78 protein-coding genes (2 of these 78 only partly in view) are annotated in these 115,343 nt (G+C 69.3%); 36 read left to right on the forward strand and 42 right to left on the reverse strand.

Annotated elements, in window-relative coordinates; translation table 11 throughout:
* Together OV427_RS43655 and OV427_RS43660 are read right to left on the reverse strand one after the other, a co-directional pair.
* A protein-coding gene (locus OV427_RS43655; protein WP_267862156.1) for an AAA family ATPase crosses the window boundary here: on the reverse strand, window positions 1-972 show its 5' end (the start). Its footprint begins 1,116 nt before the window's first position; 972 of the gene's 2,088 nt are visible here — the first part of the coding sequence; its start codon is at window positions 970-972; its stop codon lies off the left edge, out of view.
* Between the two features lie 349 nt (window positions 973-1,321).
* Window positions 1,322-1,753, reverse strand: a complete 432-nt coding sequence (locus OV427_RS43660) for a VOC family protein (protein WP_267862157.1) — start codon at window positions 1,751-1,753, stop codon at window positions 1,322-1,324.
* A gap of 513 nt (window positions 1,754-2,266) precedes the next feature.
* On the opposite strand from OV427_RS43660, the gene OV427_RS43665 reads away from it, so the two are divergent.
* Window positions 2,267-3,892 (forward strand): DUF4214 domain-containing protein, encoded by a 1,626-nt coding sequence (locus OV427_RS43665; protein WP_267862158.1) that lies wholly within the window; start codon window positions 2,267-2,269, stop codon window positions 3,890-3,892.
* A 136-nt stretch (window positions 3,893-4,028) separates the two neighbouring features.
* On the opposite strand, the gene OV427_RS43670 is transcribed toward OV427_RS43665, so the two are convergent.
* On the reverse strand, window positions 4,029-6,722 hold the full coding sequence (locus tag OV427_RS43670; protein WP_267862159.1) for an alkaline phosphatase D family protein: 2,694 nt from the start codon (window positions 6,720-6,722) through the stop codon (window positions 4,029-4,031).
* A gap of 349 nt (window positions 6,723-7,071) precedes the next feature.
* Here OV427_RS43670 and OV427_RS43675 point away from each other — a divergent pair, with 349 nt between their 5' ends.
* Window positions 7,072-7,623, forward strand: a complete 552-nt coding sequence (locus OV427_RS43675; RefSeq protein WP_267862160.1) for an RNA polymerase sigma factor — start codon at window positions 7,072-7,074, stop codon at window positions 7,621-7,623.
* Between the two features lie 70 nt (window positions 7,624-7,693).
* Window positions 7,694-8,836, forward strand: coding sequence for a hypothetical protein (locus OV427_RS43680; protein WP_267862161.1), 1,143 nt, complete (start codon window positions 7,694-7,696; stop codon window positions 8,834-8,836).
* Between the two features lie 45 nt (window positions 8,837-8,881).
* Here OV427_RS43680 and OV427_RS43685 read toward each other — a convergent pair whose 3' ends face one another.
* Window positions 8,882-9,544 carry a VOC family protein gene (locus tag OV427_RS43685; protein ID WP_267862162.1) on the reverse strand — a complete coding sequence of 221 codons (663 nt, stop codon included), beginning with the start codon at window positions 9,542-9,544 and terminating at the stop codon, window positions 8,882-8,884.
* Between the two features lie 580 nt (window positions 9,545-10,124).
* On the opposite strand from OV427_RS43685, the gene OV427_RS43690 reads away from it, so the two are divergent.
* From OV427_RS43690 to OV427_RS43710, 5 genes are all read left to right on the forward strand, one after another.
* Window positions 10,125-10,940 (forward strand): HmuY family protein, encoded by an 816-nt coding sequence (locus OV427_RS43690; protein WP_267862163.1) that lies wholly within the window; start codon window positions 10,125-10,127, stop codon window positions 10,938-10,940.
* Entirely contained in the window at window positions 10,937-12,418 is a 1,482-nt protein-coding gene (locus OV427_RS43695; protein WP_267862164.1) for an MXAN_6640 family putative metalloprotease, read from the forward strand. Before OV427_RS43690 ends, OV427_RS43695 begins: the two co-directional genes overlap by 4 nt.
* 92 nt (window positions 12,419-12,510) lie before the next feature.
* Window positions 12,511-14,784, forward strand: coding sequence for a discoidin domain-containing protein (locus OV427_RS43700; protein ID WP_267862165.1), 2,274 nt, complete (start codon window positions 12,511-12,513; stop codon window positions 14,782-14,784).
* Between the two features lie 228 nt (window positions 14,785-15,012).
* Window positions 15,013-18,081 carry an ATP-binding protein gene (locus OV427_RS43705; protein ID WP_267862166.1) on the forward strand — a complete coding sequence of 1,023 codons (3,069 nt, stop codon included), beginning with the start codon at window positions 15,013-15,015 and terminating at the stop codon, window positions 18,079-18,081.
* Window positions 18,081-18,485 carry a sigma-54-dependent transcriptional regulator gene (locus OV427_RS43710; protein WP_267862167.1) on the forward strand — a complete coding sequence of 135 codons (405 nt, stop codon included), beginning with the start codon at window positions 18,081-18,083 and terminating at the stop codon, window positions 18,483-18,485. The genes OV427_RS43705 and OV427_RS43710 overlap by 1 nt, the downstream gene beginning before the upstream one ends.
* Before the next feature lie 57 nt (window positions 18,486-18,542).
* Here OV427_RS43710 and OV427_RS43715 read toward each other — a convergent pair whose 3' ends face one another.
* A complete protein-coding gene (locus tag OV427_RS43715) occupies window positions 18,543-20,159 on the reverse strand; it encodes a hypothetical protein (RefSeq protein WP_267862168.1) in 1,617 nt (538 codons plus the stop codon).
* 220 nt (window positions 20,160-20,379) lie between these two features.
* Window positions 20,380-23,640, reverse strand: coding sequence for a di-heme oxidoredictase family protein (locus tag OV427_RS50655; protein ID WP_324290032.1), 3,261 nt, complete (start codon window positions 23,638-23,640; stop codon window positions 20,380-20,382).
* Window positions 23,641-24,376: 736 nt separating this feature from the next.
* Between OV427_RS50655 and OV427_RS43730 the strand changes: the two genes are divergently transcribed.
* Window positions 24,377-25,414, forward strand: a complete 1,038-nt coding sequence (locus OV427_RS43730; RefSeq protein WP_267862169.1) for a hypothetical protein — start codon at window positions 24,377-24,379, stop codon at window positions 25,412-25,414.
* A 187-nt stretch (window positions 25,415-25,601) separates the two neighbouring features.
* Here OV427_RS43730 and OV427_RS43735 read toward each other — a convergent pair whose 3' ends face one another.
* The 5 genes from OV427_RS43735 to OV427_RS43755 all read right to left on the reverse strand — a co-directional run bounded on the left by OV427_RS43735 (window position 25,602) and on the right by OV427_RS43755 (window position 38,940).
* Window positions 25,602-26,402, reverse strand: a complete 801-nt coding sequence (locus OV427_RS43735) for a type II secretion system F family protein (protein WP_267862170.1) — start codon at window positions 26,400-26,402, stop codon at window positions 25,602-25,604.
* Between the two features lie 75 nt (window positions 26,403-26,477).
* Window positions 26,478-27,959, reverse strand: a complete 1,482-nt coding sequence (lnt, locus tag OV427_RS43740; protein WP_267862171.1) for an apolipoprotein N-acyltransferase — start codon at window positions 27,957-27,959, stop codon at window positions 26,478-26,480.
* On the reverse strand, window positions 27,956-29,146 hold the full coding sequence (locus OV427_RS43745) for an endonuclease (RefSeq protein WP_267862172.1): 1,191 nt from the start codon (window positions 29,144-29,146) through the stop codon (window positions 27,956-27,958). The genes lnt and OV427_RS43745 overlap by 4 nt, the downstream gene beginning before the upstream one ends.
* A gap of 27 nt (window positions 29,147-29,173) precedes the next feature.
* Window positions 29,174-30,262 (reverse strand): lipase secretion chaperone, encoded by a 1,089-nt coding sequence (locus tag OV427_RS43750; RefSeq protein WP_267862173.1) that lies wholly within the window; start codon window positions 30,260-30,262, stop codon window positions 29,174-29,176.
* Window positions 30,263-30,834: 572 nt separating this feature from the next.
* A complete protein-coding gene (locus OV427_RS43755) occupies window positions 30,835-38,940 on the reverse strand; it encodes a LamG domain-containing protein (RefSeq protein WP_267862174.1) in 8,106 nt (2,701 codons plus the stop codon).
* A gap of 324 nt (window positions 38,941-39,264) precedes the next feature.
* Here OV427_RS43755 and OV427_RS43760 point away from each other — a divergent pair, with 324 nt between their 5' ends.
* Window positions 39,265-40,362, forward strand: coding sequence for a hypothetical protein (locus OV427_RS43760; RefSeq protein ID WP_267862175.1), 1,098 nt, complete (start codon window positions 39,265-39,267; stop codon window positions 40,360-40,362).
* 22 nt (window positions 40,363-40,384) lie between these two features.
* On the opposite strand, the gene OV427_RS43765 is transcribed toward OV427_RS43760, so the two are convergent.
* On the reverse strand, window positions 40,385-40,936 hold the full coding sequence (locus tag OV427_RS43765) for a TetR/AcrR family transcriptional regulator (RefSeq protein ID WP_267862176.1): 552 nt from the start codon (window positions 40,934-40,936) through the stop codon (window positions 40,385-40,387).
* 105 nt (window positions 40,937-41,041) lie between these two features.
* Here OV427_RS43765 and OV427_RS43770 point away from each other — a divergent pair, with 105 nt between their 5' ends.
* The 4 genes from OV427_RS43770 (at window position 41,042) to OV427_RS43785 (ending at window position 47,441) form a co-directional block, all read left to right on the forward strand.
* Entirely contained in the window at window positions 41,042-41,956 is a 915-nt protein-coding gene (locus tag OV427_RS43770; RefSeq protein ID WP_267862177.1) for an NmrA family NAD(P)-binding protein, read from the forward strand.
* A 148-nt stretch (window positions 41,957-42,104) separates the two neighbouring features.
* Window positions 42,105-42,848 (forward strand): glutathione S-transferase family protein, encoded by a 744-nt coding sequence (locus OV427_RS43775; RefSeq protein ID WP_267862178.1) that lies wholly within the window; start codon window positions 42,105-42,107, stop codon window positions 42,846-42,848.
* 137 nt (window positions 42,849-42,985) lie between these two features.
* Entirely contained in the window at window positions 42,986-46,360 is a 3,375-nt protein-coding gene (locus OV427_RS43780; protein ID WP_267862179.1) for a beta strand repeat-containing protein, read from the forward strand.
* Between the two features lie 214 nt (window positions 46,361-46,574).
* Window positions 46,575-47,441, forward strand: coding sequence for a Cof-type HAD-IIB family hydrolase (locus tag OV427_RS43785; RefSeq protein ID WP_267862180.1), 867 nt, complete (start codon window positions 46,575-46,577; stop codon window positions 47,439-47,441).
* Window positions 47,442-47,456: 15 nt separating this feature from the next.
* On the opposite strand, the gene OV427_RS43790 is transcribed toward OV427_RS43785, so the two are convergent.
* Genes OV427_RS43790 through OV427_RS43800 form a run of 3 tightly spaced genes read right to left on the reverse strand, consistent with a single transcriptional unit; the run spans window position 47,457 to window position 49,385 of the window.
* Complete coding sequence (locus OV427_RS43790; RefSeq protein ID WP_267862181.1) at window positions 47,457-48,257, reverse strand: phosphotransferase; 801 nt, start codon at window positions 48,255-48,257, stop codon at window positions 47,457-47,459.
* A complete protein-coding gene (locus tag OV427_RS43795) occupies window positions 48,254-48,832 on the reverse strand; it encodes a hypothetical protein (RefSeq protein WP_267862182.1) in 579 nt (192 codons plus the stop codon). The genes OV427_RS43790 and OV427_RS43795 overlap by 4 nt, the downstream gene beginning before the upstream one ends.
* Window positions 48,822-49,385, reverse strand: coding sequence for a hypothetical protein (locus tag OV427_RS43800; protein ID WP_267862183.1), 564 nt, complete (start codon window positions 49,383-49,385; stop codon window positions 48,822-48,824). The genes OV427_RS43795 and OV427_RS43800 overlap by 11 nt, the downstream gene beginning before the upstream one ends.
* A 200-nt stretch (window positions 49,386-49,585) precedes the next feature.
* On the opposite strand from OV427_RS43800, the gene OV427_RS43805 reads away from it, so the two are divergent.
* Genes OV427_RS43805 through OV427_RS43815 form a run of 3 tightly spaced genes read left to right on the forward strand, consistent with a single transcriptional unit; the run spans window position 49,586 to window position 54,072 of the window.
* A complete protein-coding gene (locus tag OV427_RS43805; protein ID WP_267862184.1) occupies window positions 49,586-51,040 on the forward strand; it encodes a hypothetical protein in 1,455 nt (484 codons plus the stop codon).
* A gap of 54 nt (window positions 51,041-51,094) precedes the next feature.
* Window positions 51,095-51,460, forward strand: coding sequence for a PadR family transcriptional regulator (locus OV427_RS43810; protein WP_267862185.1), 366 nt, complete (start codon window positions 51,095-51,097; stop codon window positions 51,458-51,460).
* The gene (locus tag OV427_RS43815) at window positions 51,460-54,072 is read left to right on the forward strand and encodes an ABC transporter permease (protein ID WP_267862186.1); all 2,613 of its coding nucleotides are present in this window, start codon (window positions 51,460-51,462) and stop codon (window positions 54,070-54,072) included. Before OV427_RS43810 ends, OV427_RS43815 begins: the two co-directional genes overlap by 1 nt.
* Window positions 54,073-54,159: 87 nt before the next feature.
* Here the strand turns inward: OV427_RS43815 and OV427_RS43820 are convergent, their stop codons facing one another.
* The 4 genes from OV427_RS43820 to OV427_RS43835 all read right to left on the reverse strand — a co-directional run bounded on the left by OV427_RS43820 (window position 54,160) and on the right by OV427_RS43835 (window position 59,870).
* A complete protein-coding gene (locus OV427_RS43820; RefSeq protein ID WP_267862187.1) occupies window positions 54,160-55,560 on the reverse strand; it encodes a di-heme oxidoredictase family protein in 1,401 nt (466 codons plus the stop codon).
* Between the two features lie 94 nt (window positions 55,561-55,654).
* Window positions 55,655-56,479, reverse strand: coding sequence for a hypothetical protein (locus OV427_RS43825; RefSeq protein WP_267862188.1), 825 nt, complete (start codon window positions 56,477-56,479; stop codon window positions 55,655-55,657).
* 491 nt (window positions 56,480-56,970) lie between these two features.
* Window positions 56,971-59,205 (reverse strand): zinc-dependent metalloprotease, encoded by a 2,235-nt coding sequence (locus OV427_RS43830; RefSeq protein WP_267862189.1) that lies wholly within the window; start codon window positions 59,203-59,205, stop codon window positions 56,971-56,973.
* A gap of 182 nt (window positions 59,206-59,387) precedes the next feature.
* Window positions 59,388-59,870: a hypothetical protein gene (locus tag OV427_RS43835; protein WP_267862190.1), complete on the reverse strand. Its 483-nt coding sequence runs from the start codon at window positions 59,868-59,870 to the stop codon at window positions 59,388-59,390.
* Window positions 59,871-60,076: 206 nt separating this feature from the next.
* Between OV427_RS43835 and OV427_RS43840 the strand changes: the two genes are divergently transcribed.
* Both OV427_RS43840 and OV427_RS43845 read left to right on the forward strand, forming a co-directional pair.
* Entirely contained in the window at window positions 60,077-61,498 is a 1,422-nt protein-coding gene (locus OV427_RS43840; protein WP_267862191.1) for a DUF3943 domain-containing protein, read from the forward strand.
* A 196-nt stretch (window positions 61,499-61,694) separates the two neighbouring features.
* The gene (locus OV427_RS43845; protein ID WP_267862192.1) at window positions 61,695-64,046 is read left to right on the forward strand and encodes a hypothetical protein; all 2,352 of its coding nucleotides are present in this window, start codon (window positions 61,695-61,697) and stop codon (window positions 64,044-64,046) included.
* Between the two features lie 107 nt (window positions 64,047-64,153).
* Here the strand turns inward: OV427_RS43845 and OV427_RS43850 are convergent, their stop codons facing one another.
* From OV427_RS43850 to OV427_RS43875, 6 genes are all read right to left on the reverse strand, one after another.
* On the reverse strand, window positions 64,154-64,849 hold the full coding sequence (locus tag OV427_RS43850; protein WP_267862193.1) for a fimbrial protein: 696 nt from the start codon (window positions 64,847-64,849) through the stop codon (window positions 64,154-64,156).
* A 209-nt stretch (window positions 64,850-65,058) separates the two neighbouring features.
* Entirely contained in the window at window positions 65,059-66,693 is a 1,635-nt protein-coding gene (locus tag OV427_RS43855) for an Ig-like domain-containing protein (protein ID WP_267862194.1), read from the reverse strand.
* 104 nt (window positions 66,694-66,797) lie between these two features.
* A complete protein-coding gene (locus OV427_RS43860) occupies window positions 66,798-68,345 on the reverse strand; it encodes a caspase family protein (protein WP_267862195.1) in 1,548 nt (515 codons plus the stop codon).
* Window positions 68,342-69,106, reverse strand: coding sequence for a hypothetical protein (locus OV427_RS43865; RefSeq protein ID WP_267862196.1), 765 nt, complete (start codon window positions 69,104-69,106; stop codon window positions 68,342-68,344). Before OV427_RS43865 ends, OV427_RS43860 begins: the two co-directional genes overlap by 4 nt.
* On the reverse strand, window positions 69,103-69,591 hold the full coding sequence (locus OV427_RS43870; RefSeq protein WP_267862197.1) for an RNA polymerase sigma factor: 489 nt from the start codon (window positions 69,589-69,591) through the stop codon (window positions 69,103-69,105). The genes OV427_RS43865 and OV427_RS43870 overlap by 4 nt, the downstream gene beginning before the upstream one ends.
* Before the next feature lie 173 nt (window positions 69,592-69,764).
* On the reverse strand, window positions 69,765-71,153 hold the full coding sequence (locus tag OV427_RS43875; RefSeq protein WP_267862198.1) for a hypothetical protein: 1,389 nt from the start codon (window positions 71,151-71,153) through the stop codon (window positions 69,765-69,767).
* 189 nt (window positions 71,154-71,342) lie between these two features.
* On the opposite strand from OV427_RS43875, the gene OV427_RS43880 reads away from it, so the two are divergent.
* From OV427_RS43880 to OV427_RS43895, 4 genes are all read left to right on the forward strand, one after another.
* Window positions 71,343-73,460: a hypothetical protein gene (locus tag OV427_RS43880; protein WP_267862199.1), complete on the forward strand. Its 2,118-nt coding sequence runs from the start codon at window positions 71,343-71,345 to the stop codon at window positions 73,458-73,460.
* 222 nt (window positions 73,461-73,682) lie between these two features.
* The gene (locus tag OV427_RS43885; RefSeq protein WP_267862200.1) at window positions 73,683-75,896 is read left to right on the forward strand and encodes a M4 family metallopeptidase; all 2,214 of its coding nucleotides are present in this window, start codon (window positions 73,683-73,685) and stop codon (window positions 75,894-75,896) included.
* 296 nt (window positions 75,897-76,192) lie between these two features.
* A complete protein-coding gene (locus OV427_RS43890) occupies window positions 76,193-80,554 on the forward strand; it encodes a hypothetical protein (protein ID WP_267862201.1) in 4,362 nt (1,453 codons plus the stop codon).
* 214 nt (window positions 80,555-80,768) lie between these two features.
* The gene (locus OV427_RS43895; protein WP_267862202.1) at window positions 80,769-81,104 is read left to right on the forward strand and encodes a hypothetical protein; all 336 of its coding nucleotides are present in this window, start codon (window positions 80,769-80,771) and stop codon (window positions 81,102-81,104) included.
* 45 nt (window positions 81,105-81,149) lie between these two features.
* Here the strand turns inward: OV427_RS43895 and OV427_RS43900 are convergent, their stop codons facing one another.
* Together OV427_RS43900 and OV427_RS43905 are read right to left on the reverse strand one after the other, a co-directional pair.
* Window positions 81,150-82,358 (reverse strand): sensor histidine kinase, encoded by a 1,209-nt coding sequence (locus OV427_RS43900; RefSeq protein WP_267862203.1) that lies wholly within the window; start codon window positions 82,356-82,358, stop codon window positions 81,150-81,152.
* Window positions 82,348-83,016 carry a response regulator transcription factor gene (locus OV427_RS43905; protein ID WP_267862204.1) on the reverse strand — a complete coding sequence of 223 codons (669 nt, stop codon included), beginning with the start codon at window positions 83,014-83,016 and terminating at the stop codon, window positions 82,348-82,350. The genes OV427_RS43900 and OV427_RS43905 overlap by 11 nt, the downstream gene beginning before the upstream one ends.
* A gap of 117 nt (window positions 83,017-83,133) precedes the next feature.
* Between OV427_RS43905 and OV427_RS43910 the strand changes: the two genes are divergently transcribed.
* Entirely contained in the window at window positions 83,134-83,919 is a 786-nt protein-coding gene (locus OV427_RS43910) for an alpha/beta hydrolase (protein ID WP_267862205.1), read from the forward strand.
* Window positions 83,920-84,048: 129 nt separating this feature from the next.
* Here OV427_RS43910 and OV427_RS43915 read toward each other — a convergent pair whose 3' ends face one another.
* Genes OV427_RS43915 through OV427_RS43925 form a run of 3 tightly spaced genes read right to left on the reverse strand, consistent with a single transcriptional unit; the run spans window position 84,049 to window position 86,731 of the window.
* On the reverse strand, window positions 84,049-84,948 hold the full coding sequence (locus OV427_RS43915; RefSeq protein WP_267862206.1) for a hypothetical protein: 900 nt from the start codon (window positions 84,946-84,948) through the stop codon (window positions 84,049-84,051).
* A gap of 35 nt (window positions 84,949-84,983) precedes the next feature.
* Window positions 84,984-86,162: an NnrS family protein gene (locus OV427_RS43920; protein ID WP_267862207.1), complete on the reverse strand. Its 1,179-nt coding sequence runs from the start codon at window positions 86,160-86,162 to the stop codon at window positions 84,984-84,986.
* A complete protein-coding gene (locus tag OV427_RS43925) occupies window positions 86,162-86,731 on the reverse strand; it encodes a hemerythrin domain-containing protein (protein WP_267862208.1) in 570 nt (189 codons plus the stop codon). Before OV427_RS43925 ends, OV427_RS43920 begins: the two co-directional genes overlap by 1 nt.
* Before the next feature lie 213 nt (window positions 86,732-86,944).
* Between OV427_RS43925 and OV427_RS43930 the strand changes: the two genes are divergently transcribed.
* Entirely contained in the window at window positions 86,945-88,036 is a 1,092-nt protein-coding gene (locus OV427_RS43930) for a saccharopine dehydrogenase (RefSeq protein WP_267862209.1), read from the forward strand.
* 26 nt (window positions 88,037-88,062) lie between these two features.
* Window positions 88,063-88,695, forward strand: a complete 633-nt coding sequence (locus tag OV427_RS43935; protein ID WP_267862210.1) for a TetR/AcrR family transcriptional regulator — start codon at window positions 88,063-88,065, stop codon at window positions 88,693-88,695.
* A 13-nt stretch (window positions 88,696-88,708) separates the two neighbouring features.
* On the opposite strand, the gene dsrP is transcribed toward OV427_RS43935, so the two are convergent.
* The 3 genes from dsrP to OV427_RS43950 are packed head-to-tail and all read right to left on the reverse strand — an operon-like array spanning window position 88,709 to window position 91,523.
* Complete coding sequence (gene dsrP / locus OV427_RS43940; RefSeq protein WP_267862211.1) at window positions 88,709-89,995, reverse strand: sulfate reduction electron transfer complex DsrMKJOP subunit DsrP; 1,287 nt, start codon at window positions 89,993-89,995, stop codon at window positions 88,709-88,711.
* 3 nt (window positions 89,996-89,998) lie between these two features.
* Window positions 89,999-90,901: a 4Fe-4S dicluster domain-containing protein gene (locus OV427_RS43945; RefSeq protein WP_267862212.1), complete on the reverse strand. Its 903-nt coding sequence runs from the start codon at window positions 90,899-90,901 to the stop codon at window positions 89,999-90,001.
* Window positions 90,894-91,523, reverse strand: a complete 630-nt coding sequence (locus tag OV427_RS43950) for a hypothetical protein (RefSeq protein ID WP_267862213.1) — start codon at window positions 91,521-91,523, stop codon at window positions 90,894-90,896. Before OV427_RS43950 ends, OV427_RS43945 begins: the two co-directional genes overlap by 8 nt.
* A gap of 164 nt (window positions 91,524-91,687) precedes the next feature.
* On the opposite strand from OV427_RS43950, the gene OV427_RS43955 reads away from it, so the two are divergent.
* Genes OV427_RS43955 through OV427_RS43980 form a run of 6 tightly spaced genes read left to right on the forward strand, consistent with a single transcriptional unit; the run spans window position 91,688 to window position 95,919 of the window.
* Window positions 91,688-91,933 (forward strand): hypothetical protein, encoded by a 246-nt coding sequence (locus tag OV427_RS43955; RefSeq protein ID WP_267862214.1) that lies wholly within the window; start codon window positions 91,688-91,690, stop codon window positions 91,931-91,933.
* Between the two features lie 3 nt (window positions 91,934-91,936).
* Window positions 91,937-93,310, forward strand: coding sequence for a molybdopterin-dependent oxidoreductase (locus OV427_RS43960; RefSeq protein ID WP_267862215.1), 1,374 nt, complete (start codon window positions 91,937-91,939; stop codon window positions 93,308-93,310).
* Window positions 93,244-94,347, forward strand: a complete 1,104-nt coding sequence (locus OV427_RS43965; protein ID WP_324290079.1) for a molybdopterin dinucleotide binding domain-containing protein — start codon at window positions 93,244-93,246, stop codon at window positions 94,345-94,347. Before OV427_RS43960 ends, OV427_RS43965 begins: the two co-directional genes overlap by 67 nt.
* Window positions 94,344-95,162, forward strand: a complete 819-nt coding sequence (locus OV427_RS43970; protein WP_267862216.1) for a nitrate reductase cytochrome c-type subunit — start codon at window positions 94,344-94,346, stop codon at window positions 95,160-95,162. The genes OV427_RS43965 and OV427_RS43970 overlap by 4 nt, the downstream gene beginning before the upstream one ends.
* On the forward strand, window positions 95,159-95,599 hold the full coding sequence (locus tag OV427_RS43975) for a 4Fe-4S dicluster domain-containing protein (protein ID WP_267862217.1): 441 nt from the start codon (window positions 95,159-95,161) through the stop codon (window positions 95,597-95,599). The genes OV427_RS43970 and OV427_RS43975 overlap by 4 nt, the downstream gene beginning before the upstream one ends.
* Entirely contained in the window at window positions 95,596-95,919 is a 324-nt protein-coding gene (locus OV427_RS43980; RefSeq protein WP_267862218.1) for a hypothetical protein, read from the forward strand. The genes OV427_RS43975 and OV427_RS43980 overlap by 4 nt, the downstream gene beginning before the upstream one ends.
* A 230-nt stretch (window positions 95,920-96,149) precedes the next feature.
* Here the strand turns inward: OV427_RS43980 and OV427_RS43985 are convergent, their stop codons facing one another.
* The 4 genes from OV427_RS43985 to OV427_RS44000 all read right to left on the reverse strand — a co-directional run bounded on the left by OV427_RS43985 (window position 96,150) and on the right by OV427_RS44000 (window position 103,732).
* On the reverse strand, window positions 96,150-96,410 hold the full coding sequence (locus OV427_RS43985) for a hypothetical protein (RefSeq protein WP_267862219.1): 261 nt from the start codon (window positions 96,408-96,410) through the stop codon (window positions 96,150-96,152).
* Between the two features lie 32 nt (window positions 96,411-96,442).
* A complete protein-coding gene (locus OV427_RS43990; RefSeq protein ID WP_267862220.1) occupies window positions 96,443-96,913 on the reverse strand; it encodes a DUF2752 domain-containing protein in 471 nt (156 codons plus the stop codon).
* A gap of 155 nt (window positions 96,914-97,068) precedes the next feature.
* Complete coding sequence (locus OV427_RS43995; protein WP_267862221.1) at window positions 97,069-99,324, reverse strand: M4 family metallopeptidase; 2,256 nt, start codon at window positions 99,322-99,324, stop codon at window positions 97,069-97,071.
* Window positions 99,325-99,553: 229 nt separating this feature from the next.
* The gene (locus OV427_RS44000) at window positions 99,554-103,732 is read right to left on the reverse strand and encodes a hypothetical protein (protein WP_267862222.1); all 4,179 of its coding nucleotides are present in this window, start codon (window positions 103,730-103,732) and stop codon (window positions 99,554-99,556) included.
* Between the two features lie 316 nt (window positions 103,733-104,048).
* Between OV427_RS44000 and OV427_RS44005 the strand changes: the two genes are divergently transcribed.
* Complete coding sequence (locus OV427_RS44005) at window positions 104,049-104,966, forward strand: oxygenase MpaB family protein (protein ID WP_267862223.1); 918 nt, start codon at window positions 104,049-104,051, stop codon at window positions 104,964-104,966.
* A gap of 34 nt (window positions 104,967-105,000) precedes the next feature.
* Here OV427_RS44005 and OV427_RS44010 read toward each other — a convergent pair whose 3' ends face one another.
* The 3 genes from OV427_RS44010 to OV427_RS44020 all read right to left on the reverse strand — a co-directional run bounded on the left by OV427_RS44010 (window position 105,001) and on the right by OV427_RS44020 (window position 108,276).
* Entirely contained in the window at window positions 105,001-106,131 is a 1,131-nt protein-coding gene (locus OV427_RS44010; RefSeq protein WP_267862224.1) for a hypothetical protein, read from the reverse strand.
* A complete protein-coding gene (locus tag OV427_RS44015) occupies window positions 106,128-107,171 on the reverse strand; it encodes a hypothetical protein (protein WP_267862225.1) in 1,044 nt (347 codons plus the stop codon). The genes OV427_RS44010 and OV427_RS44015 overlap by 4 nt, the downstream gene beginning before the upstream one ends.
* Before the next feature lie 100 nt (window positions 107,172-107,271).
* Window positions 107,272-108,276, reverse strand: coding sequence for a quinone oxidoreductase family protein (locus tag OV427_RS44020; RefSeq protein ID WP_267862226.1), 1,005 nt, complete (start codon window positions 108,274-108,276; stop codon window positions 107,272-107,274).
* A 125-nt stretch (window positions 108,277-108,401) separates the two neighbouring features.
* Here OV427_RS44020 and OV427_RS44025 point away from each other — a divergent pair, with 125 nt between their 5' ends.
* Together OV427_RS44025 and OV427_RS44030 are read left to right on the forward strand one after the other, a co-directional pair.
* Window positions 108,402-109,397, forward strand: coding sequence for an AraC family transcriptional regulator (locus tag OV427_RS44025; RefSeq protein WP_267862227.1), 996 nt, complete (start codon window positions 108,402-108,404; stop codon window positions 109,395-109,397).
* Between the two features lie 22 nt (window positions 109,398-109,419).
* Window positions 109,420-109,953, forward strand: a complete 534-nt coding sequence (locus OV427_RS44030; RefSeq protein ID WP_267862228.1) for a DUF2378 family protein — start codon at window positions 109,420-109,422, stop codon at window positions 109,951-109,953.
* 39 nt (window positions 109,954-109,992) lie between these two features.
* Here the strand turns inward: OV427_RS44030 and OV427_RS44035 are convergent, their stop codons facing one another.
* Together OV427_RS44035 and OV427_RS44040 are read right to left on the reverse strand one after the other, a co-directional pair.
* Window positions 109,993-113,595 carry an ABC transporter permease/M1 family aminopeptidase gene (locus OV427_RS44035; protein ID WP_267862229.1) on the reverse strand — a complete coding sequence of 1,201 codons (3,603 nt, stop codon included), beginning with the start codon at window positions 113,593-113,595 and terminating at the stop codon, window positions 109,993-109,995.
* An 11-nt stretch (window positions 113,596-113,606) separates the two neighbouring features.
* Window positions 113,607-114,488 (reverse strand): ABC transporter ATP-binding protein, encoded by an 882-nt coding sequence (locus OV427_RS44040; RefSeq protein WP_267862230.1) that lies wholly within the window; start codon window positions 114,486-114,488, stop codon window positions 113,607-113,609.
* A 64-nt stretch (window positions 114,489-114,552) separates the two neighbouring features.
* Here OV427_RS44040 and OV427_RS44045 point away from each other — a divergent pair, with 64 nt between their 5' ends.
* Window positions 114,553-115,343, forward strand: the 5' portion of a protein-coding gene (locus OV427_RS44045) for a glycoside hydrolase 5 family protein (RefSeq protein ID WP_267862231.1). Its footprint extends 448 nt past the window's final position; only the first 791 of its 1,239 coding nucleotides appear in the window; it begins with the start codon at window positions 114,553-114,555; its stop codon lies off the right edge, out of view.

Raw genomic sequence — 115,343 nt, forward strand, 5'->3', positions numbered from 1 at the left:
CCGCCGGGCCAGCTGGGCCCGGAACGCCCGCGCCTGCGAGGAGTAGGGGACGTCCGGGTCTCCAGGCCGGGACTCGCTGCGCGTCCACCGGCCGTGGGCCGCCGCGAACTCCTCGGCGAGCCGCGACTTGCCCGAGCCCGGCTCGCCCGAGATGAGGATGACCTGACCCGCCTCGAAGCCCGCCAGCAGCTGCTGCCAGGCCGACTCTCGTCCCGCCAGTACCGGAGGACGCAGCACCGTCAGGGGCAGCGAGGGGCGGGCGACGAGAGCGGGCTGCGCTACCTGGGTGCCCTTCTCGATGTGCCGGACCAGCGCCAGGGTGTCTGGCATTGGAGCGACACCCAGGTCATGGGAGAGCGTGGCCCGCAGCCGCTCGAAGGCCGCGAGCGCCGCGACACGGTCTCCCTGGAGGTAGTGCAGGCGGATGAGGTGACGGCCGGCCTGCTCGGACTCGGGCTCCTGCTGGACCCACTCCTGCGCCAGGGCGAGCGCGGGCGACCAGTCGCTGTCGGCCAGGTGGCGCTGGATTTGTGCTTCGCGCGCCTTGCGAACCCAGCCCTCCACGGCGGCGCGGGCGCCATCCAGCCAGCGCGCCAGCTCCTCACAGTCATCGAAGTCGAATCCGGCCAGCAGCGGCCCTCCACCCCCGGGCCACGGGGCTTCAATCGCGCGCGCGGGACTGCTCGCCGTGGCGGCGGACTTCAGGCTCGCGAGGTCCAGACCCAGCAGGGGCGACAGCGCGAGGCGCTCGGAGTCGGCCTCCACCAGCTCCACGCCCCCCGAGGCAAGTCGCAGGCGGCGCAGGAGCTGGCGCATGTTGTTGCGGACGGTGGCGGGAGGCGAGTCGGGCCACAGCAGACACGCGACGGGGAACTTGGGCGAGGGGCCCTCCAACTCCAGATAGGCCAGCAGCACCGCGGCCCGTCGCTCCAACCTCACCCGTTGTCCCTGGGGCCCCAGCAACTGAGACATGCCCAGGACCCTCGCACTCCACTCTGGCCGGCTCACTTCACGCTCCTTGGTTGTCGGTTCTTCCCGCGCCGGCCACGCGGGTATCCGCTGAACGAACAAATGAACGAACAAAGTCAGGCTCCATACTGATCCTGGCCTTTCCCGATTGCGAGCACGGGCCTCGCCGACCCTGCTGACCGGCTTGCGGCGTCAGGTGCTCCTCCATGGCGCGCACCCTGTCGGGCCGAATCCCACCCCGCGTCGCCGGTTCAGGGCCGACGACCGCATCCCATGGACGCGGTCCTGCCCCTTCCGAGCGTCACCCTCGACCAGGAACTCGGCATCTGAAACAGGCGTCTGTCGTCGAGCTTCACGCCTCAGCGGCCTCTCCGTCCGGACTGGCGAGGACGACGACATAGCCATCCGGGTCCTGGAGCCAGATCTCCCGGTGCTGTGGAGCCGGGTTGACGTGCGGCTCTTCGATGACCCGAGCGCCCAGACGTCTGGCGCGGTCCACGGCAGCATCGAAGTCATCGACTTCGAACCAGAGAAGCACGCCATGGCCATGGGGTGCCCGGTCGGGCTCAACCAGGTTGGGGTGCTCCTCGGCATCCCAGCGGTGCAGCTGGAGGACCAGGGTGTCCCCACTCAGGAGTCGGTCATAGACGAGACGATGGGGATGGTCTGGATCGCCCCCCGAGCGTACTCCCAGCAGGGTCTGGTACCAGGCGCTGCTGGCCTTCACGTCCCGCACCGCAATCAACGTCTGGGGCCTGACCGTCAGTCGCGTCGGTTGTTCCATGGAACCCTCGGGTGAGAAGTTCGCGCGAAGGTACTGCACCCGTGTTGCCGTGTCTTGGACGGAGCCCGGGGCCCGCGAGCAAGCGCCGAACCGGAGGAATGGTGGCAGGGGCGTTCGACTTCGCGGGGGCTCCGTGTGCGCGAGCCCCAGACACCATTCGTGCTCCAGCCACCGCCAGAAGGGCTCATGAAAACACGGTACCTGCTCATCCTCGTCGCCTGTCTCACCGCTTGCTATCGACCAGGGCTGGAGGCACCCGGGCGATTGCGATGTGTTCGGGGGGCTGGTGTATGTCCCGCTGGAGCCGGATGAGGGCTTTGCGGAATACAACGCGATTGGCCGCTTCAATACCTCCGACCTGGCTTCGCACCCGGTGATGCCCATTCCGGTAGCCCGGACCGGCGTCAACCGGGCCGGGTCGCTGGCGCTTCATCCGCCGTCGGAGTGATACCTTGCGCGCGCAACCTCACACGCAAGGGGTATTGAGTGATTCAAGCTCGGCAGACCCGGTACATGCGGCTATCCACCCTCGCTGTCCTCATCCTCGGCGCACTTCCCACGCAGGCCATCGCAGGCCCGGAGAACGTTCCGGCCCAGTACATCGCCAAGATATACACGGAGGCCCTGGGCCGAGCCCCGGATCAAGAATCATGGAACGCGGTGACGAATCCGTTCCTGAGCGGCTGCACGGCGGCGCAGCTGAAGAGCCTGGGCAAGTCCATCTACACCTCCAGCGAATACGCGGGGCTCAACTACAGCCACGCCGCGAAGCTCATCACCCTCTATCGCGGCGCCTTGAATCGCGAGCCGGACAGCGCGGGCTTCAACGTCTACCACCAGCAGCTCACCGCCGGGACGCCCTGGACCACCGTGGTCGACACGATCTTCGAGAGCTCCGAGTTCGCGGGGAAGGTCAGCAGCTACTGCGCGACACGCTCCGGGTGGAACTCCAACCCCGTGCTCACCGTGCCGACCGAGGGGGTGGCGGACTTCGCGGGAGGCACCGGCGCCCAACTCCAGCTCCTCCTGAACAGCAAGGCGCAGAGCGGTGGAGGGATCGTCACCTTGAGCCGCCGCGCGGTCGTCCGGGTCTCGGAAACGCTGAGTGTTCCGAGCAACGTGGTCTTGATGACGGTGGAAGCCCCCCCAGCTCGCCGCTATGCGGAGATGGGACGCATCGTGCGGGCCGCTGGCTTCAACGCGCCTCTCGTGTCCGTCGCGGCCCGAGCCGTGCTCAAGAACGTATGGGTGGACGGCCGGCGGCCGGAATTCGGCTACATCCTCCCTCCGAGCGGCATCCGGGACGCCAACGCACCGAACATCCTGGCCTTCTGTGATTCGACCATCAGTTCCAACCGTTTCGGAGATTCATCGGGCGGACTGAACCTGTATGTCGCGGGGGCCTCGCAAGTCGGCACCTACTCCTCCTGCGCGGAGGATTTCACCGCCGACATCACGCAGAACCTCGTCACGGCGTATGCCAGCCCGGACAACAGCTACACGCAGGATGGCATCAGCGTCGCCTACCACAACGCGCAGATCACCCAGAACACCCTGGTGGACCTGACGGACGTGGCCATCGTGCTCTATCGACCCGAGGGAAACCTGGCCCAACACTCGCGGATCGCCAACAACACTGTCTTCAGTGCGGGCAACGCCGCTGGAGGCGGGATCGTCCTGGATCCGCTCCCGGCCCCCACCCCCGGCCAGCGGGTCTTCTACTCGTTCGCGGGCACGCGGGTCGAATACAACACGATCTGGACCAGTGCGCGGGGCTACATCAAGGTCGCGCTCTCGGTCGGCACGCGCCCGTGGTTTGGGGATTACGCGAACTACGGCAGCGGCGCGGTCGTCCAGTACAACGGCACGGGCAGCTCATCGCTGGTCACCAACTCCAACATCCTCATCGCCGCGAGCGGCATGAGCGACCCGACCACCATCGAAGGCAATGCCTTCTATGGCACTCCCTTCGCGCGGCCACCGGGCGTCGATCCCCGATCCTGCCCCGTGGCGGGCGCGGCGAAGGACCTCAACCCCGCGTACTCACCCAGCACCCTGCAAGGGGGCGCGTATACGGTGGCCACCTTTCCTCCTGACGGTTGCGTGCCGCCGTTCCCGTGGCCGCCGCCCTGGCTCTGAGAGAGCCGCGAGCTGTTGAGCACACCGGGAGTGCTTCCATGAGACGTCGGAAGCCTCCCGGGTGGCCCATTGAGCCCTCGGATGAGAAGAGCGCGCGACCGAGGACCGCGGGCGGTACCGGAATGCTACCGCCCCCTCATGGGGAGATGCTGTTCTCCGTGAGCGTCACCGGGCCGTAGCGCACCACGTCGTTGGAGTCGTAGTACCGCACGGTCAGCGTGGCCGGGCTCACGGACGTATTCACGTCGAAGACGCCGTACACGGGCGTTGTGTCGTACAGGAAGAGCACCTGCGCGTCCGACGTGGTGGGTGCCACGCGGCGGTGCGTGGCCACCGGGGTGGGCATGAACTCGTAGAGGTTGTACGGCGCGATGTCATTCAGCTTGAACGCGCCCGACCAGTGCTGGTCTCCCGACAGCAGCACCACCCCACGGATGTCGTTGTTCTTGATGTAGTTGAAGATCTCGGCACGCTCGGCCTTGAAGCCTCCCCACGCGTCGCTGCCCGTCGTGCCGAAGTCGTTCCACGGCACGGAGGACACCAGGAACTTGAACTTCGCCGTCGAGGCGGAGAGCCACGCCTTCAGGTCCGCCTTCTGCGTCGCCCCGAGCATCGTCTCGCCCACGTCGTTGGTGGGCGTGTTCTGGGTCCGGAAGCTGCGCGTGTCGAGCACGTAGAAGTCCGCCTGTCCTACCCGGAACGCGTAGTACAGCTCGCCGGCCGTCCGCGGCGTCGGCGCCTGGCTGGCGACGTAGGCCTCATACGCGGCGCGCGCCGGGACGTACTTGCCCGTCTTGCCGTTGTCCCAGTCGTTCTGGATTTCGTGGTCATCCCACATCATGAACATGGGGCTCTGCCGCATCAGGGAGCGGAGCGAGGACTGCGCCCAGTTCTGCCGGTACTTCGCCAGGTACTGCGGGTACGTCGAGGCCACCGTGCCCGCGTCCGCGTACACCAGGTCGCCGATGAACAGCGTGAAGTCGGAGTTCTTCGCGGCGAGCTTGTCGAAGATCTCCACCTGGGCGTGCTTCGCCGGGTCCGGCTCGTAGATCCAGCCGGCGGAGATGTCCGCGCCGAAGGCGAAGCGGAAGGTGCCCGCCGTGCCCGGCGTCCTCAGCGTCCCCACCGTGGCCTGGGACTGCGAGTCCACCTCGCAGTCCACCACCGGCCGGTAGTCATAGGCCGTGTTCGCCGCGAGCCCGGTGAGCGTCACCACGGCGGTGAAGTCCTTGTTCACGTCGAAGACGGCCTCGGCGCTGGTGAGCCAGATGTTGCTCGACGCCGGCTTGTACTGCACCCGGAGGGTGCGCGCGGAATGGCCGCGTGCCCAGACCTTCACCGAGCTGTCCGTCACCGATGCCAGCACCGGCCCCAGGGCCAGCCCCGGCACGAGCCCCCGGTACACGCCGACCATGCCCGACGCGGGGTCCGAGTAGGGCGCCTCGCCGGGCACGCCCACCGCCACGTCGCCCCGGCCATCCGCATTGGAGTCACCGATGGCGAGCGCGGCGCCGAACGCGTCCCCGGGCTCGTTGGCCGACCCCAGCTCCTGCTGCGTCAGGCGGCGGCCCGTCTGCAGATTTCCCGGCGTCCCCGCGTAGAGGAAGACAGCCCCGGAGTTGACGCTGCCCGTGGGCGACTCGTTGGGGGCACCCACGACGAGGTCGTCATAGCCATCGGCGTCCACGTCTCCGGCCGCCAGCGCCCTGCCGAAGCCATCCGACAGCTCGACCGGGTCGCCACCGCTGTTCTCCTGCGAGCGCCAGTAGCCCGTGAGGCTGCCCGCCGTGCCGGGGAAGACGAAGATGCTACCGCCGCGAGGAAATCCTCCGGGGGCCTCATCGGGTGCGCCCACGACGAGGTCGGCCTTCTGGTCCTTGTTGAAGTCGCCCATCGTCAGCGCGGCGCCGAAGTGGTCCCCCGATTCATCAGTTCCGCCGCCCTGCGTCTGCGAGAACCAGCTCCCCGTGGTGAGTCCGGTGCCGCTCCCCTTGAAGAGGAACACCGCGCCGCTGTCGGTGGCATCTCCCAGGTCTTCGTACGGCGTGCCGATGAAGAGGTCGTCGTACCCGTCGCCGTTGAAGTCCCCCGCCGCCAGCGCGTGGCCGAAGCGGTCCCCGTCCGTGTTGCTTCCACCGCCCTGCGGCTGGCCCTTGATGGACCACGCTTGGAGTCCGGAGGTGGAGCCTCGGAGGAGGAAGACCATGCCCGCGCCGTCCTCGTTGGGAGCGGATGCGGCCAGGTCAGCACAGTTGTCGTGGTTGAAGTCTCCCACCGCCAGCGCGTAGCCGAGCTGGTCGTTCGCCTGCATCACGCCGCCGAGGGCCTCCTGGTCCTTGTAGGTGCCCCAGTGCAGCCCGGCCGCCGAGCCGAGGAAGACGTAGACGACGCCGTCGTTGGTGTCGCCCCGGTCCTCCAGGGGGGCGCCCACCGCCAGGTCGGCATAGCCGTCGCAGTTGAAGTCTCCGGTGGCCAGCGAGAAGCCGAACCGGTCTCCCGCCTCGTTGCTCCCGCCGCCCAGGGACTGCGTGAGCACGGTGCCCGTCCCCAGGCCCGTGGACGAGCCCGGGAACACGAACACCGCCCCGGAGCGCGCCGTGCCCACCTCGTCGTCGGGGGCGCCGACCGCGAGGTCCTGGTATCCGTCGTGGTTGAAGTCCCCCCACGCGACGGCGCCTCCGAACCGGTCCCCCGCCACGTTGGTGCCTCCTCCGGTGGTTGGCGTGAGCAGGGTGGACTGGTAGCGGGCCTGCGGCGGACAGACGATGCCCGCGGGCGCCACGCCAGGAATGAGGATTCCTCCGGCGTACAGGGACAGCAGGGCCGCCACGCGCAGGCGGCCTCTTCGGACCGCGCGGATGGGAACAGGGGGGTGGGAGCTCGTCGACGTGTGCATGGGTCGGCCCTTGAATGAGGTGTGGGTCCACTCACAACGAAGGCCGGCGAAGATCTTCCTCTCCGGGGGGAGGCTCCGGCCACGGCCTCCAGCCCCCTGATCGAGTCCGGGCGACCCCTCCCTTCAGGGCAGGTAGGGAATCATCGTCCCATCCGGTCCCTGTCCGATGTGCCGGGTTCGTGTCCATTTTCATAAGAAAACCAACCGGTGGCGTTCTCTGGCCAGGACTGACTCGGAGTGCGAACCGGAGACGGGAGAAGCGCGGGTAGCTGAGCGCGCGACCATGCGTGACGAAAACGACAAGCAGTTCAACGAGCTCGTTGCCGACCACCTGCGGCTCCTTCGCAGGCGCGCGGCGAACATCCTGGGCAACGAAGCCGATGCCAAGGACGTGGTGCAGCACGCGCTGAAGGAGGCGTGGGTCCGGCTCATCCACTGTCAGGGCGCGGAGGCGTGGCGGGCCTTCATGGTGACCGCCGTCGTGAATGGCTCCATCAGCCAGCTCCGACACCGGGATGCCGAAGCGAGAAAGTGCGGGAACGTCGCCTGGGTGCTCCTGTCCGAGCTGGACTCCGAGGCGCCGCGGGACCAGGACGAGCTCTGGCGGTACATCGAGCCCGAGGACGTCCTGGAGGCCCTCGCGTTCATCAAGCCGAAGCTTCGCGCCGTCTACGAGCTGCGCGCACAGGGGCTCTCCTATGCGGAGATCAGCTCGCGGCTGAAGCTGCCCTCGGGGACCGTGGCGAACCACCTGAGCCGGGCCCGCGACGAGTTATTCGAGCGGCTGCTTCCCCTCGCCACCCTGCGGCGAGATGGGCCGAAGCCGTCCTCCTGACCTTGGGTTTGTCCGCGATGGGGCGGCGCGCGCTTGTCGAGTGGCGCGGGCCTGAGGCAGGGTAGGGGACATGTCGAGCTCCATCCCGCTGCAAGTCGCTGGCTTCCCTCGTCGTGCCAACCTCTGGGCGGGTCTGGCCCTGGTGCTGGGTGGCGCACTTGCCGGCTGTGCTCCACCAGAGCCAGAGGCGTTGCCCGTGGAGCCCGCGGTGGCCCTGGACTCACAGCCCCAGGCGCTGTCCTATCCCAACGGGAGCAGCCGGACGGTGGTGTCGCGGCGCGTCGTCTACAAGGACGCCTCCGGCAACTACCAGGCGGCGCCGGGCTTCGAGCAGTTCCGTGCGGCGGGCGCCTCCGACGGCACGCTCCACCCCATCCGCATCGCCCAGGTGGAGGCTCCGAGCGTTCGCGAGGCCATCGTCCTCATGTCCGCCGGGCAGAAGATCTCGAGCAGCGGCCACTCCAGTGGTGTGACGGGCCAGTCCTCCGACTGGGACGCATCCTGCGGCGACGTCTCCTGCCCCAATGTGCTCCTGGATGGGCGCTCCCTGGCCATGAAGCTGAATGCCCTGGGCTGGTTTCCCCCGGGGAAGACGCAGCTGTCCGTGGTCAACGACAACAACTTCGACCACCTGTTCGACAGCGACACGAAGCAGCGAATCGTCAATGGGTTCGTCCGCTGGCTCGAAGCCCAGGTCCAGCCCGAGACGCGGGCCATCTACCTCGCGGGCAGCTCCCGCGGCGGGTGTCTGGTGATGCGCATCGCCCAGGCGCTCCGCGCCAACACGGGGCTGGATGGCATCGACATCTATGTGTCGTCGCTCGATGGCGTGTGCAGGAACAGCCAGGGCGAGCTGGGCACGTTCGACACCAAGATCAACAACCCCGTGCGCCCCTGGGGCACGTTCTACGGAGCCTGGGCCACGGACCTGTCCGCCCAGTTCCCCCGTCGCCAGCGGCTGCACCTGTACCAGGTGGTGGGGGGCCAGGAGGTGGCGCCGGCCACCGGCATTCGCGCCTTCTCGGGGTACGCGGGCACCACGCCTCCCTCGACGGGCACCCACCTGGACTGGGGCTGGTACAAGCAGACCTGGGTGAGCTGGAAGCACAAGGAGATTGGCAACCCGTACACCGAGCCGAGCGCATCGGACCAGCCGCGCGTCATCGCGGAGACGCTCGACGCGCAGCTGACCTGGCTCGACGGCTTGCTGTAGCGGGCATGGGGCGGGGACCCGCGCCGATACCTCCGTCGCAACCGCTTACGACGGCAGTCCCTCTCCGGACTCCTCCGCCGTCATGTACCGCGCGTACCAGTCGGGCCAGTTCTCGTCGGCCTTGCCGATGCGCTTCTCGTGCTCGCCGTGGGCGGCCGCTGCACGCCGGAGCGCGCTCGCCAGGTCCCTTGCGGAGCTGAACGACATCTGGGAGCGGTCCACCCGCCCGGGGAGCCGGGCCGTGACCTCCTGCAAGAGCCAGGTGTTTCCGTCCGGGTCACTGAACGACGCGAACGAGGAATAGCTCTGGTGTTCAGGCGCGGGGCCACGGACCCTGTCGCCGAAGGGCCCCGGGCCTTTGGAGAAGTGGAACACCTCACTCACCTGGACGCCGCGCCCCACCAGCTCGTTGCGCGCGGCCTCGATGTCGGAGACGACCAGGTACAGGTTCTGGGCCGAGCCGGGCGCGGCCGACGTGAGGTTCGTGCCGAACTGGAACGAGCACGGGGAACCCGGAGGGGTGATCTGGAGCACGCGGGCATTGCCCTTGCTGAAGTCCGCGTCGAGCCGCCACCCGAGCCCCGTATAGAACTGCTTCGCGCGCTCGAAGTCCGAGACCGGAATGACGACCGCCTCGAGCTTCAGGTCGACGCTTCCGACGCTCGCGATACGGGGGGTGCTGGAACTACCGACGGCGGTGGCACTCATGGCTGTCTCCTGGGGGTGACTGCGGGGGGAGGGGTGACGACGTGATGGAGGCGCGCGCAGGCCCACTGGGGAGGCGGGTCCTCACTGCCGAGAAGGGCTCGGCCCCTCGCATGGATTCAGAGGCCATGAGAGCGCTCCTGCTCGCGATGCGTCGCCGCTCGGCGCGGGGTGTGTCGCACCCAGGTCCAACGTTGGGTCTGCACGGAGGAAACGGCTAGTGCGCAACGCTTGAAAGCATGCGCGGTGCAGGTCCGTCGGAATCCCGTGGGCACTCCGTGAGAGGGCGCTCGCTGCGTCGGTGGCAAGCGCGGCTTCGGGCACGGCCAGACAGCCGTAGGCGTCGTGCGGCAGCCGCCACGCTCCTCCGGAGCGGGAGGGCGTGGCCAGCGCCTGCTCCAGTCCGGCTCCACCGGTGATGGCCGCTGCGCCCAGGAGTCGCTCTCGCCGTGATATTTCGCCATCCTCGATATTGAATATGCGAATCGTTCTCAAGTAGCGTGCCGCCGCGAAACCGATGGCCGGGCCTGCGCCGACAGCGGGCTCGGGGGTTCGCAGTGCAACCGGGAGGAAGGGCCAGCGAATGAGAACGCATGAAGAGACGATGACGAGGCACTCCGGACAGCAGGGCCTCTGGGTGCTTGCCGCCGTGGTGGTGGCGCTGATGTTGATGGTGAACTGCGACTCGTCTGACGATGACCCGGTGCCGGATGCCGGCGTGGCGGACGCGGGGACCGATGCAGGCACGCAGTGTCTGAACGAGGTGTCGTGCAAGGACCAGAGCATCGACAAGCTCACCCTGCTCACCACCGTGTCCACGGGCGAGGTGCGTGAGGAGCAGGCGGCGCAGGGCGAGTTCCGCACGTACATCGACGCGCGCGCGGGCGGCCTCACGCCGACCATGTCCTATACCTATGCCCGCTTCACGCCGCAGGGCCTGGCCCAGGTCTCGGTGGATGACCAGGCGGCGCTGGCGCGGACGGACTGGGACATCGCCTTCCGTCGCTACTACATCCGCGTGAACAGCGGCACGTCCGGTCCGTCCTGTGTCTCGGTGGCGACCACACCGGAAGGCACCACGTTCGAGTCGGTGACGGCCGTGGCCTCCACCTGGGAGTTCAAGACGGAGGCCTGGTACGACCCGGCCTGCACGTTCAGCCCTGACGACTCGGGGCTCAACGGGCCCCTCATGAGGTTGAGCACCTTCTGGACGTACACCTCCTGCGTGCAGATGACCGGGGACGTCTTCGTCATCCGCCTGGCGGATGGCCGGCACGTGAAGCTGGAGGTCACGGGCTACTACGACCCGACACCGCAGCAGGTCTGCAACGAGACGGGCAGCGTGCCCCAGCCGAGTGGCTCCGGGCAGCTTCGCGTCAGGTGGGCCTTCCTGCCATGAGGCTCCGGGCGCTGCTCCTGCTGCTGCTTTCCGGATGTGGCCCGGTCCAGGCTCCGCGCGGACCCCATGAGCGGCATGAGCCGTTCGTGGAGTGGCGGACGGGGCTGCTGGCGGGGGCACGCCCTACCTCTCCCTCGGCGACACCGCCGCGCTTCGCCGCTGGCGAGCCGGTGGAGTCGGTCGTGTCGCCGGAGGGGAGCTTCCGGATTCACTTCTCCCGCTCGGGGCCCAACGCCGTGCCGGCCGCGGACGTGGATGGCAATGGCGTCCCGGACGCGGTGGACACCGTCGCCCGCGCCTATGACCGGGTCGCGGACTTCTACGCCGGGCTGGGCTTCCTGCGGCCGCCGGATGACGCCTGGGTGGGCGAGGACGCCGGCGGCGATGGCCGCTTCGACGTCTACCTGGTGGACTTCGCGGGGCGAGCGGACGGGGCCTTCCGGCTGGACGGCTGCGTGGGCGAGTCCACGCAGTGCACCGGGCACATGCTCGAGGAGAACGACTTCGCGGGCTACGGCTACGACTCGTACGAGGAGGCGGTGGCCGTGCTGGCGAGCCACGAGTTCTTCCATGCCGTGCAGGCCGCCTATCACCCGGATCTGGGCAGTGTGGCGTCGGAGGGCACCGCGGTCTGGGCGAGCGAGCGCTTCGAGCCCGCCCTGGATGACCTGGAGCACTTCACCGTTTCGTACCTGGCGCGCCCGGACCGCAGCCTCGTGCTGGACCCGGAGGGGCCCGCGGTGTCCTTCAGCTACGGAGCCGGCCTCTACTTCCAGTTCCTCGGCGAGCGCTTCGGGGACGGAGTCCTCCGCTCGCTGTGGGAGGAGAGCGTCCGGACGCCGGACGTCCGCTGGCCGGTGCTGGTGGACACGTCCCTGCGCCGCGACTGGGGGGCGGACTTCGACACCGCCTTCGCCGAGTTCGCCCTGTGGAACCTCTCCACCGGCGCGAGGGCGGGGCAGGTCCCTGGTTATGCGCGCGGTGGGGGCTATGCGGCGTTGAGCGTCTCCGACAGGACGCTGCCCATGGACGAGCCGTCCGTGCGGGTGGCGGCCGCGTCGACGCGCTATTTCGAGGTGGCGGGAGGCGCGCGGACGGTGTCCGCGGTCTTCGAGCCCGAGGCGGGCGAGCCTCCCGGCGGAGCCCACCTGCTGGTGGCGGCGGTGACGGCCGACGCCGTGCTCCGGGTCTCCCGGGCGGACGGGCTCGGAGTCCTGTCCGCGAAGGTCGACGCCGAGGACGCGGCGCAGGTGGTGGTCGCGGTGGTGGACGGCCGGGTGGAGGGACTGGGGCGCTATGGCCGCTTGTGCATCACCGGCGAAGCCTCCGGTGCACCCTGTGTCGCGGTGCAGCCGGGTCCCGATGGGGGCCCGTCGTCCGAAGAGGGCGGCGGCTGTGGGGCCGCGCCCGGCGGGCCGACCTGGGCCTGGCTGGTGCTCCTCGGCGCATGGCTGGCCCGTGGAAAACGAAGACCGTGAACAACCAGCATTCGCGCATCTGTCCGTAGTTCCTCCATGGAACGCCCCGCCTGTGTGTCCCCTCCAGGCCGGGCCTTGTTGGAGGAACCCCCATGTCCAGACGTGAAAGTCGCAGTTGCTGGGTGATGTTGGCGGCCGCACTGGCGTCGAGCCCGGCCTTCGCGGATGACGACATCACGAACGTCGTTGCCGCTGACCGTCATCCGGTCCCCGCCGTCCGCGAGACCCAGTACCGCAATCGAATTGCACAGGAGCTGGGAGGAGGCGGATGGCAGGTCTTCCTCGGAGACCTGCACACCCACCCCCGAGGCCATTCGAAGAACGAGAACGCGACGCTGGACTTCACCCCGCAGATTCGCCGCAGCGAGGTGCTCCTGAACGCCTTCCGCCACGGCTATGACTTCTTCGGGACCAGCAACCACACCACGTCGTGGGAGGACTATGACGAGAACGACCCCATCTCCGAGCTGAGCCCGGAGTTGGACGCCAATGGCCAGCCCCAGCTCCTCATCACCACCGGCCTGGAGAGCTACGTCGGCCCCGACACCGACGGGAAGGGCTCCTCCCACGACTACCACTTCAACAGCTTCAACCGGCACGTCCACCTGAACTCGGACTCCGCCTGGCAGTGGCACCACGAAATCCTCAACAACTACTCGGACGACCCACTGCTCAGCACCCACGTGTCGTTGAACCACCCGAGCCCTGAAGTCTGGTTCACCCTGCCCACCGAGCCGGACCGCCGCCAGAACGTGCGCAACGCCATCGAGCTCGTCGAGTTCAACGGGCTCCCCACGTACTTCGAAATCCTGCGTCGGGGCTTCCGCGTCTCCCCCATCTCCGACTCGGACGCGCACGCCACCACCCGCGAACAGCTGGCCTACGAGTTCCTCGACCACAACCCGGACGGCTCCTTCGTGAGGCCGTTCATCAACGAGCCCGGCGTCCCTCGCGAGAAGACCACCGGCAACGACGTGGCCCAGGGCCGGGCCGGCGTCGTGCTCCCACCCGGCACGCCGTGGAATTTCGCCAACTTCCTGACGGCGCTGCGCAACCGCTGGACGTTCAGTACGGCCCTGCCCGCCGCCTCCGGGTTCTTCACCGTCAACGGCCGCGCCATGGGCGCCGAGTTCACCCGCGGCTCCGCCGAGCGGCGGCTCGACTTCACCGTGTGGGGCACCACGAAGGACGGCTCCGGCGGCGGCGGCAACGAGTGGACGAAGCTCCAGGTCTGGAACCCCTACGAGCCCGACGAACCCGTCAAGGAAATCCCCTACAGCAATCCAGCCCTCGTCGACCTGCGCGAGGCCTTCTCGCTCACGCCCTACGCGCCCATCTACGTCGTCACGCTCACCCAGAACTGGCTCGGCGCCGAGGTCGTCATGGCGCCCATCTGGGTCACCAACCCCATCGCCAAACCCACCATCTCCTTCGAGCAGCCCGTCATCCCCAACCGGCAGACCGTGCCCATGCTGTTCATCAGCGGAGGCGGCGACTCGCTCCTGCTCCAGCGCTCGGTCCGTGGCCCGACCTTCAATGACTGGCAGACCGTCGCGACCCTCCCCAACAACTATTACTACCCCCTGGACCCCGCCATCCTGCCGACGAGCAGTTACTGGCGGGTGGTGGACCCCTATCAGCCGAAGGTCATCTCCAACGTGGCGCAGCTGACCGTCGCGAATGGCATCACCGTCGACCAGCCCTACCTGCCGACCCCGCCGCACGACGGCGTCAACGTCAGCATCTCCTGGTCCCACCCGACACCGCTGACGGTGGACTACTACGCCTCGCGCAACAACGGAGCGACCTGGACCAAGGTGGGCGAGGAAATCGTCCCGACGACGTCCCGCTACTGGAACTTCTACACGGGCGGCTTCGGCAACTCGAACGTCATCATCAAGGTCGTGGACCGCAACGACACGGGCCGCGTCGGCGTCACCGCGCCCTTCTTCGTCGACCCGCAGGTCGAGACACGGATTCCCGCGACGTCCAACAACGCCACCATCAACGCCATCGCCGCCCACACCGTGACGGACAGCAACACCGGCTCCTGCTGGTCGACGAGCAACGGCAACGAGCAGTCGGTGTACATCGACCTGGGACAGCAGCACCTCGTCAAGCGGATGGAGGTCCTCTTCGGCACCAATCCGCCGGGCTGGTACATGGGCACGAGCCTCAATGGAACCAGTTGGAACATGCAGGACAGCGGCTCGCTGACGTACACGTCCAATCCGCAGCTGGTCAGGGACTACAGCCAGCGCTCCGGTGGCGGGCTGACGGCGCGCTACATCCGGTTCTACGCGTCGGGGACGTTCCCGGGCCTCACCAGTTCCTCCAGCATCTGTGACGCCCGCTTCTACCGGTAGCGGCTCGCGACTGGAACGGCACCCGTCCGTCGTCAAGACGCCCAAGCCCGGACGAGGCGGGCAGGCCGAGGCAGGGCTGGCTCGGCTACCGCCGGAGGGGCCATCCAGTCCCGAGCACGCCTGGGTGCTCTGCCCGCGTCCCACGCATGGGGTGGCGGGCCGAGCACTGCGTGGCTCCCACCCGGCCACATGCGTACCTTGTGGCTACGTCCCTCGAGGCACCGTGCAATGGAGCCGCACCCCCTTGATGAGTCCCCGTCGGATCCTCCTGCCCGGGAACGCGGTCTGGAGGGCCTGTCCGCACTGGAGCTGGCGGAGACACTGGAGGAGGGCTTCATCGCGGTGGATGCCACCGGCCACATCCAGGCGGTGAATCCGGCCGCCGAGCGGCTCCTCCATGCTCCCCGGGCCCAGTTGCTCGGCCGTGCGCTGGCCTCGCTCTCCGACGAGGCGGCCCACGCCTGGTCCAGGGGAACACCGGCGACGCTCACCCTCTGCGTGGGCGCCCCCGGGCAGAAGCTCGAACTGCGGCTTCATCCGCGGCGCGGCCAGGGTTGGCTCTTCCTGCGTGCCACCCACCAGGGGCACGAGCCCCAGGCGGAGGTGTCGTGCGAGGAGTCGCGCAAGTGGCTCCAACTGGTGCTGAGCCACGCCCCCGTGCTCCTGTTCTCGTTCGACAGGCGGGGCGTCCTCACCCATGCCGAGGGAAAGGGGCACGAGGGCCTCGGGGTGCCGTCCGGGCAATTCGTCGGCACCTCCCTGTTCGAGCTCTACCGGGACGTCGACTGGGTCATCGACAGCGCCCGGCGGGCGTTGGGGGGCGAGGAGGTGTCGGTGGCGGGGCAGGTGCGCGAGACGTGGTTCGACGTGCACTACACGCCCGTCCGTGATGCCAGCGGGCAGGTGGACCGCGTCATTGGCGTGGCCACCGACGTCACCGAGCGGGAGCGGGCCATCCACGTCCTCCGCCACCAGCAGTCGGTGCTCCGGTACGTCATCGCCAACGTGCCCCACGCCGTCTTCTGGAAGGACCGTCAGGGGCGCTTCCTGGGCGGCAACCAGAACTTCATCCATGACACCGGCGTTGGCAGCCTGGAGAACCTCGTCGGCAAGACGGACTTCGACGTGTGGAGCAAGCCGGAAGAGGCGGAGTTCTTCGTCAAGATCGACCGGGAGGTGATGGAACAGGGCCGGTCGTTCCATGACATCGAGGAGCCGGTGCTCCGCGCGGACGGCTCGCAGCGCACGCTGCTGACCAGCAAGGTCCCCATCCGGGACGAGTCCGGGAACGTCACGGGCCTGCTGGGCATCTACGTGGACATCACCGCGCGCAAGCGGCTGGAGCTGGAGCTGGAGAAGGCGAAAGAGGCCGCCGAGAACGCCGCGCGCGCCAAGAGCGAATTCCTCACCGTGATGAGCCATGAGCTGCGCACGCCGCTGACCCTCATCCTGGGTCCCCTGGGCTCGCTGCTCACCTCCCGCGCCAGCGAGCTGACGGAGCACGTCCGCGCGGACCTCGAGCGCATCCACGGCAACGCCGTGCGGCTCTTCCAACTGGTCGACGACATCCTGGATCACCAGAAGGTGGAGGCCGGTCGGATGCCGGTCGACCGGCAGCCTCTGGACGTGGCGGCCTGCGTGGCGGGCATCGTGGAGGACGCCCGGCCCGCGGCGAGCGTGCGGGGGCTCGACCTGGGCTTCGAGGCGGCCTCCGGGCTCGGCACGCTGATGCTGGACGGGCGCAAGTTCGAGAAGATCGTCGTCAACCTCCTGGGCAACGCCCTCAAGTTCACGCCCTCCGGGGGACGGGTGACGGTGTCCCTGCGGCGGGCGGAGGACGACCTGGAGCTGGCGGTCCGCGACACCGGGCCGGGGATTCCCCAGGACAAGCGGGAGCTCATCTTCCAGCGCTTCCAGCAGCTCGACGGCTCCGCCACACGCAAGCACGAGGGCACGGGCATGGGCCTGGCCATCGTGAAGGAGCTCGCGGAGCTGATGGGGGGCCACGTCGCCGTGCGGAGCGAGCCTGGCGCTGGCGCGTGCTTCACCGTGAGGCTGCCGCGGGCCGGGGTGGTGGCCCACGTCCCGGCAGAGGCATGCAGCACGGCGACTGTCTCGCCCCGGGAGGGCGCCTTTTCGCGGTTCGCCGTTCCGGCGGTGCCCCAGGTCGTGCCCCGGCGACCCGCGCATCCGGCTCCGCGCCTGCTCGTCGCCGACGACAACGCGGGCATGCGGGCGTACCTGGCGGAGCTGCTGGCCGATGAGTACGAGCTGGAGCTGGTGGAGAACGGCCGCGAGGCGTGGGAGGCGGTGCAGCGGCACAGGCCGGACGTCGTCGTGTCGGACCTCATGATGCCGGAGGTGGACGGCATCGAGCTGACGGCCCGGCTCAAGGCGGACGCGCGGTACCGGGACGTGCCCATCATCCTGCTGACGGCCAAGACGCATCGCGAGGATGTGGTCGGGGGCCTGGACGCAGGTGCGGACGACTACCTGGGCAAGCCTTTCAGTCCCTCGGAGCTGAGGGCGCGGGTGCGCGCCGCCGTACGGCTCCACCAGGTCTATCTGGAGCTGCGCGATACGCAGGAACAGGTCGTCGAGAGCGCCCGGCGCGCCGCGGTCGGCACCCTGGTGTCGGGGCTCTCCCACGAGCTGAACAACCCGCTCGCCGTCATCCGGATGAACGCGCAGATGCTCTGCAGGCACTCGACGGACCCGGCGGGCCTGCACCGGGCGCTGCACGCCATCGAGCGGCAGTCACAGCGCTGCTCTCAGGTGCTGAAGGCCCTGCTGGAGTTCTCGCGCCAGGTGGCCGCCGCGCGCGAGTCGTTCCAGACGGAGGTGTTGGTGGACCGGGTGCTCGACACCCTTCGCCCCGAGGCCCGGCGGCGCGACGTCCGCCTGGAGACGGTGCTTCCCCCGTCCGGCGCCCCCTGGGTCCACGTGAATGCGGCGGAGGTGGAGTCTGCCTTGGGCAACGTGGTGACCAACGCGCTGGAGGTGAGCGCGCCGGGGGCGACGGTCCAGGTCGAGGTGCGCGCTCTCGAGCGAGGCGGCAGGAACGGAGTGGAGTTGACGGTGCGCGACAGCGGACCCGGCATTCCCGCGCACGTGCTGCCGCACGTCTTCGACCCCTTCTTCACGACGAAGCCACCGGGGCAGGGCATGGGGCTGGGCCTGGCGCTCGCACGCCGGTTCATCGACAGCCAGGGAGGCGCCGTCCAGGTCGAGAGCGAGGAGGGCCACGGAACCGGGGTTCGCCTCTGGATACCGGCAAAGGCAGGGGGGGAGCCCTGATGATCGGCGTCCCAGAGCCGCCGCCACCCGTGGGTGGCGCGCGCGAGCACATCCTGGTGGTCGACGACGAGGAGGACATCCGCGACGCGCTGGCGACGATTCTCTCGCTCGAGGGCTACGACGTGAGCACCGCGGACCGCGGCGCCTCGGCGTTGGCCATGGTGGAGGCCCGGCACTTCGACCTGGTGATTTCAGACCTGAGGATGCCCGGCATGGATGGCGTGGAGACGCTGGTGCGGCTGAAGCGGCTCCGTCCAGACCTGCAGGTCATCATCGCCACGGGCTACGCTTCCGCTGAAACCGCGCTCCGCTGCAGGCTCGAGGGCGCGTACGACTACATCTCCAAGCCCTTCGACATGGATGACCTGCTGAGCCTCGTGCGCAGGGCCATCGAGGCCGACTGAGGCGAGCGGGGCACGCGCGGGCCCCCGATTCTTTCGGGAGCCGCGCGGCGCCGGCCTCTACCGCCTGATGCGCACCGTGACGGAGGTGAACACCTCGACGCTCTGTCCGTCGACCTGGACGAAGCTGCTCGTGTAGCCCACCGGCTTGATGAAGAGGCCGCTGGCTGCGTGCTCATTGACGGATCTGGCGCTGAACCGCGCCATCGTCCACGTACCCATGTTCATGCCTGTGCAACCCTCGCACTTGGGGGCGAGGTACACGATGACCGTGCCGCCCTCAATCTGGTTCGTGGCGTTGAGGCTCGGCTTCGGTACGGCGATGAACAGCCGCTGTTTGGGCTCGGTATTGGGAATCTCCCAGACCGCGCCCAGCGGGAGGCTGCTGGCGACCTCGGCATTGCTTCCCACCGGACGGAGGGTGACGTCGATGTATCCACCGTTGTCGATGGCCGAGTTGACCTTGATGAGCTCCTCCTTCTTCGTCCACCCCAGCCAGTGGAGCTGCGGGAGGTTGTAGTTATCCGACGAGAACTTGCCCATGTACGTGCTCGAGTCGCCGTAGGGGACGAACTCGTCGGACAACGGGGCTCCCGCGTTGCCGTGCGCGAGGCCGAGGACGTGCCCGGTCTCGTGGGTGTAGTCCCGGAGCAGGTTGCCATTGAGGTAGATGCTGCGCTCACCGGCTCTCGAGGTGGGACACAGCCCGCTGGGCATCGAATACACGGTCAGGAACGCGCTCGATTTGGCTTGCTGGACGGCCAGTTTCTTCGCCGCTTCGCAGTTGCTGCCCGCCGTCACGGCCACGGTCTGCGAAGCGACGCTCGCCAGGCCCACCTGGTTGTGAGACGCGACGGCGAAGAAGTCGTCGTACATCTCGTGGACCCTGCTCACGATGGAGTCCATCGAGGGCGTGGTCCTGCCCGCGAGGGTGACGCGGACGACCTTGACGGTATGCTTCCGGTTGATGGCGCCCAGTTCGATGTTGTCGTTCTCGACGCACGTCAACTCCCCGGCGGCGCAGTCGTAGCGGTGCTCCGATGGCGGCGCCCCGACGTCCTGAATCCGGAACGAGCGCACGTTGTCGTTCGCGTTGGTGCCGTTCCCGAACGAGGTCCCACAGAGGTTCGTGTCGGTCTGCACGGTGACCGAGGCCCCGGTACAGCCCACACCGGCATGGAGCGTCACGGCCTTGCCGATCGGAACGTCGACCCAGGAGGCGCCAGCGGCCTGCGCGAGCGTGTAGCAGCCGTTGGACTCGGCCTCCTGAATCACCTGGGAGATGCCATTGCAGCTCACGCGCACGCGGACGAGCGGTGGGCGCGGGGTGATGAGCTGCTCGCGCAGCGCGGGCCAGTTGGCCGCCGTGCAGTTGCCTGACTGCACCTCATCGAGGAAGAAGCCGTCCTCGAGCTCCGCGTGCTCGTAGGTCGCGCACGCCTCCCACAGCTCGCTCCAGTGAGCCCAGTCGCAGGTCCCCGCGTTGGCATACGTCTCGACGCACGCGAGCGACGCCTCGAGCGCCGGGGAGATGACCGCCTGACGGGTGGACGCGACGGACGCCTCGGTGCCGGTGCCGCCGGGCTGTTCGTGGGCGGGCTGCTCCCACTCTTCTCCCAGGCACCCTGACACCAGCGCTCCGCACAGCACGACGCCCGTCATGGACAGCTTGCGCATACGTCTCCCGCTTGCAGCCCGTGGCTGCATGACACTGCGCAGCAGTCGCAGTGGCGTGGCTGTTGAAATTCGATGAAATCAACAGCTCTTACGGGATTTTCTCGAAAATAGCGACGGGCGGTGGAGGTGCCTCACCGTCACCGCCGGATGCAACCCACCCCGGCGAAGCAGCAGGGCGGCCGGTCCTCCCATCCGGGAGCCCGGGCGCTCGACGCGACCATCAGAGCGACTGAAGGAACTCGAGCAGCGCCGCACGGTCCGCGCTGGTCATGGTGCGGAACGCCTCCTTCGAGCCCTCGGCCTCGCCGCCATGCCAGAGAATGGCCTCGCTCAAGCTGCGGGCGCGGCCATCGTGCAGATAGGCCTCGCCTCCGCTCACGCCGGCGGTGAGCCCGATGCTCCACAGCGGCGACGTGCGCCACTCGGCGCCCGACGCGGTCCACTCGGCCAGGTTGTCGGCCAGGCCGGGGCCCATGTCGTGCAGCAGCAGGTCGGTGTACGGGTGGATGGTCTGCCCCCGCAGCTCGGCGAGCGGGTGATAGGGGCTCGTGGTCATCGTCGGTGCATGGCACTGCGCGCAGCCCGCCGAGGTGAACAGCGTCTCGCCCCGCAAGGCCTCCGGGTCGGTGAGGTCCCGGCGCGCGGCGACACCGAGCGTCGCGATGTAGCGGTACAGCAGGGCCAGGTCGGAGTCGGACAGCTCGGTGCTCGGCCCCGGGTCCGACTGTGACGAGCCCCGGTCGACGTTCGGGAAGATCGACGTCGTGACTCCCATGTCGTTGACCAGTGCGCTCGCGAGCTGATGGGTCACGCGCGCCTGACCCGCCTTGTAGCCGAGCCGACCGAGGCGCTGGGCGCCAGTCTGAGGGTCGATCACCACCTGCATGCGGCCAGAGATGCCGTCGCCGTTCGCGTCGTTGGGGTCGGCGAGCGCGGCCACCGCGTCTTCGCGCACCGCCTCGAGCAACCCGAGCCCGACGAGCTGCGGAGTGAGCCGCACCGAGTAGAACGAGGGCACCACACCGGTGAACGTGTAGCTCGGCTTCCGCAGGGAATAGGGGGTGCCGTCGCCGTAGGTGCCGTTCGTGGTGGTGTAGCTGCTGATGGACGCGCCGCCCTCGGCCACGCCCGAGGTGACCTGCGGTTGCAGGTAGCGGCCGAGGTTCGGGTGCGAGGCCCCGGTCGCGTCACCGCCGACCCGAACGACGGACGCGAGCATCGGCGCACCGACGGCGGGCGGGAGCGCCCGGCCGTTGTTCACGTGACAGGCCACGCAGCTTCGCGCGACGAAGGCAGGGCCGAGCTTGCCGGCCTGCGCGGTGAAGACCGGGTTGCCGGGCTCTTCGTGCGAGCCGTCGCCAAAGTCGGTGTGGTGCAGGCGGCGGCCGAGCATGAACGGCTGCACGCTGTTCTCCGACATGTGCCCTGCGATCTGCTTGAACCGGTGCAGGGGTTCGTTGGAGTACTGGTACGGCAGCGTGGCGCGGCCGCCCATCCACGCAGACTGCGGCAGGGGAAACGAGTCTTGTGCGCCCGACGGCAGCACCGGCCCCTGGCCGTACCAGGGCACGAGGCCGCCCGAGCCAACGACATACAGCACCGTGGTGCCGTAGTAGTTCGCGCGGCCGTTGGTCGGAGCCTGGAGAAACTGGCTGACTTCGATCTCGACGCGATCTCCAATCCGCAGCGCCCGGTTCTCTTTGGGGTTGTGGCTGATGGTGGCGCGGTAGTGCAGCGGGTCGAGCCGGGTCGCGCTCAGGTTCAGGTGGTACTCGGCCTTGGTGGTGATGCCGCGGAAGATGGCCCGGAACTCCGGCGCCTCGAGCGGCCATTCGGGGTTGATGTTGAACTCGATCTCGGTTCCACCCTTCGCGACCTTGTCGACGATCTCGATCTTCGCGGTGCGCTGCTCCCAGTAGAACGTGAGGTAGTGGTCGTAGATGTGGAACTCCGCTTCGCGGGCGTGGCGGTCGCGCGCCCGGTCCCCGAACCGGGTGATCAAGGCGGTCGGCGTGTCCTGGACCATCGCCGGCTCGAGCACGGTGGTGGCGTCGAACAACGGCACCGGCCCGCTGCCCGCGGCCAGGGTCGTCGCCGTCACGGTCGCGCTGAAGGCGCTGGCGCCAGCGGCGTTGGTGGCGCGCACCGCGTAGGTGTGGGTAGAGCTGGCCGCCAGGCCGGAGTGCGCGTGGGGCGAGGTCACGCTGGTGACAGTCACTCCGTCACGCTGCAGGTCGTACCCCGTCGCTCCCGGCACCGCGTTCCACGAGATGGTGAGCTGGCTCTCGCTGGCGGCGGTCGCGACCAGGCCTGAAGGCACCGCCGGCACGGTAGGCGTGGCGTGCGTCGTCGCCGTCACGGTCGCGCTGAAGGCGCTGGCGCCGGCGGCGTTGGTGGCGCGCACCGCGTAGGTGTGGGTAGAGCCGGCCGTCAGTCCGGCGTGCGCATGGGGCGAGGTCACGCTGGTGACAGTCACTCCGTCACGCTGCAGGTCGTACCCGGTCGCTCCCGGCACCGCGTTCCAGGAGACGGTGAGCTGGCTCTCGCTGTCGGCGGTCGCGACCAGCCCTGAAGGCACCGCCGGAGTGGTCGGCCCGGTACTTCCATAGACTTCGAACTCCCACAACGAGTAGCCACCCGAGGTGCCGCGTGCGGTGCCATACATGCGTACGTAGCGGCCGGAGCCCGAGACGGCGTGCGTGGCGACTCCTCCGCTGCCTCCGGTGACCGTGACCACGTCGGTCCACGTGGTCAGGTCGTTCGAGAGCTGGATCTTGTAGTCCCTTCCGTAGGCCGTCTCCCAGCGCAAGACGACGGTGGAGATCGTGTAGCTCTGGAGCAGATCGACCCAGAGCCAGCCGGGGTCGGTGGGGGTGCTCTCCCAGCGAGTGCCGAGGTTTCCGTCGCACGCCTTGTTGGGCGTGTTGGTGGCGTTCTGGGCGTTGGACGCCGAATACACCTTGCCGATAGCGAGGTTGGTTCCCAGCGGGTTGATGGTGAAGACCAGCGTCTTCGAGCCGGTGCCGCTGCCATTGGTGGCGCTGATGACCACGCTGGTGGTGCCGGCGGCGGTGGGCGTGCCAGAGATTTCTCCCGAAGCCGGGTTGACGCCGAGGCCGGGAGGAAGACCGGTCGCGGCGTAGCTGCCGGGAGCGTTGCTGGCGGTGATGAAGTAGCTCAACGCAGTGCCCACCGTTCCGCTCTGGGTGAGCGGGCTGGTGATGGACGGCGGGGCCCCGGCTTCAGCGATGGTGAAGACCAGCGTCTTCGAGTCGGTGCCGCTGCCGTTGGTGGCGCTGATCGTCGTGCGGGTGGTGCCCGCACCGGCGGGCGCGCCCGAGATCAGCCCGCTCGTCGGGTTCACGTTCAGCCCGGCCGGCAGGTTGCTCGCGCCGTAGGCCGTCGGCGAGTGGGTGGCGGTGATCTGGTAGCTCAACGTCACGCCCGCGGTACCCGCCTGGGTGAGCGCGCTGTCGATCACTGGTGTCGCTGACGCCACTGACGTCACTGGCGGCTGCCGCTGCTCGGCCGGATCGCACGCCAGGACCGCACACAGGACGAGGCAGAATCTGAAGAGTGTCGAGTTCATGTGAGCGCCTGCGCTACTGACGAAAGTAGAAAGTGCCCGGGGCGGTGGTGAAGAACTGGAGCAGCCCCAGCCAGCTGAACACTTTGTTCGCCGTCAGAACAAACTATCTTTTGGGTCAGGGATGTAAAGGCGCGGCGCGTCGCCCCCTCGATTCGCGTCACCATCCACATCCAGGGGGCCTGAAGCTCACCCCTTTCAAGGTGATGGAGGAGGCTCCCTGGCGGGAGGGGAGGAGGCAGGAGGGGTAGGGGGCGCTGAGAGCAGCGGCGCTGGGCGAGGTCAGCGAGAGCATCTTTCAGGGAGGAATGGCGGGAGGAAGAGCCATGGCCCTGGACGTCGTCTTCGAGCGCTTCGTGCAGGGCGCGAGCTCTCGTGGAGGCCGTCGCACATGCCCGCGAAGCCGACTGCGCCCGCCTGCGTACTCCCCGCCGCCCTCGAAAGGGCCCCCCATCCGTCCTATACTTTGGATACAGGGGCGAGGGCGCCTTCAGCCCGCGCGTCACCGCCGCGGACGGTCAGCAGGTCGAGGACACCGTGCAGAAGGTGCTCGAAGACGACACGGCAGAAGGCACCAGCCAGTTCAAGTGAGATGACACCTCATGGAAGCCCTGCATTGGAGCGCGACATCTTGAAGAGTCTTCCTGGGTGGATGGGGCTGTTGGCGCTCTGCGCCCTGGCCTGTACCTCGCCCGCGCCGGGAGGTGATTCGACGCGCTCCTCCGACCCCAGCGGCGCGACGAACGGCTTCGGCGGACAGCGCCCCGCCACCACCTTTCCGGAGCTGGATCCGGGCGCGGTGGCGGCCCCCGAGGAGCTCGCCGCCGTGTTCACCGACTGCAAGGCGCAGGAGGGCCGGCTGGACGTCTGGTGCGGCGACCTGGTCTTCGCGTCCTTCAACCGACCGAAGAAGAAGGACGACCTGCCCGCGGGCCTGGTCGCGCTGCGAGACCTCATCTCCGAGATTCCCGGCAGCAACGTGAAGGTCGAGGGGACGATGCAGAAGGAGCGCTTCCGCGAGACGGAGGTGCTGACCACGCGCTACCGGTACACGTGGGAGGGGCGCGAGTACATCGGGCAGAGCTTCGGCCGCATCACCGACGGCGGCAGCGCGATGACCGACTGCGCCGCACCCGCGAGCGTCCCCGACGGCGTGGAGCGCTGCCGGAACCTGGGCCTGCTGGTGCTGACCGTGCCACTCGAGCAGCTCAACTCCTTCCTACAGGTCGAGCAGGGCGTGCCCCGCCCTCCGGCGCGCTTCGACGATCCGCGACGCAAGTGCAACCGGCGTGACCTGCCGGGCACGGTGGCCTACTCGTGCAAGGACGGCAGCGGCTTCATGCTGCTCGACCCCCAGAAGGGCGCTGTCAGTTCGCGCCAGCTCATCTCCACCATGGGTGGCCAGGGAACCGTGGAGCCCGCGGGGGAGATCGATTGCACCGTGTCGGGCACGGCGGCGCGCTGCCAGCGCTTCACCTGCAAGGGCGGCCCCACCGGGTGCGAACTCCTGCTGGGGCGCCTCGGCAAGGAGGCCACAGCGCAGGAGGTCCTGTGCGTCATTCCACCGGGCAAGTCAGAGCTGCCGTGGATCTGCCAGAGCACCTTCGGGCCTCTGTCCTCCACGAAGCCCGGGACACCGGCGAAGGCGCCATCCTCGCCGAAGAAGTAGCGCAGAGCTGCTGGACGTGGGCACCCAGGAGCACACGCTCATCGCCAACGGCTTCGTGGTGGGTGACGCGCGGATGCAGACGGACCTGGAGCGCCAGAAGCACCCGGCCGTCCCGTCGAATGTGCTGGCGGCGCTGCCCGCCGAGTGGCACGCCGACTCCCTGAACCACTGGCTGAGGAGGGGGCACTTACCGGCCCATGACTTCCTGAGCGATGAACTCGAGAGTCCTCGCGAGGTCTCCGGCGTACTCCGCTCGCCGGATCAGCGCGATCACCGACGGTGGGAAGACCTCGGAGTGTCGTGACATCAGGCCTGCCAGGCCGTCCTCCTCCAGAGAGCCGGATGCAAGCGGAGCCCCAGCGGCCTGGATTGCCGCCTCGAGGGGCGCCCCGGCGATGAGCATCAGTGCCATCGAGAAGAGGCTCTGTCTCGGAATGGACGGCGCTTCTCGTGACGGCTCGTAGGCGACGAGCCCCTGGAGAGCGCCACGGCCGATCGCCTGGAGGGTTCGCGGCAGGACCTGGGATGCCTCCGCGCGGGCGATGACGCTATCGAGTGGCCGAGGCAGGACGCGCGAGCGCTCCCGGACCGCCTCGCCGAGCGGCTTTCCCTGTCCGACGTGCCAGGCGATCTCCCTCCACTCCGGGTGGCACTCGAAGACCTCACGGCCTTCCGCGAACGCGGAGCGCACGCCGAGGGACTCCAGCGCACGGCCCAGGTAGAGGAGAGGCAGCCGGGAGTCTGCCGCGAGGGCCCACCATTGGCAGACTTCGTCGAGCGCATCGAGCAGCCCCCCGGTCCGCTCTCCCTGCCGCACGAAGGGCCGGAGCGTGGCGGGGAGCTGCGCGAAGCAGTCGGCGACGGGCGCTCCGGCGAGCAGGCGCTGATGGGCCTCACGCATCGCTGGGGACTGCAGTTCGGCCGCCGTCAGCTCAACGGCCTCGAGCAGCGGGAGTCCCCCGCGGCACAGCACAGCGAGTCTGCGCATCGGCCATGCCGCTTCGGGGAGTGCCATCCGAGAGAGCATAGACGGCAGCGCCGTAGTCGCACGCTCCGCCAGTCGTCATTGTTCCGCGGCGTCCACCGGCTGGAGACGACCGTGCCCCAGGGCGCGCCCCAGAGGTCTCTCGGCATGCTCGAGCCCACCCCGGGCGCGAGCGGCGCCGCGGCTCACCTGGCCGTACGGCGTTGCCACCGGCCGGGGAAGGAGCCACCACCCCTGGCCTTCCGCCGAGCCCTGCTCTCGCGCAGCCACCCAGCGTCCACCGGAAGAGGGGTCGAAGAACCCGCTGTACCCGCCCGTCACGGAGCGCACGAGCGGGAGCCCGTACTCGAGCGAGCGGGCCATGCCCATCGCCAGGGTCATGCGATGCATGAGGGCGCTTCGGAACCAGCTCTCGTTGCCGACGTTGAGCAGCACCGCGGGCCGCGCGTCTGGCTGGACCAGGCCGGTGAAGGCCACCTCGAAACAGATGAGGGGAATCACGGCCACGCCGTCCACGTCGAGCGGCGGCTGTGGCCCGGTCCACGCAATCACCTGGCTCTTGAGGGTATTGACGCCGAGCCACGCGAAGAGCCGCCGGAAGGCTTCCCCGGGCAGGTGCTCCGAGAACGGCACGAGCTTCTGTTTGTAATAGACCGGCTCGCCGCTCCCCAGCTCGACGAGGGTGTTGTACGTGCCGGCGGGAGCCCGCAGCAGCGTACCGGCGAAGAGCCTCCGGCCCGCCAGGGACAGCAGCTCACGCAAGGGGCGGATGCTCGCATGGCCATCGCGGATGACGGACTCCGGCCAGATGACCCAGTCCGCTTCGGCGCGCCGGGTGGCCACGACGTACCGGGAGAGCAGCTCCAGGTCATCCCGCTCGCGGTCGCCCGCGCTCGCCTCGTCCAGGGCGATTACAGCCACCCGGACGGGCCTGGCACCCGCGCCCGGGCGGAGGCTCACCGGAATGAACAGCACGGCGCTGAACACCCCCACCGCCAGGAGGAGCTGGACCCGGGGCCTCGGCTGCGAACTCCACAGTCCGAGACACGCCGAGAGGAGGAGCAGCAACAGCCCCGACGCGCGGGCGCCGACAAGGCCCAGCCATGCGCCGAACGGCCCCTGGGCCAGCCAGTAGCCGGAATGCAGCCACGGAAAGCCAAGCCAGACATCGTGGACGAGCACCTGCATGAGCCACAGCCCGAGGGCCTGCGCATACACCGGCAACGGACGGCGTGACGGCAGGGCCGCCACGAGCCCCCACAGGCCATAGGGCAACGCGACCAGCAGCAGGAACCCGCCGAGCACGGCGGCACCGACGAGGCGCTCGCCGGGCGTCAGCACGTAGAGGACATCGACGAGCCAATACAGACTGCTGGCCGCCAGCAGCAGGCCAAACAGGTAGCCGGAGAGGAACCCGGCACGCGGTGTCCCACGCCGGCCGAGCGCGTGGAAGTAGCACGCGAACCCGGCGACGAGCCCGAGCAGGTTGGCGGGGAAGAGCAGGATGAGGTGGGCCGAGAGGCCCACCAGCAGGGCTCCGAGCGTGGAGACCCGCGTCACGGAGCCCCTGTCGCCTGGCAACCGGGCTTCACCTTCAGCCACCGGCCGTAGTGGTCGGAGTGGGTATAGAAGGGCCACTTGCGCTGCTGGGTGTCGAGCGTCTGCCACGCGGGCGCCCAGCCGCTATACGAGATGCTCGCCGCCGGGCAGGTGCCGAACCAGGCGGGCTTGCCGAGCAACACGGTGTCGAAGTCGCCCTTCTGGCCGGTGCTCATTCCGTTCGGCCCGGTGTCGGCGGCCGTGCCGGGCCAGTTGGACTTGAAGCCCGCCGTCTCGAAGCCACCCAACACCGCGCCAGCGCCCCGGTAGGCGTAGGGCTCGAGGAAGGCCCCGCTGGCGGAAGCCTGCAGCAGGAGCTGGTAGCCCTTGGAGTTGGCGACGGTGCTGTCGAAGTCGGCGTTGAAGTCGCCCCCGAAGAGGACGTGCGCGGGGGGATAGCTGGCCTTGTTGGCACTCACCGCCCCCTGGATGAAGGCCAGGGACTCCTGCATGTTGGAGATGCGCGAGCCGTCCGAGGCGGCGTGTCCGTCGAGGTGACTGTTCTCGCCGTAGGTCAGGTGGGTGTTGAAGACATAGTAGTAGCGCCCCTCCTTGGCGAAGATCGCCCCCCAGACTCCCTTCTCCTTGTGCACGTCGAAACCCGTCACGTTGGTGAAGGCCTTGAAGCCGAGCTCCTTCACCAGCGAGGTGCCGCTCTTGTAGAACATCACCAGGCCGCTACAGTCGTTCTCGATGGCCCCGTCGAGGGAGTCGTCGCAGTAATAGCCGGCGGGGGTCACCATGCCGTAGCCGCGCGCGGCCAGGTCGGCCTTGGGACCATCCAGGATGATGTCGTCGTAGTCCCAGGCCTCCTGCATCAGGAGGATGTCCGCGCACTTGAATACCTTCCCCAGGCTCTGCTCCATTTCGTCTCCGAAGTCGGTGACGAACGGGACGTTGTGGAAGATGTTGTAGGACGCCACGGTGAACGCACCGGTGTCGTTGCAGGCCTCGTTGAGCTGCCAGGAGCGGGTGAGCGAGGTGTTGAAGTAATCCATCTCGCTCACGGCGTCGAACCACTCCGCGGGACGGTTCGAGTAACGGTTGTCGAACGACGGCGTGGACTCGGCCAGGGCGGCTCCGGGGAGGACCAGCCCCAGCAGGACAGACAAGACGAGGAGTGGGTGTCTGGACTTGTGGGCTTCCATCTTGGACCTTCCGGGACGGTGAGTGGATTATTGCAACTGATATTTGACGAGCAATTGTTGATCGACGGCGGGCATCCGCTGGCGCAGTTGCTCCGGCGTCAGGCCGGAGCGGGTCAGCTGCTCGAGGAGCCGCGCCCGCTCCAGGTTGAAGGCGTCCAGACGCTCGCGCCGCTCCGTCTGCTCCCGCTGATGCTCCAGATACCGCATGGCGGACTCGGAGCCGGCATGGCGCTCGTACACGGCCCGCTGCTGCTCCGGGCCGAGCGGGCCGGCCGTCTCGCGAATCCGGAGCTCGAGCTTCGCCAGCTCCATCGGCTCCACCACGGACGCAAGCCGCACGCCGTGTTCACTCTCGAGGCGCTGGAGCCATTGCTGCCAGGCGGCGAGCTTCTGGTCCACCGAGGTATGGGAGTCGGTGGCGAGACGGTCCACCTGGTAGGGAAGCTGGAAGAGCTCATCGGAGAGACCGAAGAGCCGCCCATCGATGGATGGGCCGAGGATGTCGCGGCGCGCCTCACGGAAGCGCTCGTGGGCGGCGAGGAGCGCCTCGTCCGAAGCGAACGGGAGCTGTCTCACCACGAGCCGCTCGTATTCGGAGTCGACCTGCTCCAGCATGCTCCAGAGCTGTTCCTGGGTGAGGTCGTCGGGGAGGGCGAAGCGCTCCTTCAGCCAGCCGAACAAGAGGCTCCGGCACGCCGCGGCACCGTCCGGTCCCTCGAGCTGGAGCTGGGCCCGGTAGGGGGTGAGCTCCTCGAGGTGGCTCCGCAAGGCCCCACAGCGCCTGTCGAGAAGGCTCTTCAGGAGACGGCTGGGAGTGAGCGCGAAATCCCCTCGCGCGGCGATGCGCTCGCAGACGGTGCCCAGCCTCTGTCTGAGCCGGGCCACCAGGAGTCGCGCCTTGATTTCCCGCGCCTCGGGAGCGGTGTCCACCAGGGCGCCTGCCTGGGCGCGCCTCGAATCGAAGGGGAGGAGGGCAGGGGGCGCGGAGGCGCTCGCGGCACCGGCGCTCCCCGCGGGAGACACGCTGCTCTCGGAGGCCGCGACATACCGCCAGGCCATGAGCCCGAGGATCGCGGCGCACACCAGGACCCCGGTAGCTCTCGAAGGGGTGCGCATGGGTGCTCTCGTCGGAGGGGAACCCGAAATGGCGTCAGGGCCGGGGAAGGGCGAAGGGGTCCGGCATCCTGGCGGCCCCCTCCGCCAGGGGCCGCGAACACCTGCCCACCGCCGAGGTCGTCACACCCGCGTGACACGAGCCACACGTGTTGGGACATCCGCAGTCCTTCGGACAGGTGTCCACCGTCTCGGCGACACACACACCGTCCCCACACCAGCAGTCCCCGGGGCAGGTGGCCTCGGTCTCTCCCGAATCACAGACGCCGTTTCCACATCCGTGACAGCCCGAGCAATTCGTCTGACCTTGTGTCCCCATGGCCACGGGACAGGTACTCACCGCGACCGCATCAGCTCGCGTGGCCAGCGCTTCCGGCGTGGCGCCAGGCTGCGGGTCCAACGAGCCACAGGCCGCCAGCATGGCGAGACAGCACCCCGCGAGCGTGATGGTGAGGCGATGGCAACCGGGAAACTGCTCCATGACGAGGCCCCGCGATTCTGGAATCCTGCCGAGACACGGTATTCTGTACTTACTTGGTATTCCGATACAAGCGGGCTTGCCACCCTCCGGTCCGCTACCCTGGGACTTCGTAGTACAGCGACAGGTACTGGATGACCTGGTCCGCATGCGGCACCAGCTCCGGCAGGTAGCTCTTGAGGGCCTGCCGTGTCGCCTCCGCCAGCCGCGCCTGGCTGCCCAGGTGCTCACGCACATAGGGCTCCAGTCGCTGGATGAGCTCGTAGTTGCTGGAGACGTTCTCCGCCCGCATCGCCTTCTCCACCCCCGGAGCGTTGGCCGGCGGCACGTCCGGCAGCAGCCGGCTGATGAAGGTCACCCGGTGGAGGATGCGCCAGCAGGGCGGCACCTTCTCCGTCTGCCGCGCCTGCCTCAGCGCCAGGGCGTTGGCTTCGCTGGACTGCTCCAGCCAGTGCGGGTCGATGACCTTGCGGAACAGGTCATCGAAGTGCCGGCGGTCCGTGTCCAGGTAGAAGCTCATGAAGCGGTACGCGTCCACCTTGCCGGGCACCAGCACCGGCTGGTTGTTGGTGTCGAAGACGGGCCCGGTGGCGTCGTACTTCTGGATGTTGGCCGGCAGGCCCAGCTGCATCTCCAGGCCGAACGCGCGGCTGGCCTCGCTGCTCTTCGCGCGGGTGAAGGTCTGCCCCCCGCCGAAGGACGCATCCAGCTGGAGACCGATTCCCACGCCGGCAATCTCCAGGTTGAACCCGAAGTGCGCCTCTCCCATGACGTTGTAGGTGAAGTGGCCGTTCTGGCTCTCCGTCACCACGTCCGTCGTCTCCGTCGTCTCCGCGAAGAAGCCTCCCTTCGCCGTCCACACGTACGTGTTGCACAGGTTGCGCCTGGCGAAGGCGCGCGCCGTCTCCTCGGTGTTCGACGCCGGGAGCGCCATACCCGGCAGCTCGCCAATCACCCCCTCCAGGGCCTTGCGGGCCTTGTTGACGACCTCGTTCACCCCGGACTGGGTGAGCTGGCTGCCCGTGTCGAAGCTCCGGAAGTAGCTGAGCTCCTGCTGCTCCTCCCGCAGGATGCGGCGCTTGAGCGCGTACGCCTCGCTCGGCTTGAAGTAGGAGTACTCGCCGTAGGCGGAGGCCATGGGGTAGTCGGGGTCCAGCACCTTTCCGGCGCTGGAGAAGCCGATGCACCCGTCGAGCGTGCCCTGCTTGGTGTACAGCGGGTTGATGGGGAAGGGGATGAGGTTCCAGTCCCGGGGGATGTCGGGGTTGGGCACCATCCGGTAGCCCACCAGCGCCCGGTTGTGCTCCAGGCGCAGCGAGTACACGTCCGCCGTCTCCGACTGCACCAGCGCGAAGCCCACGTTGGAGGGGACGATGCGGCGCTCCAGTCCGTCCGCCCGGGGCTTCTTCGGGTCCTCCCAGTTGCCGGCGAGCGACACCGCCATGTTCCGGGACCTGCGCTGGCTCCTGCTCACGCTGCCATCGCTCATCCACCCGCCGGACAGCTCGGTGCGCACCGTTCCGGAGCCCTCCGCGAGCACGTTGACCACCGGCGTCGACGTGCCCAGGCCGAGCGGGGCGGTGACAATCTCGACGTCCTGGCCGAGCCCGGTGCCCAGGGTGAGGGCCAAGCTGCCCTGCATGCTCGTATCCGCCGACGCGGCGATGGTGGTGGTGACCTCGTCGGCCTGCACGAACTCGATGCGGGACAAATCCCCAGGCACCTCGCCGGTGTACTCAATCACGCCGGCCGTCAGGTTCTCCGACGGCACGGGGGGCGCGCCCTCGATGAAGCCGATGACCTGCGGCGCGAACTGCGCCTGGCTCACCCACTCCGTGACGAGGTTGCCCACCTTGTAGCCCGTCACCAGGTGCCACGCCCCTTCGAGCGTGAAGGAGTACGCGCGCTTCATCGCTCCACGCATGCCCCCCGTCGCATCCCGCTGCAGGTCGCCGTACTCGGCGACGGCGGGCGAGGAGTCGATGGGGGCATGGAACGGCGTGCGCACTCCCGCCAGCGCGGAGCGCACCCGGGCGGTGTCATTGGACACCGGCGCGGTGCTCAGCGCGGGGACGGGCCGGTGGCTCGCCTCCGGCATCTCCAGGTGGTTTCCGCGCAGGCCGTTGTCGTTGACCCGCATGGACTCCGTCCGCGTCGAGTCCAGGTCGAAGGTGTAGTAGGCGACGAGGTCCTCCTTCTCCCCCTTCAGCCGGGTGAAGAGGTTGTCGAGCACCTGCTCCTCGGTGCGCAGTCTGTCCCAGATGCGCACCTCCTCCAGTTCGCCCTTGAAGCCCGCCTTGAGCGCGTCGCCGTCCCACACCCCGCCCAGGTTCAGTCCCGCGCCCACCTGGGGCAGGGCGGAGACTTCGCTGCCCGTCACCGCCACCGCCTGGAGCGCGACGCCCTTGCCATTCACGTACAGCCAGGCCTGGCTGCCCGCGGGGTTGGGGGACTTCACCCGGCTGGCGCCGCGCAGGCGCACCGGGTAGCTCTGGCCGTCGTCCTGGGTGACGTTGCCCTCCTTCTCCGGGAAGCGCCACCGCGCCACCAGCCCGGTGTCCTTCGGCTTGAGCGGCACGCCGAGCTGCGCGGGGTCCAGCGCCCGGCTCCACATGCGCACCTCGGCCAGCGTCCCGATGAGGCTGTACGTGTCCGTGCCCTCCGCCATCCTCCCGAAGTACAGGGGGCCCCCATGCCCGAGCGGCTCCGCGCCTTCGTAGCGCTTGACGCCCACCTCCCGGCCATCGATGTAGAAGCGGAGGTCGTCCCACTCCTTCACCTCGACGCTCTCCACCACCTCGACGCTCTTCCCTGCAATCTCCAGCGTCCCCTTCTTCTCGGTGCGGCTGTTGCACGCCTTGCGCACCACCGCGACGCGGTGGAACTTCCCGGCCTCCACGCCGCCGTCCGACAGGAACTCCTTGCGGCCCCCGTCCGCCTCGAAGGTGAAGGACAGCTTCCCCGCTTCGTTGATGCCGAACATGTAGGGCGCTTGTTGTCCGCTGCCGTCCTGGAAGCTGCCCTTGCCCATGAGGGGCTGGCGCCGCCCCAGCGCCTCCACGGTGAGGAACACCTCCAGCGTCAGGTCGCCGGTGAGCTGGAAGGCATCCGCGTGGGCCGCCTCCAGCCACGCGCCGGCCCGCAGCTGAATGCCCCAGGACTGCTGGAAGGCGAACGCGACATGGCGCCAGCTCCCCACTGGGAAGGACTCCTGGCTGAGCACGTAGGAGTCCCCCACGCCCGCGAGCACCTTGAAGCCCGCGTCGATGGGAGACTTCATCCAGCCCGGCGTGCCCACGACGGAGCAGTGGAACTGGCGTCCCGTCGCGTCTCTCACCCGGGTGTCGTTGAAGCCCCAGCACGCCAGCAGTCCCGCCTCGCCCCCCGACATGCGCTTGCCCTTGTCCCCCTTGATGGTGTCCAGGCTCCGCGCACTGTTCCAGACCCGCACCTCGTCCAGCCCGCAGGCCGCCGGTACCGCCAGCGCCTCATCGCCCACGTCGGGCCCCAGCCCGCCCAGGCCCCACTCGCCCTCGCCCGCGTAGGCCTCCGAGCGCGTGACGTTATCCACCCGCGCGCCGTCGCAGTAGAGGACGACGGCCTTGCTCTGGGCATTGTGGGTGAAGGCGTAGTGGTGCCACTCCATGTCCTTGACGGCGACCTGCGCGTCCGTCGTGCCGGCCTTCATGGACAGCACCAGTTTGTTGTCGGCGGTGAGGGAGAGCGCCAGCCGGTTGCCGTCCTCCGCGAGGGTGGAGCCATGGAACAGCACGCACCCGGGGACCTTGTCGCGGGTCCGCTTCAGCCACAGCTCGACGGTGAAGCTCTTCCCGGACAGCTCCAGCGCGTCTCCGCAGTGGACGTACGTCTGCCCGTCCAGCGCCAGCGCCGAGCGGACGTCCTTCTCCTTCGCCTTCACGAGCGCGAGCATGTACTCCAGCGGCGCCAGCGGGCTGACCAGGGGCGCTAGCGGGGACGCCACGAAGGCCGGCGTGCCGGCATACGTTCCGCCGGACTCGCCACCGGCGAGGGCGATGTCGCGGGCCTCCTCCTCCACGAAGTGCCAGCAGGCCAGCAGGCCCGGCGTGTCACCGGCCACCCGCAGCTCCTGGCCTGACACGATGGACTGCGCGGTGCGGGCATGGTCCCACACGCGCACCTCGTCCACCTGGCAGGTGGACGGAGAGGAGGCAGTCCCATCCGCGAGCACCTCCGCGCCCAGGAACAGCCCGCCCTCACCCGAGTAGGCGCTGGAGAGCTCCTTGCCCGCCACCTTCTTGCCATCCAGGTACAGGACGGCCTCGAGGCTCTCGGCGTCATGGGTGACGGCGACATGGTGCCAGTTCGTGTCCTTCACCGCCGTCGAGCCCGTCAGGCTGTCCTTCCCGAAGCCGCACGACAGCTTCCCCGCCTTGTTGAAGGAGAGGAGCAGCCTCGGGTTGCCGTCCTCCGCCGTGGCGCCATGGGCCAGCAGCACCTCGGCCACGCCCGTCTTCGTGCGCTTCAGCCTCAGCTCCAGGGTGAAGTCGACTTCCGCCAGCACCACCTCGTCCCCGAAGCGCACGTACGTCTTCCCGTCGAGCGCCAGCGCGAGGTTGCTGGACTCCGGAGTCCGCGCCGCCGGGGCGCACGCGAGCACCACCGACGACGTGTCCACTGCCGTCGGCAGGAGCCAGGTCTCCAGCGTCACGTCGCCACGCAGGGCCAGCGGTGTCGTGTCCTGTCCGCTGGGAGAGGCCAGGTACGTCTGACCGGTGAAGGAGAGGTCTCGGCCGGGGGCGTCTCCGTGCCAGCGGCCGGGAGTGGTGGACAGCACCTGCTTGCCTTCGCCGTTGGCGAGCGTCGTCACGCTGAGCGTGGGCACCGGGCGCAGCCAGAGCGAGCCCTGGGCGAGCGTCGAGCCCGGCAGGTCGGACACCGCCTGTCCGTAGTCATACGGGAGGAAGCGGACGGCCTGCCCGGCGGTGAGCGTGCCCTGGGGGGCGGCCTTGAGGGTGAGCTTCGTGGCCTTGGGTTGGGTGAGGGTGCTGACCTGGAGCACCTGCGTGCCCACCTGGATGCGGTCTCCGGCCGCCAACGAGCGCTGGGCGCCGCGCGCCAGCGTGAGCGTGGTGCCGCTGACGGAGGCCACGTTGCCCAGGAACTCGGGGCGGGCCTGACCGGAGAGCACCTCGGCGAGCAGCTTCGGGGAGCGTGGCACGTCGGTCCACGTCTCGGTGAAGCTCCGGGCCTTCACGGTCAGCTTGCAGCGCTCGGCGCTGGTGCCGTCCGCGAGGCTGACCTGGATGCCGTCCGCGTCCAGGCCCGCGCTGGTGGCGACGAGGGTGAGGCCCTCCGCCGCCTCGCCCAACTGCACCACCTCGCGGGTGACGGACGGCTCGTAGTAGGCGGCCATGAGCTCGCCCTCGGCCATGCCGCGGAAGTAGAGGATGACCTGGCCGGTGGAGCTGTCGACGAGGAACGGCGTGTTCGTCGTCTCGGCGAAGGCCAGGAGCGCGCCGGCCACCGGCAGCCCCCGGCGGTCGACGGACAGGATGCTCATCCGGAGGGACACCTCGCTGCCCTTCGCGCCCAGCGTCAGCTGCGCCAGCGTCATGCGCGCCTCGCCCTGCGCCTGCTCGGCGGACTTCAGCGCCAGCTCCAGCTCCGCCAAATCCTTCCGCATCCGTGCGAGGACCACGTCCAGGTCCTCGATCAGCTCGCGGGTCACGAGCCGGCACGCGGCCGGGCCCGTCAGCCCGTTGGAGGACAGCCCCAGGGCCCCTGCCTCCGACGTCAGCACGAGGAACTCGCCCTGGTGGGCCGGGTGGCCGGAGCCCGCGTGTACCACGGAGAGGTTCTGGACGTAGGAGGACGGCTTCGAGCGCTGCCAGGTCCAGTCCGTGCTCGTGGCATGCTGGACGAAGCCACTCGTTCCCCACTCCAGGTACATCTGGCTCTTGCGGTTCTGGAGGCGGTATCCGCCCTTGTCCGAGGCCGCGGCGATGAACCGCCAGTCCAGGTAGTCGCGGTGGAGCCCATGGATGGGCATGGACGCGATGACGTCGGAGCCTTCCTTCGAGTCCCGGACGCAGAGATAGCGGTTCGGCTCGTATACCTCGATGGTGAACCAGTACAGGGTGAGCACGAGGTTCCCGCCGGGCGTGGGCTTCTCGAGGGCGGCCAGCTCGGCCCGGGTGGAGGTGAGCTGGGACTGGACCTCCGCCACGCGCGCCTCCGCCTTCGTGACGGCTTCCTCGGCTTTGCGCACCTCCTTCGCGTTGGCCTGCTTCCGGGGCTCTTCGAGCCATGGCAGCCGGGCGACGTCCTGAACCTGCGCGAGGCGGCCGTCTCGGGCCACGGCGAAGTCGAGCACCGCGGCGTACTGGTTGCGCGTCGCCTTCTTCTGGGGACCCCGACCGTGGGTGGCGAAGGAGAGCATCAACCGCGCCTGCCGCTTCTGCGGCTCCCCGCTCCGGCTGTCGCCGCTGCCGGTCGTCTCCTGCTGGTAGTAGAGGAGCGCGGCCATGCCCGAGGTGACGACGCGGTTCTCGACGACGAAGCTGTCGCGGTGCAGCGAGGGGCGCTCCCCCACCGGCGCTCCCGACGTCACCCAGGTGGGTGAGCCCGTGGCCTCACCGTGCAGCAGGTTGTCGGTCTGGTCGTACAGCGTGCCGCCCAGGCCCTCGTCGATGCGGTAGTACGCGACGAGACCCGGCTCGTTGCCCACCAGCCGGAAGCCCTTGTCCCGCGCCAGCTCGGCCGCGCTCCGCGCGCGCTCCCAGAGGCGGACCTCGTCGATGACGCCCTGGAAGAGGTTGGTGGCCCCGCCCTTCTGCCCGTGGGCGGCGCCGATGACGAGCGGATCCTCCGCGTCCGGCTTGAAGTCCATCGCCTTGGAGCCCGTCAGCACTCCGTCCAGGTAGAGGCTGACGGTGGTGCCGTCGTAGGTGACGGCGAGGTGGTGGTACTGCCCGGCGGTGACCACCCCGGTGGAAGTGACTGCGCCATCGGTGACGTCATGGCGCAGGCGCACCTTCCCGTCCTCGAGGATGGCCAGGTCGTAGCTGCCATTCGCCGAAGAGGAGTGCTTGCGTAGCACGGTCATCGGCAGGTTCCGGCCGAGCGCCTTCGGCTGGACCCAGGCCTCGAGCGTGTACGTCTTCCCCTCGAAGGCGAGCGGCTTCGACCCGGCGACCTCGACGCGGTCGTCCTTGCCGTCGAACTCCAGCGCCGTCTCCGCGAAGTCCCGCTCTGGCAGCAGCGGCACCAGCTCCCTCTTGGTGAAGGGACAGATGCCGGGGGCGCGCTCCAGGATGGCGCCCTGATATCTGGGCTCCGGGCTGGTGTAGAGCAGCGAGCCCTGGGTGTTGAACAGCCCGTCCTCTCCCTGCTCCAGGTTGAAGGCGTCGATGCGCTTGGTGAGGGCGTTGAAGCTGAAGAACTGCCAGCGCCGGAACCCGGTTATCTGCGTGGGGAGCAGCGCGACGGCGAAGCGGCCCCGCGAGACATTGCGGATGAACGACAGCTCCTGGGTGGGCTCGAAGAAGGGCTTGCCGTCCATGTCCTCGGTGCCGAGGGTGTCCGTCTGGCTGTCGGGGAGCGACTGGTGCCGGCTCCGGCGGTAGCGGACCTCCATGCACGGCTGGAGCTCCGAGCCGGACAGCACGAAGCGGTCGCACAGCACGGACTCGCGCGTCAGGGGCACCTTCGAGCCGTCCGCCGCGCGCACGTAGTCCTCGCGGGAGCGGTCTCCCGAGGAGCCGCCGCCACTGAGCTTGAACACGGCGTCGGGGTGGACGTCGCGGAGGGACTGTCGGAAGAGGAAGAGGTGCTTGCCGTCGGAGACGACCTGGAGCGTCGTTCCCCCCGCGGTCAGCCGCGCGGTGGTGGAGAGGAAGGGGTCGACCTCCTCGGGGGCCAGCTCCAGCGGCGTCTCTTCCCGGCCGCCCTTCTTGACGACAGGCATGGACGTGGCGCCCGCCGTCGCGAAGCCGACCTCGGCGAGCTCGGAGGGGAAGGGGAGGGCCCTGGGCTCCTCGCTCCAGAAGTCGACGTCGAGCTCCCCCTTGGCTTCGCCCGGGTTGTCGAGCGCGAGGACGGAATAATAGATGACCCGCTGCTCATCCAGGGCGAAGGCCACCACGGTGCCGTTGTGACGCACCATGGTGGTGAAGGTGTAGGAGCGGTCTGCATACGTCTTCATCAACCGTTGGTCAGGCATGAGCTGGGTCCCTGAAGACGCGTCCCCGAGGCTCTCGGGGCGCGCTCCTGATGTGCTGGCGGGTTCGCGATGCTGAAGACCCGCACCGAGCACGCGCCGTGCCGACGCGGGGCTCGCGGTATCCACGGCATCCGCCTGCACCTGTCTGACGGTACGACCGCGGGCTGACACGTCAGCCGGGGCCACATGTGCGCGGCACTGACGTGTCAGCCGCGCGCGCCAGTCCCTTCAGGAGGGGACCTCGCACTCCGTGCCGCGGGTGCCCTTTCGCATGGCGCGCAGGGCGGTTGCATCTGCAATCCGGGAAGGCGAAGGATGTACGCCATGCCCAAGCCCCGTCCGACGAACATCGCGGCACTCCCTGCGCGAGCCGACAAGCAGCAGAAGGCCGCCGCGAAGGCGGACACCCGCCCGGACGTGGCTTCCGTCGCGCAGGTGCTGGCGGACGTCCACGTCACCGCGAAGGGCACCGTGGTGGTGCTGGCGGCGACGCCGCACCCGGACTCCGACTACGGCTATGTCGCCGGGGACGACCTCTGGGACTTCGACAACAAGGTGAAGTGGAACCAGCCCTGGACCGACGAGGTCTGGCTGGACCAGATAAGGGTGGACGAGGTCGAGGTCGAGCACTTCGAGCCTACCTATGATGTGGACTTCAATCGTCTGCTGACCCACGACGGCAAGGGCTGGACGCGCACCAAACTGCCCAAGGCGCTTCCCTACGGCTACGTGGCCTCCACCCTCCGGGACCTGGGCGCGCCCTGGGGGCTCACGGGGTTCGGCGTCTCCGTGCTCGCGTTCAAAGGCGGGGGCAAGGGCTGGAAGCTCCGGGAGGTCACGGGGGCCGTCGCGCTCGACCTGGTGGACGGTGCCATCCACGAGGACACTCTCTTCGGCCTGTGCTCGGCGAACGGGGTGGGGCGGCTCACCCCCGAGGGCAAGGAATTGAGCTTCGAGCAGGTGGGCGAGGAGCAGCCAGGGCTCCGCGGCCTGTTGTCCCACGCGGGCACACTCTACGCGTATGGCAACGGCGGTCTGTTCGCGCTCGAGGACAAGGCCCTCGTCGCGCGGCACGCCACCCGCTTCCCCGTGACGGGCGCGTGCGCGGGTCCCGAAGGAAGCCTCTACTTCCACACCGGCGCGCAGGCGTTCCGCCTCCCCGCCAGGGGCAGGGCGCGGAAGCTCGTCCTTCCCAAGGGGGCCGTGCAATCGCTGGCCTTCTTCAAGGGCCACCTGTTCGTCAGCCTGGAGGACCGCGTCCTCCGCCTGGACGACGACCAGGGCACGCCGCTCAAGGTCCCCACGCCGGCGCCGGGCTACCCGCTCCTCAAGGTCGCCGGTGGCAGGCTCTGGGCGGTGTTCCCACACCACCTGGCCTTCACGACCAACGGCAGGTCCTTCCAGGCACTTCCGTTCCGCTGAAGAGGAGGCGCTCTCGCTGCGTTCACGGCCGTATGCCGGTGAGCGCGAGGCGCAGCACCCGGCGCGCGGTGAGCGGATCGTCTTCGTTGGCGACGGCGATCGCGTTCGCCAGCATCATCAGGTCCTTCGTGGTGGTGCCGGCGTGAATCGCGCCCGCCGATGACGCCCGTGCCACCAGGACGTTCAACACGTCGAGCAGCATGTCGGTGCAGCAGAGTTCTTCGGCCGAGAGGCCATCCGGGCCGGTCAGCAGCACAGCGGCAAGCCCGCGGTTGTTCGCGGTGTAGACCGTCACCTCCTCGAGCCAGGCCGCCAACTCGGCGGCGGGATCCTCGCCCGGTTGCGCGGCTGCCCGCGCACAGAGCTGCGCGACGCCATCGCGGAATACCGCCTCCAACAGCGCGTGCCGCGACGGGAAGTGCCGGTGCAGGGTCGCCGAGCCTACCCCCGCCCGCCGCGCGATCTCCTCGAGCGACGCCTGCGCGCCATCCCTGCCGACCAGCTCCGCGGCGGCCGCGACAATCCGCTCCCGGTTGCGTCTCCCGTCCGCTCGCAACGGCTTCACACGATCCACGGCGATGGTCTCCTCACGAGAACCTTCCTTGACAAACGGGGGACCCCTCCATATTCAACCACAGAATTAAACGGTGGGGTCCCCCACTTACGAAAGGAGCTGCCAATGAGCAGCACCGCTCCCGTTCTCGTCACCGCCGCCACAGGACGCCAGGGTGGCGCCACCGCCCGGGCGCTGCTGGCCGAAGGCAGCACATCGGTGCGCGTGATGGTGCGCAATCCGGAGGCGCCAAACGCCAGGGCCCTCGCGGCGGCTGGCGCCGAGGTGGTCGTCGGGGACCTCGACGATCCGGCGTCGTTGCGCGCCGCCTGCGCCGGGGCACGGGCGGTCTTCTCGATGCAGTCACCGATCATGTCCGCGACCGGTGTCGACTTCAGCAAGGAGCGCCAGCAAGGGAGGAACCTCGTCGAGGCCGCGCTTGCCGAGGGCGTCGGGACGCTCGTGCACACCGCGACGTCCGGCGTCGGCGACCACCGCAACGTCGAGGGCTGGGCGGAGGGGCGCTGGAAGTCGCACGAGGAGTACTGGGAGAACAAGCTTGCCACCTGCGATCTCGTACGCAACGCGGGTTTCAAGCACTGGACCCTCATCCTGCCCGCCACCTTCATGGATCAACCCATGTTGGATCCCGCCTGCTTCGTCGACGGGCGCCGGTTGCTCACGGTGATCAGGACCGATCGGCCCATCGCGCTGATCGCGCCGGAGGACGTCGGCAAGGCGGCCGCGGCGGCGATCAACAATCCCGCGACGTTCAACGGTGTGACGCTGCAGCTCGCGGGTGACCTGCTCACGCTTCCCCAGATCGCCGAGATCCTCTCTCGCCTCGACGGCAAGGAGTACGTGGTCCAGTCCGGCACGGTCGAGGAGGCGGTCGCGGCCGGCCTGCATCCCGGCGTGGCGCGAGGCCTGACGTACATGAACGTCGCCCCGCTGCTGGCACGGCCCGAGATCGCGCGTTCCTACGGCCTTTCGCTCATGAGCTTCGAGACCTGGGCGCGCCAGCGTCGCGAGATGACCTGACCGTCGCCCTCGGGAGTGGGAGGGGTCGCAACATGAACCACTCACGGTGACCCCACCGCTCGACAGCAGGGTGACGCTCCGGCCCCGCCATGCCCGGGATGAACAATCCTGACATAAGGCTGTCACAGGCCAGCTACACTCTGTCTCCATGAACACGAACGCACTTCCGCCCCTGACGCTGCTCGAGGTGGCCGACACCGGTCTCCCCAGCATCGAGAGCTATTCCCCCTTCTGCCTCAAGGTGCACCGCGCCCTGAAGTACGCGGGCCTGCCCTATACGCGGAACTGCGCGGGGAACCCGGCGTCGCACCGGACCCACAACCCCACCGGACAGGTGCCCGTGCTGCTGGTGGGCGGCGAGGCCGTGCCGGACTCCACCGCCATCCTTGCCCGCATCATCCAGCTCGTCCCGGGCCGCATCGCCTCCAGCCCGGAGGCCCTGCTCTGGGAGGAGCTGGCCGACACGGCCTTCAACGGCTTCCTGGTGGCGGCGCGGTGGGCGGACGAGCGCAACTGGCCGGCCACGCGCGCCGCCTACTTCGGCGCCATGCCAGCACCGGTGCGCGCGGTGGTGCCGGGGCTGCTCCGTCGCAAGGTGGTGAAGGGGCTGGTGGCACGCGACGTGTGGCGCGCGGGCCCGGAGGCGTGCTGGCGGCGGTTCGGGACGCTGCTGGACTCGCTCGACGCGCGCGCCCCCGAGCAGGGCTTCTGGCTCCCTGTCGGACTCAGCGTGGCGGACCTGGCCCTCTTCGGCCAGCTGCACAGCCTGCGCACGCCCCTCACGCCCTGGCAGGCGGAACAGGTGGCGCACCGCAAGCGGCTGAGCGCGTGGCTGGACCGGGTGGACGAGGCCACCCGCGGCACGGCCACACCCCTTCGCGCCGTGGGCTGAGCCCCGCTCCTGCTGGCGCATCAGGTTTCCAGTGACTTCTTCCTTTCTGCAACCCGGTTGAAGCATACAGCCAGCCTGCGCCCAGGGCTGAAGCACCGTCAGCCGGCGGCTGTTCCACATTCCAAGGGAGAAGCTCCATGCGTCCGTCACTTGCAGGTCCGCCAGCGGTCTGGCTCGTGCTCGCGTTGATTGGCTGTTCACCTCCACCCCAGGACGAGGGGAAGCACGCAGCCGCGGGTGACTCCGCGCAGTCGTGTTCCGCCCTGACCTCGCCGCAGCCGCAACTCCTCGCGTCCGCGACCTTCACGCCTTCGGACGGGCTCGCCTACGTCACCCTCACCATCACGCCTCGCGACTCGAATGGAGCGCCCCTGGGGTCGGGGCTTCACGTCGAGGTGCTGAGCAGCGACGGGCTCGTCACCCTGGGCGGCCCGGGCACCTCGGCCTGCACCGTCAATGCTCCGTCCGCGACCTGCCTGACGGCGGTGGACTCGGGAGCCGGGAGCTACGTCGTCACGGCGAAGAGCGCCACGGCGCTGGCCGTGCCGACGACGTTCTCCGCCACCGTCACGGATGCGAACGGCACCGTGACGCTGCCGGACACGGCGGATGTCACGTTCGATTCGAGCAGGTTCGACGGCGGCCCCGGTTGCACCGGCGCCTGCGGCACCACCGTCACCACGGGCACCGTCACCATCACCGGCAGCCACGCGGGGGGCCGGAACCTCTACATCACGGGCGGCACGGTGACGTTCGATGCCACCACGGTGGGGCAGACCTTCGGTGACGTCTTCATCACCGGCGGCACGGTGACGCACCTGCAGGCCACCAACGCCGCCATGTACAAGCTGGACATCAACACGGGCTCGTGGAACCTCCTGGGGGGCGCGGTCAATACCGACAGCAAGGGCTATGGCATGACCTGCTTTGCCAATGGCTCGTGCAGCGGCAATGGGCTGGTCAGCTTCAGCGCCAACGGCGTGCCGTCGTCAGCGCTGGCCGGGACCAACGAGCGGTACGGCGCCAGCCACGGCGGCATGGGCTCCGGCAACTTCCGCATCAACATGACCGCGGCCAGCAACGCCCACGCCGGCAACGCGGGACCGACGTATGGGGACTACCGCGACCCGAAGTATCCCGGCGCCACCAACAGCACCTACTCGGGCTTCCACGGGGGTGGCGTCGCGCGCATCACCTCGTCGGGGACCTGCGTGCTGGCTGGCACCGCCTCCATCATCGCGACCTCTCCCTACAATGGCGCCGGAGGCTCCATCAACCTCCGCTGCCGGGGCATCACCTCGACGGGGTGGACGGGAAGCCTCAACGCCGACGGAGGCCGCAGCGCGGGAAACTCCTCCATCCCGATGGGCGCTGGCGGCGGGGGCCGCATCGCGCTGGTCAGCACCGGTGACGCCGCGACTCTCACCGGCGCGGTGAGCTATCCGCCGACGAACCTTACCGCCCGGGTGCACGCCTTCGGCGGCGCGCCGGCCAACTCCAGCTATGTGATGGGCGCGGGCGGCGCGGGGACGATCTACCTCAAGCACAGCGACCTGACGTACGGCGACCTCATCATCGCGAACAACTCACCCGCGCATTACCAGAACGAAGGCACGACGCGGCTGCCCGCGATTGTCGGCACCCTCACCGCCAACGTCGCCGCGGGCGCCACCCTGCTCCCGGTCTCCGTCGCCAGCACCAGCCTCAACGCGACCTACTACGAGAACGCCGGTGCGCCGCTGAACAACAACCCCGCGCTCACGCAGAACACGACGCCCTCGTCGGCGGCGGCCTACAACGGGGTGTTCGCGGGCGGCTGGCTGCGGCCCGACATCAGCGCCGGGAGTGGAGCGCTGCTCGACCCGTCCAACCTGGTGAGCGTCACGACCAACGCGGTGGGCAGCCTGACGACGAGCGCCATCCCCGCCGACGTCCCCGCGGGTGCGGTCTTCCGGAGCGTGGACGTGTTGGACCACCTCGACGTGCTCGGCAACGCGATGCTCGAGACCAACGGTGACATCTACGTCCTGTCGGGCAACACGACCAACTCCGGGGCGAGCACGATGACCGTGAACGGCCTGGTGCTCTTCGACACGACGAGCAACCGGACGGGCCGCATCCAGTACGCGGGCGGGACGGTGGATGTCGTGCAGAGCACCCAGGCGATGCCCCCGGTGGCGGGTGCCACGCTCGTCGCGGACAACGTGTCGGTGACGGGCGGCTCGCTCACCGTGCCCTCCATCGTCGCGTCCAGCGACGTGGTCGTGTCGGGCGGCACGCTGACCACCAACGCGCTGACGGCGGCGCGCTATTCGCAGACCGCGGGCGTCCTCAAGCACTACCCCCCGATTTTCAAGACGTCGCCGGCCGCGGCCGTGGTGTACGGGCTCAACCTGACGCTCTCGGACACCTTCAGCCTCACGGGAGGCTCGGTGGATGTCGCGGGGCTGGGCTATCCGATGGCGTGCGATCCCCAGGGCGCGCCGCTGACGGCCTGGGGCTTCGGGGCGAATGGTCCCCTGGCCGCGACGGGTGTGGCGAACGGCTACGGCGCGGGCCACGGCGGCGTCGGTGGTGGCTACGCTGCCGGAGCGGTTCGCGGCATGGCCTACGACGACTATCGGGACCCGCGGTATCCCGGTGGCGCCGCCGCGACCGCGGGCGGCTCGCCGTCGTACCTCTCCTACCGGAGCAACGGGGGTGGTGTCTTCCGGCTCAATGCCTCCGGAGCCTGCACGCTGGGTGGCAGCTCGCTCATCAAGGCCAGCGCGGTGATCACCGGCTCCGAGTTTGGAGCCGCGGGTGGTTCGGTCTCCCTTCGCTGCGGAGGCTTCGACACCACGGGCTGGAATGGCTCCATCAACGTCAACGGGGCGAACGCCAAGACCTCGAGCTCGCTCGGAAACGTGCGTGCGGGCGGTGGCGGCCGGATTGCGCTGGTCAGTGCGGGCGGGGCTTCGAGCTTCGTCGGCGCGCTCACCTATCCGCTCCCGACGACCAATGCCCAGGTGCAGGCGCGGGGAGGCACGGGCGTCAGCGCCACGTACAGCGACGGCGGCGCGGGCACGGTGTTCCTCAAGCACCGCGACGTGGCGTACGGCCAGCTCATCATCAACAACAACAATCAGACGCACTATGCAGCGGGCGGCAACACCCCGCTCATCTCCATCGTCGGAACGGTCAGCACCGCGGTCTCTTCCGGTGACACCACGATGGGCGTCACCATCACCAGCTCGCCGCTCCACGGCTCGGCCGCCTTCAACCAGCTCCTCTCCGGCATGTGGCTGCGGCCCGACACCAGCGTGAACAGCGGCAACCTGCCCGCGGACAACCTCGTCACGGTCTCCGGCAATACCTTCGTGAGCTCTTCGCTGACGCAACTGACCCTCTCGCCGGCCCTGGCCGCGGTGCCGGCGGGCGCGAGCTTCAAGAGCGCAGACCTCTTCGACGTCTACAACGTCGTGGGCGGTGCAGTCGTACAGACGAACGGCGACATCTACGTCGTCCCGTAGCCGCACCCGTCCCGCTCCGCATCCCTCTCGGGCGGAGCGGGACGAAGAAGGCCCCGGGACCGAAGGCGCTCCCAACCCCACTGCGTCCGCCCAACAGGGGCTGGCAACGCTCCAAGCGTTGACTTGCTGGCTCGGAAGTCCACGGGATGCGCGGTGGCGTCCTCGGAACTACATGAGAGGGAGTCGCGCCACCGCGTCCAGCCCAGGAGCGGCCATGCAGCCTCCGGACCTCCCGCTTCCTCCTTCTGGCATTGCCCTGGTCCTCGCGGACGTGGATGGCACGTTGCTCACGCGCGACAAGGCGCTCACCGAGCGGGCAGTCGCCGCGGTGCGGGCCCTGCGCGCACGTGGCATCCGCTTCGCCATCACCAGCGGGCGTCCGCCGCGGGGAATGAGGATGCTGCTTCCGCCACTCGCCCTCACCACGCCGGTGGCGGCCTTCAACGGGGGCATGTTCTGCCGGCCCTCCGACCTCTCCATCGTCGAGGCGCACACCCTGCCGCCCGCCCTGGTGCCGGACCTGCTGCGGGTGCTCGCGGCGCATGGGCTGGATGCGTGGGTGTATCGGGGCCTCGACTGGCTGGTGCGCGACGGGGAGACGGCGCACGTGGCGCGAGAGCAGTGGACGGTGCGGTTTGCTCCGAAGTGCGTGGCGGACTTCGCGGGGCTGGAGGAGGGCGTCGTGAAGCTGGTGGGCGTCAGTGACGACGCCGTGCGGATGGAAGCGGCGCGCGCGGACGTGGCCGCGCGCTGCGGCCCGAGGGTGAGCGCCCAGCTCTCGCAGCCCTACTACCTGGACATCACCCATGCCGAGGCCAACAAGGGCGCCGTGGCCCGACATCTCTCCGCCTCTCTGGGTATCCCGCGCGAGCGCATCGCCACGCTCGGGGACCAGCCCAACGACGTGCTGATGTTCCGCGAGAGCGGGCTGAGCATCGCCATGGGGCAGGCGCCGCAGGAGGTGCGGGCGCAGGCAACCCGGGTGACCGCCTCTTCCGAGGAAGAGGGCTTCGCGCTCGGGCTCGAGCGCTGGGTGCTCGGGGATGGCGTATTCGAGGGAGCGGGAGCGTCACCCGGCTAGCGCGTCAATGACTTGTCATGGGCGTATCAGGCCGAGCACCTCGTTCCGGAGGTGCTCCAGCCAGCGCAGGAGCCGTGCCTCCGGGAGCTGCTGGGAGCGGCTCTTCCAGAGGGCCCGCTCCAGTCCCCGAGGCGGCTGGAGTCGCGCGAGCAGGGCGCGCAGGACATCTTCGCGTGCGTACGCCCGGAGGAACGCCGCCGCGAGCCCCTCAACCGGGCCCTCGGGCGCGCGTCCCACGAGGTCGAGCAGGAAGACGAACAGGTCATCCGCGTGGCGATCCCCGGCGGGCAGCCTCGCCTCGTGCGGTGTCTCGAAGTCGATGAGCCACGCGCGCTGCTCGCCCGCGTCGTAGAGGACGTTCTTCAGGTGCGCGTCTCCGTGCGACCACGGCCGGGACGAGCCGGGGAACGTCAGGCCATGCGCCCGGCGCAGCTCGTGGGCCGCGGCCTCCACCATGGGCGGGGTGAGCTGCCCGCGTGCCAGCAACAGGTCCAGGCGCTCTCCGGGGAGCGCCTCCAGCGCCACGCCACACCCCTTCCAGCGCTCCGCCACGCGGCCCGCGTGCAGCAGCCGGAAGGAGTCCAGCTCCCAGTCCCGCCAGCGCGAGCACGAGACGAACATGCGGATGCGGCTGCGCGACAGACGGAGGAAGACATTGCCGGTGGCAATCACCGCACCCATGCCGAGGCGCCGGCGCTTGACCCAGACCGTGACGTCCCGCCGCGTCTCCAGGCGCACCGAGTTGACGCGTACGGACTCAATCGCGAGCCCCAGTCCATGGCTCCACAGCTCGGCGAGCGTCCCGCCCCGCTTCACGCCTTCAACTCCTCGTACCAGAGCACCACGGCGAGGCATCCCAGGCACCAGCACCGCACCAGCCCGCGTCCCGCCAGCCCGCCGAACACCATCACCGCCGCGAGGACCAGCACCGTCCCCATGGCGCCCGCCGTGCCTCCCGCCTCGCGCAGCAGCGAGCGCGCGCTCCGCCAGGGGCGCGCGGCGCCATCCAGCGCCAGGGGGAAGAGGAACAGCCCCTGGACCTCGACGGCATAGAACGCGGGCACCGCGAGCAGCAGGCCCACCGCGTGTGGCAGCCCCAGGAAGACGGCCATGCCCCATGCCCCCACGGCAGCCAGGAGCGCGGAGGCATATTTGAGGAGCCCCAGTGCCTGCGCGCCGGGCAGCACGGCCCGCACGGGCTGGCCGCGCACGTGGGACATGGCCCCGGCCATCCAGGCGGCGCCCCCGCGAAAGCCTCCAGGCCAGGCGCTCCGGGCCTCACGCGCCAGCGGCGAACCGGGAGCGTCATACAGCGCCGCCGCGCGCATCAGGAGCGCGCGGGCACGCCGCACCGGAGACGGCAGGACGCGGGTGAGGACCTCAGCCGCCATGGAGTTGCTCACGGGCGAAGCAGAAGTGCGCCCAGGCGAGGAACGCGAGCCCGTGGCCTCCCAGCAGGGTGCGGTGCAGCAGATTCTCGAACCGCCCGCACCGCCGCCGGTGGAAGACGAACTCGTCGTAGCAGATGAGGACCATCGTCCCCATCAGGACGACGAGGACGGGCAGCAGGAAGACGTGCGGGCGGGGAGACACCGAAGCGGCGCACATCAGCAGGAACAGCGGCAGCCCACCGCCTGCCAGCGCGAGCAGCTCCGCCTTGTGCTCGTTGGGCCCCACTCGGAGCCCGGCCGCGCGGTGATAGACCCAGTCCGCCACGCCGGCCACCGTCGCGGTCGTCCCGGCCATCGCCACCACCCACAGCTCCCACGGGTACAGGGAGGGCAGGGCGAGCCACGCGAAGCGCGGCGTCCGGGACAGCGCCACCAGCGCCACGCCGAACAGCACGCCCGGAGCGAGCGAGGCCAGCAGGTTGGCGGCATCTCGCAGGCGCGGTTTCGGAGCGTGAAGAGAGGTCTGGAGGGCGAGGGCGGAGGTGGCGGGCATGGACGGTGGGCTCGTGGCCCGGGACGCTTCCCGGGCCACCAGGATGGCACAGGCCCGTTCCCCGGCGTGTCCCGCGGCTCGAACGGCGAGACGGCGTGAGCGCGCTTGAACCCGTCGAGCCCCGCCTGCGTCGTGGTCAGGCGATGTAACCCGAATATTCACATGTGCGTACTCCCTGAAAACCCACCAGGGAGATGCACATGGGAATCGGCGGCTTGCTGAAGAACAACCCGGTCACCAACGCCTACAACGCCACCAAGGAGGCCGTGACCGAGACGGTCGACTCCGTCATCGACACAGGTGAAGAGGCACTCGACGCGGCGACGACCCAGGCCACCGAGGTCTACGACGGCATCAGCAGCTTCATCGACTCCCCGCCGTCGGTTCCGTTCCTCCTCAATCCCATCTCCAACGCGCGAGACGAGATCGTCGAGGCCGCGGAGCGCGGTGTTGATTTCGCCACCGCCATCGGACGCAGGGTGATCGACACCCTGAAGGACAAGGTCGACTTCCTCGCGATTGAAGACCAGGTCAAGGACCTCGGCCCGGGCGACAGCTACCAGCTCAGCGCGAGCATCGACGGCTCGGTGTACGGCATCGGCGGCCGGCTCGAAGGCACGCAGACCATCACGAAGAACGAGGACGGCACGTACACGCTCGCGGTGGAAGGCGAAGCGGGGGCGGGCGTGATGGCGAGCCTCGAGAAGAAGGGCGCGAAGCTCTCCGGCGACAGGTTCACGAACTCCAGCGCCACCGTCGAGTTCACCTTCGACAGCGCTGAGGAAGTGGCTGACGCGGCCCGGACGTTCCTGGGTCCTGTCGTCGGCGGCGTCTCGGGCTTCCTCGACGGCGGAATCAAGGGGGCCCTCGATGGCGCGACGCCGGACTACGGCGCGCTGCTCGACAATGTCTCCGCGCTCGAGCTCAACCCGAACACGTCCTCCGACCTCGTCGGAAAATTGAGCGGCGCAAAGCGCGCCTCGCTCGGGGCGGGTACGTCACAGGAGCTCGGCGCGAGCGTGCGCCTCGAGTTTGGCGACGGACCTCCGAAGCTGGTGCTCAGCCAGTACACGAGCATCTCCGCCGAGACGGCCGGCTCGCTCCCGGGCGTCAAGGGCGAGCTCAGCGGGGACGTGAAGCTGAAGGTGGAGGAGGGCTTCGAGCTCCCCGATGGCCTCAGCGTCAGCGACGTGCTGGAGGACCCGGATGGGGTCGTGGAGGAGCTCGCGAAGACGGCCGTGCACACCGGCGAGGTCTCTGTGTCGCTCACGGCGGATGTGAAGGCGAAGGGCAAGCTGCCCATCGTGGGCGGGCTCGGCGGCGAGGCCGAGGCGAAGCTCGAGTTCACCGGTGGCGTGGACGAGGTCCTCGGCTCGGGCGGACTCGAGTCCCTCCTCCGCGGTCAGTTCGGGACGGCCTTCAACCAGTTCGCTGAAGTCACGGAGCTCGAGGCGACCCTCACGCCGTACGACACCGACGTCACCGAGTTCTCCAAGGGTTCTGGCAGGGGACTGAGCTCCATCAGTGGCGGCTTCTCGGCGACCACCACCGACCGCAAGGCGCCGATCTTCGAGTACTCGGGCACGGTGGCGGACGTCCGCGACCAGCTTCGCGATGAGGTCAACCGCCTCCGTCACCAGGTGCGCTACGCGTAACCCCCCGGGCCCACGGGTTGACAGTCTACCAGACGCGCACGACACTCAGGTAGAATGTCGACCATAGACGCCCAACCGCCCCGAGGCTCCCTCCTCCAGGGAACGCTTGACCTCCTCATTCTCCGCATCCTGGCCCTGGGAGCTCACCACGGGCACGGCATTGCGATGGCGATCCAGGCGCGGTCCGGTGACACGCTCCTGGTCGACCACGGGTCGCTCTATCCCGCCCTGCAGCGCCTCGAGAGTCGCGGGTGGATCAGCGGCGCATGGGGAGTCTCGGACAACGGCCGACGCGCGCGCTTCTACTCCCTCACGGCCGCCGGCCGGCGGCAGTTCGTCGTTGAGACGGGGCGCTGGAACCGCCTCGTGGAGTCCATCGCCCGTGTCATGGAGCCGAACCCCACGCCGGAGAATGCCTGATGTTCGGACGCCGATCCCAGAGCGACTTCGAAGACGAGATCCGCGCTCACCTCGAGCTCGAAACGGAGCGGCTGCGCGCGCAGGGGCTCTCACCCCAGGAGGCCGAGCACGCGGCGCGACGCAATTTCGGCAACGTCGGCAATGTGGGGGATCGATTCCGTGACGCGCAGTCCTTCGCGTGGGTCCAGAGCCTCGGGCGCGACCTGCGCCACGCCTGTCGGGCGTTGCTTCGCACACCGGGATTCCTCGTCACCGCCGTTGGCACTCTCGCTCTCGCGCTCGGCGCGGTCGCCGGGATGTTCAACGTCGTCAACGCGGTCCTGCTGCAACCGCTCCCCTTCCAGAATCCGGACCGGCTGGTCTCCGTCGCCGGCTCCGCTCCGGGATCGGATCTCCCTGAGCGCTTCGACCTCGGGACGGAGTTCTACCTTCATTACAAGGAGCACTCGAAGCTCCTCGATGGCCTCTGCATGGCCGGCTCGGGCACATCGACGTTGCGCACGGACAGCCGCGTCGAGCGCATTCCGATGGCATGGGCGACCAACGATCTCTACCCGCTGCTCGGCCTGCGCCCGCAGCTCGGGCGCCTTCCTGTCCCGGAGGATGATGACGACGTCGTGCTCATCAGCGACCCGCTGTGGAGCAGTTGGTTCGGACGCGATCCATCGATCATCGGGAAGTCGTACTTCGTCTCGGACGGCATGAAGCAGATCATTGGTGTCATGCCCCCGGAGTTCCGCTTCCCGAGCGATGACACGATGCTCTGGATCGCCAGCCCCGTTCGGGTCGAGGAGGTTCGTCCCGGCCAGTTCGGCTCCTTCGTCCTTGCCCGCATGAAGGAAGGAGTGACACGGGAGCAGCTCGCCCTGGAGTTGACCCGACTCTCCAAGGAGCTGCCCGAGCGCTTCGGCGGCCCACCCAACTACGCCCGTCTGATCGAAAAGCACCGCGCGGTGGTGGAGCCGTTGTTGGACCGCATGGTGGGGCGCACGGCGCGCACCTCGCTGTGGCTGCTGCTGGGCGCGGTCTTCGTCGTGCTCCTCATCGCCTGCGCCAACGTCGCCAACCTGTTCCTCGTGCGCGCCGAGGGCCGCGGCCGCGACATGGCAGTCCGCCGAGCCCTCGGAGCGTCGCGGGCGCAGCTCGTTCGGCTCCAGCTCGCGGAGGCGTTGATGGTGGCGTTCCCCGCGGGCGTCTTCGCCGTGTTTCTCAGCGCGGTGACACTGCCGCTCTTCCTTCGCGCGGCGCCGCAGGGGATTCCGAGGCTCGGCGCCGCCGCGGGCCTGGATCTCGCGACGGTCGCGGCCACGTTCGGGCTCGTCCTGCTCTCCGTGCTGCTCTCGGGCGCAGTCCCCGCGCTGCGCGCATCATCTCCCGACCTCACGAACATGCGTGACGGGGGCCGGGGAACCACGAGCCGCCGTTACTGGGTTCGCAACATGCTGGTGGCCGGGCAGACCGCTCTCGCGCTGGTGCTGCTCATCTGCTCCGCGCTGCTGATTCAGAGCTTCCAGCGACTGCGCAACGTGGATCCCGGCTACGAAACCGCCGACATCTACACCTTCCAGTTCGCGCCCGACCAGCAGCACCTCACCGACGGACCCACCTGGGGGCGGCTGCACGCCACCTTCATGGAGCAGCTGCGCGCGCTCCCCGGTGTGACGGCGGTCGGTATCGTCAATAACATTCCGCTCGACGAAGGAACGGGCACCGGGCGCTTTCTCTCCGACGCCATGTCCGAGGAGGGGGGCGGCGCGCTGCTCGACCGGAACTTCACCGCGGGGGACTACTTTCGCGTGATGGGGATCGAGTTGCTGCAAGGACGTGCGTTCACGGCTGACGAAGCGTTCACGCCGAACAACAACGTCATCGTCAGCCGTTCGGTGGCCACCCGGCTCTGGCCTGGCGAGAGTCCCCTGGGCCAGCGTATCCGTCGCGTCAGCAGCGACAACACGGCTGTACCCTTTACCGTCGTCGGCGTGGTGGAGGACGTGAAGCAGGATGATTGGCGCGATGCCGGTGAGGCAGTCGTCTACTTCCCGCTCACCGGTCCGACTCCGGGTTCGTGGAGCATGAGCTCGCCGGCGTACGTTCTCAAATCGGCGCGCGCCGCGACGCTGCAGCGCGAGGTGCGCGAGCTGGTACGCCAGCTTGCCCCCGAGGCTCCGGTGTACCGCGAGTACACGATGGAGTTCCTGGCGCGACGGTCCACGCAGGAGTTGTCGTTCACGATGTTGACGCTCGGTGTGATGTCCGCGCTCGCGTTGATCCTCGGCGCGGTGGGACTCTACGGTGTGCTGTCGTACGTCGTCGCCGCGCGGACGCGCGAGATCGGCGTGCGCATGGCCCTCGGCGCGACGCCGGGGCGCGTGCGCAGACAGGTGGTGTCGCAGGGGACGAAGGTCGTTCTCATCGGCGTGGTCATCGGCGTCACCGTGGCCCTCGCGTCCACGCGCTTCCTCGGCGCGCTGCTCTACGAGGTCCAGGCGCTGGATCCCGTCCTGTTCGCGCTCATGTCGGTCATGATGACCGGCATCGGGATGCTCGCGAGCTACATGCCCGCGCGGCGGGCGAGCAGCGTCGATCCGATCGTGTCGTTGCGCAGCGACTGAGGTCGAACCGCGCGCGGCTCACGGGTGGGCCATCACCACCAGCGTCGGCGCGCGCTCGAGCATGCAGCGCACTGAGCTCGCTTCGAATCAGAGCGAGCCGAGGAAGGCCAGCAGCGCCTGTCGGTCCTGGAGGACGAGCCGCGTGTAGCGCTCCTGCGCGGGCGCGGCTTCTCCTCCATGCCACAGCACGGCCTCCTCGAGGTTCCGGGCCCGCCCGTCGTGCAGGAAGCGAGTGTGGCCGCTCACCGTCGCCGTCAGGCCGATGCCCCACAGGGGCGGGGTGCGCCACTCCTGACCGGTGGCGAGCCCGTCCGGACGTCCATCCGCCAGGCGCTCGCCCATGTCGTGCAGCAGCAGGTCCGAGTACGGGAAGATGCGCTGGCGCGACAGCTCCGGGAAGCCGGGGACCTCCGCCGTCTCCAGGGGCCGGTCCACGTGACAGGAGGCGCAGCCGATGGCGCGGAACACCGCCTTGCCACGCAACACCCCGGGCGAGTCCCAGTCCCGTCGCTTCGGCACGGCCAGCAGCCGCGTGTAGAAGAGGAGCCGCTCCAGGTCATAGTCCTTCACGTCGGGCGGCCCGGCGGTGACGGGCGTGCCCTCGGGCTCCTGGGCCCGGGGATAGAGCTCGTTCGTCAGCCCCATGTCCGCCACCAGCGCGTGGGTCACCTGCTGCGCCAGCGTGGGCTGGTTGGCCTTCCACCCGAAGCGGCCCAGCCGGGGGCGGCGCTCCTTCACGTCCTCCACCTGGTTCGCGCGTCCGGAGATGCCGTCGCCATCCCGGTCCTCCGGGTCCGCCAGCGCCAGCCAGGTCTCCTCGGGGACGGCCTCCAGGAGCCCCAGGCCGAAGTTGGCGGGAGACACGCGGGGAGAGAAGGGCGTGCCCGCTTCCAGCGGCCCGAGAGCCAGGTCCTTGAACCGGTAGACGGGGCGGAAGAGGGAGTACGTCTCTCCCGTGGCGAACGTGCCGGTGAGCTCCTCGTGGCCCACCTCGACGGTGCCCTCGCCCCGGGGCTGGCCCAGCTGGTGGAGATCCAACTGCTCGCCATACACGGGATGCGGCCCGGGGCCCGTGGCGGAGCCGAGCTGGATGGCCAGCGACACCTGGGGCTCGGCGGGTGAGAGGGGAGGGCGCCCGCGCCCGTCCTTCACGTGGCACGTCATGCAGGAGTTCGCGCTGAAGAGGGGGCCCAGTCCGGGGAGATGGCCGGGGTCGCTCCAGTCGCGGTCGAAGACGCGCTTGCCCAGGTGGAACTCCGGCCAGCGCGAGCGGTCCATGTTCGGCGGCGAGCGACCGAAGGCGTTGCGCCCCGCGTCCGTCACCGTGGTGGCGCCCCCCGGCAGCTCCTCGCCTGGCTCCACCGCGACGTCGAGCGCTCCCAGCACCAGGGGCGGTGGCAGGGGACGACGCCCCGCGTGCGCCCACACGGCGGCGGTGAGCACCAGCGCTCCGAGGGGAATGCCCAACAGGTACAGCCGCCGGCTCATCGGGTGGCTCCAGGGATGCGGGAGACGACACCGGGCGGGCCCAATGTGGCACCCGCCCGGCGTCAGGCCCGTGCTCGAGGCACGGGCGGGGCGACTACTTCGCCGCCGGCACGAAGGACTCGCCCAGGATGTTCATCCCCTGCGCGGTCGCCTTCACGTCGATGCCCGTGAAGCCGTTGTACGGGTAGTGGCCGTCCTCGATCTCCTCCACGAACTCCACGGTGTCGCCGGTGAGCACCTTGCCGTCATCCAGCGTCACCGAGAACGTGGTGCCCTTGGTGCGCAGGCGCCAGCCGCACGCGCCCACGTTGTCCGGGGCGGCGGGCTTCTCGCCGTTCTTCCCCCAGATGATGTCAATCTCGTAGAAGTCGGCGACCGCCACCAGCCAGCGGATGAAGTCCCGCCAGTTGTTGAACACGATCATCCGGTTGGCGGGGTTCGAGGACGAGCCCTGGAGCACGCCGTCGCGGTAGACGTTCATCCGGTAGGGGGAGCCGCCCGGCGAGCCGCTGAACGTCGGGGTGATGTTCGCGGTGTCCGTCCCACGGCCCGGCGTCACGCGCAGCGAGCTGACCACCTGGTCGCCCGAGCGCGCGTCCAGCTGCAGCGCGCCCGAGGTGCTGCCGAACTTGATCTCCGTCGCCTGCGTCCAGCTGGAGGCCCGCGCGAAGCTGCTCGCGACACCGTCCGTCTTCACGCTGCGCAGCCCGCCCACGGCCAGCCCCTGCTCCGTCGGCGCCAGCTGCGCGTTACCCAGCGCGCAGCTGTTGATGCCGTTGAACCGGCCTACGCACTGCGACTCCACACCGGACTCCTGCGTGGCCACGTCGCCGTTCGCCGTGGGCTCCTCGCCCTGACAACCCGACATCACGCTCAGAAGCGCCGCCGCGAAAAGACGGCCCATCATCTTCAGCTGCATGGATTTACCTACCTCTTGAATAGGGGAAGACCCTGCTCCGCCGGGAGAGCGCTGCATCCGGTGCCGGCCCAGCCCGAATGCTCTCCATTGGCGGCCTGCCATCCCTACTGCACCCTGCATGCCAGCCCCGCTGGCATGTTTCACTTCCTCTGTATCAGCAAGGAATTGAGTCTCCGAGCCGCCACCGCTGTAGCGCATGGCGTTACAGCCCGGCGTGAGATGTATCGCTTCTTGCTACAGGCCGAGTGGCAGGGCGAGACATCGACACATTCCATCCATGTGACAGGTATCCGAGGTTGTCTGGGTATGGATGTCGCGGATTCCAAGAAACCTTGAGAGGAGTGCCGCTCGCAGGAGGGATCCGGGGCTCCATCCTGTCATGGGACCCCAGGGGCTCACGCAGCGTAAGAGCCAGCCTCGCTCCGGGTGATGCCCCCACCTTCCGCGCGGCCTGGGTTGGAGCTCGCCGCTCGCCCAGGCCCGCACGTTCCTCAGTTGAAGTACGGTGATGTTGCCTGGACCAGTCGGCTGACCAGGTCCTCGGCGTCCATCCGCGCCTGCCCGGAGAGCCCCGGCAGGGACGCCTCCACGACGTCACGCGCCTCGCGCAGCAAGGTGAAGGCCTCGTACGTCTGGAGCTTCTTCAGGATGTCGATGGCCGTGCGGCGCGTGGCCCGGCTGCGCACGCCGTCCACGTTGAGCAGGTTGCCACGCAGTTGCCCCAGCAGCACGGGTGTGAAGAGGGAATTGGGCTGCGGGTCCGCCGACATGAAGAGGCCTCGGGTCCTGGCGTTGTCCAGGTACAGGCGCTGGAGGATTCGCCGGGACTGGGCATCCGCCCTGTCGCCGTAGCCCGGGAACGCCGCCAGGGTCTCCGGAGGAATGGGGGCGAGCAGCCCCTCCGTGGCGATGTTCCAGGCCCGCAGCTTCTCCTGGGTGGAGCGGCCCGAGCGCACGTATTGCAACACGCTATTGAGGAGCGCGTCGGCCGGAGGCGGGGCTCCCGTCTCCAGCGTCGCGCGGAGCTTCTCCCGGTACGCCGTGCCATAGAAGAGCTCGAGCGGGTTCGAGGTGGTGTCAGTTTGGTTGCAGTCCACGTCCAGCCAGCGGTCATCATCCGTGCAGAACGCCTCTTCCGGCAGGTGGGAGGACAGCCCGTAGAGGTAGCGGATGGCGGACACGTCATAGGGCCCCACTCCGCCCCCCCGGTAGGCCTGTTCCGGCAGGTATGTGTATTCCATCACCGAGGAGGAGGGGAACGTCAGGGAGCCCTTGAAGTTGTGTCGCAGGCCCAGCGTGTGGCCAATCTCATGCATCACCACGTCCGTGAAGATGCGCTCCACGCGCTCCTTGGGCGTCAGGGGCGGCAGCGTCTCCGCGAGCCCGGCGACGACGGGGGCCGCGGCTCCCGCCAGTGCCTCCGAGGCGTCCAGCTCGCACAGCCGCTCGGGCGTCATGCCGTTCCACGACAGCTCGAGCCGGGGACGGGAAGCGACCCCCGCTTCCGGCATCACGGGCTCCGCCTCTCCCCCCGCCACCGCCACGTCCAGCCAGGCGATGGGGAGGTACACGTTGGCACCGAGAATCTCCCCGGTGTTCGGGTTGGCGCGGAAGTCCGCGCGCGCGGAAGTGTAGCTCGGGTCGGGGTCGAAGAAGATGGAGTTCAGGTCCAGGTCCCCGAGGGACTCGCCCTGCCGCGCCACCCGGACGGAGAGCGCCTGGAAGCCGAAGGCCTCGTTCCAATGCTCCACGCCCCGCTTCACCGCGCCGATGATGTCGTAGCCGCGATAGCGCGGGTCCTGCTGCACCTTCACCAGCGTGTCTGAGATTACCCAGGCGATGGGCTTCATCCCCGGCCGGATGTTCCACTTGATGGGTACCTCCTGGGTGAGCAGGCCACTGTTGGGGATGAGCCGCGGCTTGCTGAGGAAGTAGTGCGTGAGCGGCGGCGCGGGGGGCGTCGTGAAGCCCGCACCTTCCTGGTAGCGCTTCAGCTCGAGAGCCAGCGTCGCGGTGACTCGAGGGGGGACGTAGGCCTCCGCGATGTAGGGCTGCGCATGGCCGGTGACGAGCTTCTCGAAGGCGATGCCGGTGTCCAGCTTCCGGAAGCGCCGCGCGAAGGCCAGCTCGACCTCGAACCCGGCGTCGTAGGTGGATCCCAGGTCGTCCATTCCCATGAGGCGGTCCAGGCCCGCGGCAGGGTCGAAGAGGATGTAGTCCTCCGAGCCCGGCAGCCGGTTGAAGGTGGCATCGTCGGTGATGACGGGCCACGCCTCGATGATCTCGTCCGGCTTGAACAGCTCGCTGCGCACCTTGGTGTCATCCACGTCGAACGCATACAGCTTGCCGTTCTGCACCTGGAAGGACACCACGCGTGCGCCCATCGACCAGACGACGTTGCCGAAGGCGTCCACCGGGGTGTCCTGCTTCAGGAAGGCAGACATGAACCAGCGCTGGCCCAGCTCCTTCTTGCGGAGCGCGAGGTAGAACGTCCCGTTTCCCTCCGCGTTGCGCGTCTCCGGCGTCACGCCGAGTCCCAGGCGCAGGCGCTCCCACGACTCGGGGCTCAGCTCGCGAGACACCGCGACGAAGGGCCCTTCGAGCAATGAGCCGGAGCGCTCCACCGCGCGGGTCGCCCCGTCGTCACAGGCACTGGTCATCCACAGGGATAGCGTCCAAAGCAGGCACAGCAGGCCGCGTGGCGCGGCCATTCCGGGTCTCGACATGGTGTTTCCCCTTCCGCACCGCGTCTGGAGGCCGTTGCGGTATGGGACGAATGCCCGTCACGCGGAGACATATCGATGCAGGTGGAAACGCATGACAAATGCACGGCAGTTTCACACCGTGGCACGCTTGGCGCTCTCGAGGCTTCGCGGCTTGATCCGCCGGGTCGTTGAGGACAGCCAGCTCAGGGCTCGGGGAAGCCGTCGCGCACCCACGCGTTGGCGGCGTCTCTGTTGAACTTGAAGTTCGCGGGCACGCGATGCTTCGCGACGGTCACGCCCGCGTCGTCGATGGCCGAGAGCAGCGCGTGGGGCTCATACTCATCGGCCACGAGCTCGAGCCGGACCTCGTACCAGCGGCCCTCCCAGGCGATGGAGAGCTTCTTGGTCATGGCCTGGTCGCGCTGTCGCGCGGAGCGGTCGAGGACCTCCGAGGCCGTTTTCACGAAGGTCGCGAAGGCCGGCGCATCGAAGGGCTTGGGGTTCTTCTTGTCGCGGCCCATCACCCACGGACTGATGAGGACGGGCTCGGGGATTCCCTGCTTGCGGATTTCCACGGCCCAGCCGTCGTCCTCCTCGTTCTTGATGACCCTGGCCGTCCAGCCGTTCTTCCGCCAGAACGTGGGCTCCATCACTTCGGGCTCGGCAGGCGTTCGCTCGTCGCTCATGGGTGCTCCTCATACCCTCCGATGGCCATCAATTCGCCAGAGAAGTTGCCGCCCCATCCCGTCTTGTCCCGTTCTCATCGGAGGGGCAGGTGGAGGAGCGGGGGTGGGGCGTACCGGCGGAGGGAGCAGGGGGTCGTCGTCGATAGCCGACTCCCACTGCCTCTGCCCCGGAAGGCAGGGCGCCCCTCGGGCGGACCGTGCCTACCGTGGCGATTCGCGACGTGGAGCCGGGCATGGGGACGGGTGGACGTGGGCGCGGGCCATGGAGGCCGAGAGGCATCCTGCTCATCTCGGGACTGCTGGGGGGCCTGGCTGGGAGCGCGCGCGCCGAGGAGCGCACGCCGCCACCGGATGCTCCTCTCCGAGAGAAGAAGGAGCGCCACCCCTGGCTCACCGTGGCCGAGGTCACCGGCATCAATCTCACCCTCTGGGCGTTTGACCGGTACGTGACGGGCAAGTCGTGGGCTCGGGTGGACCTGCACACGTGGAAGTCCAACCTGAGTACGGGCTTCGTGTGGGATGACGACCCTTTCTCCGAGAACCAGTTCGCGCACCCGTATGCGGGCAGCCTGTACTTCAACGCCGCGCGCGACAACGGCTTCTCGTTCCTGGGGGCGACTCCCTTCACGCTCCTGGGGAGTCTCCAGTGGGAGTTGTTCGCGGAGAACGACCCCGCATCCATCAACGACATCATCAACACGACACTGGGCGGCATGGCGCTGGGAGAGGCGCTCTACCGACTGTCCTCCCTGGTGCTCGACACCCAGGCCACGGGACGCGAGCGGTTCGGGCGCGAGCTGGCCGGGGCCATGCTCAGCCCCATCCGCGGATTCAACCGGCTCGTGCGCGGAGACCTGTCGCGCCATGAGCCCACGCCGAAGGACTGGCGGCCGGAGTCCTTCGCGAGCTGGGGCTCGGCGGGATACCTGAGGCTCGCGGACGGCACGTCGCTCGGGCGGGGGGAGAACCAGTTCTTCGCCCAGTTCGGCCTTCGCTACGGGGACGCCTTCCGTGGCGACGTACACAAGCCCTTCGATGCCTTCGAGGGGTATGTCCGACTCACCACCAAGGAGCACAGCGTGGTGAGCCACGCGCGGCTGACGGGCGTGCTCGCCGCGCACACGCTCCACTGGACCGAGCAGGATGCGTTGCGCCTGGGCCTGTTCCAGGAACTCGGCTACATGGACACGCTCGCGTACGAGCTCGGAGGTCAGTCGCTCGCGGCGGGACTGCTCCACCAGCGAACCCTGGGCCGGGACTCGAAGCTGAAGCTGGCACTGATGGTGGTGGGCGACGTCCTCGTGGGCATCTCCTCCGAGCACACCGGCTCCGCGGACCGGAACTACGACTACGGGCCCGGCGTGGGGCTCCAGTTCCAGGCCTGCTACTCACGCGACGGTTGGGACATCGTCACCCTGGAAGCGGGGGTCTCCCATATCGACGCGGTGAGCGGCCCGGGAGGCGTGCACCGCGTGCATATCGGCCAGCTCCAGGTCGACGTGCCCGTGCGAGGGCGGCTGGGCCTGGGCTCGGAGGTGAACTACTTCCGGCGCCACAGTCGCTTCCATGCCTTCCCGGACGTGCGCAAGGACGCCTACGAGCTGCGCGTCTTCGTGTCGTTGCACTGAGGCACGGGCCTCGCGCGTCTGTGTCGGGTGGTGCGCCGTGGCAACGGGTTATGGTGGATTTTTTGCGCCGCCGACACCCTTGGAGTGACCGTTGAACAATCCCAGACTGGCCTTGCCTGGCCTCCTTCTCGCAGTGCTCACCCTGTCCACGAGTCTGACTGGATGTAACGGGGACCTGGACCCCTCCGTCGAGGTCGTGGAATCCAGCGGGGCCCTGACGGAGGGCGCCTCGCCGGAGTTCTTCACCAACCTCCTGGTGAACCCCGACGCGGAGGCGGGCAGCCTGTCCGGGTGGACCCTCACCGACAATGGTGGCGCGGGCTGGGCGGTGTATGGAGATGCAGGCAGCCGCTTCTTCCGCACGTCCTACACCTGGAACCAGCGCGAGCAGCTCGTCGACCTCTGGGCGCATGGCTTCTCATCGACCCTGATGAACGAGGCCCCCCTCATCCACGTCTCCGAGCGGTTTCAACGGACGTACTGTCCCGATGACTACTCCCTGGAGGTGGAGTTGCTCGACTTCGACATGCAAGTCGTCGCCTCCTGGAGCTCGGGCGTGAAACGCAACTCCGGGGAGTGCAAGTGGGGGGACGAGGTCTGGGATGAAGAGTCCCATACGTTCAAGGACTACGGCCCAGGCGTGCGTTACGTCCGCTGGAAGGACGCCGGCACGAGCAGCGAGTACTGGGGCGGGCACTACGGGGTGGCGATGGACGACGCGCGGCTCGTGGTCCTGGACCACAACCACCCCGCCTTCCACGCCAACCTCCTGAGCAACTCCGACGCGGAGAAGGGAGACATGACCGGGTGGACCGTCACCGAGAATGGCGGCGCCGGCTGGGCGGTGACCGGGGATGCCGGCAGCCGCGTCTTCCGCACGTCCTACCAATGGAATCGGCGTCAGCAGCTCGTCGACCTGTGGAAGTGGGGGTTCACCCCCGAGACGATGGCCCAGGCGCCGCTCATCGTCGTGGGAGAGCAATTCCAGCGGACCTACTGCCCCGACAACTACTACCTCCGAGTGCAACTGCTCGACGAGAAGATGAACGTCGTGGCGTCGTACGACTCCGGCGTGCGGACGAACACCGGGTCCTGCCAGTGGGGAGACGAGCAGTGGGACAGACTCATCCACGCCTTCGCCGACTACGGCCCGCGCGTGCGGTATGTCCGGTGGGAGGATGGAGGGAAGGACCGTGAGTTCTGGGGTGGGCACTACGGCGTGTTGATGGACAAGGCCTTCGTGGTCGTCCTGGGGCACAACCTCCTGGAGAATCCGGGCGCGGGTACGGGAGACCTGACGGGCTGGAACGTCCTCGAGAGTGGGGGAGACGGCTGGGGCGTCACGTCCATGGCGCGCGATGGCATCGCCGGGAACCTGGCCTTCCGGACGTCCAATGGCTGGTCCCGACGCAGCCAGCTCGTGGATCTGATTGCCAAGGGCTACTCGGCCGACGTCCTGGATGACGCGCCGCCCTTCTTCGTCAGCGAGCACTTCCGCGGGGAGTCCTGCCCGGACTCGTACTTCCTGAAGGTCGAGTTGCTGGATGAGTCACAACAGGTCGTCGCGTCCTTCGACTCCGGCATCCTGACGAACACCGGGACATGCCAGGCGGGAGCTGAGCCGTGGGACCACGTCTTCCATGCGTTCACCGGCTACGGCCCGGGCGTGCGGTACGTGCGCTGGGAGGACGGTGGCAAGGACAGTGAGTCCCTGGCGGGCTTCCATGGGGCCGTCTTGGACGGGGCCTACCTGGGGCTCGAGGATCCGCGGACGGAGGCCCGGCACCAGCAACACCGGCGGACCGTCACACGCGCGGCCAACTGCGGCGGAGAAGGGGAACTCCCCTGCCGTTACGACAGGACTTTCTGGTTCATGTGCATCGCGGTTTTCAACTGCTCTCCCGAGGACATGTATTACTACGAATGCATGCCGGGCCTGACGACGGAGATGAGTCACTCCTCGTTCGACACCTGTCATCTGGTCCGGACGCACTGGACCGAGAAGCAACTGGCGGATGATCGCGACGACTGTCACAACAAGCCGAGCTGGACGTCTGAGATGAGCTGCTGGCAATACGATGACCAGGTCCGTGATGAACTCAACATGGACTCCAGCGCGCTCAACTTCGTGACGACGTTGTATCCGCTCCATGTCCCCACGCTGGACGACGGCAGGTACATCTACGTCTACCACAAGCAGACCAACAGGTTGCGCCTGAGGCGCTACGATCGGGAGACGGAGGGTTCTCAGTACGACGGGTTCAGATACCTGCCGAACGTCGGCATTGATGGCGCCTACAAGCACGTCAGACACTCTCAGTTGAACGGCGGCTGGGCGCCCGTCTGGTGCGCGGGCGAGCTGTTCGTCGAGGGCGGCAGGGTATGCCGTTTGAACAACGCTTCGGGTCACTTCCAGCCACCCGTCGCCTGCCTGGAGTATGTCGAAAAGAGCCTGATCGCCTGGCATGTCCCGCTTCACATCTGGTACCGGAAGGGCAACTACCCACAGGTGAAGACAATCCGTTGCCCCGACTACCGCGAGCTCTGAGCGCGCGTCGAAAATACTTCCAGGTCTGAATGTGGAGGTGGCGGGAATCGAACCCACGCCAGGCGGCTGGGGCGTGGCCATCATGCGCGAGCGGTTGGGCGCCGACGTCAGTTCTCGAGGTCGTTCACGATGTTCGCCAGGACGCCGGCCCGCACGGGCTGACCGGACTCGTCCTGCAGGTCGAGGTCCTGGGTGGAGATGACCCACACGTCCAGCGTGTCGTCGTTGTCGACGTTGCCCACGCACGTCAGGGTGATGTTGCAGTCGGGGCACTTCCCCGACAAGCCCAGCCGGTCCACCACGTCCCGAGGCAGGTCCGACGTGGAGAGGGAGCGCATGTTGGGGTATCTGAAGGTGTCCACGTCCAGGGCCACCGCGTCCGTCGCAGGCGCCAGCACTTCCTGTGCGCGGGACTCTACGGGGCCTTCCCCCGCGAAGTATGCGTAGCGGTTTCCGCGGTCGGGCACGAAGCCCACCTTCCACGGGGCCGGGTCAAAGCCGCTGGCGGAGTTGTAGTGCGCCTTCTGCGCCGTGTACCAGGTCTTCAGGTTCACCTTGCACTCGGTCTGCTTCGAGCGCGCCTGGAACCTGACGAAGTTGGGGATGGCGATGGCGGACAGGATGCCCACGCACGGGCAGGCCAGCAGGACCGCGGCCACGCCGAGGATGATGTAGAGCGTCTTCCGGCTGGAGCCGGTGGAGACGGTGGTCACGTTGCCGCACGCGCAGGTGATTCCGGAACCCGGCGCGAGCCCCGTCACGTCGAGGATGCGGCCGCACTTCGGACACTTCGTGGTCGCCATCTGCTGAGCTCCCCTGGGTCGCGGCGCGCCTCTTGCGCCGGGCGCGGCCACGTTACCCGGGCGCTCGGGCATGCCGCCAAGATTCTGACCACGGGCATGCGGGCAGGCGTGGCGTGGGGGCCCCGGACCTGGGCCTGGACCGGGGGGCGACCCAGATCGCCCCGCGGTCGGGCGCAATCCGGACTGGCCCCCCCGGGGGCGCGGGACGACTACGGCAGCTCGTAGAAGACGGTGAGCGTGGGCTTGTTGGTCGACGAATTGGCCGTGAGGAGCTCCGCGTAGCGGAGGCTGCCGTCCGACGGGCCGTCGAACGAGAACCGGAGCTGCACGCGGGAGCCCTCCGACTGCCGGTTCTGCCAGCGCGCGGCCGCCAGGTCCGTCAGGTCCGCGATCTTCCAGCCCGTGTCGCCATCCGTGCTCAGCGTGCCTGCGTTCCCGCCCGCCCGGTCGAAGTCCGTGTCGTCCAGCGTCCCGTAGTCCACCGCCGTCCACGTCAGCGTGCTCCACTGGGTGTAGGGGCTCGAGCTGGTGACATCGAACTGGTACACGGACATCACCGCGTTGGTGATGCGCAAACCGTTCGGGTCCAGCGCCGACAGGTCGAAGCTGAGGAAGCCACGGGAGCGGCGGTTGCCGGACTCGAAGGAGCTCGCCCCCAGGTCTCCGACCCGGAACGAGGCGTCATCCGTGTCCGTGACGCGGCTGTCCGTGTTGACATTGCGGTAGACGGAGCCATCCCGGCCCGACTCGGCCGTGAGCACCAGTCGCTCCAGCCGCACGATGCGGAACACCTCCTTCGCGCTCGCCGCCACCAGTGCGTTGCCCGACAGGTCCGTTGCCGCGTCCGACACGCTCCAGCCGATGAAGGCGCTGTAGTCCACCGCCGCCGCCTGGGCCGTCAAGGTCAGCACCCGGTCTCCCTGCGTCCAGGCGATGGCGCCCTTCACTTCACGCACCGTGGACCCCACCGTTGACGTGACGGACAGCGCGGCCTCGGTGGATGCGCGGTCCATGGGCTCGGAGAAGGTCAGCGTGAGCTCGAACTGGCGAGCCACGCCCGTGGCCCCCGACTTCGGGCCCGCCACCGTGGGCCGCGTCACGTCCTGCTCCATCACCGTGAAGTGCGCCACCGCGTCCGCGGCCAGCGCGTTGCCCCGGGCGTCCTTTGCCCCCGCGTGGACTCCCCACTCCACCTGCTGCAGCCACGGCCACGGCGATGCCGGCGTGAAGACGAGCGTGTCGCCGTCCCACGCGAAGCTGCCCGTCACGCCCTGCGGCTTCGCGACGAAGAAGGCCGCCTGCGCGCTGGCGGTGTCCATGGGCTCGGAGAAGGTGACGCGCAGCGCGCGGCCCGCGGGCTCGGCGCTGGCGGTGTCCACGGGGCTCATCGACAGCACCGTGGGCGCCGTCGTGTCCGCGACGCCCGCCACCGTGAACTCGCCGGTCACCTCCGGCGCCAGCGCGTTGCCCGCCACGTCCCGAGCGCCCGTGCCGATGCGCCAGCGCACCTTCTGGCCCGGGAAGAAGGACGTGCCGAAGCTGACCTCCAGCACGCTGTTGCCCTGGCTCCAGCGCTTCTCGAGCGCCATCCCCGCGGGCTCCACGAGCGTGAATGCCGGGCCGGTGGCGGACACATCCATCCCTTCCGAGAAGGTGACCTTCAGCACCGTTGCGGCGTCCACCTCCGTCGCGCCATTCCCCGGAGACACCGACGCCACCGTGGGCGCCTTCGTGTCCTTGCCGGACGGCTGATCCCTCGGGTCGTCCCCGTCAGGCCCCGCGTCCACACCCGGCCCACACGCCCCCAGCCACAGCACCAGACCGCACAACAGCATCCGCTTCATGTCCTGTCCTCGAATCGTGGCGGCCTCGTCGACCGCGTTCCCGTGGACATGACCCGGCCCGCGAAATGGCTGCGCAAAGTTTCTTTTTCCGGGCCCGGACGCCCTCAGCGCGCGAGGCCCAGCCCCACCCACGCGCCGGGCAGCACCGCCACGTCCTGCCCGCCCACGCGGCGGTAGAACACCCATGGCACCTGCGCCTCGGCCATCAGCGACAGCGGCCCCGTCACCGGCACCTGGAGGCCCGCCCAGAGCGCCGCGCCCCCCGCACCGCTCCACCCACCCCGACTGGCGTCCAGCCGCTGGAAGAGGACCCCCGCCCCCAGCTCCAGGCCCGCCGACGCCGTCGCCGCGCCCAGCGCCCACGCGCGGCGATAGCCGAACCAGCCCAGGGCGCTCGTCTCGCTCACGCCCTCGCGGGAGCCGGTGCCCACCGTCGCCGCCACGGACAGGCCCGCGGGCTGGGTGCCCCGCAGCGCCACGCGCAGCGCCGGCAGGGCGCCCAATTCCTCCGCCACCGAGCCCTGCGCGCCCAGCCCCACCAGCACGTTCCACGTGGGCGGCGAGACGGAGGCCGACCCGGTGTCGAGCGGCCCGCCCTTGGACGAGGTGAGCGGCGCCCCCGCCGGTGCCACGGTCAGCTCGTCCCAGGACACGGCGCGCGCCTGTCCCTCCGCCACCGCGATTCGGGCCGTGCGCGTCCCATCGTCCCGCACGAGGCGCAGCGCATAGGTGCCGGGCGTCACGGCGATGCGGCGGGCGGCGCCGGGCACCAACTCCGCCACCACCTGGTCGCGCGCGACGTTCACCACGAGGGCGCGGCGGAAGCCCTCGGGCAGCTCCAGCAGCGCCCGGGGGCGGGCCAGCTCGGTGAGCACCAGCTCGCCGCGCCCGGAGAGGCGGAAGTCATAGGCCGGGTGCTGCGCGCCCACGAGCGTGCCAGCGGTGTCCCGCACCGTGCGGTCGAAGGCGTACTGGTACGCCTCGGCCAGGGTGACGCGGCCGTCTCCGGACGCATCCGCCGCGCCGCGCAGCCCGGAGACCAGGTGGTGCGTGAAGAAGGAGCCGGCGATGTCCCGCGACTCCAGCGCCAGCTCGTCCTCCGCGCTGGAGGTGAGGAGCACCTGCCCCGCCGAGTCCAGCTCGTCCGTCAGCCGCACATCGAAGGCGGGCCCGGGCACGCCGCCCTTGGGCGCGAGCAGCGCGCCGCTGCGGCAGCTGTCCACCAGTGCCACGCGCACATCGGCGTCGGTGCCCTCCAGCCACGCGCGCAGGTCGGAGAAGCGCAGCCGCTCGCGGCCCAGCTCCAGCGCCTCCCCGTCCGAGTGGCCCGAGAAATAGAAGGTGAGGACGACGCGCGCGGACGGGTCCTGGTGCCAGCGCCGCACCCGGGTACCGGCCACGTCCAGCGCCTGCCGCACCTCGGCGAGCCCGCGCCCCTGAAGCAACAGCAGGTCCTCCGGCCTCACGCCGCCCAGCTCCACGAGGACGCCCGCCATCTTGCCCGCGTCCGCCTCGGCGAAGCGCAGCGGCGGGCGGTCACCGGAGCCGGTGTTGTGGCCCACCACCACGGCGGCGCGGAACGTCTCCGCGGCCGCGGGCAGCGCGGCGCACAGGAGGAGGGCGAGAGCGAGGCAGTGCGAAGGCGGACTCAAGGCGTGGACTTCTCCAGCAGAAACGAGTCCTGGGCCGCCACACCAGCCACGGACAGCGTGCGCGAGGCACGCACGGCGTCCGCGCCCCGGGCGGCGAGGGCTCGCAGGGCGGGCTCCACGTCGGCGCGCCGCAGGGGCTCCCGGGAGAAGAGGGCCCAGATGCGCTCGGGGCCGGGCGCGGCGTCCAGCACGAGGCTGCCGGGCAGCTCCACCGGCGCGTTGCCGGACTCCGGCAGCGGTGCGCTCTGAGTACCGCCGGCCGGGTGGTAGACGCTCACCGCGCCCGCGCCATCCACGGAGACGACGAGGAGGTACGGAAGGCCGGCGGGCACCACGGTGAAGCGCAGCGCGTCGCCCGCGGACAGGCGCACGCCGTCCTTCACGAGGGAGACACCGTCTCCGCGCTTCGCGTAGACGCGCAGCACCGCGCCGCCCTTCACGCCGTAGCGTGAATCATCGACCGTGCCCGAGGGCCGCAGCAGGACGACGGCGGCCAGGGACGCGGCGACGGCGAGCGCGGCGGGCGCGAGGAGCCACGTCCACGGGCGGGCGGCGGGCCTGGCCTCCAGGCGCTCGCGCACGCGTGGGAGGGTGCGCGGCAGGACGTCGGACTCGAAGCGGCGGTGGGTGGCCTGGAGCGTGGCGAGCGCGTCGGCGCAGGGCTGGCAGGACGCGAGGTGGGCTTCGACGTGCGAGGCGGCCGCGGGGGACAGCGCGCGCAGGGCGTGGGCCTCCAGGTCCAGCTGGGACAGGTGGCTCATGCGAGGGCCCTCTGCGAAAAGCGCTCGGCGCGGGCGTGGAACTCGGCCAGGCGGTTGACGACGGTCCGGCGGGAGATGTCGAGCGTGCGGGCCACGTCCCCCTGGTCCAGGCCATCCACGTGGTGGAGCCAGACGACGGCGCGCAGCTTCTCGGGGACCTGCGCCAGCAGGCGCACGGCGAAGTCACGGTCGACCAGGGCCGCCTCCAGGCTGGTGCTGACGGGACGGTCCGGCAGCTCGGCGACGGGCTCCGGGCGGAGGCGCGCGTCGCGGAGCTGGTTGAGACAGAAGTTGGTGGCAACGCGGTAGATGTAGAGGAGGCCCGTCTGCGTGTCGGGGGCCTTCTCCAGGAGGCGCAGCAGACGGATGAATGTCTCCTGCGTGGCGTCCTCGGCCGCGGCGCCGTCGCCCAGGATGCGCTGGCACCGGGCATAGATGGCCGGGCCATAGAGGCGATAGAGCTGGGCGACGCGATCTGCGGTCATGCCCGGAAGGGAGAAGAGTGACCGGCATGCAGCGGTCAACCCGCGACGCACCCCGGCTGCGCAAGAAAAGGAGCCAGGGTGTTACTACGACCCTTCAGGCACGGGCAACCGAAGGGGAGCATGGGAGGAAGAGAACTGCCCGGGCCACTGGGGGCGGCCCGAGCAGGGGCTCATCACCAGTCGTAGCCGTGGTAACTCTTCAGCGTGATGACCTTGCCGCTGTTCGGGTAGTACAGGACGCCGTGCTCCACGTAGCTGTGGCAGTTGTTGCAGGGGAGCTCCTCCCAGGTGAACCACGCCTGGATGGGGCCACCGCCCGCGAACGCGTCGATGGCGGCCAGCAGCGGGTCGCTGCTCGAGTAGAAGAAGTAGTTGTTGTCCACCAGGCCGGCGCGGTCGGTGACCTCACCCCAATCGGCCGGCGGCACGGACTGCGTCGTCGAGGAGAGCTCGTCCACCACCGCCTGGACGGTCACCGGCGTGGCCGGGCACTCCGGGGTGCTGTACGCGTTGAGGCCGACCGACCCGTACCAGGTCGTGGCCGAGGAGCCGGAGTCGGGCGCCTGGCGCGCGGGCGCCTGGGGCGGGAAGCCAATCTCGGTGAGCGACAGCGGCTGGCCCGGGAGCACCTCGCAGGCGCTCGCGTACATGCAGCGCTGCACCTGGCGGTAGCTGCCGCACGCGCCGAAGTCCAGCGTGCCCGTGGGCTGCGCGTGGATGCAGTTGTAGACGGACAACTGGCAGGCGGGGGACGGCCACGTGTTGTACGGGTCGTCGTTGGTGCTGATGGCCAGCCCGGTCACGCGCACCACCAGGCGCGCCGTCTCGTCCACCACGGTGCCGCTGTTCAGCGCGGCGGTGAAGGTGAGGGGAATCGTGTGCGGGTCCACGGCCTCGTGCACCGCCGGGTAGCGCCAGTCCAACTGGAAGGTGTCCGCGTCCACGCGGGAGACCGTCGGCACGCCGTCCGGCGCGGTGACGGTGAGCGACGTGGCCGCCGAGTCCACCCGGCCGCGATACATCAGGTTGTCGGTGCCGGCGGCGTTGAGCACGTAGACCGGGTCGACGTTCTCGAAGACGGTGATGGAGGTCGGTCCGCGGAAGTCGAAGAAGCGGGGCGCGAGGATGATCTGCGCGTAGTACCGCGTCGGCGAGCCCGTGAAGGTGTCGATGGCGACCAGCAGCGGCAGCCCGGAGAGCATCGTGTTCAGCTCGTGGCCCTCCTCGAGGACCACCTCGAAGCGCCGCTCGCTGATGACGTTCGCCGTGCCGAAGGCGTCATCCGGCACGAAGCTGAAGACATTGCTGATGTAGCGGTTGGTGGTGCCACGAATCACGAGCACGCGGCGGTTGTTGCGCGTCTCGAAGGTGCCCAGCGTCTCGAAGCTGAGCTCGTGCGTGCCCGTGGGCTCGTACGCGTAGATGCGGGTGGCCGTCGCCGCGGCGGTGGAGACTCCCGTCTCCTCCACGGGGACGACCAGCGACTCCTCGGGGGACGTGTTGCCACAGGCGGTGATACCGAGCGACAGGGCGCAGGCGAGTGCGAAACTACGGAACTTCATGTGGTTCCTCCAGGTGAAGAATTCCGGGGATACCACGTGTGCCTGACGAAAGCCTGACGCGGCATGTCTCAGACGTGTGATGACACACGTGTGGCACGCTGGCGCGGGGCGGAGGAGGGCGGGGCTGGCGCGAGAATCAAAGCGAGGCGCACCCCATGGTGGCCGGCATCAGGGGATAATGGCGCCCTCATGGCCGACGCTCTCCGTCCTCACATCGCGACCGCTGCCGCTGCCATCGTCGACGTCGCCGCGCTTGGCGACGGTTACGCGCTGCTGACGAGCGAAGGCATCGAGCTCCTCGACGGTGTGCTCGCGAAGCGCGGAGTGATTGCCGGCAAGAGCGACCACGTGCTCCGCGTGCTTCCCGACGAGCGCTTCCTCGTGCACGGTTCGCGAGGTTCGTGGCTGTACGAGGGCAAGGTCGGCGGCTCGCTGGAGAAGGTCGACTTCGACGGGCTCGTGTACTCCGTCGCGCTCACGGAGGGCGGGTATCTCGCGCTCGGAACGAAGGCGATCCTCGTCGATCGCGCGGGCGTGAGAACCGTCGTTCCGTTCGAGGAGCGGCTGAATCACGGTGGTGTCGCATGGAAGGGCGGTGTGGCGATCGCGGGCTACGACGGGCTCGCGATCCTCGACGCAGAGGCCGCGGTGCTCGCGCAGTCGAGCGACGAGCGACTGTGGAAGGCACCGGTCGCGCTCGCCGATGCGATCGCGGTTCCGGCACACGACGATGTCGTACTGTTCGATGGCGAGGCTCGCGTGATCGGCCGGATTCCGCGCAAGGTCTCCGACGACGGGCTGGTTGCGTGCGGAGATGGTGTGCTCGTGCGCGTCTACGACGACGACACGCGGCGGACCGAGGTCAGCTACTGGGAGCGCGGCGAGGAGCGGTGGAGCCGCACGTTCGCGGAGCACATGCAGCCGCCGGTCGTCGTCGGCTCGTGGGTGGTGATCGCGTCCTACAAGACCGGCGCGTGGATCTTCAACAGCGCAGGGCAGGAGCTCGCGCAGCTCGAGACCTCGCGGTTCGTACAAGAGGTCGCGGCGTTCGGCGGCGGGATCGCGCTGACCGTGCGCGTCGACGCGGACGCGCTGTGGTGGCGACCTGATACGGAGCTCGTGCGGCTCGGCCACGACGTGTGGCCGCATCCGATGCGCAGCGTGCCGGCGGGGCTCGCCACCGTCGAGAACAACATTCTCTATGTCTGGCGCACGGACGTGCAGGGGCCGGAGAGCACGGCGGTCGAGTCGGATCTTCCGATGAACGTGCCGATCGTCATCAACGGGACGCCGGTGCGGATCGTGGCAGCCGGACGGTTCGCGCTGCGCGGCGAGACCTTGCGTGGCAAGCAGGCGTGGCGCATCGCGCGCGGCAGCGTGTGGCGGCCGCTGACGACACGCGAGGACGCGTTGCGGATCGTCGAGCGTCTCGTGCAACGCACCTTCGATGGACCGCTGCCTGCGACCGACGAGCTCGCGCAGCAGCCGCTTGCGCAGACGGTGGGCTTGCACGGGCGCGCCCTGTTCGCCGCATCGACGCTCGATCCCGACGTGCGTGCGAAATCCGCGTGGTCGCGCGGCGCGTTCTTCGACGAGCTCGGCGCCGCGCTCGGCACGTCTGGCCGTGCACTGCTCGCCGCCGTCAGAGCGCGCAAGGTCGCGCTCGTGCCGCCACGCCCGGTGCCCGATTACGAGTATCTCGGCACGTTCGCGGCGTCGGGTGAGCTGACGATCAGCGATCCCTGCTACGTCGGTCGCAAGGAGTTGGCGAAACTCCCGATGTCGCTCAAGGTCGTCGGGCACGAAGGCATCTGGCACGTGTTCATCCGCAGCGAGGACGATCGCACCGCGGAGCTCGTCACGATCCACGACAACGGCTTCGACACGTTCGCGACCGAGCCCGCCGGTGTGTTCGGCGTCGACTCCGGCACGGCCGGCGTGTTCGACAAGAAGTGTCCCAAGCGCGACGGCGACACGCCGCTCGAAGAGGGCACGTTCGCCGCGCTCGGCGCAATCTCGTCGACGGGCTGGGGCGACGGCATGTATCCGGCCTACGTCGGAAAGCTCGACGGCCGCGTCGCGAAGATCCGCCTGTACTTCGTCGGCGACGCGCCCGAGGTCGATCGCTCGGTGCCGAAGAAGGCAGCCGGCGCCGCGAAGCCGTACAGCGCGTCGGCGAAGTTCGCGCTCGGCGACACGCTCGAGCACGCGAAGTTCGGCACCGGTTCGGTGATTCGCGTCGGCGACAGCAAGATCGACGTTCGGTTCAGCGACGCAACGCGGACGCTGGTCCACGCCAGGAAATGAAGTCCTGGGCCCGATGGGGCCCTTTGGCTTCCATGCGTTTCGGCGCCCGGCGGCCCGCCATGTTCTGTTGCCCCAGTCACCGGGTATTCGGTGCGCCTTGCTCCGTGGCGGTGCTCGGTTCCTGATGATTGGAAATGTATATAGAAGAGGCGGCACGTCCTTGTAATCCAGATGCTGGTGCATCCAGAATACGCATTCACACCTTCACGCAAGGGGGAATGCATGGTTGAGAAGCGACTGCGTGGTGCCCTGGGCATCTCGTTGCTGTCTTTGATTGCGGGCGCATGCACCGAGGCCACGCCCTCGGGCAAACCCCCGGACGCGGTGGTGGAGAAGGCGCCCTCGGCCCTGGAGGGCCTCCAGGTGGTTGCCGTCGACGAGGCCGCGGTTCCTACCTTCGTCACCGGGCCCCTGGGCGCCGTACCGACAGGGGCCGAAGCCGTCCACTCCATCCAGCCGGCCGGGTTGCTGCCCGTGCTGGAGCGCGTGGCGCCGCTGTTCCGGCTGAACCCTGGCGACCTCTACCTGAAGAAGGCCTATGTCGGCTTCGACGGGGACGCGCACTACCGCTACGGGGTGAGGCGCAACGGCATCGAGGTGTATGGCGGGGAGCTGCGCCTGCACGCCCGTGATGGCGCCGTCTTCGCGGTGAACACCAACGCGCGTGGAGACCTGCTGGCGCCGGACAAGGCCTCCGTCTCTCCCGAGGCCGCCATCGCCGTGGCGCAGGAGGACCGCGAGTCACCCGCGGGCGTCACCGTGAGCGGCGAGCCCCGGCTCGTCTACTGGCGCGAGGGTGGGCAGCTCGTGCTGGCGTACGACGTGCGCGTGAAGGGCACGAAGGAGGATGGCACGCCGCTGCATGACTCCGTGCTCGTCAATGCGCGCAGTGGGGACGCGTTCCTGCGCATCTCGCACATCCACTCCGCGCGGTTCCGCCGCGTCTACGACGGCGGGAACCAGACGCCGCTGCCGGGCGTCCCGGCACGCTCCGAGGGGGACCCGCCGGTGGCGGACCCCATCGTCAACGTCGCCTATGACCACCTGGGCTCCGTGTACGAGTGCTTCAGCAACCTCTTCGGCCGCGACTCGTATGACAACGCGGGGGCCCATCTGATCAGCACGGTGCACCACCGCACCAACTACGTGAATGCCTACTGGGATGGCACGCAACTGGTGTTCGGCGATGGCGACGGCACGACGGCGAGCAATCTTGCCCGCGCGGTGGACGTGACGGCACACGAGCTGGCCCACGCCGTGACGGACTACTCGTCGGGCCTCATCTACTCCGGAGAGTCCGGGGGCCTGAACGAGTCCATTTCCGACATCTTCGGCGCCGTCTGCGAGTGGCACAGCAAGGGCAGGGTGGTGGACGCCAACACGTGGCTCTTCGCCGAGGAGGTCTGGACGCCCGACATTCCCGGGGACGCGCTGCGCTACATGCACAACCCCACGCTGGACGGCAGCTCGCTGGACCACTACTCGGATTATGCGTCGGGCGTGGACGTGCACTACAGCTCGGGCATTTCCAACCTGGCCTTCTACCTGCTGTCCGAGGGCGGCCTGCATCCGCGCTTCCCCGGGCAGAGTCCGGTGCCGGGCATCGGCATCGAGAAGGCCGCGCGCATCGTCTACAAGATGAACGAGGACCTGCTGCTGCCGTCCTCCCACTTCGAGTCTGCGAAGACAGCCGCGGAGCAGGCCTCGGTGCAGCTCGGCTACGACACCGCGACGACGGGCTCGGTCACCGCTGCCTGGAAGGCCGTGGGCGTCGACGAGATCATCACGCATCCCCCGCCGCCGGTACTGGAGAAGGACGTCCCGATCACGGACCTCTCCGGTGCGCGGGGCGGGAAGTGGTACTTCCATGTGACTGTGCCCGAGGGCGCCAGGGACCTGACCTTCACCCTCTCTGGCGGCACGGGCGACGCGGACCTCTACGTGCGCCGGGGCCAGGCCCCGACGACCACCCTCTATGACTGCCGTCCCTTCAGGACCGGCAACAACGAGGTGTGCACCTTCGCGGAACCCGGCGACGGTCCCTGGTACGTGATGCTCAACGGCTTCACCGCCTACAGCGGGGTGTCGCTGGTGGTGACGTGGACGGGGGGCTACGTGGTGGTCGAGCCCGGGGTCGCGGTCACCGGCCTGTCCGGCGCCGCGGGCTCCTCCCAGGTGTTCACCGTCCAGATTCCCGAGCGCGCGAACGGCGGCACCCGCAACGTGCACGTCCGGTTGCAGGGCACGGGCAACGCGGACCTCTATGTCCAGCGCGCCTCGGCGCCCTCGTTCTTCTCCTACGACTGCCGTGGCGTGAACGAGCACAGCACGGAGACCTGCAACCTGAACGGCTTCGAGCCGGGCAAGTACTACATCCAGGTCTACGGCGCGAAGGGCGGCTTCACGAGCGGCTCGCTCATCGCAACGCTCAACTGAGTGGACCGCGGGCCCGTCCTGCCCCTGCTTTCAGGGCGGGGGAGGGCGGGTCCGCTCCTTCAGTCGGCGACGTTCGGCTCCATGCTGCTGGCCTTTCAAGGTGGACGTCTGCTCATGCGCCAGGTGCGTGGGCAGGCTCAAGTTGAATGACCTCATTCACGCCTTGGCTGATTGAGTCGGGTTCCCGCAAGCCGTGTGGGCTATACAGATCGCGCAGGGGCCGCACGCCGCACGAATGGGTTCACCTGTTCGCCGACGGCGTCATTCGAAGCGCGAGCTTTTCACCAATGACATTCATGAGAACGCAGTTCAGGGCGGGAGCATGTCTTCCATGGGCAGCGCTCCTGCTGGCGACGCTGGCGGGCTGTCAGCAGGAAGCACGGAGTAGCGGAAGGCCGGCACTGGCCACGACGGTGAAGGCCACCACCGCGGGCATCCAGATGGCTCGCCTGGCCACGGGCAACGCGCACTCGCTCCAGGTCACGTCGCTTGGCACGGTGCAGGCATGGGGCTCCAACTCCCGGGGTGAGGTTGGCGACGGCACCACCACGCAGCGGCTCGTCCCCAAGACGGTGCAGGGAATCTCCGGAGCCGTCGCCGTGAGCGCCGGCTCCGGCTTCTCCCTGGCCCTGCTGGGCGACGGCACTGTCTGGGGTTGGGGCTTCAACTACTACGGGCAGCTCGGCGACGGTACCACGACCTCGCGCCTCTCCCCGGGACAGGTGCAGGGGTTCACCGGCGTCACGGCCATCGCCGCGGGCGACTCCTACACGCTCGCGCTGAAGGCAGACGGCACCGTGTGGAGCTGGGGCTCCAACGGCAGCGGCCAGCTCGGGGACGGCACCACCGCCGCGCATTCCCTCCCGGCACAGGTGCCCGGTCTCTCGGACGTCGTCGCCATTCGAGCGGGCGGCTCACACTCCCTGGCGCTGAAGAGCGACGGCACCGTGTGGGCCTGGGGTTCCAACTCCTTCGGGCAGCTTGGCGATGGCACCACCACGAACCGCCCCTCGCCCACGCAGGTGCCAGGACTCACGCAGGTGCAGGCCCTCGCCGCGGGGAAGATCCATTCCCTGGCGTTGCTCTCCGATGGCACGGTGCGGGGCTGGGGCTACAACTTCTTCGCCGAGTTGGGCGATGGGAGCACCACCCACCGCTCCGTCCCGGTGCAGGTGCAGGGACTCCTGGACGTCGTGGCCCTGGATGCGGGCAGCAACCATTCCCTGGCGCTTCGTGCGGATGGAACCTTCTGGGCCTGGGGTTCCAACCGGTACGGGCAGCTCGGAGATGGCACGGTCCAGGACCGCACGGTTCCAGAGCAGATACCCGCGCTCACGCAGCCGGGCCTGGCCAACGTCATCGCCTTCTCCGGGGGGGTGATGCACACCCTCGCCCTGCGCTCCGACGGGACCCTCTGGGCCTGGGGGGCCAACGAGCAAGGTGAGTTGGGCGACGCCATGCCCCGCGCGCACCCCACGCCGGAGGAGGCGACGGGCTTCGGGGGCGCGTCGCAGATCACGACCGGCGGCACCTCCACGGTGGTCCTGCGGACCGACGGCACCGTCTGGGCCTGGGGCGACAACCGCCTGGGCCAGCTCGGTGGAGCTACGGACCACGTGCTGTGGGCCTCACCCGTGCAGGTGCCCGGGCTCTCGGACGTCACCGCCATCGCGGGCGGCGCCGGACATACCCTGGCGCGGAAGAGCGACGGCACCGTGTGGGCCTGGGGCCGCAACTACGGCGGAGAGGTGGGGAACGGCACCTTCACGAATGTCATCTCCGGTCCCGTACAGGTGCCGGGCCTCTCGGACGTCGTGCGAATCGCCGCGGGGTCCCTGGCCTCCTTCGCCGTGAAGTCCGATGGCTCCGTCTGGAGATGGGGAGCCGTCTACCAGGCCTTCAATCTCAGCGCGGTTCCGGTGCAGGTGCCGGGCCTCACGGGAGTCGTGGACGTGGCGGTGGGGGAACGCCACGTCCTGTTCCTCAAGGCGGACGGGAGCTTGTGGGGCGTGGGCGACAACTATGACGGCCAGCTCGGCAGCGGCCTCCCGCTCTCCAACGCGACGCCCGTGCAGGTTCAGGGCATCTCGAACGTCGTGGCCGTCGCCGCGGGCGCCTACTGCTCGCTGGCGCTGAAGAGCGACGGCACCGTATGGGCCTGGGGTTACAACGGCTCGGGGCAGCTCGGGGACGGCACGGATACCTACCGCTCGGTGCCGGCGCCGGTGCCGGGCCTCACGGGCGTCGTGTCCCTCGCCGCGGCCGCCGGAGTGGTCGCGGTGGCCCGCTCCGACGGCACCGTGTGGACCTGGGGCGAAAACCATCGCGGCCAGCAAGGCGACAGCACCACCACCATTCGCACCTCGCCCGCGCAGATGCCGGGAATCTCGGGCGCCTCACGGGTCTCCACCGGCGGTTTCCATGTCGTGGTCCTGCGCTCCAATGGCACCGTCGTGTCCTGGGGCGACACCTACCACGGCCAGCTCGGCAGCGGCCTGTCCACCTGGCACCCGACTCCGACGCCGGTGTGGAATCCGCCGCGCCCCATGCACATCTCCGGCGGCGGCTACCACACCCTGACGGTGCGTGACGGCGCCGTGTGGGCCTGGGGCCACAATCGCAGCGGGCAGCTCGGCGATGGGACCGTCCAGCACCGCACCGCTCCCATCCAGACGGTCGGCCTGTCGTGTGTCAGGGCCGTCGCCGCCGGCGTCTACCACTCGCTGGCGGTGCGCTGTGACAACTCCGTCTGGGCGTGGGGCGAGAACACCTACGGCCAGCTCGGCGATGGCACCTTCCTGGGCCGCTCGCCGCCCGTGCAGACGCAGGGCCTCGCCGGCATCCAATCCGTGGCGGCGGGCAACAGCTTCTCCCTCGCGCTCGACGCGGCGGGCATCGTCTGGGCCTGGGGAAGGAACGACCAGGGCCAGCTCGGCGACGGCACCACCACGAGCCGCCTCACGCCCGTCCCGGTGCAGGGACTCACGGACGTGGCCGCCATCTCGGCGGGAGGCAGCCATGCCCTCGCCATGCGCACCGACGGCACGCTGTGGGCATGGGGTAGCAACAGCCACGGGCAGCTCGGCAACGGCACCACCCAGGCCACGCTCGTCCCCGTCCAGGTTCCATCGCTCTGGGGCGCCATGGCCATTGCCGCGGGGAGCCGCCACTCCCTGGCGGTGCGTCCGGATGGCACCGTCTGGGCCTGGGGAGACAACGAGTTCCGTCAGCTCGGCGACGGCACCGCCACCTCGCGCACGTCACCGGTGCTGGTGCAGGCGCTGTCGGACGTCACGACGGTGGCCGCGGGCAGCTACCACTCCCTGGCGCATCGCTCCGACGGCACCGTGTTCTCCTGGGGCTTCAACTACTACGGGCAGCTCGGCGACGGCACCACCACCGGGCGCGCCACGCCCGTGCAGGTGCAGGGGCTCGCGGACGTGAGGACTGTCGCGGCGGGCGACCAGCACTCCGTGGCCTGGCTGAGCGACGGCAGCTTCCGCACCTGGGGCAATCACGAACACGGGCAGCTCGGCGACCCGGCCTCCGGTTTCCAGACGCACCCCGTCGACGTGGCGGGGCTGGTTGGCGTGGTGGACTTCCAGTCGGGAGCCAACCACACCCTGGCGCTGCGCTCCGACGGCACCGTGTGGGCCTGGGGTTTCAACATCCACGGGCAGCTCGGAGATGGCCTGCTGCTCTCGCGTGGCTCGGCGGAGCCGGTGCCGGGCCTCACGGACATCGAGGCCATCGCCGCGGGCAGTCTCCACTCGCTCGCCCTGGACGGGGATGGCGCCGTCTGGGCCTGGGGTCGCAACGAAGAGGGACAGCTCGGTGACGGCACCACGACCTTTGGTCGCTCCTCGCCGGTGCTGGTGCAGGGCCTCGAAGACCCCGCGGGGCTCTCGCGCGTCACCGCCCTCGCCGGGGGCGTCTACCACTCGCTGGCGCTGAAGTCGGACGGCACCGTGTGGGCCTGGGGTTCCAACAGCCACGGGCAGCTCGGAGACGGCACCGCCCTCCCTCGACTTTCGCCGGTGTGGGTGCAGGGGCTCACGGACATCGAGGCCATCGCCGCGGGCGATACGTGCTCCCTGGCGCTGAAGTCGGACGGCACCGTGTGGGCCTGGGGCTTCAACGGCTACGGGCAGCTCGGCGACGGCACCACCACGAGCCGTTCCACGCCTGTACAGGTGCAAGGGCTCGCGAACGTGACGGCCCTCTCCGCGAGCTCCTTCCACGCGCTGGCGCTGAAGGCGGACGGCACCGTGTGGGCCTGGGGAAGCAACGGCGAGGGGCAGCTCGGCACCGGCACGGGAGTGCCGCAGCTCACCGCGGTGCTGGTGCCAGGGCTCACCGGCATCACCGCCATCGACGCGGGCAGCTACCACTCCATGGCCGTGGGCTCCGCGGGCGCCGTCTACAACTGGGGGAGCAATTCCCAGGGGCAGCTCGCCGACGGCACCACCCAGGGGCGCAGCACGCCGCAGCTCGTCCAGGGGTTCTCCCCCGCGAGCGCTGTCTCGGCGGGCAGCCAGCACTCCCTGGCCCTGCGCGGTAACGGCACCCTGGCGAGCTGGGGCTCCAACCAGTACGGCGCGCTCGGCAATGGCACCATGGCCCAGCGCTCGACGCCGGGACCGGTGGTGTTCCCGTAAGCGGGGCTGACGGACCACGGAGGCCCCCTCTCCCGGAGGAAGAGGGGGCCTGAGCCGAGGGCCCATCGAGTCGCCGCGGTACGAGTCAGGGAGGCTGGCATCCTCGAGCACCTTCACATGGAAAACTCGAATAGTCTGTTTTTCTTGTTGTGCTCGCTAATGCAGGAATGCCAGTATTGCGGCTTACCTGACGCAGTACCGAGAGGTGCTCCTCATGAGGCGTGTCACCACCCTGTTCCTTCTGTTCTGCCTGGGCCTGCCTTCTCTGGCCACGGCGCAAATGGCGACCCGCTGCCAGGTGGACGATGTCCTGGCGCTGAGCTGGCAGTGGACGGGCCGTAACGCCTGGGCTCGCAAGTGCGGCTACATCACCGTGACGAAAGAGGCTTTTCTGAACGCAGAGTTCGAGTACCAGGTCTTCTTCAACGGGTGTGCGGCCTACCCGAACCTCCCGCCAAACTCGGTGAGCTGTGAGGTCTTCGTGCCCTACTGGGAGTCAGCTCCCTGCGTCACGAACCTCCTCAAGCTCGGTACCTGTATCACCGGCTGAGTTCGGGAGTGACAGGTCGGGGGCATGGACCGTGGCACCAGCGACTCATCGCCGCAGCGGGTGTCTCGCGGGCCAGCTCAGCCGTACGCGGGAGCCGCGGGGCTCGAGGGCCTCGATGGACAGCGCCCACTCGAAGCGCCGGGCCAGCCGTTCCACCAGCGACAGGCCGATGCCATGGCTCTCGCTCCCGGGCTCGGCGCGGCCGAAGCCAACCCCCGTGTCGGAGAGGGTCCACGCCGAGGGCTCGATGGCGATGACGATGCGCCCCTTGTCGGTGTAGGCGAGCGCGTTCTTGAGGAGGTTGCCCATCATCACCCTGGCAACGGAAGCAGGGATGGGGGCGTGGACCTCCCCAGCGGACTCGATGACGAGCTCGATGCCGTCACTCCGCCGGAGGTGCTCGTACAGTGCGAGCACCTCTCGCGAGACACGGTGCAGGTCACAGCGCTCCTCGGAGCGGCGCTCCCGGGCCAGCCAGAGGATGCCCTCTGTCAGCAGGCCCATCTGGCTTACGGACCGGCGCAGACGGTCGAACGTCTCCGCGTCTCGCGGAGGGTCGAGCTCCAGGATTTCCACCGCGCCCTGGGCCACGGCCAGTGGCGTGCGCAGCTCGTGACTGGCGTCGCGGTTGAACCGCTGCTCACGCTCCAGCTGCTCCTGGATGCGCGCGTTCCGCGTGTGCAGCGCGTCCACCAGCGCGCGGACCTCGGCCACTCCACCATCATCCTCGGGAGGCGGAGCCCCCTCGGCCCGTGTCCACTCCACCACCCGCTCCAGCGGCCGGCCGAGTCGGCGGGCGACGAGGCGGGCGAGAAGCGCGGCGGCCAGCAGCGCCAGCAGGGCACTGACGAGGAGCAGTCCGGCGGTCCGCTTCAGGTTGTCCGTCGTGCTCGTCAGGCGCGTCACGTCGAACGCGAAGTACCGGCTGTCTCCGCCAACGCCTGGGCGCACCGCGACGTGGAAGTGTCCGTGGCCCCTGGTGGGCACCTCGTACTCGCCCGGGGACCTCTCAGGGGGAAGCCGCTCTCCGAGCCAGGGCGGCAGCGCGGAGTGCCCGTCATACAGGGTGATTCCGGGGAAGTGTCCCGGCTCGGGCCGGTCCGCCTCCGCTGCCACGATGCGGTTGAAGATGACGTCCTCGAGGTCGTAGCTGAAGAGCGTGAAGAACCCGCCCATCAGCACCAGCGCGAACGCGGCGGACAGCCCCATCGCGCGCTGGAGCATGGCGCGCAGCGACCTGGTCCTAGCGCGCATCCAGGAGGTACCCCTCGTTCCGACGGGTGGTGATGGCATCGTCGAGCCCCAGCCCGGCGAGCGCCTTGCGCAGGGCATAGACGTGGGTGCGCAGCGCGCTGGACTCGGGAGCTTCGTCCCCCCAGAGCCGCTCCGCCAGCGTCGCCGCGGGGACTGCTTCGGGGGCGGCCTCCATCAGCAACCGCAGGATGAGGGCCTCGGTGCGGTTGAGCCGGGCGGCGCGTCCCCCCCAACGCGTCTGCCCGCTCTCCGGCTCCAGCGTGAGCCCGCCCAGCGTCAGCTTCCGCCCGCTCGGAGGGACGGGCCGGCGCGCCAGGGCCTCCAGGCGCCAGCGCAGCTCCCGGAGCGAGAAGGGCTTGACGAGGTAGTCGTCCGCTCCCGCCTGGAAGCCCTCTTCCTTGTCCTCGAGTGTGTCCCTGGCGGTCAGCATCAGGATGGGCACGAGCCGGGGCGCGGCCTGCCGGTAGCGCTCACACACCTCGAGGCCGCTCATGCCGGGCAGCATCAGGTCCAGCACGATGACGTCGTACGGGTTGGCCAACGCAAGCGCGAGCCCCTCGGGTCCGGTGCCCGCGAAGTCCAACAGGAAGTCCGGCTCCAGGAACCGCGCGATGTTGGCCTGGAGGTCACGGTTGTCCTCGACGACGAGCACGCGCATGGGAGTGACCCGGATACTACCCGCAGCCACGTCAAACGAATGTCAGCTGGGGAGTGACGCCCGGCTGACCCTCGCTCCCGCAGGTTCGGGGACTTCTCTCACTGGAGGAGTCCCGTCATGAAGCGCTCACTGTTGCTGGGTCTGATGTTCCTGGCCACCTCCGTGGCCCAGGCCTCGAGCCCCGCGGTCCCCATGGAGGTCGACGCGGAGGATGGACAACACATTCCCGTGCTGGTGCTGGAGCCGGAAGGCGGCACGGCGAATCCGCCCGTGGCCGTCCTGCTGCACGGCCTCACCCGGAGCAAGGAGGACTGGCTGTCCGACGCGGAGCCGACCTTCGGTGGCGCCCTGACGGAGCATCTGCGGAGTGTCGGCTACCGGGTCTACCTCATGGACGCGAGGCGGCACGGCGCGCGGGCGACTCCCGAGGCGCGGCCCGGAGCCCTCGCGAAGCGAGCGCACGCCGGTGAGCCCGCTCCCTATCAGGCGATGATTGTCGACACCGTGTGCGATGCCCAGGCGCTCCTCACGAAGGTTCTCGCCACCGGAAAGAAGCCGCCGAGGGTGCTCGTCGCCGGCTACAGCATGGGCGCCCAGGTGGGCCTCCTGCTGGCCTCGCGCGAGCCTCGCGTCACCCATCTGGTGACGATGGTGCCACCGCACGTCGACCCCGTGCTGGGCGACGCCGCACCGGTGAACCGGATGGGCAGGATTCATCAGGCCTGGCTGCTGTTGACCGCGAACCGCGATCCATTCTCCACCGAGGAGAACACCCAGAAGTTGTTCGAGGCCGCGCCCTCCAAGCGCAAGACGCGCCGGACCTTCGACAGCGGTCACGCGCTGCCGCGCGAGTACCTGGACGAGGTCCGCCGCTGGTTGAGCGAGGCACCGCTCCTGCCGTAGCAGGCGATGCCCGTCACCCACTGGGAACAGGCTCGAACGCGCCGCACTGCTCCCGGGAGCTGCTGCTCCCGGAGGGCCATGTCCGTGACGAGGACCCGGTGGCGTCCGTCTACTACCAGCCGCCGTCGCTCAGAAGGACACGGGCACGTCGAGCTGGAAGATGGAGTAGCTCGACGTCTTCATGGGCGCGTCGAGCGCGAAGGCGTAGGAGAGCCCGGGGCGGACCACCACCGAGTCGCTCAGCCGGACGTGGAGGCGCGGGCCCGCGGCGACCGTGAGGTTGTCGCGCAGCTCGTCCGACGTCACCGTCGACGGCGTGGACAGCCAGCGCTGGTAGCGCAGCTCGCCGCCGAGCGAGACGGCGGGAATGACGAAGTAGCCCAGGTGCAGGCCGGTGGTGAGGTTGGTCCTCGAGCTGTCCTGCTGCACCGCCTCGCCGCGCACGCGCGTGAGCTGCAGCACCGTGGCTTCCACCTGGGCGGTGAAGCCGCCCGCCACATAGGACAGGCCCACGCCCGGGAACACGGTGAAGTCGTTCACCGCGAACATGGCGTTGTCCATGGCCGAGCGCGCCGGCACGCCCGCGCGGGCGGCGCTCGCCGTCGCGGCCGCGGGCGTATCGCCGCCGCCCATGCCTACCGGTACCGTGACACCGAGGAAGAGCCCCAGCCGCAGCGCTTCACCCAGGTCATACGAATAGATGGCGCCGAGCACCGGATTCACCAGCGCCGCGCCCGGGAGCCCCGTCCCCGGTGCGGAGTCCACGTAGCCCACGCGTACCAGGGGCGCCAAGTGGGGCGTCACCTTGTAGCTCACCAGCAACAGGGTGGCGGTGGTGATGCTGTCCCCCGTGGCTTCCGTCGAGGAGAGTGCCAGCGACGTGTCCGAACGCACCACGTTCACCGCCGCCGTCGGGCGCAGCTGCCAGGGGAGCGAATAGGGTGCCGGGGGAGCCGCGCGGGCGGCCCACGGGCCGAGCATGGTGAGGAGAAAGAGCGATGCGCCGAGTCGAGCGGTGTACGTGCACATGACGGTCTGCCTTTCGAGCTGAAGGGGCGGGCTGCTCAGGCGTGGGGCGCGGGGCGGCCGCGCGTGAAGGGCACGAGGAAGGCGGCCCACACCGCCGTCGCGCCGAGGAAGGCCGCCGCGGCGATGCCCAGCCACAGGGTGAAGCGCTCCGCCGCGAAGGGCACCAGCACCCGCGCCACCACGGCTACCAGCATCAGCGCGCCCACCGCGCCCACCTGCCAGGGGTTGCCCATGAGCAGCCGCCCCTGTCCGCCGTGCGCGAGCACCACGTGCACGGAGACCGCGAGCGCCATCAGCGCGAAGCAGCCGAGGAAGACGACATGCAGCCCCGCCGTGCGCAGCTCGGGCCGCAGCGCCACCACCGCGTAGCCCGACGGCAGCAGCCAGCCAGAAGCCCAGATGAACCAGCGGTGCAGCCCGGCCTGCGACGGCGGGCGCCACAGCCGCGTCGGCCCCACCAGCGCCACCGCCACCACCAGCGCCCGCAGGCCGTGGCCCCAGCGCGAGGACGCGAGCAGCTCGACAAAGAAGCTCGCCACGAAGCAGAGGGCCGCCGCTACGTGGAGGGCCTGCTTCACCCTCCGACGCGCCCCCTCGGCCGCGCCCGGGCCCTCACCGTGGAGGAACATGGGAAGCAGCATGCCGCCGACGCCCAGCACCAGCCCCGCGAACATGCCCTGCAGCAGCAGCCCCGTGCCCAGCGGATGCAGCCAGCGCGGCCCCACGCCCGGGGGGATGGCTGTCAGCACCGCGCCGGCCGCGCCCATGGCCAGCGAGAGCGGCACCCAGAGCATGCCCTCGGGCACCGTGCGGCCCGGCCCCGGGGACAGGATGCGCGGCACCACGAAGGACAGCAGCACGCCGAGCTGCGCCAGGAAGCACGCCTCGGTCAGCCACCACGCCTCCCACCACGCGCTCGCGGTCACGGCCACCGGCAACGCCAGCGAGACACCGAGCTGCACGGCCGACGGGCCCTCCGTTCCGGTGCGGCGGGGGATGAAGGTGTAGAGGAAGCCGAGCGCGAAGCAGAGCATGAAGCCCTGCACCAGCGTCAGCGCATGCGACGTGGAGCGCCAGGTGGAGGCGAGGCCCAGGGCGTACAGCAGCCAGTGCACCACGCCCACCTGTCCCAGCACCACGCCCAGCGGGAAGAGCAGTCGGTACGGCTCGCGGCGCCAGACGGGGACGGGCCGCAGAGAAGATACGGGTTCCATCAGCGTCCTCCCTCATCACCCCGGGGTTCGGCCTTCGGGGCCCGCCGCGCGCGCATCTCGGCCCGCACCGCGCGAGCGTCCTCGGGGGAAAGCAGGCTCCGGGCCTCTGGAAGGAGCGCCTGCTCTTCCAGGAGGAGGTGCGACTCCAGCAGCGCCGCGAGCCGCATGCTGTCCTGGCGCAGCTCCGCGGCCAGCTCCGGCCCCAGCTCCGGCGCGGTGGCCAGCGCATTCCATGTGGGTAGCAGCCGGGCCAGAAGGCGCTCGATGTCCACGTGCTGGCGGGACATCTCATGGAGCGCTTCGAGTCCTCGGGGAGACAGGCCCGCGCGGAGCAGGCGGGGCGCCAGCGACAGGTCCTCATCCGCCACGTGCCGGGGAAGTGCCTCGGTGAAGTAGCGCTCCAGCCTGCGCGCGGCCTCCGAGCGCTCGCGCGGCGGTGACTCGACATCGCGGGCAAGCCGCAGCGCGAGCTGGCTGAAGTCGCGAATCCGCCCATGGCAGTCGAGGAGGAGCTGGAAGGCGTCCTCGGGAGCGGCCGGGGCGGGTTGGAAGCGGAGCTGGACGAACATGGCGTCTCCAGCGCCGGGTACTGCAAGGCGGGAGCCACTTCCGTTCAGTCCCAGACCCGGGCCGAGCCGGCGCAGCGGCTGCGCCAGGGGCGCCCGGGCGCGCAGCCCATGCGCGCCCGGGCTCCGGGTCGATTGTCGTGAAAATATAGGTCAATTGACCTAAAGTTGATTTCAACGTGCGTGGCCAGGCCGCGCCGGGTCATGGAGCGTCGAATGGAGTCCGAGGGAAGCGTCGTGCTGGTGGGAGGCTATGGCGTGGTGGGGGCCCGGCTTGCCGGGTTGCTGCGGGAGCGGCATCCGGGCCTGCCGCTGGTCATCGCCGGGCGCCGGAGGGAGCCGGCCGAGTTGCTGGCGCGCCAGCTCGGAGGGGCGGAGGCGGTGGTGCTGGACGTGAGCACGGAGTCGCCGCTGGCGGCGCTGGCCTTCAGGCCACGGCTCGTGGTGTCGCTGGTCAACGACCCGGAGGACCGCCTGCTGCTGTCAGCCGCGCGAGATGGGGTGCCGGTGCTCGACATCACCCGCTGGACGTCACGCGTGAAGACGGCGGTGCTGCGGCTGGCGGGGACGCCCTCTCGGGCACCCGTGCTGCTCAGCTCGGCGTGGATGGGCGGGCTCGTGCCCAGGCTGGTCGCCGCGTCGGCCCCGCGCCTCGGGCCCCTCGAGCGCGTGGAGGTGGGCATCCGCTTCGCGCTCACCGACCAGTCCGGCCCGGACTCGCTGGAGTACATGGACCGGCTGGGGCTGTCCTTCGAGGTGACGGAAGAGGGTGCGGAGCGGCGGGCGGTGCCGCTGACGGATGGCCGGCGGGTGACGTTCTCGGACGGGCGGCGCACGCGCGTCTTCCGGCTCGACACGCCCGAGCAGGCCACGCTGCCGGTGGTGCTGGGCGCCAGGACGGTGGCGACGCGGCTGGGGTTCGACTCGGGGGCCGTCACCTGGCTGCTCGCGGCGCTCCAGCGGCTCGGTGTCGTCCGACTGCTCCAGCACCCGCGCCTGACGCCTCTGCGCCGCGCGCTCATGGCCAGCAATGGCGCGGGAGGTGAGGCGGCCTGGGTGGCGGACGTGGAGGGCGCGCGGGGCCACACGCGCATCGAGGTCGTGGACCCCCGGGGACAGGCACACCTCACCGCCGTGGGCGCGCTGCTGGGTGTGGAGCGCCTGCTCGGGTTGGATGGTGCGCCGCCTCCCGGGGCGGGCGTGTGGTTCCCCGAGCACGACCCCCGGCCCGAGCACGCGCTGGAGACGCTGCGCGCCTGCGGCGTGCAGGCCCGGGTGGAGGAGCGACTCCAGCGGGAGGCTGCCTGATGCCGCGCGCCCCACGGAGGAAGTCCGTGCGGCTTCCCTCGGCGCGGCCCCGAGAGGGGACGGCGGTCCATGCCAAGGGCCACGAGCGGGTGGAGTCCATCCTCGAGGCGGCCACCGACACCCTGGTCGAGGAGGGCTACGCGGGGCTTGCGCTGCGCGAGGTGGCGCGGCGCGCGGGCCTGAGCGTGGGGAACCTCCAGTACTACTTCCCCACGAAGCAGGACGTGGTGCGTGCCCTGCTCGCGCGCTACCTGGAGGAGGCCACGAGGCGGGTGAGGGCGAGGGTGGACGGCGGTGGCACCGGGCCGGCGGGGCGGCTCCGGCGCGCGCTGGACGCGCTGCTGGAGGACCAGGAGTCGCCACGGCACTGCCAGCTCTTCGCGGAGCTGTGGGCGATGGCCGCGCGGGATTCGATGGTCGCCGACGCGCTCGCCGTCTTCTACGCCGGCTTCCGGGCGGGCATCGTGGAGCTGTTGGGCGAGCTCGCGCCGGGTCTTTCTCCGGCCCGGAGGGAGCGGCGCGCGGCGCTGCTGGTGGCGTTCTTCGAGGGGCTGTCCCTCTTCCGGGGGGGCGGAGGACTGCGCGGCGCCGCGGTGCCGGGGCTGGAGCAGGAGTTGCGAGCCCTGCTGGAGGAGGCGCTGGAGGGCCACCCGCCGTGAGTCATCGCCGAACTCATGGGGCAGGGCCACCATGCAGGGCGCGTCGTCCGTCAGCAGGGCTTTCAGCTGGGGAAGCAGCGTGGGCCGCGAGCTGCCCGCTCAGCACCGGGAGGGCCACCTTCACCGCCACCGTCAGCAGCATCAACCCGAAGGCCCAGATGCCCGCCGTGATCTTCCACTCGGTGAGCGTGGGCACGTACTCCACCAACTCGTGCAGGGTGCTGGGGACGAAGCCGGGGATGATGAGCCCCATCCCTTTTTCAATCCACACGCCCACGAAGGCCAGCACACACGCCACGTTCAGCACTGTGACGTGGCGCCGGCTCGCCGGCAGGTGCAGCAGCACCGCCGAGGCCAGGTTGAACGCCACCGCCGTCCATATCCACGGCACCAGCGCATGGTGCCCGTGCAGCCCGAAGAAGAGGTACTTCACCGGCCCGGCATGGGCGCCCCCCGTGTAGAAGGCGGTGAACACCTCCGAGCCCAGCATGAAGAGGTTGAGCAGCACCGTCACCCGCATCACCGACGTGAGCGTGCGCTGCGGCCCCTCGCCGATGGGCAGCCCGGTGGCCCGACGGATGACCTGCAGCAGCAGGATGACGAAGGCCGGCCCGGTGATGAACGCGGAGGCGATGAACCGCGGCGCCAGCAGCGCCGAGTTCCAGAAGGGCCGTCCACCCAGCCCGCTGTAGAGGAACGCCGTCACGCTGTGGATGGAGACGGCCCAGAAGATGGAGAGGAAGACGAACGGCAGGTACCAGCGCTTGCGCGGCTTGCTCCCCAGGAAGCGCATGTAGAGCAGGTACCCGCAGATGTGCAGGTTCAGCAGCAGGTAGCCGTTGAGCACCACCACGTCCCAGGTGAGCATCGACACCGGCCAGTTGAATCGGCCCACGCCGGGGATGAGGTGCCACGCGCGCTCCGGGTGCCCCATGTCCACGACGATGAACAGCAGGCTCAGCGCAATCGCCGCCACCGCGAGCAGCTCGCCCACCAGCGTGACGTCGTGCATCTCATGGTCGTGGTACAGGTACGCGGGGATGACCATCATCACCGCGCCGGCGGCCAGCCCCACCCCGAAGGTGAAGTTGGCCACGTAGAGGCCCCAGGACACGTGGTCGCTCATCCCGGTGAGCGCCATGCCCTGCGCCAGCTGGCGGGCCCACGCGTTGGCCCCCACCAGGCAGACGGCCGTGAGGACCGTCATCCACGTGTAGAAGCGCCAGCTCCCGTCGGTGCTCATCCACAGCAGCCGGCCGAGGAAGCGGGGGTAGTCGAGGACGTGACGGGGGGCGGCCATGGCTCACTTGTCGAAGAAGTAGAAGAAGCGCGGGCGGGTCCCCAGCTCCTCCTTGAGGACGAAGACGCGCTTGTTCTCGAGCACCCAGCGGATGGGACTCTTCGGGTCCAGCAGGTTGCCGAAGACGCGCGCCCCGGTGGGGCACGCCTCCAGGCAGGCCGGCAACCTTCCGGCGCGCGTGCGGTGCAGGCAGAAGGTGCACTTCTCCACCACGCCCTGCGGGCGGATGCGGTTGGAGAGGTAGCCCTGGTCCGGGTTGATTTCCTCCGCCGGGACTTCGGGCTTCGTCCAGTTGAAGCGCCGCGCGTGGTACGGGCACGCCGCCTCGCAGTAGCGGCAGCCGATGCACCAGTTGTAGTCCACCACCACCACGCCGTCCTGCTCCTTCCAGGTGGCCTGGACGGGACAGACCTTCACGCATGGCGCGTTGTCACACTGCTGGCACTGCACCGGCAGGTAGTACTTCCCCGGCGCCGGCACCGCGTGCGTGTAGTCCGCGTTGCCGCGCTCCATGTCCAGGCTGCCCTGCTCCATCTCCAGCACGCGGATGTAGGAGTTGCCCGTGCGCCGGTCGTGGTTGTTCTCCTGGTGGCACGCCTCCACGCATTTGCGGCAGCCGATGCAGATGCTGAGGTTGAGCGCGTAGCCGAAGGAGACGCCCTCCTGCGGCGGCAGGTCCTGGATGGTGACGTCGCGGCCGTACTCCCGCTTCGCGTCCTTCTCCAGCCGCCAGAGCACGGCCTTCATGTCCGAGGGCGTGAGCTCCTTGTAGTGGCGCTGGAGGAACGCGTCGAGCGACAGGTCCTCCGTCCACTCCGTCAGCGGAGCCAGGGCATGGGCGAAGGCGGCGGCGCCCAGCGTGGCGCCGGCGCCCTTCAGCGCGGTGCGGCGGGTGACGTCATTCATGGGCGTGGCTCTCGGGAGGAGGGTGCAGGGGGCGGGGCGGCATGACGGGAAGGGCCCCGGCGTACTTCGGGGCATGCGGGTCGTGGCAGGACACGCAGTTGTTCCGCGTGCGCCCTCCGCGCGATGCGTCCCAGTAGCCCGTCATGCCTCCGTGCGCGCCGGCCCGGAAGTCACGTGCCTGGGGCCCGTGACACTGCGAGCACAGCGTCACCACCTCCGTCATCGGCAGCGGCTCACCCGTGGCCAGATGCAGCGACTGGGGGGCGTCCGCCTGGTGGCAGGACGTGCAGGCATTGTCGCCATGTCGGAACTGGAGTCCGCGGTGGAACGCCTGGAGTTGCTCGGGCGACCGCGGCATGGGCGCGGGCTCCTTCAGCGAGTGACACGTGACGCAGGGCACCCGCAGCGGTCGGCCGAGCGCGTCCACCCCGCCGGACTCGATGGAGGTGAGCTTCTCCGGCACCAGCACCGTCTCCACGGGCGGTGCGTCACCGGGAGGCGGCTGCAGGCGCCGGGGCACGTCGCGCTCACAGCCCGCCAGCGCGAGGGCCACGAGCACGGACAGCAGCGGGAATGGAGAGGTCGCGGCCACGGCCTCCTTCCAAAGCAGCGTCCATGCCATGTCGTTTCCGAGCAGGCCCCGAGGGGGCCTCCCGCCCTCCGCGACGCAGCCTTTGCTCAAAGTGGGCTTCGCCATGCAGCATTTGCGCGTGCGCCCGGAGCGGGTGCCGGGTGGGGCGCTCTGGTCCGCCTCTTGCTCAAAGGAAGCGTGGACCCGGAGCGAACATGACCTTCAGCAGCCTGGTGCTCACCCTCGAAGACTCCGCGGCGCAGCGAGCCCAGGTGCTCGCGCTGCTCGAGGGGGATGCGCGAATCACCGTGGGGACACCCTTCGAGGAGCGCTGGCTTCCGGTGGTGACGGAGACGGCGACGACGGAGGAGGGCGAGCAGCTCGCCGACTTCCTCCGGGATCTGCCCGGGGTGAGGTTCCTGGACGTGGTGATGGTGGACTTCTCCGGCGAGGTGAACTGAGTCATGGACCGGCGCGACTTCCTCAAGACGACGGCGATGACCGCGGCGACGCTGGCCGCCAGCCGGCTCGCGTATGGCCAGACGCCGGGCGCGGCGCCGCCCGCGGTGTCTTCCTCGAGCGGTGGCGTGAAGTGGAACAAGGCGCCCTGCCGCTTCTGCGGCACCGGCTGCCACGTCCAGGTGGGCGTGGAGGGCGGGAAGGTGGTGGCCATCGCCGGAGACCCGAAGGCGGAGGTGAACAAGGGCCTGCTGTGCGTGAAGGGCTACCACGTGGGGCTCGCGCTCTACGGGAGCGACCGCCTCACCCAGCCGCTGCTCCGCAAGGGCGACACGCAGGTGCCCATCTCCTGGGACGAGGCGCTCGACATCATCGCCGCGCGCATCCAGAAGGACCCGAAGGGCTTCGGCCTCTACGGCAGCGGCCAGTGGACGATTCCGGAGGGCTACACGGCCTCCAGGTTCGTGAAGGGCGGACTGGGCACGAACCAGTTGGATGCCAACGCGCGCCTGTGCATGTCCTCGGCGGTGACGGGCTTCCTCGCCACCTATGGCGTGGACGAGCCGGCCGGCTGCTACGACGACCTCGACACCTGCGACGTCCTCATCATGTGGGGCAACAACCCCGCGGAGATGCACCCCGTCCTCTTCTCGCGCGTCATCGACCGGCGCTCGCGCGGGGAGAAGGTCACCCTCATCGACATCGGTACGCGCCGCACACGCACCAGCGCCTTCTGCGACCACGTGCTGCGCTTCAAGCCGAACACCGACCTGGCCATCGCCTGCGGCATCGCCCACCTGCTGGTGGAGAACGGCACCTGGGACAAGGCCTTCGTGGAGGCCAACTGCGCCTTCCGCGCCCCCAGCGAGCCAGCGACGCTGCAAGGCAGGGCCATCACCTTCGACGAGTACCGGGCGCTGCTCGCTCCCTACACGCCCGAGCACGTGGAGAAGCTCTCGGGGGTGTCCCAGCAGGACCTGCGCATGCTGGCGGGGCTGTTCGGCCGCAGGGACGTGCGCATCACCAGCCTGTGGTGCATGGGCGTCAACCAGCACACCCGTGGCACGGCGATGAACTCGCTCATCCACGGGCTGCACCTGCTCAGCGGCCACTTCGGCAAGCCGGGGGACGCGCCCACCAGCCTCACCGGGCAGCCCTCCGCGTGCGGCACGGTGCGCGAGGTGGGCACGCTCGCGCAGGCGCTGCCGGGCGGCCGCGTGGTGACGAGGAGAAGCACCGCCACGAGATGGAGGACCTCTGGAACGTGCCCGCGGGGCGCATCTCCGCGACGCCGGGCTACCACACCGTGCAGATGTGGGAGCGCTTCTCCACGCCCACGGAGCAGGGCGGTGACATCCACACCGTCTGGGTGCAGGTGACCAACCCGGCGCAGACGCTGCCCAACCGACACAAGCTGGTGGACCCCAGCCGGAAGCTTCCGGACAAGTTCCTCATCGTCTCGGACGTGTACCCCACGGAGACCACGCGCATCGCCGACCTCGTGCTGCCCTCGGCCATGTGGGTGGAGAAGAACGGCATGGTGGGCAACTCCGAGCGGCGCACCCAGCAGTGGTTCAAGATGGTGGCCCCGCCCGGCCAGGCCCGCGACGATGCCTGGCAGCTCATCGCCGTGGCGCACCGGCTCTTCGAGCGGGGCTTCGAGGGGATGAAGGACAGGGACGGCCGCTTCCTCTTCGAGGTGAAGAAGGACGGCAAGCCGGTGCCCATCTGGGACTTCGCGCACTACTACGACGTCAACGTCGACGCGCACCTCTTCGAGGAGTACCGGAAGTCGACGCGCCTCAAGCACAAGGACCTGGCGCCCTACGGGGAGTACGTGAAGGCGCGCGGGCTGCGCTGGCCGGTGGTGCAACAGCCGGACGGGAGCTGGCGGGAGACGCGCTTCCGCTTCTCCGGGTTCGATGACCCGTATGTGGAGAAGGGCCGCGACATCCAGTTCTACCACTCGCCCACGCATGACGGCCGGGCGCAGGTCTGGTTCAACCCGTACGAGCCGCCCCCCGAGTCGCCCGACGGCGAGTTCCCCTTCTGGCTGTGCACCGGCCGCGTCATCGAGCACTGGCACTCGGGCACGATGACGATGCGCATTCCCCAGCTCCAGCGGGCGATGCCGAGCGCGTACGTGGAGATGAACCGCGCGGACGCGCGGCGCCTGGGCGTGGGCAACGGCGACGTCGTCACGGTGGAGACGCGCCGGGGCCGCCTGGATTTGCCGGTGTGGCTGGGCGGGCGTGGCGAGCCTCCGGAGGGCTCGCTCTTCGTGCCGTTCTTCGACGAGCGGCTGCTCATCAACGAGCTGACGCTCGACGCGCATGACCCGTTCTCCAAGCAGCCCGACTACAAGAAGTGCGCGGCCCGCGTGCGCAGGCGCGGAGGGAAGGGGGCCCGCGGATGAGCGGCGCTCCCCAGGGGGGCGGCCCGGGCCTGCCCGCGCGCTGGCTCCACGTGGCCGCCGGCGTCGCCGTGGCGCTGGCCTTCACGGGCTATGTCGCGGGCACGCGCTCCGAGCCGGAGCGTCCGGAGCCTGTCACCGGGGCCCGGAGCGCGGGTGCGCCCGCCACGTCCGAGCGCGCGCCGAGCTACCGCGAGCTCCGCGAGGCCCGCCGCGGGGACAACGCGCGGATGTATGAGGGCGCCATCGAGGTGCTGCAGCAGGGCCTGGACCCGCTGAGGCCCACGGCGGTGGCCACGGTGGAGCAGCGCGCCCGGGCCGTGGAGGCACGCAGGGCCCACCGCGCCTACGACGGGGCGCCGCCCACGATTCCGCACGAGGTGGATCAGGCAGGGACTCCCGGATGCCTGTCCTGCCACGGCGAGGGCATGAAGCTGGGGGAGCGAATCGCGCCCCGTATCAGCCACCCGCCGTATCAGAGTTGCAATCAGTGTCACGTGGTGGAGGTGGCGCCGAAGCCGCTGGCGCCGTACCCGGACATGCCGGGCAACCGTTTCGTCGGGAGGGCCTCGTCCGGGGGCGGCGCGCGGGCGTGGCCAGGGGCGCCGCCGACGATGCCGCACTCACAGCAGATGCGCTCGGAGTGCGTTTCCTGTCATGGCCCCACGGGAAGGCCGGGGCTGCGCACGTCCCATCCGGAGCGGCAGAGCTGCGTCCAGTGCCATGCGTCCTCGGCGGTGCTGGATGGACGCGAGCCGCCGCCCGGCCTGCTGGACTCCGCGCCTCCGCCGGGGGTGATGATGAAGGAGTCGCCATGAGCGCGCAGTCCGGACTCAGCCGCCGTGCGCTGCTGGGCCTCTTCCGGAGACCGCGCGAGCACGTGTCGCCTGCCGCTGACGCGCACGCTCCCGTCGCTCCCGCGGCCCCGGAGCCTCCTGCCTTCTCACTCGAGGCCTTCTACGCGGGCCGTGCCCGCACTGGCGAGGCCACCGTCGATGGCAGGATTCCCGTGTTCTCGCCGCGGCTGGCCGCCACGGTGCGCGTGCGGACGCAGCACTGCCTCGCCTGGCAGGGCTCCTTCTGCACGACGTGCGTGGAGCGCTGCCCCGTCGAGGGCGCCATCGTCGTCGAGGCGGGCAGGCCGCGAGTCGTGGCGGCGAACTGCGACGGCTGTGGCACCTGCGTGCGCGCCTGCCCGGCCCCCATCAACGCCTTCGAGCTGCTCCCCGCCGGAACCCCTGGAGTCACCCCATGAGCACCCCGCTGGACACGCAAGCACTCCCGGCCCTCCAGGACACCGTCCTCGATGCCGCGACGCTGGCCCGCCTCGTCAGCGACATCCAGGGGCTCGCCGTGGTGGACGAGGTCCTGCTCAAGGGCGGCTCCAGCGCCATGGCCTCCACCCAGCGCCACTCCCTGGAGGACGCGGTGGACGCACTCCAGCGAGGTCAGGTGCTGGGCGTGCAGGTCCGCTACCGCTACCAGGGACAGTGCTGGTGGGACACGCTGCTGCGCGCACCCCAGGGCATCCGGCTCGTGCGCATCTCGCCCGACGTGGAGGCCGCGAGCCGGTAGCGCGTCAGCAGTCCCCGAGCCGCGCGACTGCGAATCATCCGCACGAAGGGGAACTTCATCCAGGTCGGCGCCATGGTGGACTGGGACAGCCCCTGGTGCCACTGGGCTGGCTGCGCATCACCGACGAGAACGGCCTGCTGCGCATCTGGCCCATGATGGCCTCGATGTGCTGAGCGCGGGACGGGCCCGAGAGGCCCGTCCCGGTGCAACCGGGTACCGGCTCGCGACGACTACGAGCCCGACATCATGCTGCCGAGGATGTTGAACACGATGCCGGCCACGATGGTGCCCGTCCACCCGAGCATGATGTTCTTGTTCTGGTTCTGCTCCACGTTCATCCAGCCCCAGATGAAGGTGTAGATGCCACAGATGATGCCCAGGATGCCGTGCAGCGGGCCCTTGGCCTGGAACAGCTTGATGAGGACCATGATGAAGCAGATCAGGTTGCCAATGCCGCAGAGCGCGCCGAGCAGACCGAGGATCATTCCCATTGTGTGTGTCTCCTAGGGTGGTGTGGTGGGGTTCAGCTGAGGGTTGAGTCGATGAAGGTGCCGCGAAAGACGAGCAGTCGGACGAGCCAGTAGGCCATCAGGGCCACCAGCAGCAGGGCCGTCACCCGGGTGCGCCGCTCGAAGCGGGCGACCGCGTCGATGCCCCGGCGCCGGGCCGCTTCCGGGAGGAACGCCATCCCGGTGATGAGCACCAGCGCCGCCAGCAGGAGCGGGGCGAAGGCGTGCCAGGTCAGCGCGCTCCGCCACTCGCCGTGAAGCAGGGCCGTCATGGCCCGGGACAGTCCGCAGCCCGGGCAGGGGACTCCCAGCGCGCTCTGGAGGGGGCACGGCCACGCGGGCAGGCCGAAGTGCAGCAGGCCCAGATGGACGGCGGCCATGGCGCCCACCACCCAGCCGGTGGTCCGACGTTCCAGGACCTGGGCCATGACGGGCGTGGAGAGCAGTGGCGCGTGACGAGCGGATGAGGCCGGGACTGGATTCATTCCCCGCCCCCCCTCGGAAGCAGGTCCGCTTCGCGTCCTAGCACGACCCGTGTTGGGCGTCGAACAGAAGACGTATCAGGGCCTGGATTCTGGAGCCCTGAGAGCCTGCGCCACGCGCACTTCCCGGCGCTCGGCGGGAAGTGCGCGCCGGGGCCTCAGTAGGTGCCCTTCATCGTGACGTTCGTATAGGCGGCGTAGCCGTAGGAGCAGGCATACCAGCCGCCCGCGGACGGGCTGCTGATGGTGCACGTCTCGGTGCTGCCCGACAGGTAGGGACGGCAGTTGTAGGAACCGGTCGTCGGCGCCGCGCCGAAGCGGACATACAGGTCCGCGTCCCCCGTCGTGCCAGAGGCCCCCACCTGGTTGAACACCAGGGAACTCCTTCCCGAGGGCACGGTGAGAATCCAGCATTTCCATGCATTCTTGGCGCCGCTGTATGGCGCCGTGGTCGAGCCGTTGGACAGAAAGCTGTCGATGATGACACCGCTGTATGTGCCCGTGAGCGACACGCCCGAGTAGGTGGAATAGGCATTCAACATCACATACCAGTCGCCCGCGGCGGGGTTGGTGATGTTGCACGTCTCGGCGTTGCCAGACTGGTAGGGCCGGCAGTCATAGCTGCTCGGGGTCGGCGCCGAACCGAACTTCACGTAGAGGTCCACGTCACCCGTGCCACCGCTGGTGGTGAAGATGAGTTGGGTCTGGCCGGGCGGAACGGTGAGCTTGTAGTACGCGGCGGTGCCCGTGCTCCCGGCCAGCCCCGTCTTCGGCACGCCGTTGGTCAGCGGAGTAGGGGGCGGCGGCGGGGTCGTCACCCCGACACCCACGGCCTGCCACGCCGCGCTCACGGCATCGACGGTGGCCTGGTCATAGCCGAGCTGCAGGGCTGCCTGCTCCGTGTACGTCTTCGCCTGCGCGAAGTTCGTGGAGGCGGTCCAGATGTCGACGTTCGCCTTGTAGAAGATGCGCGCCGTCTTCTCGACGCCGATGCCCGGCACCACCACGCTCGTCCTGCCACGCGGGTGCGTGCCACCCGTGGACAGCAGCGAGAACGCCAGATTGGAGATGCCAGAGCTGTAGTGCACGTCCGTGTTCGAGGTGTAGTTCGGGTAGTAGTCGAGCGACGCGCCATCCGAAGCCGGATCATTCATATAGCGAATCGCATCGCCCGCGGTGCCGGGCGTCCAGACGTCCTCGCCGATCTTCCAGACATCCGCGTCCGGCAGCACGAAGCCTCGAGTCCAGCTCTCGCACGTGGCGGCAATGGCATCCGAGAAGCTCTCGTTGAGGCCGCCAGACTCGCCCGAGTAGGTGAGGTTGGACTCGGCAATGGTCACCGCGTGGGCAATCTCGTGCGCGACCACATCCAGGTCATTGCACAGCGCGGTGGAGTTCACGCCGTCGCCATCGCCGCACACCATCTGGGTGCCGTTCCAGAACGCGCCGACATAGTTGTTGCTGTAGTGGGTCGAGCACACCAGCGCCGCGCCAGCGCCATCGTAGGAGTCGCGGCCGAAGAGCGTGTGCAAGCAACTGTAGAAGGTCCCCAGCACGTCATAGCCGGCGTTCACGACGGGGTCGCTGACGGACGCCTGGCCCTCGGAACGCTTGAGCGTGCCCGGAAGGCTGGTGCCATTGTTGGCGCTGTACACCTTGCGGTCCATCGCGTTGAAGATCCGCGGATCCCTCCGCACCACCGCGCCGTCACTGGCCTTCACGTACACCCGATCATTCAGGGGGGTGCCAGCGGCCATCAGGCCTGTTACCCGCACCTCGTGAGCCAGGATGAGCTGGTCGTCGGCGTCGCGCACGTACACCAGTCGCTCGGTTTTGGCATCCCGGGTGGGCGCGGCAGTCGCGTCGAGCGCGACCCTGGCAGCGGCCTCCGCGGAGAGCCGCGGCGGGACGCGCGCGAGGCCCGGGTTCCGGGTGTCACGCGCGGAGCCGTTGGCTGCGTAGACGACACCCGCCCGGTCCACGTGAAGGATGAGCTCACCGTCGACGACGGGCAGCCCCTCCTTCCACTGGCTGAAGCGCAGGTGCTGGTGCCCGTTCTCATCCACGGACATCCGCCTGAAGTGCAGATCCTCCGCGCGGAGGCCGTAGACCGGAGCAATGCTCCCCAGCGCGGCCTGAACGGTGGCCTTCGCGTCCGCCGCCGACAGTCCCCGCGCCGACCCCTCGGCCATGCCCAGGGTGCCCTTGATGAAGTCAGGAGTCCCATCCCGCTGACTGGACAGGACGGAGACCCCGCTCATCGCGCTCAGCGCCTGCTGGATGTCCGCGCCGTCCTTCTTACTCGCGCGCGTCAGCGAGTCCCCGGTCTCCGCCTGATCTTCGGTGGAGCTGCACGCGGTGAAGACAAACGCCAGACACGCCGCACCAAGCGACCTCAGAAATGCATGGCCCAAGTTCGTTTCCTCCCAGCGCACTCTACCCTGGGTGAAGTGCACTGGGACCCCGAGAAAAGGTGGCCGGGTGCCGGGCCCGGAAGCCGGGGCCCGGCACCCGGCCGGTCTCAGCCCGCCCGGGTCAGGGGGCGGGGGTCAGCTCGTAGCCGACGTCCACGTTGAGGATGGTGGGCTGCCTGATGCACATGCGCGCCGCCTCGTGGGCCGGCGCGCATGTGGCCGAGTCACATCATTGGGGCATGCTCAGCCGGAGGCGCAGCAGGGTCGCCTCCGTCCAGGCGCCGACCTCGGGCTCGCGCAGGAACGCGGCGTCGATGAAGGCCTGGAGCCGGCCCGCACGGTGAGCCACCGCCACGTCCAGGTCCGTGAGCAGGTTGCCCGAGGGAGGAGCCGCCGTGGTGGAGCTGAACAACTGGTACAGATTCCGCACGTTGTTCGGCGAGCCCTCGCCCGTGAGGTCACGCCCCGACAGCACCGCATCGTCGCCGTACAGCAGCGCGTGCAGTTCCTCGTCGAGCTCCACCGAGATTGGCAGCCGCAGGGCCACGTACGACTCCCACACCAGCTTCGCGCCCGTCAGCAGCTCTGCCTGGGCCTGCAGCGGATTACCCGCCTGGCCCATCTTGTCCACCACGGAAGCGTAGAAGGCCTTGTGCTCCACCTGCTTCAGCCGCTCCACCAGCCGCGCCTTCACCGTGGCGCGGAAGTCCGGCGCGAGCAAAGTGACGGTGGGAGTCATCGAGAGGGAGGCGTTGTGCAGTTCGAACTGCGCGCGGCCGTCCGGGTTCAGCGCCGCGTCCGCGTTGAACGACGAGAGCTCGGTCGAATGGAGCACGCGGGACGACGTGAGTTCGGGGAACACGCCCCACTCCTGGGCGTCGATGTCGTACTCGAGCTCCGGCATGTAGGTGAACGCGAGCACCTTCTCTGTCTTCTTCGTGTTCGTGGCGGGGTCCACGTAGCTGTACCGGACGTACAGGTCGATCTCGAGATAGAACCTGAGCGTGTAATAGAACGGCCGGTCGGGCACCTGCTTCCGGCTGTACTCGTGCCAGTGCCCCTCCGAGCAGAGGTCCAGGCTGGCGCCGTCGACGCCGAGGTTCTTCGCGACGAGCAGCGGGCGCAATGCGCTGAGGTCCCACTGCGTCGGATTCACCAGCGGCCTGGTGCCCGCGGTGCCGTCCTCGTTGCAGCGGGACACGGGCAGGCCGGTGGCGTCACCTTCCAGCTTCAGGGCATGGCGTGCCGGGTCCTTGTCCTCCAGGGAGCCGAACATGTCCACGCCGTAGAGCCCGTGGGCTACGTCGTTCTCCCAGGCATGCTGGGCTTCCACGATGCGCGCCTTCAGCTCGGTCCACTGGTCGAGGTAGCGCCCGCGCAGCCTGGCGAACAGCGCCGGTTTGATTTCCAGCAGCCCCGTGTTGAGCGCCGCGCCAATCGAGATGATGTCCTCGTGCCCCGTGTAGTTCATCCTGGCCCCGTGCTGCGGGTTCTCCTCGAAGAGCCTGGCGTAGGCCTCGGCGCCGGCCGCCCAATCCATGGGGCTGGGCAGCCGGACATCGGACAGCTTGGCCAATTGGAACTGGCGGGGATACTCGCGCAGGTAGTTGATGTTGTACGACAGCGGGCGGCCCGCCAGTTCCTCCACCGGGTTGATGCTGGCATTGCTCCCCCGGCCGTCGACTCCGGAAAGAGGGGTCAGGTTCACGGCGTGGTAATACGCCCAGTCATAGAAGGTGGTCTCGGCATCCGTGAACTGCTCGTCGTACTTCAGGGGAATGCCATAGCGTGCCTCGTAGCCGATGTACTCCGAGACCGCGTGCTGGAAATCCATGCGGACGGAGTCGGAGAGGTACGCGTACATGCTCTGGTCCACACGGTTCAGCTCCGAGTGGAGGTTGAGCAGCGAGCTCTGGACGTCGTTCATGTCCTGCTGCAGCACGCCCATCTCCCAGTCCACCTGGTCGAACCGGTTGAGCATCGCCGTCTGGAGCTGGTTGAGCTTCCGGTCGACGCGGTCGAAACGGCCGCCCAACTGCGTGCGCAGGTCGACGATGAGGTTCCTGATCTTGATCACCTCGGAGAGGATGGTCTGCTCGATGGGCGGCTCCGCGGGGTTGCTGTTCAACAGGGAGAAGAGCTGGAACACCGCGCCTACGACCTGCCCGGTGAAGATGAGTGCGCTGAGCGACTGGATATTCTCCGCGCCAATGTCCAGGAAGCTCGCCAGCCTGCCGGCCACCTTGACGGAGCTCTCGGTGTAGCCGGCGACCGCCTTCATCGTCGTGTCCAGGGCGCGGGCGAATTTGTCCACGTCCTTCGAGAACCCGGGATTGCTCTGCGCGAAGATCATCGAGGTGAGCGAGAGCGCGCCGTTGACGCCCTGGCTGACGCCGTCGAGGGTGTCCTTCAGCTCCGCCTGCTTCGCCTTCGCCTGCGCGACGGCGGCGGCGAGGGCCTCCCGCTCCGGCGAGGACGCCGTGCCTCCGTCGGTGCCACCGTCAGTACCGCCGTCGGTCGCGTCAGTCAGTCCCGCCAGGGCCGCAGTGGTGGCGGTGCCCGCCGGCTTCAGCGCCAGGCTGTCCCGGTACTCCTGCTCCGCCGTATTGACGGCGTAGAGGACGTTCGCATACTGCCGCGCCATCTCGTAGCCCGCGGTGGCGGCCGTGGACACGAGCGCGTGGGCGTCATTCGAGGTGACTGCGAGGCTGCCGTCCGGCATGAGGTGTGCGAGCACGAACGACTTGAGCGGCTCCATGGGGAAGAGCGCCAGGATGCCCTGGGCGCTGCTCGTGGTGCGCAGGCCGCCCATCCGGGTGCCAATGGGCGCCCCGTCATTCACGGCCGCGGCCAGCGCGGTGTTGCCTTGCGCGAGGTCGAAGAGCTGTCCCCACGTCTGGGTGGCGAAGGCGTCGGCCAACGCATACCGGTCCACCTGCGGCGGAGCGGCCCGGAGCAGGCGCGCGGTGTCTGAGGGGTCGCTGCCCCGGAGGCTGTCCAGGAAGGCCCGCGCGTACGCCTTCAGCGCCAGGTGGTGCGCCGAGCCGGAGAGGACGTTCTTCTCAGCCTTGCTCAGCAACTGGATGATGCGCCGCGCCTGCAGGCCGGGGACCTCTTCGGCATCGGGGTCCACGGGGCCGAGCGCGGTGTCCACGGCCTGGAGGCCGGAGGTGAGCGCCGCCTGGGTGAGGCCCGGGTTGGCCTTCGCGAGGTAGTACGCGGTGCCCGCGAGGATGTGCAGCCGGGCGTCCGCCTGGTACGAGGCCGCGGTGGCATACACATGGCGGTTGAGCGCCTGCCGCGTCACGCCGTACGGGGGCCGGCAGTCCGGGCAGGTGATGGGCGCGTCGTACACGAGCGCTCCCACGCTCCCCGAAGCCGTCCACTGCGCCTGCGCCTGCGTCGCCACCTGCTCGGGCGTGGCGTCCGCGGGGGCCTGCGTGCCGTCCAGGAAGCCCGCGCCACAGTCGCTGTCCGGAGCGAGGCCGTGGCTGTCGTGCCGGCACGCCCGGTACGCCTGCGACACGCTCGCGGACGAGCAGGGGCCGACCATCGTGCCGCACTGGGGGCCGCTGCCCATGCGGTAGTCGGGTGTGACCACGCTGAGGTCGCAGACCAGGGCCGCCGTGTTCGGGTCCCGGCTCGACGTGAAGAAATAGGTGGCGCCCGTGCGCTGGTACGTGGGCAGCCCCGCGATGTACTGCTGAGCGAGGCTGTCACAGGTCTCGCCGGAGCTGTTGGTGGCGGTGCGCTGGAGGAGGTGCGTGGAGGTGACGCCGGTGCCGAAGTCGGGGTGGCGGCACAGCTGGTAGTTCACGCAGGCAGGTGCGCAGGCCGTCGTGGTGGTGCCGCACTGCGGGCCGGTGCCCGTGGCGACCAGCGGGTAGTTGGCATAGGTGATGTAGCACGTGCCGCCCTCCGTGGAGCTGGTGCCTCCGCCGGAGAAGCCCACCCCCGAGCGGGCCCTGAGGCTGGAGTCGCCAGGCGGCTGGCCATCCAGGATGTACGTGTACGTCACGCCCGCGCGGTCGGCGGTGGACAGGGTCGCGAGGTGGTGCTGCGCGAGGGCGTCGCAGGTGGAGCCGTTCCAGCCGATGAAGGCCACCTGTGAGTACGTGCCACGCGTCTTGCCGAAGTCCGGATGCTGGCAGCTCTGGTACGTGGTGCACTCACGCGAGGCCGTGTCCACGCCGCAGGCCGGGGACTCCTTCCGCGAGTAACACTCCAGGCTGTACGTGAAGGGGCCGGCGCAGGCGTACTCACCGCTCGTGACCTCCTCGGCGGGGCACACCAGTTCCTTCGACGCGGTGACCGGTGCGACCGGCTCGGGTGCGGGTTCCTCTCGCGGGCCAGCGTCACCGCATCCCCAGGCGGCGAGCGCCGCCACCAGGAAGACCCATCCCCTCACGCGCGCAGACCGTGTGCGCGGGGGCGCTGCCGCTGGGCACACGCCTCCCGTGAGTTCCCTCTTTACAGACCCATGCATCGAGGACTGCTCCTGTCTTGTAGCGTCTCGTGGTTGTCGCCCACGGGGGCACACTTCAGGCGTGCGACCCTGCTCCTGCGCCGGCACGGCCCCGGCGTCATTGCTTCGCGGACGCACTCCTCCATACGGAGGCGGGCGCGGAAGCGGGTCGTGGCAATGTTCAGGAATGACGCAAGGGGCGGCAGGTCAGTCTCTACCCGGGTTAGACTCCCGGGCCGCCTTCGCTGGGGGAATCCGGATGAACCGCTACGCACTTCGCGACCACACCGACCGTCTCGACGCGCAGACGCAGTACGAGGAGATTGTCCGCATCCTCTCCACCCAGGAGTTCCCCTGGGACATCGAGCAGGCGCTCAGCTTCGCGCTGTTCCGCACCTACGCGGTGCCGAGCATCGGAGTGCTGCTGCACGAGACGGGAGAGTTCAATCAGCGCACCCAGAAGCGCTACGACGACACGGTGCTCATCCTCGATGCGATTCTCGAGCACGGCATGGCCAGCCAGGCCGGCAGGAATGCCTTCCGGCGCATGAACCAGATGCACGGCGCCTACGACATCTCCAATGACGACATGCGCTACGTGCTCTCCACCTTCGTGGTGACGCCCGTGCGCTGGCTCGCGGAGTTCGGCTGGCGGCCGTTCACCCCGCACGAGGTGGAGGCGTGGACGCACTACTACCGCGCCGTCGGTCGCCACATGGGCATCCAGGACGTCCCGGAGACGTTCGACGCGTTCACCGCGCTGATGGATGGCTATGAGGCAAGGCACTTCGCCTTCGACGCGCGCAGCAGGGCCGTCGCCGACGCCACCCTCGAGCTGCTCGCGACGTTTTCGCCGACCCACCTCGCGCCGAAGCGCCTGGTGAACCTGTTCGCCCGGACGCTCATGGACGATGGGTTGCTCGACGCGTTCCACTATGCACGCCCCTCCGCCCTCAGCCGGAAGGTGTTCCGCCTGGCGCTCAAGGCCCGGGGGAAGTTCGTGCGCTACGCGCTGTCACCTCGAAGCGAGCCGCTCTTCGGCCGCGGCCGGCCCAACATCCGCAGCTACCCGAACGGCTACGACGTCGAGCAGCTCGGCACCTTCCCGAAGGGTTGCCCCGTGAATCATGGCGCCGCCGCGGCGGACGCGAGCCGCGGCGCTCGTCAGCGACCGTGATACGGGAGAAGTCGTCGCACGGCTGGACTCGCAGCTACTTCGACCAGTAGACGTGGCTCGCCACCAGGGGCTTGCAACCGCAGCGCTCGGTGCCGGTGACGTAGAACCAGACCGCCATCACATCCGCGGCGTTGCCGCCGCCGGTCAGCACCACGTCCTTGATGGTGTTGCACAGCCGCCGGTTCTCCTCGGCCTGGGTGTCGATGGCCGCGGCGCGCGCCGCGATGTGGTTGGCATTGGCCGCGCCGGTGCAGAAGCCGCCGCCGGCACAGGGATAGGCGCAGGCCCAGTCCTTGTCCTTGTTGAGCCCGTGAATCTGCGCGGCGCCCGCCGGCAGGCCCGCGGTCACCCCGTCGTGGAGGTAGATGGGCGCGCCCCCGTGGAGCCCGGGGACGGTGACGGTGAAGGGCGGGGCACCTCCCGCCACCGCGCCTCCCTGTCCCTCGGCGGTGAACGTGTTGTAGACGCCCGGCTTGGGTTTCCCCGAACTCCAGCGGTGGACGGTCTCGAACTCCGACACCCACCAGCCCGAGCGCAGCACGGTGTCCTTCTGGGGCGCGTTGGCGAACCGGGCGGCGCCCGCGGGGAAGGCGGTGCTGGGGTTGCGGGTGTAGGCCGTCGGTGCGGCGCAGTTGCTGGCCTCCACGTAGGTGGAGTGCGAGTAGAAGTCGTGGGTGGTGTGTGAGCGGACGCCCACGGACTCACGCACCTGCTCGTCCAGCTTGTCCAGGTACTTGCGCTTCAGACAACCGGCCTTCGTCGGCTGGCAGTGGTTGTTTTTCTCCACGACGACCTTGGCCCACAGGTCGTCGATGGCGGCCTTCACGCGGATGCGCTTGTCGCTCGGGCTGGCGATGACGGAGTTGCTCCAGGCCCGGTCCATGAGCTGCCGTGCGTTCAGCCCGGTGGCGCCTCCGGTGCGCAGGACGACGGTGTCGTCGTCGGCGTGCCACTCGGCGGGGCACCACGGCGCGAACCCTTTGCCGCAGCCGTTGTCGACCCAGTAGTTGTAGTCGTCCAGCGCGTCGTTCTCGTCGTTGCCCCACAGACCGGGAGCCACGTTGCCCTGCCGGTGGATGGCTCGGTGGGGCTCGGTCTCGAAGGCCAGGGCCCCCACCGCCAGGAGCCCGCAGGCCACGGCGGTCATTACGCGTGCGTGATTCATCGTCCACCTCCCCACGGGTTCACGATGCGGCCGGAGTTCACATCCCCCGGAGCCGTGTGGCAGGCGAAGCCGCCGTCCACGTCCTCCTCGATGATGATGACGGGGTCCTCTTCCTCGGGCAGGCCGGCATCGTCGGTGCCGCTGTCGCGCACCTCCGTGCCGGGCCAGGTGCCGCCGTCAAGCTCGCGCGGCTGCGTGGGCACGCGGGAGATGGGCCGGCCCGGTGGGACGGGCTTCTCCTCGCACTCGCGCTCCGGAGAGGCCGGGCCCCGCGGTGGCTCGCCCTCCAGGTCCGCCAGCTTGCCGCAGAAGGAGAGGGGGCCCTCGAAGCAGACGGTGCGCTCGAGCAGGTTGCCACTCAGCTGCACCGGCACCTCCCGCCGCTCTCCGGCGCCCGGACCCGTGCCGGCGAATGTGGCGATGAAGGCCGTGGAGAACCGGCCCGTGCGGCCGTCGTAGTCGCCCTGCGCGCACGAGGGAAACTCCGTGGGCGGGAAGGGGTTGGACTCGGTGACGCAGTCGGACCAGGTGAGCGCGCGCGTGCTCCCGTCAGGCAGGGCCAGCTTCAGCGTCGTGCCCGGCTGGGGGCGGATGCGCCAGAGGGTGGTGTCCCGCGCGGCGTAGGCTTCGTCCGGCAGGGGCTCGACGGGAGCGCCGTGATAGCCGGCGTCGGCCGTGCCGCGGGTGAAGGTGAGCTCCTCGAGGGGCTGCTCGATCTGCAGCTTCAGCCGGCCGTTCAGCCGGGCGACGACGGGCTGGGTGGAGCCCGGGAGTCGGAGGCCGGGCTGCCCTTCCAGCCGCGCGGAGAGCGGCCGCCGCACCAGTGGCGCGCAGGTGTACAGCAGGCACTTCCCGTCCTCGGTGGTGAGCGTGCTGTCGGCGCACTTCAGCGCCGGAGGCTCCACGGGGATGGGCTCGGGCCGGGGGGTAGGCTCGGGAAGAGGAAGAGGTGGCGGTGGTTTCGGCGGACAGCCGACGCTCATGGCGCCGAGCAGAAGCAAGGTGGGCAGCAACCCGCGGATGCCGGAACGCAGCGACATGAAGTGAACGCCCCCCTTCCGCGAGTCGTTCGCGGAGTGGGGGCGAGGGTAGTTCCATGGAGTGGAGTGGCAAGAAAGTGGCGCTGCTCCACCCCTCACGTCACGTCGCTGCACGAGCGGGGGCGTTTGGCAGGATGACCACCTTTCCCGAGGTCTTCCGCTGAGCCAGCGCGCGGTGGGCGTCGGCCAGCTCGCGCAGCGCGAAGGTCTGTCCGACGACGACCTCCAGCTTCCCGCTCGCCACGAGCGCGAAGACGTCGCGGAGCGTCTCGCCCTGGACCTCCGGTGGCAGCGCCGGCAGCGCGAAGCCGACGAGCGACTGGTTCTGGAAGAGCAACTGGGTGAACTGCTCGCTGCTCACGGAGGTGCTGAACATGCTGTCGGCGCCGAAGACGACCATCCTTCCTCGCGGCGCCAGCGCGCGGAGGCTCCGTGCGAAGGCCTCGCCCCCGTCCCGCTCGAAGACCACGTCGGCGCCGCGTCCCTCCGTGGCATCCCGGACGCGCTCGGGCCAGTCCGCGCGCGTGGAGTCGACGGTGACGTCCGCGCCCAGCCGCCGGGCGAGCGCGCGCTTCTCCTCGCTGCTGGCTCCGGCGATGACACGTCCCGCGCCGAGCTGCTTCGCGAGCTGCACCATGAAGGAGCCCACGCCGCCCGCCGCCGCGGGGATGAACACCGTCTCACCTTCCCGCAGACGGGCCGCGACCCGGAGCCCCGCCAGTGCGGCGGGCGCCTGGCTCAGCAGGGCCACGGCCTTCTCGAAGGGAAGGTCGTCTGGAATCGGGGTGACGAGCGGGGCCGGTGCGACGGCCAGCTCCGCGAAGGCGCCCTGCGCCGGCAGCATCGCCACGACACGGGTGCCCTTCTGGAGCCGTGACACCCCGCTGCCGACGGCGCTGATGATGCCCGCGGCCTCGTAGCCCGGGGTGAATGGCGGGTTGGGCGCTCCCGGTACGCGGCCCGCGCGCTGCAACAGCTCCGCGTAGTTCAGGCCAGCGGCGTGAACCTGGATGAGCACCTCGCCCTCGCCCGGAGCGGGTGTCTCCAGCTCCTCGAGCAGAAGCTCCTCGGGACCACCGAAACGCAGCAATCGCATCGCCTTCATGTCTGTCTCCAGGGTGGAGCCGCGCATCGGGAGGAGCGGCTCGCGACGGAAGGTAGTCCCGTGAATCCGGACGGGCACTGGTCACACGTCCGTCTTCATGGTCCATTCGTCCTGACGGAGGTGCCATGGACGTCCTCGCCGACACGCTGCACGGCGTTCACATGCGGAGCATGGTCAACGGCCGGCTGGAGGTGACGGCGCCCTGGGGCATGCGCGTCGATGCGCGAGACGTATGCCTCTTCTACGTGGTCTCCCGTGGGAGCTGCGTGCTGGAAATCGAGGGCACGCGCCACGTGCTCGCGAGCGGCGACTTCGTCTTCATCCTCGGTGGGGTGTCCTACGTCCTCAAGGACAGCGCGAAGACGCGCCCCGTCCCGGTCAGCGAGGTCTACGCGAACCGGGGCGGACGCTGCGGAGGCGTCGTCCGCTACGGTGGAGGGGGCGCGCCCACGACGCTCATCTGCGGCCGCTTCATCTTCGATGGAACCTCGCTGAGCCCGCTCGTCGCGAGCCTGCCGCCGTTCCTCCATGTGAAGGGGGATGGCGGCATCGCCACGCGGTGGCTGGAGTCCACCATGCAGTTCGTGGCCTCGGAGATGGAGGCCGAGCAACCCGGCTATGAGACGGTGGCGAGCCGGCTGGGCGACGTGCTCCTGGTCCAGGCCCTGCGGACGCACGTGGCCTCCCTTCCCCCCGAGCAGGGAGGTTGGCTCCGGGCGCTCACCGACCCGAGGCTCAGCACCGCGCTCCAGCGCCTGCACGAGCGTCCCGAGGCGCCATGGACGGTAGAGGGGCTCGCCCGCGCCGCCGGCATGTCGCGCTCGGTGTTCGCCGCGCGCTTCAAGTCCATCGTGGGCGAGGGGCCGCTGACGTACCTGACGCGCTGGCGCATGCACAAGGCCACGCGGCTGATGACGGCGGGGAACCTGTCGGCGAGCGAGATTGCCCAGGCGGTGGGCTACGAGACCGACAGCGCCTTCGTGAAGGCCTTCAAGCGCCATGTCGGAGAGACGCCCGGCGCGTATCGGCGCCGGCTCAAGGGACGCGACGCGGACTCCGCTGCCACGCCGGGCCCAGGAGGGGGAGGAAGGCCGAGCCCGAGCCGTACCGGACTTTCCTGAAGCAGGTTAGCGTGTCCTCCGCATGCCGACCGAGGTCACCGTCCAATCCACGTTGTTCGAGTCCCTCGTCCGCTTCACGAAGCCCGATGCGAAGCTCCGCGCCGACTTCATGGCCGCGGGCTACGACGTGGACAAGCCGCGCGCCACGTATCCGGCCGCCGTGTACCTCGGGTGCCAGGAAGCGGTGCTGCGCCACCTGTATCCGGGCAGGGAGCGCAAGGCCGCGCAGCGGGAACTGGGGCGCGAATTGGTGCGCATGTACTTCGAGACGCTCGTGGGCCGCGTCGTGGGCATGGCCCTGAAGGTGGCCGGCCCCGAGCGCGCCATGAAGCGCGTGGCGCTGAGCTTCAGCTCGGTGCTCTCCCCGGTGGACATCCAAGGGCAGCAGCTGGCGCCCGCGGACTGGCGCGTCCAGTTCCGCGGCTACCCCTTCCCGGCGGACGCCGCCGCGGGCACGTGCGAGGGCGCCCTGCGGCAGGCCGGCGCCCCCGAGCCTCGCGTGGAGGTGGAGCGGTACGAGGGCACGGACGGCTTCGACCTGCGCATCCGCTGGTGACGGCTCCCGGCGGCGGTCACCGCCGGGAGGACTCGCGGCTCAGCGCGCGGGCTGTGCCCCCATCGCCACCGGCTCTCCGTCGGTGGGCTCCGTCACGTTGTCGCTGGACGTGCGGTCGATGAGCACGTTGAGCGGATCCACGCCCACCTGCGCGGGCTTCACCGGGACGGTGAACTGAATCTCCGACTCGCCCTTGGGCACCTTGCGCTTCTCCAGGAAGACGGCCTCGCCCTTCTCGTCGAGCGCGCCGACGTCCATCCAGTCGTTGAAGTCCAATTCCGTCTGGGTGCCCTTGTCGTCGCTCCGGTACTTCTTCGCCATCACCTTGAGGGTGACGTCCCACGTGCCCTTGTCATTCTTCCGCGTCGTCGCTGACACGGTGCGGTTGTCGTAGAGGGTGATGGTGTCGAAGAGGTCCTCGAGGAGGTACTGGTACTCCGGAGGCGTCTCCTCGCGGAGGAAGCCGAGCAGCTCGGTGGAGCCCGTGTACGGCGGGCCCCGGAAGCGCACCTTCTCCACGTAGCGCTTCAGCGCGCGGTTGACGCGCTCCTCGCCGATGAAGTCCTGCAGCGCGTACATGACGAGGCTGCCCTTGTTGTAGTGGATGTACGCCTGGTTCTCCACGCGCGACAGGGGCACCTCCTTCTTGCGCTCCATGGCGCGGCCCATGAGGTAGCGGTCCAGCTCGAACTTGAGGAAGCGCTTCATCTTCTCCGGCCCGTAGCGGTGCTTCATCACCATCAGCGCCGAGTACTGCGCCATCGTCTCCGACGTCATCGTGGCGCCCTGCGCGCGCCCGCCGACCACCTGGTGCGCCCACCATTGGTGGGCAATCTCGTGCGCGGTGACGTAGTACGGGTAGTCCACGTCGTCGGCGTTCCCCTCGCGCACGCGGGCGATGAAGCCGATGCCCTCCGAGTAGGGAATCGTGTTGGGGAAGGCCTGGGCGAACGTCGCGTAGCGGGGGAACTCGAGGATGCGCGCCTGCCGGTGCTGGTACGGCCCGAAGCTCTCGCTGCAGTACTCCAGCGCGTCCTTCATGCCGCGCATCATCCGCTCCAACGCGTAGGTGTGCGTGGGGTGGTGGTAGATCTCCAGCTTCACGTCGCGCCACGTGTCGCGCGTGACGGCGTAGCGCGCGGACAGCACGGAGAAGAAGTTGAGGATGGGCTGGTCCATCTTGTAGCGGAAGAAGCGGCGGCCGTTCTCCGTCCACTCCTTCTCCAGGTAGCCCGGTGCCACGGCAATCTGGTCCGGCGACGTGCTCACCGTGGCCGTGAAGGAGATGAAGTCCGAGTCCTGCCGGATGTAGTTGTCCTCGAGAGCCTTCGGGTCATCGCGGTCGGGCAGGCGCTCCTTCGGCGCGAGGCCGTACTCCTTGCGGTCCCCGTCCTCCACCAGCTCCGAGTCCTTCTGGTAGCCGAGCACCGGCAGGTTGCCGTTGTTGAAGAAGGTGCCGTTGCCAGCAATGTTCGTGGGCTGCGCCCCGTGCTCGAAGCCGCGCGTGCCGAACTCCAGGTCGAAGGCGAGGTCGGCCTCGGCGCCCGGGGCCAGCGGCGTGGGCAGCTCGAAGACGAACAGTCCCAGCTCGGTGTCGTGGGAGGCGGGCGTGTCCGCCCCGGCGATGGACAGCCTGCGCACCCGTGCATCCTGCGGGAGGCTGATGAGCACCTTCTGGATGGGCGCCTGCGTCTTGTTGCGGACGCGGTAGGTGCCGAGCGACTCCAGCCGCAGCTCCTCCGGATGGATGTGGAAGGTGACGTCCGCTGCGATGATGCGCGGGTGGGGCAGGTCCGCGTAGGACTTGTAGTCCTTCTCGTACCGGGCCGTCTGGCGCTCCCGGTCCTTCGCCGTGACGTACGGGTTGAGGACGTGCGTGTTGTAGAAGATGAACGCTCCGGCCCCGAGGAACACGAGCAGCGACAGCGCGGCGGTCAGCGTCCAGCCCGTGGAGCGGCGGGCCTTCGCGGCGGTCCGGCGCTCCCGCCAGCGCGTCTCACGTCCGCGCACGGTGAGCAGGTAACCCGTCGCGACGAGGAGCACCGCCAGCGCATACCAGTACAGCCGGTACCAGAAGATGACCGGGAGCAGGTTCGCGTAGCGGTTCATGTCCGAGTACTGCACCGAGGGCTCGGAGGCATAGCGGACGAGGGCGTCCTCCACGCCCAGCAGCCCCAGCCCGGCCTGGGCCGCGAAGTAGAGCACCATCACCAGGTACGCGAGGTACTTCTGGTGGATGAGCACCTGCGCGAAGAACGCGAGCACGCACAGCAGCACGTCCCGCAGGTAGTCCAGGAGGATGAGCTGGGTGAAGTAGAGGTTCCACTCGATGTCGAAGAAGCCCCGGCCCACCTGGGACACGAGCGCGGCCACGGCGACGACGCCCTTGAGCGAGAGCGCGACGAGCAGCAGTGCGCCCAGCTTGCCGGAGTAGACGACCCACGTCGGGACGCGCGTGGCGTCCACGATGTCCCCGAGCTCCGCGTCACGCTCCTTCCACACCAGCTCGCCGGCGTAGAAGGTGATGGTGATGAGGACGAAGGGGCGGAAGGTGCCCATCGCGAGCTCCAGCACCTGCCACGTCACCGGGTACGTGGGCGTGCCGAAGATCTGATTCGAGAAGAGGATGCCGAGCGTGACGAAGGAGAGCCCGGCCACCACGAAGGACCAGTACACGGGCGAGCGGAGGACGTCGCGGAAGGCGAGCCACGCGGAGGACGCCGCCGTGCGCAGCCAGCTTCCCGTCGTCGGCGCGGCGGCAACGGAGGGCAGGGCGACGGGCGCAGGAGAGGCCGCCTCGCGAGTCGCGCCCCGGCCGCTGTGCTCCTCCACGGTGGTTCGGAAGCGGGCCACCGCGAGCCCGAGCAGCGCCGCGCCCACGGCGAGCCAGATGAGGCGGTTGGCGAGCATGGCACCGGCCAGCGGCACCAGGTCGCGGTTGCGCTCGGCGGGAGTCCAGTACCGCGTCACCAGTTCGAAGGTGTTGAACCCGAACGGGTCCAGCAGCGAGCCCAGGTACTGGTACTGCACGTCCCCGACGGCCGCGCTGATGACGATGTAGCCGAGCACCAGGACGACGATGCCCACGTACACCGGGGCCATGCGCCGGGTGACGGCGGCCAGCGTGAAGAAGAGGGCTCCACAGAAGAACAGCGTGGGCCACACACCGATGACATAGGGCCACAGGTACGCGACCGTCTGGTGCGCGGTGAGCTGCGAGGGGTCCATCAGCCACGCCACGAGCAGGCCCACCACCGTGCCGGGGAGGATGGACAGCAGCAGCACCGCGCTGAAGAGGTACGCGCCCAGGAAGCGGCCGAGCAGGTACGGGGCCTTCTTCACGTTCTTCGTGAAGATGAGCATCCACGTGCCGTGACCGAAGTCCTGGTACGCGGCCTGGCCGAAGATGGCGGCCACCATGAGCAGGCCGAAGAAGGCGAGCGAGGTGAGCTGGCCGAAGAGGCTGTGGGGGCTGTTGGCGAAGACGCGCTCGGAGCCGGAGCTCGCCGAGACGCTCTTGAACACGCCTCCAGTGGCCATCGCCATCAGCAGGCCGGCACCGGCCAGCACCACGGCGTAGACCCAGGTGGAGATCATCTTCACCCGGCGACGCAGCTCGAAGAACACGAGGGCAGAGAACATGGTGTGCCCTCTCAGGACTGCTTCTGGGCCCGCGACAGGGCGTGGAAGTAGACGTCCTCCAGGTCGGGATTCGCGGGCTCGAAGCCCGGCGGCTGGGTCTCCGCGTAGACGTGGACGAGCCGCTGCCCGGCCACGCGGCGCACGGCGATGACCTCCAGTTCCTTCATCAGCGCGTCCAGCTCCTCCTGCTGGGAGATGAAGCGCTTCCACACGCGCTGCTGGAGCGCGTCCACGAGCTTGAGCGGGTGCCCGCTGAGGACGACGTTGCCCTGCGCGAGGATGGCCATGTTCTGGCAGAGGTCCGCGACGTCCGAGACGATGTGCGTGGACAGCAGCACCACGACGTCGGTGCTGATTTCGGCGAGCAGGTTGTGGAAGCGGAAGCGCTCGGCGGGGTCGAGGCCGGCGGTGGGCTCGTCGACGATGAGGAGCTTCGGGTTGCCGAGCAGCGCCTGGGCGATGCCGAAGCGCTGCTTCATGCCGCCAGAGAAGCCGCCGAGCCGGCGGTCCCGGTGCTCCCAGAGGTTGGTCTTCTGGAGCAGCGCCTTCACCGCGTCGTGGCGTGGGCCCCGCTGGGCGAGGCCCTTGAGCTGGGCGAGGTGGTCCAGCATGTCCCAGGCCGTCACCTTGGGGTACACGCCGAAGTCCTGGGGCAGGTAGCCGAGCACCTCGCGCAGCTTGTCCTTGTCGCGGCGCAGGTCGATGCCGTCGAAGGTCATGCTGCCCGTGTCCACGTCCTGCAGCGTGGCGATGCTGCGCATCAGTGTGGACTTGCCAGCACCATTGGGCCCGAGCAGGCCGAACATGCCGCGAGGAATGTTGAGGTTGACACCCTGCAACGCACGAGTGCCGTTGGGGTAGGTCTTCGACACGCCTTCCAGTCTGAGCTCCATGGGGCGCACGCTAGCGGACCCCGGGGCCAGTGCGCGAGGCGGGTCTCGCAGGTAGCATGCGGCCATGTCCTCTTCGTGCCGGAGCACCGCCGCGGCCCTGGCCCTCGCACTGTGTGCGTGCGGCGACGGTGAGCCGGTGATGCTGGAGGCGGTGGCCGCGGACTGCGCGGGCGGCCCGGCACAGCAGATGGACCGGCTGCCGTCGGGCAGCATGGTGCTCAACGCGTACTTCCTGCAGGAGGAGGCGGCGCGTGACGTGCGGCGCGGGCTGTCGGAGTCGCCGGTGCTGGAGGAGGTGCTGGCGAAGGCGGCGGCACTGGGCGTGCGGGCAGTGCGGACCAACGGGCACAACGAGGCGGTGTCGAAGGTGGGAGACAGCGCCATGCAGGTGGCGCCGCTCCAGTACGACGAGGTGTCGCTCGAGGGGTTGGACCGGGTGCTCGCGCGGGCGCGGGTGCACGGCGTGCGACTGGTGCTGACGCTGGGCAACTACTGGGACGCGTATGGAGGGGCGCGGCAGTACGTGGAGTGGGCGGGACTGCCACAGCCCGTGGAAGGCGACCCGCGCTTCTTCACCGAGCCGTCCGTGGTGGCGCACTACAAGGCGCATGTGGTGCGGCTCTTGGACCGGGTGAACACGGTGGACGGCATCCGCTATGGCGACCACCCGGCGGTGCTCGCGTGGGAGTTGCTCAACGAGCCGCGCGGGAAGGGCTTGGACAAGGAGGGCGTGAAGCTGCGCGCCTGGATTGATGACGTGGCGCGCGAGGTGAAGGCGCACGCGCCCGGGCATCTGGTGGGCACGGGGGAGGAGGGGTTCGAGCCTTCACCGGAAGGCTACGACGCGCCCTTCTG

This window comes from Pyxidicoccus sp. MSG2, from assembly GCF_026626705.1.
Lineage (GTDB): Bacteria > Myxococcota > Myxococcia > Myxococcales > Myxococcaceae > Myxococcus.

Excerpts from the sequence above, each read along its gene's own strand:
- OV427_RS43700 (WP_267862165.1), top strand. The coding sequence starts at position 12,511 with ATGTCCAGACGTGAAAGTCGCAGTTGCTGGGTGATGTTGGCGGCCGCA.
- OV427_RS43920 (WP_267862207.1), bottom strand. The coding sequence starts at position 86,162 with ATGGAACCCGTATCTTCTCTGCGGCCCGTCCCCGTCTGGCGCCGCGAG.
- OV427_RS43785 (WP_267862180.1), top strand. The coding sequence starts at position 46,575 with ATGCAGCCTCCGGACCTCCCGCTTCCTCCTTCTGGCATTGCCCTGGTC.
- OV427_RS43660 (WP_267862157.1), bottom strand. The coding sequence starts at position 1,753 with ATGGAACAACCGACGCGACTGACGGTCAGGCCCCAGACGTTGATTGCG.
- OV427_RS43830 (WP_267862189.1), bottom strand. The coding sequence starts at position 59,205 with ATGTCGAGACCCGGAATGGCCGCGCCACGCGGCCTGCTGTGCCTGCTT.
- OV427_RS43750 (WP_267862173.1), bottom strand. The coding sequence starts at position 30,262 with ATGCGCACCCCTTCGAGAGCTACCGGGGTCCTGGTGTGCGCCGCGATC.
- OV427_RS43795 (WP_267862182.1), bottom strand. The coding sequence starts at position 48,832 with ATGGCGGCTGAGGTCCTCACCCGCGTCCTGCCGTCTCCGGTGCGGCGT.
- OV427_RS43985 (WP_267862219.1), bottom strand. The coding sequence starts at position 96,410 with ATGGGAATGATCCTCGGTCTGCTCGGCGCGCTCTGCGGCATTGGCAAC.
- OV427_RS43705 (WP_267862166.1), top strand. The coding sequence starts at position 15,013 with ATGGAGCCGCACCCCCTTGATGAGTCCCCGTCGGATCCTCCTGCCCGG.
- OV427_RS43675 (WP_267862160.1), top strand. The coding sequence starts at position 7,072 with ATGCGTGACGAAAACGACAAGCAGTTCAACGAGCTCGTTGCCGACCAC.
- OV427_RS43930 (WP_267862209.1), top strand. The coding sequence starts at position 86,945 with ATGGAGTCCGAGGGAAGCGTCGTGCTGGTGGGAGGCTATGGCGTGGTG.
- OV427_RS43915 (WP_267862206.1), bottom strand. The coding sequence starts at position 84,948 with ATGTGCACGTACACCGCTCGACTCGGCGCATCGCTCTTTCTCCTCACC.
- OV427_RS43955 (WP_267862214.1), top strand. The coding sequence starts at position 91,688 with ATGACCTTCAGCAGCCTGGTGCTCACCCTCGAAGACTCCGCGGCGCAG.
- OV427_RS43865 (WP_267862196.1), bottom strand. The coding sequence starts at position 69,106 with ATGAGCCACCTGTCCCAGCTGGACCTGGAGGCCCACGCCCTGCGCGCG.
- OV427_RS43715 (WP_267862168.1), bottom strand. The coding sequence starts at position 20,159 with ATGCGCAAGCTGTCCATGACGGGCGTCGTGCTGTGCGGAGCGCTGGTG.
- OV427_RS43825 (WP_267862188.1), bottom strand. The coding sequence starts at position 56,479 with ATGCAGCTGAAGATGATGGGCCGTCTTTTCGCGGCGGCGCTTCTGAGC.
- OV427_RS43810 (WP_267862185.1), top strand. The coding sequence starts at position 51,095 with ATGTCGACCATAGACGCCCAACCGCCCCGAGGCTCCCTCCTCCAGGGA.
- OV427_RS43835 (WP_267862190.1), bottom strand. The coding sequence starts at position 59,870 with ATGAGCGACGAGCGAACGCCTGCCGAGCCCGAAGTGATGGAGCCCACG.
- OV427_RS43965 (WP_324290079.1), top strand. The coding sequence starts at position 93,244 with ATGTGGGAGCGCTTCTCCACGCCCACGGAGCAGGGCGGTGACATCCAC.
- OV427_RS44010 (WP_267862224.1), bottom strand. The coding sequence starts at position 106,131 with ATGAATCACGCACGCGTAATGACCGCCGTGGCCTGCGGGCTCCTGGCG.
- OV427_RS43710 (WP_267862167.1), top strand. The coding sequence starts at position 18,081 with ATGATCGGCGTCCCAGAGCCGCCGCCACCCGTGGGTGGCGCGCGCGAG.
- OV427_RS43980 (WP_267862218.1), top strand. The coding sequence starts at position 95,596 with ATGAGCACCCCGCTGGACACGCAAGCACTCCCGGCCCTCCAGGACACC.
- OV427_RS43950 (WP_267862213.1), bottom strand. The coding sequence starts at position 91,523 with ATGGCATGGACGCTGCTTTGGAAGGAGGCCGTGGCCGCGACCTCTCCA.
- OV427_RS43990 (WP_267862220.1), bottom strand. The coding sequence starts at position 96,913 with ATGAATCCAGTCCCGGCCTCATCCGCTCGTCACGCGCCACTGCTCTCC.
- OV427_RS43775 (WP_267862178.1), top strand. The coding sequence starts at position 42,105 with ATGAACACGAACGCACTTCCGCCCCTGACGCTGCTCGAGGTGGCCGAC.
- OV427_RS43690 (WP_267862163.1), top strand. The coding sequence starts at position 10,125 with ATGAGAACGCATGAAGAGACGATGACGAGGCACTCCGGACAGCAGGGC.
- OV427_RS43815 (WP_267862186.1), top strand. The coding sequence starts at position 51,460 with ATGTTCGGACGCCGATCCCAGAGCGACTTCGAAGACGAGATCCGCGCT.
- OV427_RS43880 (WP_267862199.1), top strand. The coding sequence starts at position 71,343 with ATGGCCGACGCTCTCCGTCCTCACATCGCGACCGCTGCCGCTGCCATC.
- OV427_RS43910 (WP_267862205.1), top strand. The coding sequence starts at position 83,134 with ATGAAGCGCTCACTGTTGCTGGGTCTGATGTTCCTGGCCACCTCCGTG.
- OV427_RS43820 (WP_267862187.1), bottom strand. The coding sequence starts at position 55,560 with ATGAGCCGGCGGCTGTACCTGTTGGGCATTCCCCTCGGAGCGCTGGTG.
- dsrP (WP_267862211.1), bottom strand. The coding sequence starts at position 89,995 with ATGGCCGCCCCCCGTCACGTCCTCGACTACCCCCGCTTCCTCGGCCGG.
- OV427_RS43685 (WP_267862162.1), bottom strand. The coding sequence starts at position 9,544 with ATGAGTGCCACCGCCGTCGGTAGTTCCAGCACCCCCCGTATCGCGAGC.
- OV427_RS43905 (WP_267862204.1), bottom strand. The coding sequence starts at position 83,016 with ATGCGCGTGCTCGTCGTCGAGGACAACCGTGACCTCCAGGCCAACATC.
- OV427_RS43665 (WP_267862158.1), top strand. The coding sequence starts at position 2,267 with ATGCGGCTATCCACCCTCGCTGTCCTCATCCTCGGCGCACTTCCCACG.
- OV427_RS43745 (WP_267862172.1), bottom strand. The coding sequence starts at position 29,146 with ATGGAAGCCCACAAGTCCAGACACCCACTCCTCGTCTTGTCTGTCCTG.
- OV427_RS43895 (WP_267862202.1), top strand. The coding sequence starts at position 80,769 with ATGAGGCGTGTCACCACCCTGTTCCTTCTGTTCTGCCTGGGCCTGCCT.
- OV427_RS44040 (WP_267862230.1), bottom strand. The coding sequence starts at position 114,488 with ATGGAGCTCAGACTGGAAGGCGTGTCGAAGACCTACCCCAACGGCACT.
- OV427_RS43945 (WP_267862212.1), bottom strand. The coding sequence starts at position 90,901 with ATGAATGACGTCACCCGCCGCACCGCGCTGAAGGGCGCCGGCGCCACG.
- OV427_RS43770 (WP_267862177.1), top strand. The coding sequence starts at position 41,042 with ATGAGCAGCACCGCTCCCGTTCTCGTCACCGCCGCCACAGGACGCCAG.
- OV427_RS43755 (WP_267862174.1), bottom strand. The coding sequence starts at position 38,940 with ATGCCTGACCAACGGTTGATGAAGACGTATGCAGACCGCTCCTACACC.
- OV427_RS44015 (WP_267862225.1), bottom strand. The coding sequence starts at position 107,171 with ATGTCGCTGCGTTCCGGCATCCGCGGGTTGCTGCCCACCTTGCTTCTG.
- OV427_RS44025 (WP_267862227.1), top strand. The coding sequence starts at position 108,402 with ATGGACGTCCTCGCCGACACGCTGCACGGCGTTCACATGCGGAGCATG.
- OV427_RS44035 (WP_267862229.1), bottom strand. The coding sequence starts at position 113,595 with ATGTTCTCTGCCCTCGTGTTCTTCGAGCTGCGTCGCCGGGTGAAGATG.
- OV427_RS43735 (WP_267862170.1), bottom strand. The coding sequence starts at position 26,402 with ATGCGCAGACTCGCTGTGCTGTGCCGCGGGGGACTCCCGCTGCTCGAG.
- OV427_RS43680 (WP_267862161.1), top strand. The coding sequence starts at position 7,694 with ATGTCGAGCTCCATCCCGCTGCAAGTCGCTGGCTTCCCTCGTCGTGCC.
- OV427_RS44030 (WP_267862228.1), top strand. The coding sequence starts at position 109,420 with ATGCCGACCGAGGTCACCGTCCAATCCACGTTGTTCGAGTCCCTCGTC.
- OV427_RS43760 (WP_267862175.1), top strand. The coding sequence starts at position 39,265 with ATGCCCAAGCCCCGTCCGACGAACATCGCGGCACTCCCTGCGCGAGCC.
- OV427_RS43855 (WP_267862194.1), bottom strand. The coding sequence starts at position 66,693 with ATGAAGCGGATGCTGTTGTGCGGTCTGGTGCTGTGGCTGGGGGCGTGT.
- OV427_RS43695 (WP_267862164.1), top strand. The coding sequence starts at position 10,937 with ATGAGGCTCCGGGCGCTGCTCCTGCTGCTGCTTTCCGGATGTGGCCCG.
- OV427_RS43870 (WP_267862197.1), bottom strand. The coding sequence starts at position 69,591 with ATGACCGCAGATCGCGTCGCCCAGCTCTATCGCCTCTATGGCCCGGCC.
- OV427_RS43780 (WP_267862179.1), top strand. The coding sequence starts at position 42,986 with ATGCGTCCGTCACTTGCAGGTCCGCCAGCGGTCTGGCTCGTGCTCGCG.
- OV427_RS43850 (WP_267862193.1), bottom strand. The coding sequence starts at position 64,849 with ATGGCGACCACGAAGTGTCCGAAGTGCGGCCGCATCCTCGACGTGACG.
- OV427_RS43890 (WP_267862201.1), top strand. The coding sequence starts at position 76,193 with ATGAGAACGCAGTTCAGGGCGGGAGCATGTCTTCCATGGGCAGCGCTC.
- OV427_RS43900 (WP_267862203.1), bottom strand. The coding sequence starts at position 82,358 with ATGCGCGCTAGGACCAGGTCGCTGCGCGCCATGCTCCAGCGCGCGATG.
- OV427_RS44005 (WP_267862223.1), top strand. The coding sequence starts at position 104,049 with ATGAACCGCTACGCACTTCGCGACCACACCGACCGTCTCGACGCGCAG.
- OV427_RS43970 (WP_267862216.1), top strand. The coding sequence starts at position 94,344 with ATGAGCGGCGCTCCCCAGGGGGGCGGCCCGGGCCTGCCCGCGCGCTGG.
- OV427_RS43875 (WP_267862198.1), bottom strand. The coding sequence starts at position 71,153 with ATGAAGTTCCGTAGTTTCGCACTCGCCTGCGCCCTGTCGCTCGGTATC.
- OV427_RS43960 (WP_267862215.1), top strand. The coding sequence starts at position 91,937 with ATGGACCGGCGCGACTTCCTCAAGACGACGGCGATGACCGCGGCGACG.
- OV427_RS43805 (WP_267862184.1), top strand. The coding sequence starts at position 49,586 with ATGGGAATCGGCGGCTTGCTGAAGAACAACCCGGTCACCAACGCCTAC.
- OV427_RS43800 (WP_267862183.1), bottom strand. The coding sequence starts at position 49,385 with ATGCCCGCCACCTCCGCCCTCGCCCTCCAGACCTCTCTTCACGCTCCG.
- OV427_RS43925 (WP_267862208.1), bottom strand. The coding sequence starts at position 86,731 with ATGTTCGTCCAGCTCCGCTTCCAACCCGCCCCGGCCGCTCCCGAGGAC.
- OV427_RS43975 (WP_267862217.1), top strand. The coding sequence starts at position 95,159 with ATGAGCGCGCAGTCCGGACTCAGCCGCCGTGCGCTGCTGGGCCTCTTC.
- OV427_RS43885 (WP_267862200.1), top strand. The coding sequence starts at position 73,683 with ATGGTTGAGAAGCGACTGCGTGGTGCCCTGGGCATCTCGTTGCTGTCT.
- OV427_RS44020 (WP_267862226.1), bottom strand. The coding sequence starts at position 108,276 with ATGAAGGCGATGCGATTGCTGCGTTTCGGTGGTCCCGAGGAGCTTCTG.